This is a genomic window from Sulfitobacter sp. R86518, from assembly GCF_042466275.1.
Taxonomy (GTDB): Bacteria; Pseudomonadota; Alphaproteobacteria; order Rhodobacterales; family Rhodobacteraceae; genus Sulfitobacter; species Sulfitobacter pontiacus.
In genome coordinates, this window is the sequence record NZ_JAXHCA010000005.1 from 453,299 (window position 1) to 566,004 (window position 112,706).

Here is a 112,706-nt window from a genome sequence, read left to right on the forward strand (position 1 = left end):
TCTGTTATGGACGGCCCAAGCTCGGTCATTTTTGACGAGGCTGAAAACCGGCTGCACGCGCAAAAGTCGGTCATGCGCTGGTGCTTGGGGAAATGAGCGACCGGCGGCCCATCGTTGTCGCGGGTGCGGGGGCGATCGGCTGCTTTGTGGGTGGCATGCTTGCCGCCCACGGTCGCGATGTCACGCTGTTGGTACGTCCCCGCGTGGCAGAGCAGATCCGCAAGCATGGTCTGCGGCTGACGGGTTTTGACGGGCTCGACCAACAGGTGCCCGCCGCAAGCCTGACCCTCTCTCAGGACCCTGCCTGTCTTGCCGAGGCGGGGATCGTGCTGGTCACGGTCAAGACCGACGACACCGCCGAAATCGCACGGCTGGTGGCGCAGCACACGCCTGCGCTGTCGACCATTGTCAGCCTGCAAAACGGCCTCGACGCGGCCGAGATCCTGCGCGAGGCCTTGCCGCTGCATGATGTACGCGGGGGCATGGTGCCTTTCAATGTCGTCCCCCATGGCGACGGGCGGTATCACCGCGCGACCAGCGGGGATATTTTCGTCGAAACGGGCCGGATGCCACTGGCGGGCTATCTGTCGGTGCCGGGATTGCAGGTTACGGGGACGGGGGCGATCATCGGCGTTCAATGGGGCAAGCTGTTGCTGAACCTGAACAACGCGCTGAACGCCCTGTCAGGGCTGACCTTGCAGCAACAACTGCTCGATCGGCGCTGGCGACGCGTGATGGCCGCCCAGATGGCCGAGGCGCTTGCCGTGCTGAAGGCTCATGGCATCCACCCTGCATCCTCTACGCCACTGCCCGCACAGCTGATCCCTTGGGTGCTGCGCCTGCCGACGCCGCTGTTCACGCGTGTCGCGGCCAAGATGCTGACGATTGACCCGATGGCGCGGACCTCGATGTCCTATGACCTGGAAGCGGGTAAACCGACCGAGATCGACGCGCTTCAGGGGCGGATCATCGCGATGGGGGCGCAGGAAGGCGTCGCCACGCCGCTGTGTCAGCGGGTCTCTGATCTGGTGAAAGAGGCGCAGGCGCGCGGTCCGGGGTTGCCCGATATGGATCCCTCGGACCTGCGCTAGGCGGCAAGGCCATGCGCCACAGCGCTTAGTTGACCAGCGCGTTCAGCCCCAGAAAGATCATCGCTGACATGGTTGCTGCCGCAGGGACGGTGATGACCCAGGCCGCGACGATGGTCATGAAGTGCGACCGGCGCACGAGTTTTCGGCGGCGGCGTTCCTCTACCGCGATGCGTTTGACCTGACCGGCTTTGGCACCGGGGCGACGCAGGCGGCGCTCCATATGCCATTCGCGGTAGAAGCCTACGCCAAAAACGCCCCCCACAGCGATATGGGTAGAGCTGACGGGCAGGCCCAGCCACGAGGCGATGATCACGGTGATCGCCGCAGAGAGGGCGACGCAATAGGCGCGCATCGGGTTCAGCTTGGTGATCTGGCTGCCCACCATGCGGATCAGTTTCGGCCCGAAAAGGAACAGCCCGAAGGAAATGCCGAAGGCCCCGATCACCATCACCCACATAGGGATAGAGACTTTGGCCTCGAACCCGCCGAACTCCGAGGCGTGGACGATCGCGGCAAGGGGCCCAACCGCGTTGGCGACATCATTGGCCCCATGGGCAAAGCTGAGCAGCGCTGCGGAAAAGACCAGCGGCAGGCCGAACAACACTTTGACGGATTTGTTGCGGTTCTCCATCCCGATCGCCGCGCGGCGGATGACGGGGTAGGAAATGGCATAGGCCAAAGCGCCACAGGCCAAACCGATCAGCAGGGCAGAGCCCATGTTGATCTCGACGATCTTTTTAAGCCCCTTGAGCGCCAGATAGGTGGCAAAGACACCGGACATGACGCCAATCAGGATCGGCACCCAGCGACGCGAAGCTGCGATCTTGTCGTCTTGGTAAAGGATTTGCGACTTGATCAGCGCAAGGAACATCGCTGCGACAGCGCCGCCCAAGACGGGCGAGATGATCCAGCTGAGGGCGATCATACTCATCGAAGGCCAATTCACTGCCGCCATCCCCGCAGCCGCGATGCCGGCCCCCATGACGCCGCCCACGACCGAATGTGTGGTTGATACCGGCGCGCCCACCCATGTGGCCAGATTGACCCATAGTGCCGACGAGATCAGCGCGGCCATCATGGCCCAGATGAACACTTGGGAATCTGCGACCGACGCGGGGTCGATGATCCCTTTCGAGATGGTCGATACCACGTCGCCGCCAGCCAGAAGGGCACCGGCACTTTCGCAAATGGCCGCGATGATGATCGCACCGCCCATGCTCAGCGCCTTGGCACCGACGGCGGGGCCCATATTGTTGGCAACGTCATTGGCCCCGATGTTCACCGCCATATAGGCCCCGAAGGCCGCGGCGGCGATCACCACATAGTTGGACGGCTGCGCGCCAAAGAACAGGCCTGCGACCAGCGCGGCCAATACGATGAAGGCAAGGGCAATGCCAAATCCGACCATGGGCCGCGCCACATAGGTCGCGGCCTGTTCCACCCGCGAGATGCGGTTCAGGTCAGAATCCAGTGTTTTCCACTGTTGGCCTTTGGGTCCGTCGGTCATTGCTGCCTCATTTTCTAAAACCATGCGCTCGTGGCACAGTGAAAACGGTTTCGCAAGGCCGCACGGGGGGCTATCGGGGCGTGGCGACTAGAGGTTCAGAAGGATTTCGCGCAAATCAGGCTCCGCCACCAGTTCGGCGGCTTCCTTCGGGGGCATCCAGCGGCGGGTGCGCATGTCAACCTCGGGGTATTCATCCTCGATGTGACGGACGCGGGTCAGGTAGACCTGTGCGATGACCGGCGTGGTCATCCCTTCGGACAGGCCCTTGTCATAGTCATAATACCCGATCGGCTCGCTTTCGATATCGGCCTTGGACACGCCTGCCTCTTCCCATGCTTCGCGCAGGGCGGCACCGGCACCGTCCAGTCCGTCAATCGGCCAGCCTTTCGGCACGATCCACCGGCCGGTGTCGCGGCTGGTGATCATCAGGACTTCTTTACCTTCGGGGGTTTCACGGTAGCACAATGCGGCGACCTGAATACGTTTGGGGCGGCGCCAGATGGGGAGGATCATACCCTCCCACGCGCGTTTGAGTTCATGTATCATAATTAAAACGTTAACCTGTAACTTCGTTGTTCTTGCTTTTATCCGGTCATCGTAGCTGAAAAAGAGACGAGAATCAATTTCACCCCCGCAAACCCTTGTGCAACGGCGGTGTGCATCCCACTGTTTGATGGACCTTATAGGAGATTTAGCGCGATGGCCGCAGATTTAAAGACCGCAGATATTGGCGTTTATGGTCTGGGGACGATGGGCAGTGCGCTGGCGCTTAATCTGGCCGAGCAGGGCTTCCGTGTGGCGGTCAGTAACCGCGAAGCCGATTGGATCGCGCCCTTTCTGGCAGAGGCCGGACCGCTGGCGGGTCAGCTCTCGGGCCATGCGACGCTTGAGGATTTTGTTGACAGTATCGCGCAGCCGCGCAGCATCTTGTTCATGATCCCGTCGGGCGCACCGATGGATGCGATGATCGACGCGGTGATGCCGCTGCTGGATGAGGGCGACACCATCATTGATGGCGGCAACGCCGATTTCCACGACACCCGCCGCCGCGCCGCCGCCTTTGACGGTACGGGGCGGCATTTTGTCGGCATGGGCGTGTCGGGCGGCGAAGAGGGCGCGCGCCACGGCCCGTCGATGATGGTGGGCGGTACCGATCACAGCTGGACCCAGCTGCGCCCCATGCTCAGCGCGATTGCGGCCAAGTTTCAGGGCGCGCCTTGCGTCGATCATCTGGGGCCGGACGGGGCGGGGCATTTCGTCAAGACCGTGCACAACGGGATCGAATATGCCGACATGCAGATGATCGCCGAAGTCTACGGGCTGTTGCGCGACGCCGGTGGGCAAACGGCACCGCAGATCGGGGCGCTGTTTGAAAGCTGGCAGAAAGGGCCGCTCAGCTCTTACCTGATCGAGGTGTCTGCCGCCGCGCTGCAAACCGTGGATGCCGAGAGCGGGACGCCAATGGTGGATCTGATCCTTGATAAGGCGGGCCAGAAAGGCACGGGCCGCTGGACCCTGATCGAGGCGCTGAAGCTTGGCCAGTCGGCCAGCTCGATCGAAGCGGCCGTCGGTGCCCGTGGCTGGTCCAGCGAGAAAGCCTTGCGGGTCGCGGCGGCGCCGCTCTTGCCGGATGCGGTGACCGGCGGGACGCTGCCAACCGAGGATGAGATGAAATCGGCGCTGCTGGCCGCGCGCATTCTGGGTCACGCGCAGGGGTTCCGCGTGTTGTCTGCCGCCTCTGACGAATTTGGCTGGCAGCTGGATATGGCCCGCATTGCAGAGATCTGGCGCGCGGGCTGTATCATCCGGTCAGCCTTGCTGGACGATCTGGCCGATGCGTTCCACGCAGGATTGCCCGAGGGGGCCTTGATCCTCGCCCCTGCCATCCGCGATATGCTGGGCGATCACCTTGCTGGCCTGCGCAAGACCGTCGCCGCCGGGGTGAGCCTGGGCGTGCCCATGCCCGCGCTAAGCGCGTCACTGGCGTGGTATGACAGCATCCGAACCGCACGCGGCTCCGCGAATTTGATCCAGGCGCAGCGTGACTTTTTCGGTGCGCATGGGTTTGAACGCGGCGATATCGCGGGCGCGCACCACGGGACGTGGAACGCGATCCGGCGCGACTAGGGCGCTGGTTTAGCCGCGGCGCAGGGGCGATTGCGCGAAAGGGTCTGTCTCGTAGGTGACATGCGACAGATACAGACCCTGCGGCGGGGCGACGGGGCCGCAGGCTTGACGGTCCCGCGCAGCGAGCATCTGTTTCACATCGTCGGGCGCAAATGATCCGGCCCCGACGCGTTCAAGCGTGCCCACGATGCTGCGCACCTGATTGTGCAGGAAAGACCGCGCGCGCACGTCGAACTGCACCTCGACACCGCCGCCGACGGGATGCTCTGTCATATCCACGCGGTCCAGCGTTTTGACCGGCGTTTGCGCCTGACAGATGGTCGAGCGGAAGGTGGTGAAATCATGCTCGCCGATCAGATGGGTCGCGGCCTCGCGCATGCGGTCGATGTCCAGCGGCTTCTTGACCTGCCAGACCAGCCCCGCCTGATGTGTCGCCGGAGGACGACGTACCAGCACACGAAACAGATACCGGCGTTCAAGCGCGGAAAAGCGGGCGTGAAAGTCATCATCCACCGCGACGCAATCGACAATCGCAATGGGCAGTGGTTTCAGATGATAGTTGATCGCCTCGGACAGGCGGAACGGGGTCCAGTCACGTTCCATATCGCAATGGGCGACCTGCGCCAGCGCGTGGACACCGGCGTCGGTGCGCCCTGCGGCGGCGATGTTATGGGCGCGCGGTTCGATCTTGGCCAAAGCGTCCTCTATCGCGCCTTGGACAGACGCAAGGTCGATCTGGCGTTGCCAGCCGACAAAAGGTGCACCGTGGTATTCGATTTTCAGGGCATAGCGTTGCATGGCGGGCGTTTACCCTGAGGGTGCCCATCTGGCAATCCCTGACCCGCGTGCCTATGTTAGAGCGTAACGACAGGTGAAGGCGGGCACGGGCTTTGGTACTCTCAAGAATTGCCGATGGCATTTGGCGGCAGGTGGAAAATGTGCAGGACGGGGTGTCCGAGACGTTTTTCGAGCCTGTGATCCGTCTGGGCGTGACCGGTTTGGCGCGCTCCGGCAAGACCGTCTTTATCACCTCGCTTGTGGCGAACCTGCTGGATCGCGGGCGGATGCCGGGGCTGCTTGCGGCTTCCGAAGGGCGGATCGAGGCGGCGTTCTTGCAGCCGCAGCCCGATGATACCGTGCCGCGGTTCGAATATGAAAACCACCTTGCTGCGCTGACTGGCCCTACGCCGCATTGGCCCGACAGCACCCGCGCCATATCGGAACTGCGCCTGTCCTTGCGGGTGCGGCCAAACGGCTTGCTTGCGGGGTTTCAGGGGCCGCGCACGGTGCATCTTGATATCGTGGATTACCCCGGCGAATGGCTGCTGGATCTGGCGCTGATGGATGTGGATTATGCCACGTGGTCGGCGCAGGTGCTGGCGCGGATCGCCAACCGCGAAGAGGCCGCGGGCTACCGCGCGCTGGTGGAGGGGACCGACCCCGAGGCGGCGTTGGACGAACCCGTGGCCCAAGCGCTGGCCGCCAGCTTTGCCGAGTATCTGCAAACGGCACGTGCGAATGGCTATTCCGACTGCACACCGGGGCGGTTCCTGCTGCCCGGTGATCTGGCCGGATCGCCGGTGCTGACCTTTGCGCCCCTGCCGGGCGGCGAGGGGCCGCGCGGGTCACTGCTACGCGAGATGGCGCGGCGGTTCGAAGCGTATAAGCGGCAGGTGGTCAAACCGTTCTTTCGCGATCACTTTGCGCGGATCGACCGGCAGGTCGTGCTGGTGGATGCGCTTGGCGCGATCAATCAGGGCCCGCGTGCGGTCGAGGATCTGCGCGCTGCCATGAGCGATATCCTTGGCAGCTTCAAACCCGGACGCAACGGATTTCTGACGCAGCTTTTGCGCGGCAAACGGGTGGAGAAAATCCTCTTTGCCGCGACCAAGGCCGACCATTTGCACCACAGTCAGCACGCCAGCCTCACCGCGATTATGGAGGCGCTGACACGGGATGCCCGCGACCGCGCGCGCTTTGCGGGGGCTCAGACATCGGCCATGTCGCTGGCGTCTTTGCGTGCCACGACCGAAGCCACAATGACGCACAATGGCGAAACCCTAGAGGTCGTGCGCGGCAGCCTGCTGGATACCGGCAAAGAGGCCGCGTTCTATCCCGGTGAACTACCCAAAGACCCGGCACATCTTCTAAGCCCGGCGCGGGCGGGGGCGGAAAAATGGCTGGATCAGGATTATCAGATCATGCGTTTCGCGCCTGCTCGGCTGAACCTGCGCCCCGGTGACGGCCCACCGCATATCCGTCTGGACCGCGCGGCGGAATTCCTGATCGGGGATCGTCTGTGACCAGTGATGATGTGACCATCGCACCCGCGCGGGTGCTGGATGCTGGTCGCCTGTCAGAGGTGATGGCCTGCGCCAATGCAGACCACGATTGGCTGCCTCAGGCCCACAGCCGCGCAGAAGAGATCGGCACACTGGGTGACATGATCGACGTGGGCTGGGTACAGGTGGCGCGGACCGAGGGGCATGTTGTGGGCTTTCTGGCACGGCGTGCGGCCGAGATTCACGGGCTGTATCTGCACCCCAAGGCCCAAGGCAAAGGCATCGCGCAGCGTTTGCTGAACGGGGCTAAGGCGCAAAGCGACCGGCTCGCGCTGTGGAGTTTCGAGGCGAACCTGCGTGCGTCGCGGTTCTACCGTGCCGCGGGCTTTATAGAGGTGGCGCGCAGCGACGGGGCAGGCAATGATTTCGGGCTGCCCGATGTGCGGTTTGAGTGGATGAAAGGGGCGGCGTGATGGCCAAGGGTCCGGTGCTATTTGATCTTGAAGAAGACACAACCGCGCGGCCTTCGGTGTCGGATGCGCCGCCGGTGCCCGACGTAGGTGCGCCCGCGCCGCAAGGGCAGGCGATGCAGATCGCGGCACGGCTGGCCGCGCGCAAGCCGTCTAAGCTGCTACGCCTGTTCTGGTGGCTGCTGACCACGCTGATCGGCGCGCTGGTGTCCATTGCCGCGTGGAACTTTATCATGGGGCTGCTGGCCAGCTATCCGCTGTTGGGAATGGCGATGACCGTGCTTATTGGTGCGGTGCTGTTGGTTCTTGTACTGCTCTGTCTGCGTGAATTGGCGGCGTTTAGCCGTCTGGCGCGGCTCGACGGCTTGCATCACGATGTGGGCGAGGCGCTGGCGCAGAATGATCTGACGGCGGCGCGGGCTGTGACGGACCGGCTGGTCGGCCTGTATCAGGGCCGCGAGGATACCCGTTGGGGCCGCGACCGTCTGGCAGAGCTGCGCGGCGATCAGTTGGATGCGCAGACCCTGCTGGCCCTGACCGAGGCAGAGCTGTTGGGCCCTCTCGACATCGCCGCCAGCCGCGAGGTCGAGGCGGCGGCCCGTCAGGTCGCGACGGTGACGGCGCTGGTGCCCTTGGCGCTGGCCGATGTGGTCGCGGCGATGACCAGCAACCTGCGCATGATCCGCCGCGTGGCCGAGATCTATGGCGGGCGCTCGGGCTTCTTTGGCTCGTGGCGTCTGACGCGGGTGGTGCTGTCGCATCTGGTGGCGACGGGGGCCGTGGCTGTGGGCGACGACATGCTGGAGCCGATCCTTGGTGGAACGATGCTGGCGAAACTGTCGCGCCGCTTTGGCGAAGGGCTAGTGAACGGTGCGTTGACCGCCCGCGTTGGCGTCGCCGCGATGGAGGTTTGTCGCCCCATGCCGTTCTCGGAGGCGCGCCGCCCCAAGGTGCGCAGCATCATCAAACGCGCGCTGTCGGGGCTGTTTTCCAAGGGCAGCTAGATGCCGCGGCGAGGGGGCTTGTCGGTCGATCTGCTGCGGCCTATAAGGCTGCATATGACCCGGAACTCCGCGATCATTATTCGAATTATTTTCCCGGCGCTCTGATTGACGAGACGCCGGGCAGAGGTGCTTGAGTTTTTCGCACCGCATCCGAACATTCACCATTCCGAAATACCGTTGCCAAAGGACGCCCGCCATGTGCGCCGACACCCCCGAAACGCTTGACTATAAATCCACGCTGAACCTGCCAAAAACCGATTTCCCGATGCGCGCGGGCCTGCCCAAACGCGAACCCGAATGGCTGGAGCGGTGGGAAAAGATCGGCGTCTATGACCGCCTGCGCGAAAAGCAGGGGCGCAAGCCCTTCACGCTGCACGACGGCCCGCCCTATGCGAATGGCAACCTGCATATCGGCCACGCGCTGAACAAGACGATCAAGGATATGATCGTGCGGTCGCACCAGATGATGGGCTTTGACGCGCGCTATATCCCCGGTTGGGATTGCCACGGCCTGCCCATCGAATGGAAGATCGAGGAACAGTACCGCCAGAAGGGCCGCGACAAGGACGATGTGCCGATCAACGATTTCCGCGCCGAATGCCGCAAATTCGCCGCCGGCTGGGTTGATGTGCAGCGCGAGGAATTCAAACGTCTGGGCATCACCGGCAACTGGGCAGACCCCTATCTGACGATGGATTTCCACGCGGAACGTGTGATCGCCGAAGAATTCATGAAGTTCCTGATGAACGGCACGCTCTATCAAGGCTCCAAACCCGTGATGTGGTCGCCGGTTGAAAAGACCGCGCTGGCCGAGGCCGAGGTGGAATACCACGACAAGGAAAGCTTTACGATCTGGGTGAAGTTCAAGGTCCAAGAGAAAAAAACGTCATTCCTGCCAGACCAGTTTGCGAAGCCTGAGCTCTCAGATGAACTCTTGGGTGCCTACGTCGTGATCTGGACCACGACGCCCTGGACCATGCCGTCCAACAAGGCCGTCGTCTATGGAGAAGATATCTCTTACGGTCTGTACGAAGTCACCGGCCGCCCCGAGGAATCCTGGGTCACCATCGGTGATCGCTATCTGCTGTCGGACAGCATGGCGATGGATGTGTTCGGGCGTGCGCGTCTGGATGACACCATGGTGCGCCGTTTGCGGGATGTGACGCAGGACGAACTGGCAAAGATCAAGCTGCAGCACCCGCTGGCGGGGGCCGAAGGCAGCAATGGCGAATGGGACGATCTGCGCGACTTCCGCGCCGCTGATTTCGTGACCGACACCGAAGGCACGGGCTTTGTCCATTGTGCGCCGTCGCATGGTCTTGAGGAATATGAACTTTACCGCGGTCTGGGGATGCTGGATCAGGTGATCACCTATAACGTGGTCGAAGACGGGTCTTTCCGCGCCGATCTGCCGTTCTTTGGCGGCAAGAAGATCCTCAAACCCAACGGCAAGGAAGGCGACGCCAACACGGCCGTGATCAACAAGCTGGTCGAGGTCGGCGGGCTGCTGGCGCGGGGCAAGATCAAGCATAGCTACCCGCATTCCTGGCGCTCCAAGGCTCCGGTCATCTACCGCAACACGCCGCAGTGGTTCGCGGCGATCGACCGGCCCGTTGGTGACGGGCAGGACACATTCGGCAAGACCATCCGTGAACGCGCCCTGACCGAGATCGACAACGTCAACTGGGTGCCCAAAAAGGGCCGCAACCGTCTGCACTCGATGATGGAAGCACGCCCCGACTGGGTGCTGTCGCGTCAACGGGCCTGGGGCGTGCCGCTGACCTGCTTTACCAAGAATGGCGCGCTGCCAACGGATGAAGACTTCTTGCTGCGCAACCCAGAGGTCAACCAGCGCATCGTCGAGGCGTTCGAGGCTGACGGTGCGGATGTCTGGTACGAAGATGGCGCAAAAGAGCGGTTCCTTGGCGGCATCGTGAACCCTGACGACTATACCCAAGTATTCGACATTCTGGATGTGTGGTTCGATTCCGGTTCAACCCACGCCTTCGTTCTGCGCGACCGTGAGGATGGCTCGGAAGACGGTATCGCGGATGTCTATATGGAAGGCACGGACCAGCACCGGGGCTGGTTCCATTCGTCGCTGCTGCAATCCGTGGGCACCACAGGCCGCGCGCCTTATCGTAACGTCGTGACGCATGGGTTCACGCTGGATGAGAAGGGCATGAAGATGTCCAAATCCATCGGCAATACCATCGTTCCCGAAAAGGTCGTGCAGCAATACGGCGCGGATATCCTGCGTCTGTGGGTGGCGCAGACCGATTATACCGCGGACCAGCGGATCGGGCCGGAAATCCTGAAAGGCACCGCCGACAGCTACCGCCGTCTGCGCAACACCATGCGCTATATGCTGGGCGCGCTGTCGGACTTTACCGATGCCGACCGGACCGAACCTGCAGATATGCCAGAGCTTGAACGCTGGGTGCTGCACCGTGTGGCAGAGTTGGATCAGATCGTGCGCGAAGGCTATGCGCGCTACGACTTCCAAGGCGTGTTCCAGGCGGTGTTCACCTTTGCCACGGTTGATCTGTCCGCGTTCTATTTCGACGTGCGTAAGGATGCGCTGTATTGCGACGGCAACACGCTGCGCCGCCGTGCTGCGCGCACGGTGCTGGATATCCTGTTCCACCGTCTGACGACATGGCTGGCCCCTGTGCTGGTGTTCACCATGGAGGAAGTCTGGCTTGAACGGTTCCCCGGCGACGAAAGCTCGGTTCATCTGACGGATATCCCTGAAACGCCCAAGGCGTGGCTGGATGCCGATCTGGCGGCGAAATGGGCCAAGGTGCGTGCCGCGCGGCGGGTTGTGACCTCGGCTTTGGAAGTGCAGCGGGTCGAGAAGGTCATCGGGGCCTCGCTTGAGGCCGCACCTATGGTGTTTGTTGCCGATGACGCTCAGCGGGCGGCGCTTGAAAGCGTTGCGTTCGAAGACGTTTGCATCACCTCGCAGATCGCCATCACCGGCGATGACGCCCCGGCAGAGGCGTTCCGTATGCCAGAGACCGACGGCGTGGCCGTGGTGTTCGAGAAAGCGTCGGGCGAGAAATGCGCACGCTGCTGGAAGGTACTGCCGGATGTCGGCACCCATGATCACGCGGGCGTCTGCGCCCGGTGTGACGAGGCTGTGTCCTAAGATGGTGCCGCGCCGCTTGATCCGGAAACTCGGGTGAAGCGGCGCAGCATCCCCACGCGCTTTGGCACCTTGGTCGTGACCGAGGATGCGGGCGCGATTACCCACCTGCATTGGGGGCAGGATACCCTACACCAAGACAAAAGCGCGCTGCTGGATGAGGCCGAGGTGCAGCTGCGTGCCTATGATGCGGGGCGGCTGACACAGTTCACTTTGCCACTGCGCATTGGCGGAAGTGCAACGTTGCAAGCGGTCTGCGCCGAGATGTCGGCGATCCCCTTTGGCGATACAGTGACCTACGGTGACATCGCGACCAAACTGGCGATCCCGGCGCAAGTGGTGGGGCAGGCCTGCGGGCAGAATCCTGTACCTGTCATTGTGCCGTGCCACCGTGTGATGGGGGCCAAGGGGCTGACCGGATACTCGGGTGCTGGCGGGGTAGAGACCAAGGTCGCCCTGCTACGCCACGAAGGGGCGGCAGGGTTGCTGATCTAGGTTAGAGGTTTCGTGCCGCTGGTTTGGACCTGCGCGCCTCTATCAGGCGTTGCGGTCGTAAAGATACTGCTGCGCGACACCGGCAAACATCAGATAGACGCTGGTGATAATCAGGCCCCAATGGGCCCAGCTTTGCGGGTGAAAATCGACCCACGCGGCCCAACCGGCAAAGAACGTCCAGCCCAATGCCATGGGCAGGGTGACCATGCGCCAACGCTCTGTCCGGACGGGATGCACGAATTTCAGCGGGGCGAACATGGTAATGGCCAAGACCGTGACAAGCACCAGCGACACCCACCATGGCGGCGAAAGGGCAAAGAGCACCAGCACCAGCATGTTCCAGCATCCGGGGAAGCCCCAGAAGGAGTTATCCTTGGTTTTCATGCGTGTGTCGCAGAAATACATGGCGCTGGCGAAGGTGACGATGATGATCATGACCCAACCGCTCCACCCGTCCATGAGGCCGGAATGGAATAGCGCAAAGGCCGGAATGAACACATAGGTGAGATAATCGATGATCAGATCAAGCAGCACGCCATCGAATTCGGGCGCATTGGTCCTTACGTCGTATTTACGCGCCAGCGGCCCGTCGATCCCGTCGACAAAGAAGGCGACAACCAGCCAAAGGAACATCATATCCCAGCGTTCGTCGGCGGCAGCAAGCATGGCCAGCATGGCGAAAATCGCACCCGTCGCAGTGAACAGATGGACAAGAAGGGCACGGGAATGAATATTCATATGCGACAGATGACAAATCTTTTCGACGGATGCAAAAGGAAAAGCGTGTGTTGCCGCGCAGGCTTGGGTTGACCCCGCTCGCGATTCCGCCTAAAGCCAGCAAACCAATTTCAGGGTTTGCCGTAGCGCGGCCCATATGGGTATTGCACCGGATCGCCGGAAATGCCCCGCAGCAAAAGGATAGACCCATGTCGCGCGTTTGCGAATTGACCGGAAAAGGCCCGATGACGGGCAACAACGTAAGCCACGCCAAGAACCGTACACGTCGTCGGTTCTTGCCAAACCTGAACGATGTCACCCTGCAGTCCGAAGCACTGGGCCGCGGTTTCAAGTTCCGCATCTCGGCAGCTGCTTTGCGCACTGTTGACCACCGCGGTGGCTTGGACAAGTTCATGGCGAAGGCAAAGGACACTGAACTGTCCGTCAACGCGTTGAAAGTTAAGAAAGCAATTGCAAAGTCCAGCGCCACAGCCGAAGCGCTGTCGTAAGACTTTCCAATCGTTACGATGTTGTAGCCCTGGCCTTTGGCCGGGGCTGCGTCGTTTTGGGCTGGTGCTTTTTCAAGCGCTTCGTCTAGGGTGCGGCCCATGACCCTGCGTTCCCTTTCAGCTTTGGTTCTGGCGTTGATGCTGGCCCTCACGGGGCAAAGCATGGCCGTCGCGCGCGGGGCCTCTGCGGCGACGGGGCAGATGGTGCTGTGCACCGGTGCCGGCCCTGTGGCGATTTATGTGGATGCGCAGGGCAAGCCGACCTCGGCCCCGCATATCTGCCCCGATTCGGCGCTTAACGTTGCAATGGCAGGCACGGTGGTTCTGGCGGCCGCACCGATGCAGATCGTGACCTTTGTCGCGCCGGCGGTGCATGTCCTGACTGCCGATGTGCCGCGACGTAAAACGCGCCACGACCCAAGGGCCCCGCCTGTCGCTGTCTGAGCCACACCCTTCACAGACATTTTGAATATGACGACAGGATATATCAATGACACCTGCTTTGCTGACCCGCGCTGTCTGCGCATTGTTTCTCTTTTCCGCCCCTCTCGCTGCCGAAGGCATCATGGTGGATGACGCCTACATCCGCAGCTCGACCGCGAAATCCACCTCCGGTGCGGCGTTTATGGTGGTGATGAACCACTCTGGCGCGGATGACCGTTTGATCGGGGCGTCCTCCGACGTGGCCGACAAGGTCGAACTGCATTCCCACACCTCTGACGACAATGGCGTCATGCGGATGGGCGAGATCGAAGGCGGCGTGTCCATTGCGGCGGATAACATGCACGCCTTCAAACGCGGCGGCGATCACCTGATGTTCATGGGCCTGAAAGGCCCGCTGGAGCAGGGCGCGATGGTGCCCGTCACACTTGAGTTCGAAAAGGCCGGTGCGGTCGAGATCGAGGTGATGGTCGATCAGGACCGCAAGCCGAACCATGGCAAGATGAAGCATGACCACGGTGATATGGATCACACCGGTCACGAGATGCCAAAAGACTGAGCCTTTTCGCCCCCATGAATGGTAGCGGCCCGATCTGTGTTAAAACGCGGGCCGCTGCTGGGGTGGGCTGCTCAAGAGTTCCTCCACCCAATCTGTGACCACACGTGTCGCCGGACCGGTGCGGTGTTCGGCGAACTGGTTCCCCACGGCAGAACGTTCGAGGTTCAGCTCTACCGTATGGGCCCCGTTGCGCCGCGCCTCTGCCACGAAACCGGCGGCGGGGTAGACGTTGCCAGAGGTGCCGATGGCTGCAAAGATATCGGCCTCGGCCAGATGGTCAAAAATCTCGTCCATGTCATAGGGCATTTCGCCGAACCAAACGATGTCGGGCCGCGCGGCTGGGGCATTGCAGGCGGGGCAGGGATCACCGACGGCCATGACCATAGGTGCGTGCCAACGGTGGTCGCAGGCAGCGCAGAGCGCTGAATTCAGCGCGCCGTGCATATGGATCACCCGCGCGCCGCCCTGTTCGTGCAGATCATCGACATTCTGCGTCACAATCACCACCTGTCCGGCATAATTCGCCTGCAGTCTGGCCAGCGCTTGATGCGCCGCGTTCGGTGATACCTCTGCCGCCTGTTTGCGGCGACCGTTATAGAAATCCACAACCAGTTGCGGGTCGCGGGCAAAACCTTCGGGGGTGGCGACGTCCTCGACCCGGTGCTGCGCCCAAAGCCCGTCTTCGGCGCGGAAGGTATCAATGCCGCTTTCCGCAGAAATGCCCGCGCCGGTCAGAATGACGATCTTGCTCATGTCAGCCCCTTTGTTTTACGCGCCAAGTGAACCAGCCGCGCAGCTTTTGCGCAAGCGGTCAGCCCTCTAACGCCTCGAAGCTGGAAGAAAGCCACGGCAACTGCGCCACCGTCGGCGCGATCATGTGGGACCGAAGCAGTTGCCGCATCGTGTCGGCAATATTCTGGGGCACCGGCCCCGTCCAGTCTGACCCCGCAAACAGCGAGATCTGTCGCGTTAATCCGGGCGTGGGGAGCGGGTGCACCGCAAGCTGCTGGTGAAACCGCTCTGCGCGGCAATAGCCGAAGGGCGTCGTGATGGCCCAGCCGATGCCCCGTGCCACCATCGCCATCAGGGCGAGATGGCTGCCGATCTCGAATTGCGAAGGCAGGGTGATATTGCTGCGCGTCAGATGGTTGTTGATCTGGTCGGCGATCAACTGGTCCGCCGCGTATTTAACGAAGGGCAGGGCGGATCGCCCCGTCATCAGTGCAGCGCTGTCGCCGTCAAAGCTGGCCGGGGTGACGATAACAAAGGGATCGCGGGCCAGCGGAATCTCGATCAGCCCGCTTTTTGCATCCCCGCTGGTGGCCGCAATGGCGACATGAAGCGATTTGTCCTGCACCGACTGGATCAGCCCCTTGCTGCCGTCGGTCACCATGCGAAAGCGACAGCCTGCCATACTGTCGGCCAGAAGGGTCGCCAGACGCGGGGTGACATCGTTGTCAAAGTCGTCAATCACGCCAAGGCTCAGGTCGCTGAGATTGGCAAGATCCATGACCGTCAGCTCGGATTGCGCGAGCCGGATATGGGTCAGCGCCGCGCCACTGTGCCGCAGAAAGCTTTCGCCCGCCGCGGTCAGACGCATGGGGCGTGTGCTATGGTCGATCAGGGCGGTGCCCATGGCGGCTTCGAGGTTGCTGATCTGCTGGCTCACGGCGGGTTGGCTTAACCCTGTCAGCGCGGCGGCCTGTGCGACCGAACCACGGCTGGCCAAAGCCTCGAACACCTCTATACCGCGCAGGGTGATGCCCTTTTTGATCATGGTGCTCGCCCCCTTCGTTCTTTCCAATTTTGTGAAGCATGCCCGATAAATTGGCAAGGTTGTCGCGGATCATGTGCCCATAGTTTCACAAAAGTGAAATGAGCCCTGGGGTGGGGTGGTGGTACTTGAAGCTTGGCTGCGCGCGGCGCACCATAAGGGAAATCACGCACCGGAGGCCTCATGAAAATCGCAACCGCCGCATACCCGCTGGATGTCCTGACCAGCTGGGCGCAATATGAAGACAAGCTTGCAGGCTGGGTCGCAACGGCGGCCGCCAGCGGGGCAGAGCTGTTGGTTTTTCCCGAATATGGCGCGATGGAGCTTGCGACGCTCGCCGGCCTTGACGTGGCGGGCAATCTTGAGGCGTCGCTGTTTGCTGTCTCTGGCCGGTTGGCGGATGCGGATGCAGCGCATCAAAAACTGGCGGCGGAATATGGCGTGCATATCGTTGCGGCATCGGGGCCCGCGGTGACGCCTGCCGCCGCGCGTCCGGTGAACCGCGCACGTCTGATCACCCCTTCAGGTCAAGTCGGGGTGCAGGACAAGCAGATCATGACCCGATTCGAACGCGAGGTCTGGGGCGTCGTCGGCGGGGAGCCTCTGCGCATCTTCGAGACCACATTGGGCAAGATCAGCATCCTCATCTGCTATGACAGCGAGTTTCCTCTGCTGGGCCGTGCTCTTGCCGATTGTGACATCATCGCCGTGCCGAGCGTGACCGAGGCGCTGGCAGGCTACTGGCGTGTCCGCATCGGATCCATGGCGCGGGCACTGGAAAATCAATGCGTTACGGCCATGTCATCCTGCATCGGCCCTGCGGATTGGTCAGAGGCGCTTGGCACATCCTACGGGGCGGGCGGCATCTTTTGCCCGCCGGATGTGGGCTTTCCATCCACCGGAGTCCTTGCCGCCGCAGAGATCAACGTGCCCGGCTGGACCTTCGCCGAGGTCGACATCGCCCAGATCAGCCGCGTGCGTGCAGACGGGGTGGTTTTGAACCGAAACCACTGGGAGGATCAGTTCGGGCGTGACGCAACGGCCATAAACGTGCCTTTGATGTGAATACCCCTTGAAAAAAGGGAAAATTGCGCCCATTTAAGCCTGCGTCCTGAAATTGCAGGGCAAAGTGTTCAAGGAGAGACCATGGCCAAGGAAGACACGCTCGAATTCCCCGGTATCGTGAAAGAACTTCTGCCGAACGCGACGTTCCGGGTCGAGCTTGAAAACGGCCATGAGATCATCGCACATACGGCAGGAAAGATGCGCAAGAACCGCATCCGTGTTCTGGCTGGCGATAAGGTACAGGTGGAAATGACCCCCTATGATCTGAGCAAAGGCCGGATCAATTACCGCTTTAAATAATACGCTTTTCCGAGAATCACCTAGTGGTTTTCGGGCAGCGATCTAGGATCGCATATGAGTTTTATCCTCGGATCAGGAAGTCCGCGCCGCAAGGAATTGCTGGCGCAAATCGGCGTTGTGCCTGACGATATTCGCGCGCCCGATATCGACGAAACCCCCCATACCGCCGAACTGCCGCGCCCCTATTGTGCGCGTATGGCCCGTGAAAAAGCCGCCGCCGTGCAGGCGGGGGCCGATGATATCGTGCTGTGTGCCGATACCACCGTCGCAGTGGGGCGGCGAATCCTGGGCAAACCCGCGGATGAAGCAGAGACGATCCGTTTCCTGCGCCTCATGTCGGGGCGTCGCCACAAGGTTATCACGGCCGTCGCGGTCAAGCGCGGCGACAAGCTGTGGCAGCGCGATGTGGTCAGCACCGTCCGCATGAAACGACTGTCAGACACCGAGATCACAGCCTATCTGGCAACCGGTGACTGGCACGGCAAAGCCGGCGGCTACGGTATTCAGGGGCCGGCTGGCGCCCTTATCCCGTGGATCAGCGGATCATTCACGGGCATTGTCGGCCTGCCACTGGCCGAAACCGCAAACCTGCTGCGTGCTGCAGGATATGTTTTCGCAGGAGAGACCTCATGAAGGGCCGTACGATCGTTCTGGACCATTTTGGCGACATCGAAGCCGCCGCGCTGATCGTGGACGGCAAGCTGGATGACCTGCTGATAGACAGCGACGGCCCGCGTCCCGGCACGATCTACCGCGCCATCGCGGATCGTCCGGTCAAGGGGCAGGGGGGGATGTTTTTGAAAACGCCCGACGGCTCTGCGTTTCTGCGCCAGATCAAGGGGCTCGCACCCGGGCAACCCATTCTTGTGCAGGTATCCGGCTATTCTGAACCCGGCAAGGCCGTTCCCGTCACCCAGAAGCTGCTGTTCAAAAGCCGCTATGCCATCGTGACGCCGGGCGCACCCGGCACCAATATCTCGCGCAGTATCCGCGACGAGGAAGAACGCGACCGGCTGCTCGAAATTGCGCATGAAGCGTCCGACGGGGCCGCACATGGCCTGATTCTCCGGTCCTCTTGCGCTGGCGCGGATGCCGATGACATCGCCGATGATATCGACGCGATGCTGGCGCTGGCGGACAAGGTATTGGACGACCCATCCACCGACATGGAGGTTCTGTCCGAAGGTGATGGTCCGCATATTCTGGCTTGGCGCGACTGGGTCGAGCCCGCCGACGTCGTAACCGACCCCGGTGGTTTTGAAACCCATGGCGTGTTGGACACTGTCGACAGCCTCTCGCAGCCGCGTGTCGCGCTTGACGGCGGTGCCTTTCTGTTTGTGGAGCCCACCCGTGCGTTGGTGGCCGTTGATGTGAACACCGGTGCGGACGTGTCCCTTGCTGCCGGGATCAAAGCGAATATGGCCTGTGCCCGCGCCTTGCCCCGTGCTCTGCGTCTGCGCGGGTTGGGCGGGCAGATCACGCTTGACCTTGCGCCCATGCCCAAAAAAGATCGCCGCCCCTTCGAGACCGCGTTGCGCCAGGCCTTCCGCGCCGACGACGTGGAAACGACGCTGGTGGGCTGGACCCCGCTGGGCCACTATGAACTGCAACGCAAACGCGCCCGTATGCCTTTGGCCGAGGTGCTGAAGTGACCTGCCCGATCTGCGACCGTGAAACCTCTCCCAAGTATCGCCCCTTCTGTTCCGGGCGCTGCGCTGACGTGGATCTGGCCAAGTGGCTGAACGGCAGCTACGCGACCCCCAGCCGCGACCCCGAGGATATCGAGGCCGCAATCGAAGCCACCGAGGCCGCTTTGAACGCCCCCGACAAGCCGCATTAGAACTTTCCGAAAAAACCTTTGCCAAACATGGCAAAACCCTCTGGACACCCCCGCCGCAAACTCCTAGAACCCGCACACCCGACCACTACGGTGGTCTCCGGTGCCCGGGTAGCTCAGGGGTAGAGCAGTGGATTGAAAATCCTCGTGTCGGTGGTTCGATTCCGCCCCTGGGCACCATTTAAATCTCTGAATATAGCTGATTGGCCCGAGTAAATAAGGGTATCTTGCGGCTTTCTTCCCTTGAAGAGGCCTGATTTGCTACAGGACGCTACGGTTTCCGAGCCTGCTATTGCGGCAAATAAGGGGCTTTATGGTCGCCTTTCGAAATGATGCTGCTAAGTAGGTTCGATAGTGCCAGCCCTTCCGAGAACGATGCGCGAAGGATGCCATGTTTTGTGGGTGATGCGAGCGGCGCGGATCATTTCCGGCAGCTCTTGGATCCCGTCATCGGTCAGTGCGGCACCGATTGCAGTGACGAATGTCTCTTATGGGGCGCTTACGTCTTTCGATAGGTAGGGCGGATTGCGGAAGTTCGCTGCAATTGCGCTTCTATGGCAGAGCATCTTGGAAGCCGCTATTGAAATACAGCCAGTGGCAGGCACTCAGTGGCACCGCAATTATGGCCAGCCGGTAGACCGAACTCTGAACCGCACAGGAAGCAGTGTCGCACGCACGATTGTGGAGCCGGTATTGAGAGACCGCCGCACCCCTATGGCTGCGGCGGTCTAAAGGGTCGTCAGGCGAAATCTACACCGTTTTCGATCATCGGCAGGTGGGTCACCAGATCACGCCCGGAGGCTGCGATTGCGTTGGCGAGCGCTGGACCCGCCGGCGGTGTGCCCGGTTCACCAATGCCTGAGGGTGCTTCGTTTGTCTTGACGATATGCACCTCAATGGCCTTGATGTCGCGCATCCGCAGCGGTTCGTAGTCGGGGAAGTTTTGCTGCACTACGACGCCGCCATCCAGCGTGATCTGATCGCGCATGATGTGACCGACGCCAAAGCCGATCGCCCCTTCGACCTGGGCTTTGATCACATCGGGGTTCACCGCCACGCCACAGTCGACGGCTGCGGTGTATTTCTCGATCTGAACATAGTCATCTTCGTCGATCGAGATTTCGCAGATCTGCGCGCAGTAGGTACCAAAGGATTTGTGCACAGCCACACCGTGGAAATGCCCGTCTGGCAACGGCTTGCCAAACCCGGCGTTCTCGGCAGCCAGTTTAAGGACGTCAGCTTTGCGTTTTTGATCGGCTGTGTCGCCGGGCAAATACGCAAGACGGAAGCTGACGGGATCCTGACCGGCTGCGGCGGCGGCCACATCCATCATGGTTTCCATGACATAGGCGTTATGGCTGTGACCGACGGAGCGCCAATAGTTAACGGTTGTTGCCGGGGCCGCGTCCGTCAAGCCGATGTGCATTCCGGGGATCGCATAGGGATTTTCTGCCGTCCCTTCCACCGAAGAGATGTCCACACCGTCTTTGACATAGAAAGCGTCAAATGGCCCATCTTTTGCAATGGATTGACCCGCCACGCGGTGATCCCAGCCAACAATCTTGCCCGCATCGTCCAGACCCACACGTACCTTGTGCGCATAGGCCGGGCGGTACCAGCCGCCAGACAGGTCATCTTCGCGGGACCAGACCAGCTTTACCGGGCGGGTCTGGTCGGTCATCGAAAAGGCCAGTGTCGTTTCTACGATATAGTCCGCACCCGCGTTGAAGCGACGGCCAAAGAACCCGCCTGCATAAAGGGTTTTGACCTAAATCTTGTCCATCGGGATGCCAAGGATCTGGTGCATTGTGGCGTGGTTCATGGTTGGACCCTGCGCGCCGTCATACATGATCACGCCGCCGTCTTCGGTGGCTGCGATGGTGGCCGACAGGGGCTCCATCGTTGCATGGGCCAACATCGGCAGGAAGAATTCGCGCTCTACGACTTGGGCGGCACCTTGCAGCGCTTCCGTCGCTGCATCCAACGTCGTCTCGGATGCCTGCCACTGCGGATCAGTGTTCACAGCTGCCAGTAGCTGTTGCTTGATCTCGTCGCTGCTGCGGGTTTCGGCCTTGCTCAAATCCCACTCAACCTCGATCGCGTCACGCGCTTGAAACGCGGCCCAGGTGTTTTCGGCGTAGGCCACCACGCCCGCACCGTTGGGCAGGGCCTTGGCCATGATAAATCCCGTGACGTCCTTGGCGAGACTATCGTCGAACGAGGCAACAGTCGCGCCGTATTGCGGAATGCGTTTGATTGCGGCAACCATCTGGTTATCCAGTTGGATATCCATGCCATAGATGCCTTCGCCGTTAACCTTGTCATGGCTGTCGCGGCGCGCTTTTTGGGTGTTGCCGATCTGGGTCCAGTTTTCGGGGGCCTTCAGGACGGGCTCGGCCGGCACCGCGATCTGCGCAGCGGTGGAGATAAACTCACCGATCTGGCCCTCTTTGCCCGCGCCTGAAATGACGCCATTGGCAAGTGTCAGCTCAGAGGTGTCCACGTCCCAATCCTTGGCCGCGGCTTGCAACAATACGTCACGCGCGGCCGCGCCTGCGGTGCGATATTGCATGAACGAATTGGCCATCGCGGTCGATCCGCCCGTGCCTTGCAGCGCGCCAAAGAACAGGTTGTTGTAAACGGCGGTATCCGACGGGGCCATTTCGAAGGTGATATCGCTAAGCTCCATGTTCAGCTCTTCCGCGATCAGCGTGGACAGGCCCGTAGAGGTGCCTTGCCCGCCTTCAAAGTGCTTGATGACGGCTGCAACCGTACCATCGGCATAGATTTTTACGAAGGGCGTAATGGCTGTGCCAGCCTCCGACGTCGACGCGGCAAGCGCGCCCTTGGGGTCAATGCCAACGGCCAGAACGGCAACGGCAGCACCTGCACCTTTGAGGAAACCGCGGCGGGATGTGTTGATGGTCATGGCTTAACCCTCCACGATTTCTGAGGCGCGCTGGATACCGGCGCGGATACGTTGATAGGTGGCACAGCGGCAGGCATTGCCGTCCATGTAGGCGTCAATCTCTTCCAGCGTTGGCTTTGGCGTTTCTTTCAACAGGCCCACCGCAGACATGATCTGACCAGACTGGCAGTACCCGCATTGCACCACGTCGAGCTCTTTCCAGGCTTGCTGTACCGCGGCACCGATCTTATCATCGCCAATCGCTTCGATGGTGGAAACCTCGGCGCCCTCGACGTCTTCGATATAGGTCTGGCAGGACCGGGTCGGTTCGCCGTCGACATGCACGGTGCAAGCGCCGCACGACGCGACGCCGCAGCCGAATTTGGTGCCGGTCAGCTTCAGTTCGTCCCGGATCACCCACAGCAATGGTGTGCCCGGTTCTGCTTCGACAGAGCGTTCGGCCCCGTTAATCTTTAGCTTGATAGTCATGGTCAATCTCCATCTGGCAATACGATTGGAATGTGGGTAAACTGGTGGGTATACTTATATGGCGTCAAGGGTCACAGGTAAACCCGCAAGTTTACCGAGCCGAAAAAATTGGCAATTCCTGGATGTGGTGTGTAGACCGACAGAATGAGTGAAGTGGCTGAAAATTCGGTAGATAAACGTGACTCGATCCTGCAAGGCGCGTTTGATGAATTCTGCGAGAATGGGTTCCTTGCGGCCAGCATGGACCGAATCTCCAAGCGGGCCGGTGCGTCCAAGCGCACCGTGTATCGGTATTTTGAAAGCAAGGAAGTGCTCTTCCAAACCCTGATGCTGCGCCAATGGAGGGTCATCGCGGACAACTTGAAGGTCAGCTACCAGCCCGGCATGGATATCCGAGAGCAACTGATTGAGATGGGCCGCGCGCAGGCGCGACTTTACACGTCGCCCGAAGTCATGAACGCCAACAAGATGTTGATGACTGAGATCCTGCGGGATCCGGAACTTGTCAGGGAAATCCAGAATGAAGTCGACTATACGGCATCATTTGAACAGTTGTTCAAAGAGGCCGCCGCCGACGGGGTGCTGACGATCCCAAACCCCCGACAAGCGGCAGAAGAGTTCATATCATTGTTGAAGGGCAAGGCGTTTTGGCCGTTCATGTTGGGGGCACCCTTGGTCAGTCCTGACGAAATGGACGCCATGATTGACCAGTCGGTTGATATGATGATAAATCAATATGGCGCCTGAGCAATCAGGTCTCATGCGATCCGCCACAGCAGGAAATCCAGCACCGAACGACCTGTGACGCGAAGAGACCCAACGATATAGATCAAACTGACCAAGCCGTCGAACAATACAAAGGCGTATTGCGACGGATCAGCCAACCCGTTTGGCACAGCGTAGAGCACAGCCGTGATTGCAGCCAAACGCGATATAGCGCTCCAGAACACAACGGGTGCGCGCGCGACAAGATCGCGGGTTGCCCAGATCAACAATGATGCGGCCATGATGAAGAAACCCGCAAGCGTGAAGGAAAACACGAAATTCGCGGGGTTGGGCATTTGCACAGCCTGCCCGATGATCATTGGCGCAAAGAGCAAGTTCAGCAACGCAGTGCCGATGATGAATTTCTTGAACATGCCGGTGGCCCTTTGTGTCTTTCAGTTATTTGGGAAAACCTGCCGATGATTTTGGCAAATCAGCTGCGAGAGTTGCAGCGGCAAGCTCGGCTGCCGCTGCAGGCTCATCCGAGCCATTGTTTAGAAAGCCGACTGTTGCGGCGGTCGAATGCGATCCGCGCCCGGCGCAACTGGTGGGGTTACAGGCTGGCGTGCCAATCCCGCACGGCTACACCGATCTCGTCCGGGGCGTCTTCCTGAATGAAGTGCAATCCGGGCACTGTGACTTCGGTGATGTTCGGCCAACTGCGCACGCGGTCCCGTACCGCCCCCGTGATCAACACGCCGGGGTCCGCATTGACGAAGAACTTGTGAATTGATGTCTTGCCGAGCCAGTCGACATAGGCATCGACGATTTCGGTCACATCCGCTGGTTGCCCTTCAATCGGGATCTGACGCGGCCATGTCAATGTGGGGCGACGGTCTTCGCCCGCGTTGGCGAAGGGGCGGCGGTATTCGTTCATTTCTTCTTCGGTCAAATCCCGCAGGATGGAACCGGGAACCAGCGCTTCGACAAAGAGGTTCTTTTCAAGAACCATCTCCTCGCCAGCAGGCGAGCGTAGGGCTTGGAACATTTCGCGGGCGCGGTCGGGAAACTGGTCCCAGCGATCACGGGTTTCGACGATAGCTTCCATGAAGGCAATGCCTTTGACGGCCTCGGGATGCGTATGCGCCCAATGGAAACCCAAACCGGAACCCCAGTCATGGATGACCAGTGTGACGTTGTCGGTGACGCCCAATTGTTCAAGCAAAGCAAACAGATATTTGCGTTGTTCGACGAAGGTATAGCTGTCCGGGCCAGAATTATCGAGCTTGTCACTATCGCCCATGCCAATCAGGTCTGGCGCGATCAAGCGTCCCTTGCCTGCAAGGTGGGGCATCACATTGCGCCACAGATAGGACGACATCGGGTTGCCATGCAGGAAGACAATCGGATCGCCGGTCCCTTCTTCGATATAGGCCATCTGCTTACCATGGACGGTGGCAAATTTCTTTTTGTCGCGGAAAGACGTAGTCATGCGAGCACCTCGGGCTTGTGTTTGAGTCGGGGAAGATGTAGAAGAACGATCATTCTAAAACAAGGTCAAAAATGCCAAGAACGAAATCTCAATCCCGCGAAAACCTGTTGGACAGTGCGCTCAATACGTTCTGGAAGACTGGTTTCCACGTTGTTTCCATGGGCGATCTGGTGCGCGAAACCGGCGTGAGCCGAGCTGGAATCTACAGCGATTTTGGTGGCAAGGAAGATCTGTTCCATGCCTGTCTCGACAGGTACCAAGACACCGTCGTCACCCCCGCCTTTGCACCGGTCGAGGCCGAAGGCGCGGGAATCGAGGGCATTCAAAAGTATTTCGATAACCTTCTGGCGCGTTTCGAGGACTCGGGCGGCTTTGGTAAGGGATGCCTTGTGGGCAATACGCTGTCCCAGATCCCCGAAGATGCGCAGGAAACCCGCCAAAAGCTGCGCGCGCATAGCGATCGCCTGACGGCAGGCTTTCGCAAGGTGCTGACCGTTGAGAATGGGGATCATGGTCCATTGAGCGATGCCGAAATCGAGGCGCTTGCGCGCTATACCATGATCTCGGTGCAGGGCATTTGGTCTTACTCCCGTCTGACAGGGGATGTCGCGGAATTGCGCGCGGCGTCTGACATGCTCATCGCTGTGTTGAAAGCCCGGCTTCGGGGAACACCGGATTGATGCTGCCTCTGCCCGTAGGTGATTTCCAGTTCATTGCGCTGGATGTCGAAACCGCCTGTGGTGACAGCGCCAGTATTTGCCAGATCGGGATCGCCTGCGTTGGCTTTGATGACAGCATTCTTACATGGTCTACCTATGTCGACCCGCTTATGCCGTTCGCGCCCTTCAATGTTGACCTGCACGGGATTGGGCCGGAGACTGTGCGCGGCGCCGGAAGCTTTGCTCAGATCTGGCCCCAAATCTGGCCGTTGCTGTCACGCCACCCGATGGTGCAGCACAGCAGGTTCGATGAATATGCGATCAACGCCGCGTGCAAAGCGCAGGGCCTTCCGCGACCACGTCTGACATGGCACGACAGCGTGACCATCGCGCGCAGGGCTTGGCCCGAATTGAAGGGCAACGGCGGCCACGGTCTGGCCAACCTGAAACAGGTGCTGAACCTTGACTTTCACCACCATGACGCAGGCGAAGACGCCCGCGCCGCTGCGATGGTGGTTCTGCGGGCGCAGGCCACGACCAAAGACCACCGGCTGTTCAAACCCGTGCAACTGTCACTCCCATTGTAAGGGCGGCTCATCCGCCGTTTGCCTCAGCCCCAGCCATAGCTTCCGATCTTTCGGGTCCGCCAAGGCGACGCTCAGCGGAACCGAAACCATTTGAACTACCATCCAAGGTTACACCCATCACGAGCATCCGGATGCCGGAGAGGAGATCTAGTTTAAGTGGCTACGTGGCAGCTTTGCCCCGCGTTGGGTCAGTTCGGCCCGCATCACGTTTTGCTCTTGCAGCAAAGGTCGGCAATGTGTGCTGCAACCGCCGCATCGAAGGACTTGGGCGAATGTCGGCTTTGGGCCGTTCGTATCGACCGACATCTTCGGCGGGAAGCGGTCATTTGCTGCAAGTGCAAAGTTGCTCACAAGGTGAATAGCCCCTAGTTCCCTAGACACCTTCTTGGTTCACATTGAACTGTCTGTTTTCGAAGTCGACAGGCGACAGCATACCGTTTCTGACATGTTTGCGTTTCGGGTTATAGAACATTTCGATGTAGTCGAAGATGTCCTGTCTGGCCTGCTCGCGGGTCTTATATGTTCGACGCCGGACACGTTCCCGTTTGAGCAGGTTGAAGAAGCTCTCAGCGACCGCATTGAAGCTCCTATATTCGTCAAGCCTTGATCCGTGTGGATCAGGACGCGTCGCTTAGGTTTGCGTCGCCAGACAGCCATCAGAAGGGCCTGCAGCACGAGGTCTAATGGTTGCCGCGATTGTGTCGCCCAGGTCAGTATCAGCCAATGGGCCAATGATGATCTGCCCGACACAGAGGCCGAGGAAGAAAATCGAAAGCGAAAGTTCAGCCGCCGTATGGGGGGCGTTCATCGAGGCCGCGAGCTCACCGAGTGCGGCGAGGTACATATCGGTGGCCAATGGGGGAAGAGGGACAAAAGGCCCAAGGTGGCGGTAACGGCAAAGGCCCGTTTTGGGGTAAGGGAAATCTGTGACAGCTCGGCTCCGGCGATATTATTAGACGGCGGTCTATTTTCAATTAGTGGACGGCCGTCGAATAATCAATCACGGACTATTCTGCATCTATGAACAGGCTGTGCATGTCAGGAAAAAAGCCAAGCGGGCGGCCCGCAAATCAAGACGCCAGCACGGCATTGAAGGCTGTGGCTCTACGTCTGGTTCGGGAACTTGGCTATGAGAAAGTCTCGGTTTCGGAAATCATCGAGCAGGCTGGCGTGGCGCGCCAAACGCTATACAACCGCTGGAATACGAAGGCTTACCTTGTTCTCGAAGCCGTTTTTGAGCGGACCAACACCTATGCCGCCGAACGTTCTTGGGACGGGGCAGAGGATTGTCGGACCTTGCTCGAAGGTTTCCTGATCCGTATTTTCGAACACTTGCGCATCGACGGGGACACCCTACGAGCTCTGATCACCGCTGTGCTCCGCCGGGCGCAGGACCGCGGAGAGCTTTCGTCGGGGCGGAACGTGGAGACACTGTCGGCCTTGATACATGGCGCGTTCTGGTATCGCTTGCTGAACCGCGGGGTGTTGGACGCTGGGTTCGCGAAAGAAATAGTGGCGGAAACCTTCGCCTGATCGTTCGGCACCCGGACTGCCTTCGGCAAAGGGTTGTCGCCGAAATCAAACTCCTTCGCCCGAAGTGCCCGAACGTAACGCTTGGAAAAATCAGGACGGCGGCGTCAACAGGGCCGCCGCGGCGATTGTTCCTTCCCAAACCGTGTCTAAGGCAGCACTCAGTGATATTCCTTCCCCGTGCTCCCAGAGGAAGATCGCCCTGCCCACGGCGTCGGTAGTGTGGCTTGCTAGCGCGGCGGCGGCTTGGGAGTGCTCGATGCGGTGGCTCAGGCATTCTGTAAGCTCTCTGCGCTCCATCATGAGGAACCCTTGCAGAATACCTCTCGCTCTTTCGTTTGAACGCAGAACCGTGCCGATCATCTTGAGAATGGGTTCATCATTGGTCAGCGCGGCGAAGTGTTGATCCAAGAACATCTTGAGATCGTCCGCGAGCGGTCCGTTTCCGCTGCGTAACGCTTCTTTCGCAGCCTCCGAAAAGGGGGGCGGAGCCCCAACCGCAGCCGTTTCCTTGTTGGTATAGTAGTTAAAGAAAGTCCGCGTACTGATGCCAGTTGTCGCAGCGATCTCCTCGGTCGTCACATTCTCTAACCCTTTTTTAACGGCCAGATCCAGCGTCGCCAGCTGAATGTCACGCGCCGTCTGCTGTCGTCTTCGCTCTCGTAACGAAACTGTCATGTCTGAATTCCTTGCGCACTGTGCAACTTCTGCCTACAAGGCATCAAACCTGCTGGATAGTCAAGGATCGAGAAGCACATGAAAATCGGCGTTTGGAAGATGTTTGGCGCAGCGCTTGCGTTTGCGGGGGCTGCCACAATGGCGAGCGCGCAGGGCGGCCCTCCCGATGGCATGCCTCCCGCGGGGCCGCTTGAAGTAGGTGTGATCGACATGCAGATGCAGGAAATCCCACGCATTGTGACCACGCCGGGCCGGGCCGTTGCGTTTCAAGACGTTGAAGTGCGCCCGCGTGTCGGCGGTGTGGTCAAAGAGATCCTCTACACGCCCGGACAATTGCTTGAGGTCGGGGATCCGCTTTTCCGGATCGACGATGCCTCCTATCTCGCGGCTGTCGCGACAGCCCGTGCCAATCTGGCCACTGCCGAAGCCAACCTGCCTGTGAAGCAGGCGGCCTATGACCGCGCCGAACAACTCTCCGGCCGCGGCTACACCGAGGCGGAGGTCGAAGCGGCGCGTGCCAGTCTGGCCGAAGCAAAGGCCACGCTTGATGCAAACAAAGCGGCGGTTGAATATGCCGAGACCGAACTGTCGTGGACGACGATGACCAGCCCGATCGCCGGGCGTGCGGATGTTTCAACCGTTTCGGTTGGGGATTTGGTCACGGCTGGGCAGGCCGACGCTTTGACGAGCATCGTCACCTCCGATCCGATCTATGTGGATATGATGGAGGCAAGCGCGCGTATCCTGTCGGTACGCAGCGCCATTGCCGAAGGTGATCTGCAACAAAACGACACCCTTCAAGCGACATTGACGTTAGAGAACGGCGACATCTATCGTGGAACCGGGCAGTTGGTCACGCCGGGTAACAATGTCTCGACCTCCACCGGAACCGTGACCATCCGTTTCACCTTTGACAACCCTGACCACATTATCCTTCCGGGCATGTTCGTGCGGGGGGAAATCGTGCTTGGCACGATGCAAGCCTACCTTGTTCCGCAGCTTGCAGCGACGCGTGGCAACTCAGGTAAACTGACTGCGTATGTTATCGGTGAAGACGGCCAGGCCGAACAGGTGACGCTCGAAGATGACGGCACCTATCAGAACGCATGGATCGTGCGTGAGGGGCTGAACGATGGCGATCGGCTCGTCGTGGACGGTCTTTCATCCGTCCGCGCAGGGCAAGAGGTAAGCCCCGTGGCCGTGACGATCGACGAGGATGGCGTTTCTCGGGATATCGCTGCCCCCGCGGCGGAGGATTGATCTATGGCGCGTTTCTTCATCCATCGCCCCGTTTTTGCTTGGGTTCTGGCGATTGCCACCATGTTGCTGGGCGCTTTCAGTATGACGGGTCTGCCGATCTCGCAGTATCCTGATATCGCGCCCACCACTGTTCGAATTTCCGCCACTTATACCGGGGCCTCGGCCGCAACTGTGGAGAATTCGGTCACCACTGTCATCGAGGACGGGCTGACGGGGTTGGACGGGCTCACCTATATGACCTCATCCTCCAGCGAAGGGGCGGCGAGTGTATCGCTGACCTTTGACGATAGTATCGATCCTGACATGGCGCAGGTGCAGGTCCAGAACAAGCTGCAACTGGTCGAATCGCAGCTGCCTGACACCGTGACAAGCCAGGGCGTTTCCGTGTCCCGCTCGACCGACTCGGTCTTGATGGTCGGGGCGCTTGTCAGCGAAGACGGCAGCTATACCTCGCTTGAACTTGGTGACATGCTGAGCAGCACGATTGAAGACCCGGTACAGCGCACGGCGGGGGTGGGGTCGATCAATGTTTTCGGCACCGAATACGCAATGCGCATTTGGTTGAACCCCGAAAAGCTGTTCCAGTATCAACTGACATCTTCGGACGTGACCACCGCCGTATCCGAGCAGAACACGAACGTGACGGTCGGCAGTCTGGGTGAGCAGCCGGTAGTGAAAGGTCAGCAGTTCACGGTCTCCCTGTCGGCGCAGTCCCAGCTTGAAACGGTTGAGGACTTTCGGAACATCCTACTGAAGACCAACTCGGACGGGTCGGCCATTTACCTTGCCGATGTTGCCACAATCGAACTCGCCGAAGAGGACTACGGCAGTGTAAGCCGCTTTAATGGTCATCCGGCGGCGGGCTTTGCGGTGAACCTTTCCACCGGTGCCAATGCGGTGGATACCGCCGAAGCGGTGCGGGACGTGGTGGGCAATCTTTCTTCCGCGTTGCCCGAGGGCGTAGTGGTCGAATATCCCTATGACACCTCGCCCTTCGTCGAGGAATCCATCGACCAAGTCTATGATACGTTGCTCGAGGCGATTGTCCTCGTCTTTCTTGTCATCTTCCTTTTTTTGCAAAGCTGGCGGGCCACGATCATCCCGACCATCGCCGTGCCGGTGGTGTTGTTGGGCACCTTTGGCGTTTTGTCCGCCTTCGGCATGTCAATCAACACCCTTTCCATGTTCGCATTGGTCTTGGCCATTGGTCTGTTGGTCGATGACGCGATTGTTGTTGTCGAGAACGTCGAACGGGTGATGGAAGAAGAGGGGTTGGACGCCGTCGCCGCCACGGAAAAGAGCATGGGAGAGATTTCCTCGGCGCTCATCGGGATCGTGATGGTGCTTTCTGCTGTGTTCCTGCCGATGGCCTTCATGGATGGGTCGACGGGGGTCATCTACAAACAGTTCTCGGTCACGATCATTTCGGCGATGGTGCTGTCGCTTTTCGTCGCCCTGATCCTTACGCCTGCAATGTGTGCGCAGCTTCTCAAACCGAACCATGACAAGAAGCCTCTGCTTCCGCTGCGCTGGTTCAATGGCGGGCTTGACCGTCTGACGGGTGGCTATGCTTCGCTTGTCGGGCGGTTGTCCATGCGGCCTTTCCGTATGGTGGTCGTCTTGGTTCTTGTCGGATTTGGCGCCTATTGGGTCTACGACCGTCTGCCGTCGTCGTTCCTGCCTACCGAAGATCAGGGCGTGCTTATGACCATGATCGAACTGCCTCAGGGATCGACAGTTCAGCAGACAGCCAACACGATTGAACAGATCGAGCAATACCTGCTGACCGAAGAGACCGAAATGGTCGATGGTGTCTTTGCCAATGTCGGCTACAGTTTCGGGGGGTCTGGTCAGAACTACGGGATGATGTTCATCAGGCTTAAGGACTACGAAGAGCGTCCCGGGCTTGATGCGGCCGATCTGATGATGCGGGCCAACGGCAAGTTTTTCCAGTCCCGACTAGGCAGTATTTTTGTCCTTCAACCCCCTGCCATTCCGGGGCTGGGTACCTCTTCAGGTTTTGCAATGTACCTCGTCGACCAGTCAGGCGCGGGTCAGGAAGCATTGAGTGATGCCGCAGATAAACTGGTCGAGGCCGGGCTTGCTGACGGTCGCGTGACCAACCTGCGCGGCAATGATGCCGCGACGGAGCCTTCGTTGAAATTGCGTATCGACCAGCAAAAGGCCGAGGCTTTGGGCGTGTCATTGTCGAGCGTGAACACCATGCTCGCGACCGTGTTCTCCGGCACCTATGTCAACGACTTCCCTCTGGGCAACAACCTGCGTGAGGTCATTGTACAGGGCGGTGCAGACTGGCGCATGCAGCCTGATGACATTGACCATTGGTATGTGCGTAACGACAGTTCGGAGATGGTACCACTGTCGGCCTTTGTCAGCCGCGAATGGGAAACCATCACGCCCAAGCTGTCGCGCTATGGCGGCACCCGCGCACTGGAGCTTTCCGGCGAAGCGGCAGCGGGCATCAGTTCGGGCGATGCGATGGAGGTGATGGAACAGCTTACCGCTGATCTGGACGGGTCCTACGCCTCGGCCTGGACAGGGCTGAGCTATCAGGAACGGTTGTCCGGCGATCAGGAAGCCATTCTCTATACGATCTCGGCGCTGGTCGTCTTTCTCTGTCTCGCCGCCCTCTACGAAAGCTGGGCCGTGCCCTTTGCGGTGATGCTTTCGGTGCCCGTGGGCATTCTGGGGGCGCTGGTGACAACGTGGTATTTCGGACAGTCGAACGACGTCTATTTCAAGGTAGGCTTGCTGACCACGATCGGCCTTGCGGCGCGAAATGCCATTCTGATCGTTGAATTCGCGGAATCCCTTCGGGCGGAAGGCAAAGTATTGCTGGAAGCCACCGTCATGGCAGCGCGCCAGCGTCTGCGCCCCATCCTGATGACCTCCCTTGCCTTTGGTTTTGGCATCATGCCGCTGGTGCTCGCCTCCGGGGCAGGCGCCAATGCGCAAAAATCAATCGGGACGGGGATGCTCGGCGGGATCATCTTTTCGGCGGTCATCGGGATCGTGATGGTGCCGGTCTTCTACGTCGCCGTAATCCGAACAACAGAAATTTTCCGTAAGCGAGTGGAGAAAGCTCAGTGAAACCTTACTATCTCGTACTGGGTCTGCTTGTCGCGGGCTGTGCTGTCGGCACTGATTACCAGCGCCCCGAAGTGGCCATGGAAACCCGGTTTGTCGGTGGCAATGCAGAGCAGATCGGCGCGGTAGCCACTCAGCAGTGGTGGCTGAACTACAAAGATTCGAACCTCACAAGTCTTGTTACGCGCGGCCTTGCCCAGAACCTTGATGTGATTGCCGCGGGTGAGCGCATACGCCAAGCGCAAGCGGAGTTGCGCACAACCGGGGTAAACGCTGCAGTGGACGGATCGCTGACCGGATCCGTGACCACATCCGGCGGCGACGGCACCAACGGTACAAGCACCGTCGAAAGCGGGACATTAGGCGCCTCGCTGGTGATTGATCTCTTCGGTGGTATCCGGCGCGAGCGAGAGGCCGCTGTTGCCTCGCTTACTGCCGCCCGGGCGGAGGAAGAGACCGTTCGTCTTGCATGGCTGGCCGAACTTATCGCTGCCTATTCCGACGCGCGCTATTACCAAGAGGCGATGGCCTTGACGCGCACCGCCATCGCTACGCGCGAAGAGACGGTGAGCATCACCCGAAGCCAGTTTAATGCCGGCGCGGCCACCGAATATGAAGTGGCCGAAGCACAGGCCTTGCTTTCGACGGCGCGCGCCGATTTGCCGCAATTCGCCGCCTTGTTTGACGCAAATGTCTACGCCATCGCGACACTGCTGAACGAACCCGCGGGACCGATCAAGGCACAAATGCAAAAAGGCGCGCCTCAACTCTCCAGCCCCGGGGGGGCGCGCACCGGCGTACCGGCAGACCTGCTTCGCAATCGCCCCGATGTGCGCAGCGCCGAAGCCGATTTGGCCGCTGCTGTTGCCAACGTGGGCGTCGCTGAGGCCGCGCTTTACCCGGCCTTGTCCCTGTCAGGAACGGTGGGCCGTACGGACGCCTCAGATGCGTGGAGTTTCGGGCCGCAATTGTCCCTTCCAGTATTTAATCAGGGTCTCTTGAAAGCCAGCCGTGACGCGCAACTCTCTGTCGCACGGCAGGCCGAGATCGCATGGCGGGCCTCGATCAACGAAGCGGTCGAGGATGTTCAGGTCGCACAGTCCAACCTCACCCGCGCGCGCCAGAGGGCGCAACTGCTGCGAACCGCCGCCAGCGACTACGGCCGCGCACTGTCATTGGCACAGGAGAATTATCGAAACGGTGCCATCACGCTGTTGAACCTGCTGGAAACCGACCGGAATACCAATGCCGCAAGGATCTCGGCAGCCTCGGCCACGAACGAAGCGGCGCAGGCTTGGGCCACGCTGAAGATCGCGACAGGAGCAGGGGCGGCGGTGACTGGTCAGCCGAGTAACTGAGCACATATTAACGCTGGTCGTGAAAGGCCGAACACATGAAACATACTGGAAAAATTGCCGCCCTAATCGCCGTTGCTGGGTTAATTTGCGTTACACTGACCTTGTTCGGAGCGCGCATGGGGCTTTGGGAGCCGATCGTAGGGTTCGGGCTGTACCGGAGCTACTTCAACGCAATCGGCGCGGGTATCTTCAGCTGGGGGCTGATCGCTTTGGCCATCCATCTTGGCCGGGGCGAAAAGGGATAGGCAGCGGTCGGCGGCGTGGTCACGCTGCTTGGGCTGGGGATCCTTTTTCCCCTCGTCTCAAGCACTGTGAACCCCCAACCGCGCGCCGCGCCAATCCATGACATCACGACTGATACCGCCAATCCCCCGGCCTTCGAGGTGCTGGATGACACCCGCGCGGGTGCGCGCAACACGCTCGAATACGGCGGTGTAGAAGTGGCAGACCAACAAGCGACGGCCTATCCCGATATTGCGCCACTTGAGACCGGCCTGAGCACGGATGCAGCCTTTGAGCGGGCATTGCAGGTGGCAGGCGAAATGGGGTGGGAGATCGTTGCGACCGATCCAACCCGCCATCGGTTCGAGGCCACCGCGCGCACATCAGTCTTCTATTTCGCCGACGATATTGTCGTTTCAGTTACCCCTGCCGAGAACGGAAGCCGCGTGGACATGCGCGGCGTTTCAAGGGTGGGGCGCAGTGACCAAGGCGTCAATGCAGCGCGCATTCGTACCTTTCAACAACAGTTCCATAAGGAATGAGCAATGAGATTTCCAAGCTCAAACTTGGCCTTTGCCGCGCTGATCGTATTGGGCCAAAGTATCCCATTCTCGGCTCATGCGGAGGCACCAACCCTCCAGACCGACGGGCCCGTCATTCATCTTGCCGATAACCTTGACGAGGAGGCGTCGCTCGGCTGGTGCATCGATACTGAAGGGCGCGGTCTGAGCGATCAGCTTCACGCCCATTCATGCAAACCGGAAGGGGACGACGTGTTGTTCACCTATGCAGCAGAGACGGGCACGATCGCGTCGGCGACCTATGATGGTCTGTGCATGGCGTATAATGATCCTGAGAATGCCGATAACCCATTTGGTCTGATCTCCTGCGACAAGTCTGATCCCACACAGCACTTTGTTTATGACGACGCGAGCATGGAGATGTGTTTGGCCTCGGACCCCGCGCAATGCGTCACCGTTGCGGAGGAAATTGACGATGCGGGCCCATACCAGTCCCGCGACCTGATCCTCGCGCCATGTGGCGCATTGGAGGCCAGCTTCAAACAATGGGTCATTCAAAGGTAAGAAGCATTAACGGTAACGCATATCGGGAAGCACCTAGTTTAGTCGGTGAAGACTGTAGCGGGAAAGCTTGTGTTTTATAGCCAGAAGTCTCTGAAGGAGACTTTCCTTGCCCGCCGGCCCAAGGTCCGGTTTGGGCCGTTCGCTGCGTCCGACACGATGGGTGGCTTATGTATTTTGACGGTAGGTGCGAAGATTCCCTATAAAGGTAGGGAGATCGGCTATTAAGCTTTAGATCGCCGAACGAACGGAGAATTTGCCCCGCAACCCTTCGCTTACGTCATCGCGCGCTGGCGGCGGCGTTGTTGGGTTGACCACAGACGGTACACCTCAAGAGCGGTTAAAGGCGCAAAATGCACCAGAGACGCGCCGACGCCGCCCCAATCGTGCAGGGCAGCCCAGTGGATGAGGGTTAGTATAGCCGCAGCATAGACAAACTGCTGTAGCTTTTTCCACGACCGCCCAAGGCGGTGCACCCATGCGTCTGTCGACGTAACAGCCAATGGCACAAAGATAAGAAAGGCGATCCAGCCGGTCCAGATGTACAGCTTTGATACCTCGCCGCCAGTGAAGGCTATGGCACCTTCATCAATGAGGTAAAGCACTGTGTGGGCCAGCGCGTAGAAGAATGCGGCCACGCCAAGATAGCGCCGACGCTTCATCAGCCAGCGCGGCCAGCTCGCATCGCGAAAAAGCATCATCAGCGGGGTGATCATCATCGCGATGATCATGAACCGCGCGGCGAATTCACCGGTGGGATGCAAAAGACTGCTGACCGCGTCCGGCGCGCCGGAGGTCAGGCCAAGGGTCATTGGAATGGCGGGGAGGCTCAACAGCGCCCAGAAGGTGAGGGGGTGATTCCATGTGGATTTCAGCACGCAGATATCTCCGAAAGGTTGGTCGTTCTACGCGGGTCGCCCCGCGTATCTGTGGCGATCAGCGTAACAGCGAGGTGAAATAATCTTCCCAGCTTTGATGCGGGCGTCCGGTCGCGGTTTCATAATCGCCGGGGGCGTCAAAGGCACCGCGGCGGATACCGTCGTAGATGCCGCCGATAATCGGGCCGATAAAATCGCCAAGCTCGGCGGTGCGGTCAGCGACATAGTCTTCGGCCGACATGCTGCGATAGGTAAGCTCTGTGCCATATACGGCGTTCATGTACTGCGTTAATTCCGCCTGAGTGATCGGCGTGCCGTTCAAATCAAAGGTTTGACCGTTCAGCTCGTCCCGCGTCAGCAAAGCGGCATAGGCATGGGCCAATTCGGAACGGGTCGTGTAGCCGCATTTGCCGTCCCCCGCGCTGTTGGCGATCTCGCCCTTGGCGCGGTAGCTGTCGATATATTCAACGTCAGGCTCGATGTAGATGCCGTTGCGACCGATGGCCCAGTCCAGACCGCTGGCGCGGATGTCGGCCTCGGTCTGGCGGTTGCTCTGCACGACGGGTGAGAAGGCGGTCCCGACTTCTGGTCCTTGAATGCTGGTGTAAACGATCTTGCCCACGCCGGCGACCTTGGCCGCCTCGATCACGTTGCGGTGCTGGCCGATGCGGTCTTCGGGCGGGGCCATGCCTGAGACGAGCACAAGGGCTTCAACGCCTGCAAGGGATGTTCGAAGCGCGTCCGGTTGGTCATAGTCGCCGGGGCGCACCTCGATCCCTAACTCGGTGACATTGCCCGGCGTCCGGGCGAGGCCGATGACCGAGGCGTGATCTGTTCGTTCTATGAGTTTGCGGGCAATTTCTTGACCGAGTTGTCCTGAAACGGCGGTGACAGCATAGCGCATCGGGCTCTCCTTTGACTGGGGTCCCGCTGGCAGGGCCTGACGGGCCCTGCCATGTTGCGGATATTAGCCGTGGTAGGCTTTGCTGACGGCAAAGCTGTCTTCGAACCAGTGCCACAGCACCACCTGACCATCGCGGACCTTGGCACGCAGGGCAAAGGTGAAGGGGCCAGTCTCTTTGCCGGATTTCGTGGTGATGCCGCTCATCTTTCCAAAGACGGCAACGGTGTCGCCTGCGGCAAAGGCATCTGTGTTGTCCCAAGCGGTTGTCTGAAAATTCTGGCCAAAGACGCCAAGAAAGTCGAAGATTGCCTCCTTGCCGCGTGCCTCACCGATCCACGGCAAGCTTTCGTCGCCCTCGTTGTGCCAGACCATATCGTCGGCCATCAGGGCCCGCATTTTCTCCATATCGCCCGCCCCCATCGCGCCCATGAAGGCCATTACGGTGTCAAAGCTCTCTTGTGTAACTGTGTCCATGTCTTTTGCTCCTGCGTGTTGTCCGAGAAGGATGGCCAGAGATGCGCCAAGTGACGTTTTCAGAAGGGTTCTGCGTTTCATGTGTCGCTCCATATCGGGTGCCCCGAAGGAATGGGGCCTTGGTTAAGTTCAAGATTTCGGGTGCCACTCCGCGCGGCACCCGAAAAGTTCGGGCCAGCTCAGCTCTCATGCGGCGTAGGTCCAGGTGAGCTTGGGGTCTTCGCGGAAGGCAAAACGCTCGAGGTGGCTGGTAATGACCTGCACGACCTTATCGAGAGCGGCCCGGTCATCGGCTGTCGCGCTCAGTGACAACTGGCCCTTTGTTGCGGCCAGTTCACATGCCCCGAAAGGCAGTTCGATATGGCCGTTTTGGCGCGTGTGGGTGACGGGCACCTTATGGCCGAAATGTTTGCAGAGCGTGCCTAGATAACGCTCTGCGCTTTCGGTGTTGAGATGAGTGGTCGCTTTCATGGCGGTGTTCCTCGTGTTGCAAGGAACATCTATTCCCGGCGCATTGATCGGGGTATTCATGGAATCCAGAAGTGATAGTTCCGGCAGGCCGAACAATGATCGATCATCTAAAGCATATGGCCATCTTCGCCCGGGTGGTGGACGAAGGCTCGTTCCGGGCCGCGGCGAAAGCCCTTGGCGTCGCACCGTCGCGGGTGAGTGAAACCGTCTCCGAACTCGAAGATTTCCTTGGCGTGACGCTGCTTTACCGCACAACCCGCAAGATCGCGCTCAGCAACGAAGGGCGGATGTTCTACGCCCGGGTGACCGACATGCTGCGGAGCGCCGAACGCGGATTGAATGACCTCAACGCCCTGTCGTTGGAGCCTGTGGGCGCGCTTAGGGTGTCGATCCCTGCCTTTATGTCGTCATCGACCCTGTCGACGGCGATCGCTGAATTTTCCCGTCTTCATCCGCAAGTCGCTCTGTCGTTGGCTTTTTCGGATCAGAGGATGGACCTTATCAACGATGGTTTTGACGTGAATATCCGCGCGGGCTGGCTCGACGACAGTGCGATGATGTCGCGCAAGCTGGGTGAAAGCGCGCGCGCCTTGGTGGTTGGCAGCGACTATGCCGCAACGCGCCCGGCTCCCGCACATCCTTGCGATCTGGAAGACTGGGACTGGGTGCGCTACCGACATCGCTCAGACTATACCCGCCTTAGCGGCCCCGGCGGGGAAGAGGCGAAAGTTCTGGGCCAAGCCCGGCTGGAAGTGGACAGCGTGGATGCCCTCTACCATTTCGCCTGCAACAACCTTGGCGCCACGGTTCTGCCCGAGCATCTCGCCGCCCGGGGGGAGGCGGAGGGCAAACTGAGCCGCCTGTTCCCCGATTGGCGGCTGAAACCGTTGGGAATTTTTGCCGTCTGGCCAGACACCTCGCGCCGCGAGAACCTCACGCTTCTGTTCGTTCGGTTTTTGGCAAAAGAGCTCCATCAATAGGACGGTGCCTATTGGGCCATTTGGCCCCGTATGAAGGGGGCATTTGCCACGTCGCCTTAGGTTCCCTCATGGTGCGGCCAAATGAGCCTTTCGCTGAACGAAGCCCCGGTGCAGGTGGCTGAACGCAAGGCCAAAAGATACGATCTTTGCCGGGTCCTCGCTCCTTCGGACAAAGATGCTCAGATGACGGCCCAAGTTCCGAAGGTCAGCGCACTTGGCGGGTCGCTCACGATCAACGGGCCTTCCTTTCAAATTCTGAGGCGATGATTTTGTATGTCATCGCAACCCTTTCGCAAGGTGATCAAGCAACAGCCGGACCTTTGGCGAAAGATGCCGGTTCTGCGGATAGATCGCCCAGATGCCATCGTCCGGCGCGCGATACGTATCCAAAACAGAGACCAACCGACCGGCCCTCAGCTCCGCCTCGACATAATAATCCGGCAGCTGGATGATCCCGAGGTTCTTCAGCGCCGCATCGACCAGCGATGCGCCGCTGTTGCAGCGGAGATTGCCTTTCACCCGGATGTGGCGGGTGGTTCCTTTTTCCTGAAACCGCCAATAGCCCAAAGTGCCTTGCAAACAGTTGTAGCCGTCAAGTTCGGACAGGGTGTGCGGGGTTCCGTAAGCGGAAAGGTATTCGGGTGCCGCGCAGGTGTAATGCCTGCGAGAGGCCAGCCGCTTTGCCATCATGGAGCTGTCTTCCAACTCTCCCAGCCGGATCGCGAGATCGTAGCTTTCCGCTACAAGATCGAGCAGCTGATTGGTCAGCCTGAGGTTGACCTCAAGATCAGGATAGCGCCGCACGAAGTCGTTGACCAAAGGCGCGATGCGGTTCTCGCCATATGTCACCGGGGCTGTAAGGTTCAGCCGTCCCTTGGGGCTTTGATGCAGATCGGTGATCGCGCGCTCGGCTTCGGCCAGCCCATCAAGCACCTGCCGGCAATGGTTGTAATACACCTGACCCGTCTCGGTGATCGTGACCTTGCGCGTGGTGCGGTAGAACAGCTTGGTGTCCAATCGCGCCTCAAGTGCGCCGACTTGGCGGCTTACCTGAGCCGTAGAAATACCCAAGCTGTTGGCAGCAGCTGTAAAGCTTTGGGCTTCAGCGACGGCCACAAATTCTGATACCCCCTCCCAACTCAGCATGATGTTCCTTTCAATCTTAATGGCGGAATAACTATTGCTAATAGGTAACGGTGTTTTGCGGTTATCCGGGATTATCGCCAGTGGGAAACAGTGTAAATGACAGTCCCTACAACGTCACCCGCCAAAATAATCCTAACCGCGAAGCGAGACCCATGACCGATATCATCAAATGCAAAGCGGCCGTCGCCTGGGCCGTTAACGAACCTCTCTCGATCGAGGAAATCGACGTAATGCCGCCTAAGGCTGGCGAAGTGCGCATCAAAATTATCGCCTCGGGCGTTTGCCATACCGATGCTTTCACTTTGTCGGGCGAAGACCCCGAAGGCCTGTTCCCGGTCATTCTGGGCCATGAAGGGGGCGGGATTGTCGAATCCAACGGCGAGGGCGTCACCAGCGTGGCGGTGGGTGACCATGTGATCCCGCTCTACACGCCAGAATGTGGCGAGTGCAAATACTGCAAATCCGGCAAGACCAACCTCTGCCAGAAGATCCGGGAAACCCAGGGGCGCGGTCTGATGCCCGACGGCACCAGCCGGTTCTACAAGGATGGCCAGCCCATCCTGCACTCCATGGGCTGCTCGACCTTCTCGGAATACACAGTGCTGCCCGAGATATCGCTTGCCAAGGTGAACCCCGATGCGCCGCTTGAAGAGGTTTGCCTTCTGGGCTGCGGCGTGACCACCGGCATGGGGGCTGTGATGAACACCGCGAAGGTCGAAGAGGGGTCGACCGTTGCGATCTTCGGTATGGGCGGCATTGGCCTGTCCGCCGTGATCGGCGCGACCATGGCCAAGGCCAGCCGGATCATCGTGATCGATATCAACGAAAGCAAGTTCGATCTTGCCCGCAAGCTGGGTGCCACCGATTTCATCAACCCCAAAGATCACGACAAACCCATTCAGGACGTGATTGTCGAGATGACCGACGGCGGCGTGGATTATTCGTTCGAGTGTATCGGCAACGTCAATATAATGCGCTCGGCGCTGGAATGCTGCCACAAAGGCTGGGGCAAATCCGTAGTCATCGGTGTCGCAGGGGCAGGGCAAGAAATCTCGACCCGTCCGTTCCAGTTGGTCACGGGCCGCGTCTGGCGGGGGTCGGCCTTTGGCGGGGTCAAGGGACGCTCCGAGCTACCTGACTATGTCGAACGCTATATGAACGGCGAGTTCAAGCTGAATGATTTCATCACCCACACCATGGGGCTGGAAGAGATCAACGAAGCCTTCAAGCTCATGCATGAAGGAAAAAGCATCCGCTCGGTCATCCACTTCGGCGAATGATCGTCTCCCGGTCGCGCCGTCTGTAGGCGCGGCCGGGGTGATCTGGAAGCGGTGCTGGAAAGCCTAAAGTCAGCCCACCTCGCGCCGCTGTGCATCCCTGACCAGCGCTGCCATTCGGTAGAACCCATGCGCCATCTTGGTGAAAGGCGTGAGCAGGAAAAACGCCAGCACCGCGCCGAGATGTATGACCAAAAGACCCGGCATCCAGCCGGTACCGCCCGCCGCATAGAGCAACAGCCCGCTCAGCCCGACAAACCCCAGCAACCCGGTAAAGGCTATTTCGCCGCTAAAAGCGTTGGTCGCACCGAGCGATTTGTCCGACCGCAGCTTGAGCCAGACCATCTTGCCACAGCCCAACACCAGCAGAACACCGCCGGAAAGGCCGAGGATCTTGGGGGCGGAAAACAGCCCGTAGGGGGCAGGCATATCGAGCAGGTAATGCATCAGCGTCGCCACGCTGGTCGAAGCGAAACACAGCAGAAAGCCATACATGATTGCCTGATGCGCATAGCGGCGGGCATGGGTGAAGCGGTCTTCGTCTTCAAAGTTGCAGCCGTCGCCGTGGCCGCCTTTGAGATTGCGCATGTTCGCGACAGAGGCGATGGCCCCGCGCAGATGCGACAGGCGCACCGGGGCGCCGCCCACGGTTTGCCAGTAGCGGCGCAGGCCGATGGCGATACTGAACAGCGGGAATAGAAAAGCGGGCAGGAAGATCGCGACCATCGCATTGTGAGACAGCACAGCATAGAATCCTTCGCCTCCTGCGGCGGCCAGCGCACGGGCGGCCCAGAAGAGCAGGGCAAAGCCCAAGACAGTGGCGAGCACGATGGCGAGGCCGTTTTTCTGGAAGGCTTTCCCGGCGGCACGTGGAAAGGCAAACTCTTCCCAACTGTCTTGGCGCACATCGGCCAAGGCTTGCGGCAGGTTCAGGTCAAACTCATGCGGGGCGGTGTATTGGCAGGCATAGTAGCAGCCCCGGCAATTGTGACAGAGGTTCGCCAGTTGAGTCAGATCCCCGTCCGAAAAAGCGCGTTCGGCTTGCAGGGCCGGGAACACTGAGCAGTACCCCTCGCAATAGCGGCAAGCGTTGCAGATTTCGGCCTGACGGCGGGCCTCTTGGAGTAGATCAATTTGCATGGGCTGCGGCCTCCTTGCCTGCGATACGTCCGAATACGGTGCCGATGGTCATGCCGAACCCGGCGAGGTAGCCTTGGCCCAGAATCGACCCGGCCATGGTTTCGCCCGCAGCCCAAAGGTTGCTGACAAGGCGGTCGTCGATGGAGCATTGCGCGTTTTCATCCACCTTCAGCCCGAGATAGGTAAAGGTGACGCCAGTGCGCAGCGAATAACCGTAGAACGGCGGCTCGGTGATGGGGCGGGCCCAATTGGTCTTGGGTGTCAATCGCAGAGTAAAAGTGGGCCAGGTCGCGGCATAAAAAGGGGCCACTGCGTTTGATGTTGTTTTGCGCTTTGGCGCGCGTGCTCTTCACAAAGCTGAAGCGGGCCAAAGCGCATGCTGGCCCTTGGGCCAGCATTTTCCTGTCTTTGATTGTGGGTGGATTATTGTCGGTTTTTGCGACTGTGTTTGAGCCGGTAGCTTTCGCCATTCATCTCGAGGATGTGGACGTGATGGGTCAAACGATCCAGCAACGCGCCAGTCAGGCGTTCTGATCCAAAGACCTCGGTCCATTCATCAAAAGGCAGATTTGAGGTTATGATGACGGATCCGCGTTCGTAGCATTGCGATATGACCTCAAAGAGCAATTCTGCGCCGGATTTGCTGAGGGGCACAAAGCCCAACTCATCAATGATCAAGAGGTTCTGGCTGGTCAGTTGTTTTTGAAGACGCTGCAATCGCCGCTCATCTTGGGCTTCGATCAGATCATGAACCAAGGCTGCCGCCGTTGTGAAGCGTACTTTCAACCCGCGTTGACATGCAGCCAATCCAAGTCCCAAAGCGATGTGCGTCTTGCCCGTGCCTGACGGTCCAAGGGCGATGATGTTTTCCTTGCGATCAACGTAATCACAGCGTGCCAGCTCCATCGTCAGCGGCTTGTTCAAGCTGGGTATGATCTTGAAGTCAAAGCTATCCAAGCTCTTGGTACTGGGGAACTTTGCCGCTTTGATGCGCCGCTCAATCATCCGGCGCTCGCGATCAATCAGTTCCATCTCACACAGCCGTGCCAGGTAGTGCACATGGTCTTTGTTCTCGGCCGCACAAAGCTGCGCTTGTTTGGCATACTCGCCTTGGAACGTTGGCAGTCGCAGCTTTTTGAGATGGTGGTGCAGAAGGATTTGAGGCGCGTCAGTCATGCTGCTGTCCCTCCGATCAGACTCATGTAGCTGGATGGCCGCGTCATGGCGACATTGGCCTTGGGCAGATACGGATAGAACTCTAAATCCAACCTCGGCGGTCGTTTCTCAACCCGGCACAGCACGAGATGCTTTACAGCGTCATAGCCAATTGCACCCAGATCAATGGCATGACTGATTGCGCCCTGTACAACATCCATGTCGAATGTTTCCAACAGACGCAGGACCTGAACGTATTCCCGCTTGCCCGGTTTGCCCATGCGGGCTTCGAGCAGGCGGTGCAGGGTCGCGAAGACGTCCGGCAGTTCCCAACCCTGCAAAGGCGCTGCCTGATCCAAGGCCCCAACCTTCTGCTCAATCAGCGGCAAGAAGTGCAGCGGATCAAAGATCATATCCGCGGATGCGTAAGACCGCTGGTGCCGTGCGATCACCTCATTGCCGCAACCGATCAGTACCTCGTGTACAAAGCCACGCACATGAACGTCATGGTGTGCATAGGCCACCGGTACCGAGTAATCATTGCCTTTGTAGCGCACCATCGAGATCGATGTGGCCCGTGTGCTGACGTGATCGCAGGCTTCATACTCCGCAACGGGCAATCCCATCAGCGCATCCAAATCAGATATCAAGCGCTCGCCGATGGTTTTGTCGTGGCCACGAAGTGTCTCGCCCTGTCGGGCCAGGCACTTCGCTTCAAGGTGCGCATTGAGATCATCAAAGCTGTCAAAGCGTGGCGCGGGCACCATGAAGTTGCGGCGGGTGTAGCCAACCATCCCCTCAACATTGCCTTTATCGTTGCCTCGCGCAGGCCGCCCAAACTTGTCATCAAACAGGTAATGCGATTGCAACTCTGTGAACCGCTGGGTCCGGACGCGGGTTTTGTCCCCCAGAATGCGGGCGACTGCGATCTTCGTGTTGTCGTAAAGAATGGACTGCGGGATGCCGCCAAAAAACGCAAAGGCTGACACGTGGCCGTCACAGAACGCCTCGGTTGTCTCGGCGGGATATCCCTTCACAAACACCGCATCCGAATGGGGCAAGCTCATCACAAAGAAGTGGATCTTGCATTCCACGCCGCCAATCACACCCAGCGTCTCGCCAAAATCTACCTGCGCATGGCCCGGAAGATGCGACAACGGCACAAACACCTCTTTGGTCCGCCGCTTTTGCTCACGAACGTAATAGGTCACCGTCGTTAAGCTGCCCGCATATCCATGTTCGTCGCGCAAACGCTCGAATATGCGCTTTGCTGTGTGTCGCTGCTTTTTGATCAAGGCTTTGTCAGTGCGAAGGATCTCATCGATCACACCAACAAACCCATCAAGCGTCGGGCGGCGTGGCGGTTCTGAACGCTGATAGCCGGGCGGCAGCTCATGGCGCAGCATCTTGGCAATCGTCTTACGATCTTTATTGAAGTAACGCGCGGCCTCCCGCGCTGACATGCCGTCCTTCAAACACGCGCGGCGCACGCGGCTATAAATATCCACAGAATACATCTCCCGCCCTCCGCATAAACGAAGGGCACAAACTGGCGGACTTTTACTCCGCTACAACTGCAAAACGCAGCCGCTTCCGTGGCCCAATATTGCTCCGCGTTTTACACTAAAAAGCTGACCTGCCGAAAGTCGACAGATCCACGTGCCGGTTTGTTCGATTTCAGAAAAGCAGGCGGATGCACGATACAGGAGCTTGCTATTTTCTTTGCCAGTGGACCGCGATCGCTTGAACTTGGGATTAGAACCATCTTTCAAACGACCGCGGCACTGCGATTACTTCCCGGTGAAAGTATATTTGCCTTCTGCACGCACATACAGCATGCAATCATCTTCGATCTGGCAAGACAGATCATATGATCCGCCTGTTTCGGAGCCAAAATAGCTGCCGGGAACCAGATCGCTTTCTGTGGAACCTTCCGGGACGGTTAGGTCCGTTTTGCCAGAGATTGTGACAGCGCGGAGCAATCCAGCATTGCTTTCGAGCGTGCCGGAAGTTCCTGCCGGAATTTTCAGGAATGTTGCATTGGTTGCGCTGGTCTCTCCCCAAAGGTAGGCGAGCTGCGGGGCGGCGGTGTTTTCCTTGGCGGCTGGCTGATCGATCCATGTCACATCACCCGTGCTTAGCCAGACAACGTTGCTTGAATCCAAATTCACTGGAAGTTCGTGGTTGTCAAAAGCCTCTTTGGTCGGCCGGACCAGATATGGCCCTTCGAGGATCTCCAAAAAGATCGTTGCGCCGCCCTCTGCCGCCGCAGATGTGATGTGAGGCTCACCCGCCGGCTGTGACCAAAAAGAGCCCGGCCCCATCCACATGTTTGCGGCATCGGGATCATCATTGTGGCCAGCACCTTCGATAACGATGCCCCGATAGGTAATGTTGTGAATATGGGGCGGCGAAGAAAAGTTCTCTCCGAATTTGATAATGGCACCGGTGGGCACGTCTTTGGCGATTTCCCCCCAGAGCACGCCGGCCTGAGGTGCTGCGTCTCCGCGTGCTGGGTTGAGCGGCTGATAAGTAACATCCGAAAATTTCACGATCTCGGTGGCTTCTTGTGCAAAGGATTGCTGCGAACTTAGCGACAGGGCTATTGCGGCTATGGGCAGAACGGAGTGTTTCATCATGTCATATACTTTCGTGGTTAAAGCGTCTTGGCTCGTTGCCGGGAGTGAGATACTATGAAGTCAATGAATGATAATGGCTTCAAAAAGTAATATACTATTTGGCTATGACAAATAATGATTAACGATCTGAAATTGCTGGAATTGTTCGTTCGGGCAGCGCGGTTGGGAGCTATAGGTAAGGCCGGTGCAGAGTTTGGTTTGTCGCCGGCGAGCGCGACGCAACGCATTCAGGCACTCGAATCCGAAGTGGGCGCGCAGCTTTTGCACCGGACAACTCGAAGCGTCAGTGTGACGCTTGAAGGGGAGCGCTTGCTGAAACATGCAGAGCGGATTTTCGAGGCGGTGCAGGACGCCATGCTTGACGTAAGTGGCGAAAATCAAGTCCTGCGCGGCACTCTAAGATTGGCTGGCCCTGCCTCATTCGGGCGGAAGTACATTGCGCCATTTGTGACGGAATTCTTGTCGATGCATCCGGGTTTGACCGTGCAACTCCACCTTAGTGATACGGTTTTTGACATCGTGGATAACGGGTTCGATTGTGCTATCCGGTTGGGTGCTCTGGAAAGTTCGAGCCTCAAGGCGCAAAAGCTTAGTTCATGTCCACGTATTCTGGTTGCTGCGCCAGACTACCTAAAGGCGATGGGTACACCACAAACGCCACAGGATCTGGTTCATTTTGACTGCGTAATTCGCGATGCATTGCAGAATTGGAGGTTCAAAGGGCCTCATGGGGAGGAAGATGCCGTCAAAGTCGCGGGCCGTTTTGTGACCAATCTTGCAGAGGGTGTTACCGAAGCTGCCATTTCCGGCTTTGGCATCGCGCGCAAATGTACATGGGAAGTTGCCGAGCATCTTGAAAGTGGTGAACTGGTAACCGTCTTGGACAGATATATCGTAGCGCCGGAGTGGAACATTCACTTCATGCGCCCGCCCGGCGGGATCGAGCCGCTTAGGGTCCGGCAATTCAGATCGTTTATCAAACAAAAGATGGCGCAGGTGCCGACTTTGGGGCAGTGAAGCGGTTTTTACAATGACCGGTAACTTGCGACCCACGACCGAACAGCGCCGTTTTGGATTATGGTGCCCGATATACACAGCAGTGCATATATGGCCGGATTGGATTGGACTGGGCGTGAGATTGACCTCAAGGCGTTCGCCAACAACCGTCTCATTGTTTCACAAAATGAGACACTTACATTTGTGAAAATGTTCGTGTTTCGCTATGCTTTATAAGCCTAGTTCAGCACGTCAGCCCATTCGGGGTGTTTCCGAAACTCTGAGGCGGCGAAAGGGCACAGCGGCACGATTTCTTTGCTTTGCTCTCGCATGTCAGCGACAATTCGTTCGATAAGCATCTGCCCGTACCCGCGACCCCGCAAGGCGTCGTCGACTTCGGTGTGGTCGATGATGACGATCTTATCTCCAGCTTTGGAGAAGGTCGACACGGCCTCACCATCCTCGGTTCGGAGGACATAGCGTCCCCCTGTTTCTCCGTCTTCAAAATCTACGTGCATGAGGGGCTCCGTCAAGTTTTCAACTGGGGTTCAGCTATTCAAATGGTTCCAGACTTCGCTCATGACGACCGAGCCTTCGCCCACCGATGACGCCACTCGCTTGACCGAGCCGGACCGCACGTCACCAACTGCAAAAATGCCGTGGGTCGATGTTTCAAACGGCGATCGGCCACCGTTTTCGGTGCCTGTCAGAACGAAGCCCTTATCGTCCAACGCGGCGTGCCCAGCCAACCACTCTGTATTGGGTGCCGCCCCCGCCATGATAAAAACTGTGCGGCTGTCATAGCGATGATGCGTGCTGTCGGCTTTGTTTTTCACCGTCACTGCGGTTAGCTTGTCATCGCCATGCAGATCGGAAATTTCTGCTTGGTAATGGATTGTTATCCGTGGATCGGCCTCAAGACGCGACGACATATAGTCCGACATAGACGCGGCAAGGTTGCCGGAGCGCACCAGAAGATGCACATGCGCAGCTGTGCGGCTGAGGAACATGGCCGCTTGCCCCGCGGAATTGCCACCGCCTACAACGATGGCTTCCGAGTTGCGGCAAAACCGAGCTTCCATTTCTGTGGCGGCATAATAAACGCCGACGCCCTCGAATTCTTCCAGTCGCGGGATCGGCAGCTTGCGATACTGAACACCCGTAGCCACCACAATCGACCGTGCGCAGAGTTCGCGTCCGTTTGAACAGGTCGCGTAAAAGCGGTCGTCGCGATAGGCTAATGCCTCGATCCGCAATGGCATGGCAAATCGGGTGCCGAATTTCATCGCTTGGACTTCGCCGCGCCACACAAGGTCTCCGCCTGAAATTCCCGTTGGAAATCCCATGTAGTTCTCGATCCGGCTGGAGGTGCCTGCCTGCCCACCAATGGCGATATCTTCTGCGACGACGGCAGATAGTCCCTCGGCACCAGCATAAACCCCTGCGGCTACGCCCGCAGGCCCGCCCCCGACAATCAGGACATCGACCACTTCGCCGTTCGGGATCACCAGCTCAAGCCCCAATGTCCGAGCGAGCTTTTCCGGCGTCGGATCGTAAATCACCTCACCGCCAAAAATCACCGCAGGGCCACAACCTTGTAGATCACAGCTTGTGCGTTCCGCGTCGGCCTCGGCGCTTTCAAGATCAATCAGTTGCGCCGCGATCCGGTTGCGCTGTGCAAAGACGGCGATCTTCTGAATATCTTTATCAACATCCGCGCCGATCAACTTGAGCTCGGTTTGTCCATGCTCGATGTTTCCGCGGCGTCTGGCGGCAAAAACAGTCAAAATTATATCGCTCATCTCGGGGATGCGGGACATCAGTTTAATCAGGTCTGCGTTTTGGACCGCGATCACTGTCGAGGTTTCACACGCCCTCATTTGGATCATCGACACCGCACCGGACAGCGTCCCGATTTCACCGGTAAATTGGGATGGCCCCATCGTGGCAGCGATTGTCCGCTCCTGCGTAATCGGATGCACAACCTCTATCTCGCCGCTTTCAATATAAAGCAATTCCTCCAGCGGATCACCGGGTCGAATGATCGTGTCGCTTGCGCCATACGTCCGTATCGTTCCAACCTCTCGTAGCGCTTCGACATGGTCCGCATGCAAGGGCGTCCGCTGCATCTGACTAAGATCGTTGGCAAAGCTTTCCATGCTTGGCATCCCTTTTCGCTATTTGTTGGTTGCTCTCGGCGCGTCGCACCCCCGTTGATGAGAATAAACGCATGATGCACAGGCGCTAATGAACCTTATGTTACAGGCATGCAGCACGTTATTTCCGTCGCATATCTGGGCGGCCTGAACCGCCCGAATATATCGCTATGTCAAGGGACAACCCGGCCTTAGAACGGCGCGAAATTGTCAAATTCTTCCGTTGGTACGGACCACCTGTCCTTGGCCGAGATTTGCGGCGTCGGGGTGCTGCCATGCGGAATTTGTCCGTGTTGACCATACAGCCACAGAACAAAGTTATAGCGTTCGCCTTCAGTGATCGGCTCGGACGCGTGGGGGACGCTGCCGTGGTGGATCAGGGCGGTGCCGGGTTCAAACGTCAGTTTTTCAACGCGGCGTGAAACCGGATCGATGAAGCTGACGGCCGAACCGGAGTACCCTTCGCCGGGCAGGTTCAGGTTGATATTTAGTGTCACCGCAGAGGCATCCGAATGAGGGCGCAGGGACGTATCTTTGCTGGCCTGCCACCGGATAGAGAACCCGAATGTTTGTGTGTCGTAGCCTACAACGTCAGGAAATAGCAGACGAGACACGGGCCGCATGTAGGCGTCCATCATCTCGCGGTAGAAGCCCTGAAACCCGGGCGCGGCCAGATACCCTTCGGAGCGCGGGTCAAGCATGGCGCCACCACGGTTCAGCACGATCCCGTAAGGGGGGCGCAATGGGATGTCCGCATCGGCAACGCCGTCAAGGTATTCACGCAGGGCCGCAAGGCGTTCGACATCAAAGAATTGCGCGCGATAAACTCCGGGGAAGACTTCTTCCCACAGGTCCTTGACCGCATCTTCGGCTGTCGGATCTACCCAAGCTTGCTCCACAGCCGCGCGCAGTTTCGGATCGAAAATAGAGCTGTCGAGCTGAGGCAGCTTCGCCTCGTTCTCCGTCTGCCATTCTGACCAAGCGCGTTCAAACAGATCGCGGTTCTGGTTCCAGAATTGTTGGACAGAGAACTCGCGGTTGAGCATTTGTTCCCGGCTTGGGCGCGCAATGGCACGGGCTTGTTGAAGAGATGAAAGGGTCATTTAGAAGCATCCTTCTTATGTTGGAGCAGGTTTGATAAGCAACACTTATTGATCCCCCTTCGATTGATAAACGGGCATATTATGTAATCAAAATTCGGTTAATGGATATAATCATCCGTTCGGGTTGGGACGCAGTTTTTCTTCAAAATCCTATTTCGGAAAAACGAATGGCGCGGCGAGCCGAAGCCCGCCGCGCCATGCCGAACGCGCCTTGTGGTGCGTTATACGTCCACGACTACCTTGCCGATTGCCTTTCCGCTGGCAAGCCGGTCATAGGCTGCACCGACTTCTTCAAGGGTAAACTGGGGCTCATCCACCACCGGTTTCAATGCGCCGCTATCAACCAGCTTTGCCAGTTCGGCCAAGATTGCACCGTGGTCTGCGCGGTCTTTGTCGTGCAGCATCGGGATCAGCATGAATACGACATGCAGTGAGGCACCCTTCAGGTGGGCGGGGGACAGGTCAAGCTCTGCCAACGCGAGCGTCGTCGCCACTTTGCCGTTCAAGGCGACCGCGTTGAACGAGTTCGTCAGGTTGCCAGCGCCGACTGTATCCAGCACCGCGTCGAAACCTTTGCCACCTGTGTGTTTGGCGACATAATCCTCGACGGTTTCCGCCTTGAAATCGATCGCTCCGGCACCAAGGTCGCGCACAACAGATAGGCGTTCGTCTCCGCTGTCGGTGGCATAAACCTCTGCCCCCAGTGACCGGGCCAATTGCACGCCGATGTGCCCGACACCGCCAGAACCGCCATGCACGAGTACCTTCTGACCCTCGCTTACGCCGGCCCGCTTGAGCCCCTCATAAGCGGTGATCCCGACCAGCGGGATCGCGGCTGCTTCACGCATGGATAGGGATTTCGGCTTTTTCGCGATCAGCCGTGCATCAGCCGGCATGTATTCCGCCAGAGCGCCCTGAAGGTTGGCCAGACCACCGGCGCAGCCATATACTTCGTCGCCCACGGCGAAACCGCTCACACCCTCGCCGACTTCTTCAATCGTACCAGCAAAATCCATGCCCAAAACAGCAGGTGTAGCGGGGGCAAAGCCAAGGTCCGTGCCCATATTGCGGATCATCATGTCGATTGTGTTGATACTCGTTGCTTGAACGCGAACAATCACATGACCGGTGTCTGCGGTTGGTTTGGGCAGCTCGGTCAATGCAAAGGGGGAGTTGGGTCCGTATTCGGAGAGGGCCATGGTTTTCATCGGATCTTCCTTTCGATGTGTTTGTTGACACAGAACTAACACGTCTGAATATTTGGGTAATCGGTGCAATTCGGAGTTCAGTTTTCGGATTCCGGAGGTAATGCTGTCATCTGCACGTGGACGGCGACCAAATAGAAAGAACCGCACCGTGAATACGGGCGCGGTTCTTGAGTAGTGCCCTTAATAAGGGGAGTTTAGTTGATGTCTTGAACCTTCATGACCAGATCGCCCCAATTGCGCTGGTTCTCGATGTCGTGCTCAAGCCCTTGTTCGTCAGCCACTGTGAAACGCTTGATGGCCGGGGTTTTGCTGGTTGCTTGATAAAGCCAATAGGCCTCTGCCTTCAGGGCTTCTTCAATTGGTTTGTCGATGGATTCGTAAACCATCTGCTTACAGGCGTTAATCGAAGCCGCGGGAAATTTGGAAATGCGCTGCGCCAGTGCATCAACGTAGGGGCCGATCTCATCGGGCTCGAGCGCCTTGTTGATTGTGCCGAACCGTTCCGCATCATCTGCGTCGTAATCATTTGCGCTAAGGATAATTTCCAACGCTTTGCCCAAACCGGTTTGACGGGCCATGCGCGACGCGCCGCCTCCACAGGGCAGAATGCCCATGCCGACTTCCATTTGCATGAATTTGAATTTTCCGCGTGCGGCGAACCGCATGTCGAGCGCCAGTGCCAGTTCATGGCCTCCGCCACGTGCAAACCCTTCCAGCTTCGCAATGGTCGCTTGCGGCACCCTGCTAATCCGTTCGCATACCATTTGTAGGTCAAGCAATACCGCGTTTTCGCGCGAAACGGCTTCGATCGCCATATCTTTAAGAAGTTCCGTATCGTAATGCGCCACCCAGATTTCGGGGTGCGCCGACTGGAAGATTACAACCTTTGTATCGCGGTCCCGCTCAAGCCGCATGGCAAGGCTGTTCAGGTCGGCGAGCATCTCTTGTCCCTGAACGTTGACCGTTCCATAATCGAACGTCACGGTAGCGATGGCATCTTTGACATCGACGCTAAACGTTGTGAAATTCTCGTACTTCATAGCATCTCTCCGTTGTGGTGCCCTGTTTTGCGCAGGGCTTGAGTTGTGAGCCGAAGCTCTTTGTCGTGCCCCTATGATGAGATGATCCAAATTTTGGATAAACGGGGGTGAAGTTAGCTACAGAATTCGGATTTTGAATATAAACTGCATAACGGCTTTAATGCTGAGTCGATGTCCGTTTTTCTTCGACGCGCAGACCAATTCCTGCTCAAGGTGCGCCACACTCTGGCTCAATGTGTCTCAAACTGTCTCACGGTGAGACAGTTTGCGCGATCAAGCCCCGCGTGGGCTTCAGCGTCATTGTTCCGCAGCCCAACAGGTTCAATCCTACTTCCAGCGTTCATGCGGCAGGGAGAGGCCGCGCACATGGGAGGAGGAATTCATGTCACCAACACGCGAAGAACAGCATTGGATGTATCGCAATATGGTCACGAGCCGGAGGTTCGAAGAGGCCATTGCGAAGATCTATTTCGAGGGTAAATCACCGGCGTTCAACATGGCCAATGGGCCGATCCCGGGTGAAATGCACCTGTCCGACGGGCAGGAGCCAGTGGCGGTGGGGGTTTGTGCGCACCTGACTCCCGAGGATGTGGTCACAGCCACCCACCGTCCACACCATCAGGCCATCGCCAAGGGCGTTGATCTGGATAAAATGGCCGCCGAGATCTTCGGTAAGAAAACCGGCTTATCCGGTGGTCGCGGCGGGCATATGCATCTCTTTGATGATAATGTGAACTTTGCCTGTTCTGGCATTATCGCGCAGGGCATGGGCCCCGCCGTGGGGGCGGCGCTCAGCCGCAAGATGCAAGGCAAGCCGGGCGTCGCCGTTGCCTTCGTCGGTGAAGGCGCGGTGAACCAAGGCGGCTGGCACGAGGCGATGAACCTCGCTGCCGTTTGGAACCTGCCCTTTATCTGCGTGGTCGAGGACAACGGCTGGGGCATTTCTGTCGCCAAAGAAACCGCCAGCAGCATCGGCAGCCATGCAGACCGCGCGGCGGCTTATGGCATCCCCGGAAAACGGATTGAGGGCAACGACCCCTATGCCATCTTTGAAGCAGCAGGCGAGGCGATTGCCCGAGCACGAGCGGGTGAAGGCCCATCGCTGCTGGAATGTGAAACCTACCGTTTAGCGGGCCACTTTATGGGTGACGCCGAGGCCTATTGCCCCGAAGGGGAAAAGGACGCGCTGTTTGAAAAAGATCCGATCCCCAAAATGAGGGAAAGATTGCTTGCCGAAGGTGCTGCCAGCGAGGCGGAACTGAACACGATCGAGGAAGAATTTGCTGCGCGCGTTGATGCCGCGATCAAGTTCGCCCGCGAAAGCGATGATGCAGCCCCCGAAGATGCGCTGACGCGCGTGTTCGCAGCATAAACGGGAGGGAGAGACATGACCAAATCGAACGAGAGAAAACTGACCATCGCCCGCCCTATGGCCGAAGCCACCGCACAGGAAATGCGCATCGATCCCTCCGTCTTTGTGATGGGCGAGGACATCGGTCCTCTGGGTGGCGTCTATGGCAATACCCGTGGGTTAATCGAAGAGTTCGGGGCGGAACGCATCCGCGACACACCGATTTCGGAAACTGCCTTTATCGGTGCCGCTGTTGGTGCGGCGCAGGATGGTATGCGTCCGGTGGTCGAACTGATGTTCGTCGACTTCTTTGGCGTCTGCTTTGATGCGATCTACAATCTGATGGCCAAGAACATCTATTTCTCCGGCGGCAACGTGAAAGTGCCAATGGTTCTGATGACCTCAACCGGTGGTGGCTATTCCGACGGCGGCCAGCATTCGCAGTGTCTGTACGGCACCTTTGCTCACCTGCCCGGAATGAAGGTTGTGGCCCCATCCAATGCCTATGACGCCAAAGGGTTGATGACGGCCGCCATGCGCGACGACAGTCCGGTGGTTTACATGTACCACAAGGGGCTACAGGGCATGGGGTGGCTTGGTACCGAGGCGGGCGCGACTGTGCATGTGCCGGAAGAGCCCTACACGCTGGAAATCGGCAAGGCCAAGGTCGTGCGCGAAGGCAAGGACGTGTCGATCATCAGTGTCGGAATGGGCGTTCACAACGCGCTGAAGGCGGCAAAAAAGCTTGAAGAACAAGGTGTCAGCGCCGAAGTCGTCGATCTTGTCAGCCTTGTGCCGCTGGACCGTGACACCATCCGCGCCAGCGTCGCCAAGACCGGCAGGCTGATCGTCGTGGACGAGGACTATATGAGCTACGGCCTCTCGGGCGAAATCATCGCCTCCGTGACCGAGCATGATATCTCGGTTCTCAAGGCCGCGCCGAAACGCGTTGCCTTCCCCGATGTGCCGATCCCATTCGCGCGGGTGATGGAGCAGTTTTGCCTGCCCAACCCTGACAAGATCGTCGCCGCTTGGGACGAGATGCAAGCGGTCTGAGCCGAACCAAAACCAACAAATCACTAATCAACGGGGTCGCATGCAGCGCGACCCCGAACAGGAAAGGACACTTCAAATGGCAACAGATATCGTCATCCCATCCGACCTCTGGGAAGAGGACGAAGAAACAGTGATCACCGGCTGGCTTGCTGATGATGGCGCGACCGTCGAAGAAGGCGCGTTGGTGGTCGAGATTATGACCGCCAAGGTGCAATACGAGATCAACGCACCAGCCTCTGGCACCCTGCGGATCAAGGAAGAGGCCGATGCCGTTGTGCCCAAGGGTGCCGTCATCGGGTCGGTCGAATGACCAAGGTCGTCCCTCTCAAAGGCGTGCGCGGCAGGATCTGGCCACGCGGGCCAAGATCAACAAGCTGACCGTGACAGAAATGACCGGCGGCACATTCACCGTCTCCAACCTCGGCCTGACGCGGGTGGAACATTTCACCCCGATCATCAACGCAGGGCAAATCTGCATCCTTGGTATCGGGCGTTTTACGGATCGCGCGGTGCGGGGCGAGGATGGCGGGATCGAATTGCGCCCCCATGTGGGCCTGTCGCTGACCTTTGATCATCGCGCGCTTGATGGCGCACCAGCGGGTGATCTGCTGACTTCCATCTGCGAAGAGATTGAAGGGATGGCGGTGTGAACGCACCTCTCACATATGTGGAGCGCGTGGCCGAGGGGCTTGCCCTTGAGGCAGCGGCCTTCGCGGCGCAAGGCGCTGTAACCTGTCTCTGGAGCCCACGCCGCCGCGCGCTTGTCTGTCCGGCAAGCCTGAGGCTCAAGCCCGGATTTGAAACGGCGAAGCGTAGTTCAGCCACGCGCGGCTGGCCGTTGTATCTGCGCCCCACGGGCGGCGGCGCGGTCCCCCAAGGTCCGGGGGTGTTAAACCTCGCGCTGGCGTTTACCGCTGATCGGACGTTCTCCATTGAGGATGGTTACCGCCTGATCACACGGATCATTCAGAATGCAATCCCCGCCGGTTGGGCGACGGGTGCGACCCCGAACAGCTTTTGTGACGGCGCATGGAACCTGTCCTTGAAGGGCCGCAAAGCCGTTGGCACCGCGCAGCGCATACGTCCTGTTGGCAACGGGCAGCGCCGCATTCTGGCGCATGCGCTGATTTTGGTGGAGGGCGATCTGGCCGCCGGGGCAGCAGCCGTCGATGCGTTTCACCGTGACCTTTCCCTTGGCCCAATTGACGCGGGGGTTCACACGACGTTGGACAGGGCCATCCCGTCGCAGCGTGATCCGATGAACGCATTGGCGGCATCACTCAATGAAATAGCACAGCGCGACATCGGACGCGCAACACAGCATTTAGGTCGCCGAGCGGCCTGAACCCGAACCCGCGCTCACAACAAGGGTAATCGATACCAAAGAGGAGGAACCAATCCATGACAGCCTATTCAGTTTTGGCCGTGACACCCACCGACGACAGCTGGATACCCGGCTATATCGAGCCGGTCGGCAAGATCATCGCCAAACATGGCGGCAAGTATATTGCGCGCACAACCAGCCACGAACAGGTCGAGGGGGAAGACCAGCCCGCAGCCCTGCGCGTGATCCTTGAATGGCCGGATGCGCAAGCCGCCCGCGATTTCGTGAATGATCCGGACTACGCGCCTTATCTTGAGGCCCGCCATAAAGGATCGACCAGCGTTCATTCCATCATCGACGGCAAGGACGAGCTTGCCTGAGAACCTTAAGATACCCAGCGGTGTCCTTGCGAATTCCGCTACTGCCGACGGCCTGTGAGGACGCCAAGAAAAGCCTAATAGACCCACAATGTGAGTGTGATCTGTACTCTATCACACCTCGCACGTGAGGCTCGGCAAAATGATGCACACATGCCTTCTGACCGCCTTTGACAGGCGGTCCTTTTTTACGCGACGGTGGGCCGGCCTGCTTCAGGTCGGCCGCCGGATCTCGTACATTTTCAGTTTCCGGTTAATCGTTGCGCGCCCCATTCCAAGTATGCGAGCAGCTTCGCTGACATTCCACCGACTGTTGCTGAGCGCATCAAGGATCATGCTGCGTTCGTCATAGGCGGTTACCGGACTGGCGGGTACAATGGCGCAAACCGGTTTCGGTATCGCAGAGGCCAGAGGAGCGCCAACAGAGGCTTGTTGCAAATCAAGCAGGTTGATCCGGTTGTCCTGTGCCGTTGCCAATGCGTTCTGAAGCGCGCCGCGCATTTCGCGGACATTGCCATGGAACGGTAGGCGACAAAGCGCATCTTTGGCCTCGGCGCTGAAGGTGACGTTACAACCGGTCAGCTGCGCGCACAGGGCCTGTGCCAAAACCTCTGGATGTTCACGTCTTCGAAGCGGGGGCAGGAAGACCTTTGAGCCTGTTAGAAGATAAAATAGGTCGTCTCTGAAATGCCCCGCGTTGACGGCGTCTATCAAAGGTTTGCGGCTGGTGGAAACCACACGCAGGCGGCTGTCATGCCCATGATCATCCGTTTGGTGGCGGTGTTCTTCCTGTTCATTCAGGAAACGTCGCAGCTCTGCCTGCGAAGTGCGCGGCAACTCGTCCACATTGTCAAACACCAAGGTCGCGCGGACGCCCTTGCCATAGGACATTCTTGACACGACGCGGGCTTGCTCAATGACCCTGCGCAAATGGTCTGTGTCGGCGTCACTCTCGCCAAGCGTCGCACAATCCAGATCGAAAACCGGTGCGTCAGGGGCATCGGTTTGCAGCAATGCGGCCACAAGCGCGGATTTCCCGGTTCCGGTTTCGCCTTCCAGATGCAGCATGGCTGTGTCTTCCAACATGGTTCGCGCACGGCGACAGGCGGCAGCCATGCTATGACTTCCGGTCGCCAACTGCTGTAGCGATGGTGGCAAGCGCGGTTTGCGCGCAGGGCCGGGCGGCAGCGGCTTGGACACCCGTTGGGGTGCGGCGGTCTTTGGCAAAGCAACCGTCAGGTTCACGGCGGCCCCATGATTGGCTGGAATTGAAACTACCCTCTCGGGCACATTCACCAGCCGATTGCTGTCGACGTGAAAGATCGCCTCGAACGCCTGCCCCCTCAGCGATGCAGCGTTTGCACCGTCAAGGCAGGCGGAAACGGTCGAAGTGGCACCGATAATCATCCCTGCCTCGTTCACGGCGACCAGTGCATCTTCGGAGAGGACGTGATCACGCCCCACACGCGAGACCGTCACAAGCATCGCGTCGTTGAATTGCTTTTCAAACAGGTTGCGCTGAATGCGATGCGCGGTCTTTGCCAACAGCTGCTGTCCAAACAGATAATCGGCGCGATTGCCCCGATCGACAGAGACAAGATTGATTGCACCAATCATCCCCCCGTTGGCATCCAGCACCGGAACGCCGGTACAGGCGAACTGTCTGAGCGTCGAAAAGTAATGATCCGCACCGCGCACAGTGATTGCGTGCCCCGTTCGCAAGGCCATGGATACGCCGTTTGTACCGGCCACGCGTTCGTCCCAACATGACCCAAGGGCGATGCCGTTCCATCCGTCAGAGCCACTCGTCGCCCCGCTATGCTCGATCCGCACAGAGACGCCATCGGCGTCGGTGACAACCAGACGATGACCGATTTCGCCCGCGACCGAAGCGAGATGTTGAAAGAAGCCCTGCCTGCCGCCGGTGCTCTCGACAATCTGTTCAAGTCGGGGGGGGGCAACTTCGGAGGATTGGAGGCGCATGATAGGCCGCCCGGTATCGTGCCGCAGGTTATACTGCCGCGCACACCGGTCCCAGGACGCGGCAATCGCATCCGTTTGATTTGAGGTAATGAAACCTCTCATCACGTCTCCTCCCGACTCTTAGCTTAATGCGCAATCCCCTTGATCGGCAAACGTTTTGGGACGCCTCAGGCGCCAGCCAGCTCACGAATAGCCGCCATCAGTTGCGCGACATGTGCGCGGTCGGCGGCTGCGGGATGGGGCCGTACGATGCGTCCGGCATCGTTGTCGTAATACTGCCCCGAGGCGTTGGCGAATTCTTCGGACACTGCCGCACGGCGCAGGATGTCCGCCCCGATCCGCAGGTCATTGCCCGCCATTCCATAGGATTCCTTGACCATTTTTGTGGCAAGAAGAGACCCCGGGTTGACCGAGACAAACACCGGCCCGTCGGGGTGTTCGCGCGCCAATTCCTGCGACCAGATTGTCAACGCCAACTTGCTTTGCGCGTAGGCTTCATTGTGGCCAAGCTGTTGCTCACCGCGCATGGCCTTGATGTTGACGGGCGCTTGTGCTGCTGAGGAAAGGCTCACCACGCGACCGTCTTTTGGGATGATCGGCAGCAGACCAACGGTCAAAGCCCAAGGCGCGATTGCGTTGACCATGAAACGCACATCCAGCCCGCTGTCTGTCTGTGTGTTGGGAACCTTCAGAACCCCGGCATTGTTGATCAACACATCCAGGGTGTCATGTTTGGCACGGACATCTGCCACCAAGGCGTTAACATCCTCCAGCAGCGAAAGGTCAGCGCGGTAGGTTTCCGGAGTGCCCCCGACCTCGTGTGCCGCGGCTTCCAACTTGTCCGTACTGCGGCCGTGCAACAGGACGTTGTGGCCCTCGGCAGTCAGCGTCTTGGCTGTCAAAAGGCCGATCCCGTCCGTCGCGCCGGTGATAAGAATTGTCTTGGTCATGTGAATGTCTCCTCAGGTGTGCAAGGCGCGGGTGGGCGCTCTTTAATAGCGAAGCAACGTACGGCTCTCGATGCTTTGGCGGGGCGTCGTGACTGTCGGGTCCTCGATCAGATCAATCGCACTGTGGCCAACGCAGGGGCGGCCGGAATTGTCGTAGATGTTGAAAAACGCGACCTCGTCCGGCGTCATCCGTGAGCGGTAAACCCATTCGTGCGCGTCGTCTTTTGCCAACCCCATCACCTGGCCCTTGCGATCGGGGTAGATCAAGTCAATCACGATCCAATCTGCGTCTTTAACAGTTGAGGGACGAACGAAGCCAAGCGGAGCCGAATTGATCGGGTTCGCGATCGGGCGCCAGACGTTGATAAAGGCATAATGACCCTGCGCCCATTCATCGGCCTGTCCAGGGCCCAGAATATCCACAAGACGCCTTTCCGCACCCTCGCGGCTATAATCGCTGTGGACGTGGCGGGCCGGGCGGCGCTTGGCCTGCGGATCATCGATGCGGACTGTATGATCAAAGGTGATCACCTCTTTTGCGCCAACTTCCTGTTTCAATAGATCGGCCAGTTCGGCATCATATAGGCTTTGCCAATTGCCACCTTCGAAATCCAATATAGCCGTTGGGGAGTTGGCAAAAGCAAAGCCATCCTCTGCAAAATCCGTGACGGCCTCGCAGTTCCGTTGATCCTTCACTGCGATCTTGGCAGCGAAAAACTCCGGCTCGATGAGGTTGCCAGCAACGCCATCCACATCAATTTCGAACGCCTGCCGAAACGGCTTGTGGACGTGATAATTTACGGTTCCGGTCTGTGTCATCAGAGCCTCCTTTCCATCATGATCGGGCCAGTCTGCGCGGCGGATTACCCCAAAAGCCTTGAGTTGATGTCATCCTTAGGATGCGAATTTATACCTTGTGCTTCACGCAATAAGCTGCCGAGAGTGGAGTTCACTTTCTTGATTTTGGGTATAATTGATGGACGCCGATCACCTGCGATTATTTGTAATGGCAGCAGAGCGGCTCAATATCAGCGCTGTGGGTCGTGAACTTGGCCTTGCACCTGCAGTGGCAAGCGCCCGCCTCGCCAAGTTGGAAGCCGAGCTTGGGGTGGAGCTGCTACGCCGCACCACCCGCAAGGTTTCATTGTCACTGGAAGGGGCGGATTTTCTACCCTATGCTCGCGAAATTCTCGCGCAGTCAGAGGCCGCACAGGCGGCGTTGGGCGGCAAGGGTGTCGGTGCCCATGGCACCTTGCGCTCTGCCGCGCCCAGCAGTTTCGCACAACTGCACATCATGCCACTCTTACCCCAATTCCAAACCCTTTTCCCCGATTTGACGCTGGACCTTTGAATAGCCCCTAGATTTGTAGACGCTTTCTTCCCTAACTTTGAGGCAAGGCGGCCGTTATGAGAAGCCAAATTTCAGTGAAGATTTCAAGCGCGATGCAGTCCATCAGATAACAGTGCGGGGGTATGCCGTTCGCGAGGCTTCGGAACGGTTCGGCGTTAGTACATATTCGCTCTACAAATGGATGAAGCTCTGCGCAAAAGCTGGGTCACAGACATCATCTAGTGACCGTGAAGCTGAGAACCGCAGGCTCAAGCGTGAGTTGGCCCGTTTGGCCGGGATCCGCGCAGAGATCGGGTACAAACGTAAGCCGGGCAAGTATGGTGGAAGGCCGTCAGTCGTCGTCGACAACACGTTAGACCGGCAGTTTGATGTGACAGCGCCAGACACCGCCTGGGTGTCCGATATCACTTACATCAAAACCTATGAGGGGTTTCTCTATCTGGCGGGTATCATCGATCTCTACTCACGACGTGTGATCGGCTGGGCGACACAATCGCGGCAACCAACAGACCTCGTGCTGCAAGCCCTTCTGATGGCTGTCTGGCGACGCAAACCTAAGCGACGCGTCCTGATCCACACGGATCAAGGCTTGACGAATATAGGAGCTTCAATGCGGTCGCTGAGAGCTTCTTCAACCTGCTCAAACGGGAACGCGTCCGGGAAACCCAAGCTGTCCCTGGGCACCATTTAAACTCTCCCTTGAAAAATTCCCCGCCGTAGACGCCCGCATTGACACCTTCCGCTTCCGATGACCCTCCGGCTTGCAGTTTCCGCTTCTTGGCGCGAGGCTGCGATCGTGGGCGTTCGCTTTGGGAGAGGCGGCGTGGACAGCATATTGGGGGGAGGACAGACCGATGGCGGTTGATGCGGGGCGGTTGACGGATTTTGCGACGGCTATTTTGGCGTATGCAGGGAAGGATGCAGGGCGGGCGGCGAAGGTTGCGGCGCGGTTGGTGGGGGCTAATCTGGCGGGGCATGACAGCCACGGGGTGGGGATGATACCCGCCTATGTGGACGGTATTCTCGCAGGGCAGTTGGACGCTGCGGCCGATATCGAGCTGGTGCAGGACAAGGGGCCGTTCCTCTTGGTCGATGGCAACCGTGGCTTTGGCCATATCGTGGCAGAGCAGGCAATGACGCTGGCGATTGATCGTGCGAAGACCCACCATTTCGCGACGCTGTCCTTGCGCAACAGCTTTCACCTTGGGCGGTTGGGCGACTGGGGCATCATGGCGGCGGAGGCGGGGTTTATCTGCATCCTTTACGCGAATGTTCAGTCCGCGCGCCCCCTGGTGGCACCGTTCGGCGGCAGTGATGCGCGGTTTGTCACCAATCCTTATTGCACGGCGATACCGGCGACCGAAAAGCATCCGATGTTTGTGCTGGATATGGCGACCAGTACCATCGCCATGGGCAAGGCGCGTGTCGCTCAGCTTAGCGGCAAGCCTGCGCCCGAAGGGGCGTTGATTGATGCGCAGGGCAATGCAACGCGCGATCCGTCGGTGGTATTTGACGGTGCGGGCGGGGCGTTGACGGCCTTCGGGCAGCATAAAGGGTTCGGGCTCGCCTTGCTGGGGGATATCTTAGGTGGATCGTTCAGCGGGGGCGGGGCCTATGCACCCGAGCGCGAGGTGCCCGACCGGATCGTGAACAACATGATGGCGATCTTGATCGATCCGAATGTCTTTGGTCTTGCGCAAAGCTTTGGTGTGGATGTGGACCGCTATACAGATTGGGTCAAGGCATCCCCGGCGGCGCCCGGAACGGCGGGGGTGCAATTCCCCGGCGACCCCGAAAGGCGCTGCACGGCAGAGCGATCGGCCAAGGGTATTCCGCTGGATGCAGGCACATTGGCGCAATTGATGGCGGCGGCGCGCAAAGCGGGCGTTCCCGCGTCAGAACATCTCTGGTCTACCTCTGATTGATGTCACCCTGCGCAACCGCGCCTCTCGCGGTCTTTTGTTGACTTAAGGAAAGGCGCGCTCTTATCCTTTTCCACAGGGCGGAACCACGTTTCACAAGAAAACGGGCCGCTAACCTTGCAGCAAACGCGAATGTTTTGCGCCGCAGGAATTTCTGGGAGGAAAGATATGAACGTATTGAAGACGACGGTCGTGGCATTTGGGTTCACGGCTTCCATGGCGTTCGCGCAGGATCTGGACCTGCCGCGTCAATTGAGCTGGACAGCCTATGACACCGGGTCGGCGGGCTATAATCAGGCCGTGGCAATCGGTGCTGCGTTGCAAGATGCCGCGGGGGTGAACCTGCGCGTGCTGCCGGGCAAGAACGACGTGTCGCGCACAGAGCCGCTGCGTCAGGGGCGGGTTGAATTCTCGGCCACGGGTGTGGGCGGTAGTTTTATGGCGCAGGAAGGTGTGTTTGATTTCGGGGCCGAAAACTGGGGCCCGCAGCCGATCCGCGTGCTGCTGGCGAACAACGGTGGCGCGATCAACCTTGCGGTCGGTGTCGCGGGCGATCTGGGGATCGAGACCTATGCCGACCTCAAGGGGAAGCGTGTGTCCTATATCGTGGGTGCCCCTGCGTTGAACGTGAACACCGAAGCCTATCTGGCCTATGGCGGCTTGACCTGGGACGATGTGGAGCGGGTTGATTTCGGCGGGTTCGGGGCCAGCTGGACCGGCCTGATCGAAGGGCAGGTCGATGCGGCTTTTGCGTCGACCAACTCGGGCAAGGCATATGAGGCCGAAGCGGGGCCGCGCGGGCTGTTCTGGCCGCCGATTGATCCCGACGACACCGAGGGTTTCGCCCGCATGCAGGAAATTGCCCCCTTCTTCACGCTGAACAAAGCCAAGGTCGGGGCCACCATCGACGGGACCGACGGCTATCAGGGCGCGGGCTATGCCTATCCGGTGCTGACCTCGATTGCGGCCACGGACGAAGCGCTGGTCTATAATATGACCAAGGCGATGGTAGAGCTGTTCCCGAAATATGACGGCAATTCCCCCGGCATCGGTGGCTGGGCGCTGGACAAGCATAACATGGAGTGGGTGGTGCCCTACCACGAAGGGGCGATCCGCTATTTCGAAGAAGTGGGCGCTTGGTCCGACACCGCGCAGGCGCATAACGACAAACTTGTGAAACGCCAAGAAGCGCTGGCCGCGGCATGGGAAGCGACGAAAGCGTCCAACCCCTCTGACTGGGAAGCCGCTTGGTCCGAGGCGCGCCGCAAGGCCTTGGCAGACGGCGGGTTCTCTGTCGTTTTCTGAACCTTTCGAAAGTTCGGGGCGGGCTGGTCATGGTGCCGGCCCGTTCCTGCTGTGCCGCTTACCGGCCCGTACCCCCTAATATGAAAGCGTTTTTATGACCGATCCCGATACATCGCGCACCCCGCAGCCGAAGTTCGAGGAGGTGGCGATTGACGGTGCCACCCCGGCAGAGCGGATCTCGGGGGTGGCACGTTGGGTCGTGGTGATCACCACGCTGCTGTCGCTGGTGCTGGTGGTGAACCAGCTTTTCAACCTTCAGCTTTTCGGGATTGTGCTGATCGACGGGCGGTATCTGTATATCCTCGGGGGGATGTTCCTGGCGTTGACGTTCCTGATCTTTCAGGCCCGCGGCGGCAAGGGGGGGAGCCGACGCTGCTGGACTGGGTGCTGTTTGCCGCTTCGGTCGGGACCACGGGCTATCTGGCGCAGACCGCGCAGCAGAACCTGTCGCAGGGATGGGAATATGCGGCCCCTGAAACGGCGCAATATGTCTCGGTCATATTCTTCTTCCTGATCCTGGAGGCAACGCGGCGGGCAGGGGGGCTGGTGTTGTTCCTGATCGTCACCCTCTTTGCGTTCTATCCAACCTTCGCGGGCCACGTGCCGGACCCGTTTTCGGGCTTTCAAAGCACGTTTCTGCAAACAGTACCTTACCATATCTATTCCGCCGAAAGCTCTTTCGGCATTCCGATGAAGGCCTTCGGCGGCGTTGTCATCGGCTTCATCCTGTTCGGCGCGGTGCTGCAACGGACAGGCGGCGGGCAGTTTTTCAATGATCTGGCGCTTGGCCTTGTGGGCGGCTACCGCGGGGGCGCGGCGAAGGTCTCTATCTTTGCCAGCGGCTTTATGGGGTCGATGTCCGGCTCTGTCATTTCGAATGTTTTGACCACGGGGGCGGTGTCGATCCCCGCGATGCGCAAGACCGGATTCTCGGCCAAGACCGCCGCCGCGACCGAGGCCTGCGCCTCGACTGGCGGGGTATTGATGCCGCCGATCATGGGGGCGACGGCGTTTGTCATGGCGTCCTTCCTGTCACGCCCCTATGTCGAAATCGCGCTGGCCGCCGCCATTCCGAGCATTCTGTTCTACTGGGGGCTTTTCGCGCAGATCGACGCCTACTCCGCGAAACGCGGGCTGCGTGGTTTGCCCAAGCCTGACCTTCCGCGCCTGCGTCAGGTGATGATCGAAGGCTGGCCCTATATCTTCGTCTTCGCGCTGCTGCTGTATATGATGATCGGGCTGCGACAGGAATCCTCTGCGCCATTCTATGCGACGGCGCTGCTGTTGGTTGTGAACCAGTTCCGCGCGAGCCATCGTCTGAACCTGAGCCGCCTTGGCAATATGATCGTCGGTGTCGGCATGGGGCTGTCAGAACTGACGGCGATCCTGCTGGGCGTCGGGCTGATCGTGGGGTCGTTCTCTGCTACAGGGCTGGCGGGCACATTGGTGAACGAGCTGGTGTTTCTTGCTGGCGACAGCACGTTGATCCTGTTGCTGATGGGGGCGATCACCGCCTTTATCTTCGGCATGGGGATGACGGTGACCGCCTGCTATATCTTCCTTGCGGTGGTGCTGGCCCCCGCGCTTGAGGCCGGCGGGCTGAACCAACTGGCAGTGCATCTGTTCATTCTCTACTGGGGCATGGTCAGCTATATCACACCTCCGGTAGCGCTTGGCGCTTTTGCGGCCTCGACCATGGCGGGGTCCAACCCGATTGCCACGGGGTTCGAGGCGATGCGCCTTGGCGGTGTCATCTATATCGCGCCCTTCTTCTTTGTGCTGAACCCTGCGTTGATTGGTCAGGCTCCCGCGTGGGAGGTCGTCGTCGCGCTTAGCTGTGCGATGGTCGGAGTGACCCTGATTTCGGCGGCGCTGCAGGGTTACATCAGCCTTGTCGGCCCGATTGAAGGCCGTGGGGCGCTACCGATGCGGGTGGCGCTGTTCTTTGGCGGCGTTCTGATCGCCATGCCGCAGAACGATCTGGCCGGTTTGGGCTACAGCCTGTCCTTTCTCATCGGGGTCGCCCTTTGTGCGCTGCCGATGTTGCGGGCGTGGCAGGCGACCTCCGCCGCGCGCGTCACCCCCTAAGGCGAAGGTGCTGGCGCGCGCTTGTCGCGCGCCTTTCCCCGCAGCCGTGTGCCTGCCGGTTACATTTTAAGCGATCCCGATCTTTGGTGCCAAAAAATGAGGCGCGGCTAGGGGCGTGTCCTGTGACATGCCATTTTTTCTAGCGACTCCGCCACTGCCCTAGGCATCTTGGCCTTGTGCCGACACAGGCAACACCGTCGCACGGCAAGCGATCCTGGCAGATGTAACAAGCCATGCGACGATCACAACAATATGCTGCGCCTCCTGTCTAACGTGCTTGGGGGCCCCGGAAAAGTGCGTTCTGACGCGCGGGGTAGCAGCGCCAACAGGGGATAGAAGATGACAACATTCACCAAACTCGCCGCCTGCGCGACCGCTGCATTGATGGGCTCCACCTCGCTGGTGATGGCGCAGGACTGTGCCGATCCGGTCAAGGTCGGCGTGCTGCACTCGCTGTCGGGGACCATGGCGATTTCCGAGACGACGTTGAAAGACACCATGCTGATGTTGATCGACGCGCAGAACGAAAAGGGTGGCGTATTGGGCTGCGAGATCGAGGCGGTCGTGGTTGACCCTGCCTCCGACTGGCCCTTGTTCGCAGAGAAGGCGCGCGAGCTGCTGACCGTGAACGAGGTCGACGTGATCTTTGGCAACTGGACCTCTGTGTCGCGCAAATCCGTGCTGCCCGTGATTGAAGAGCTGAACGGCCTGCTGTTCTACCCCGTGCAATACGAGGGCGAGGAATTATCCAAGAACGTGTTCTACACGGGTGCCGCGCCCAACCAGCAGGCGATCCCTGCGGTTGATTACTTCCTCGAAGAGCTGGGGGTCGAGAAATTCGCCCTGCTCGGGACCGACTATGTCTACCCGCGTACCACCAATAACATTCTGAAATCCTATCTGATGTCCAAGGGCATTGCCGAAGAAGACATCTTTGTGAACTACACCCCGTTTGGCCATTCCGATTGGGCCACGATCGTGGGCGATGTCGTGGCACTGGGCCAGGACGGCAAGCAGGTGGGCGTTGTGTCGACCATCAATGGGGACGCGAACATCGGTTTCTACAAAGAGCTCGCCGCGGCGGATGTATCGGCGGATGATATCCCCGTCGTTGCCTTCTCGGTGGGCGAGGAAGAGCTGTCGGGGCTCGATACATCGAACCTTGTCGGGCATCTGGCGGCGTGGAACTACTTTATGTCCGCAGACACCCCTGCAAACGCTGAATTCATCGAACAGTGGAAAACATCCATCGGCGACGACAAACGCGTGACCAACGACCCGATGGAGGCGCATTACATCGGCTTCAACATGTGGGTGAATGCGGTTGAACAGGCTGGCACCACCGATGTCGATGCCGTGCGCAGCGCGATGTACGGGCAGACCTTCCCGAACCTGACCGGCGGCACCGCCGAGATGCTGGTGAACCACCACCTGTCCAAACCCGTGCTGATCGGCGAGATCACGGCAGACGGTCAGTTCGACATCATCAGCCAGACCGATCCGGTGCCCGGCGATGCCTGGACAGACTTCCTGCCCGAAAGCGCTGTGCTGACCTCCGATTGGAAAGATCTGGAATGCGGCATGTACAACACCGAAACGGAAACCTGCGTTCAGCTGACCTCTAACTACTGATCCTGAACGCCGGGGCGGGCAGGCTGACTGGCCGCCCCATCACCTTATTTCCCAGACTTACCACAAGGGTTCCCTATGTTCCGCCACCTGTTAATGCTCCTCTGTTGGGTGGGCATCGTGGGAACGGCACAGGCGCAAGATTTGCAGCCCGTGCTTCAAGCTCATGCCGATGAAATTGCCAAACCCTCGCGCAGCTCTGTCTCTGTCGCGCTGGATGATCTGGTTGCCTCCGGTGCGCCGCAGGTCAGCGCGTTTCTTGAACGTTGGCAGGACAAAGGGGTCTGGCAACGCGACGCGGATGGTGTGTTCTTTTTCGGCACCGAGACAGGCGACACGCTGGCCTTGCGCGATATCGACAGCGATGCGGAAAGCACGGCACCGGCAAGCGGGTTTTCGCAGCTGAAACCCAATGGCGGAGTGCGCCGCCTGATCGGCACCGCGCTTGTGCAGTTCCAACTGACCGACCCTGATCTTGCACGCCGTCAAAGTGCCGTCGATTCCATCGCCCGCCGCCCAGAGGCGGACCAACTGGCCCCCCTGCGCGCCTCGATCGAGGCAGAGACAGACGCGGCGCTGAAGGCCCGCAAGATCCAGTTGACCAACTTCCTCTCTGCCAGTTTTGGCGACACAGCCGCCGACCGCATCGCCGCGATCACATCAATGGCGAGCGATACCTCGATCGAGGCGCGGGCGGTGATGAACCAAATTCTATCGACCAAAACAGCGACGCCGTCTGAAACACCCAGCGGCAACGTCGCGCGGGTGCTGACACCGGGAGAGGATATTTCACCCGATGCGGCCTATGCGCAGCTTGTGGCGGCTGATCTGGCCCCGGCGCCTGTGCCCCCCGCCGCGATCCGCGACGCTTTGGCGGCGAACGTTGTCAGTGGGCGTGTGGGTGGCATCCCGACAGCGCGGCTGAATACCGATGCGGCGCGTGCGACCGCCTATGCCGCACTCGCCGCTGCGGGCACCGTGCCGCCGCTGGTGACTGCGCGGAACCAGCAAGATGCCATCGCGGGCATGACGTTCTACGAGGTGTATGACGAGCCCGACAGCGCCGTCACAGACGCCGCGCGGGCCACGCTCGACAGCATCGAGACCCGTGTCGCCGCCGCGCAAACCGTTGACCTGACGCTGGATGCGCTGTCGCTCGCGTCGATCTATTTCCTTGCGGCTATCGGCCTTGCCATCACCTTTGGCGTCATGGGGGTCATCAACATGGCCCATGGCGAGTTTATCATGATGGGGGCCTATACCGGCTATGTCGTGCAGCTGTTCGTGCCCGATTACACGCTGTCGATCATCATCGCCTTGCCGCTGGCCTTTGCGGTCACATTCGCCGCCGGTGTGATGATGGAGCGGTTGGTGATCCGGCACCTCTACCACCGTCCGCTGGAGACGCTGCTGGCGACTTTCGGGATTTCTATCGCTTTGCAGCAACTGGCCAAGAACATCTTTGGCACGCAGGCCCGACCGCTGACCTCTCCGGCTTGGCTGGACGGGGCGTGGGTGATCTCGGATGTGATCCAGATCAGCTATATCCGCATCGCGATCTTCGTGCTGGCGCTGCTGTTCCTAGGGCTGATCCTGTTTGTGCTGAAACGCACGCGACTGGGGCTAGAGGTGCGCGCGGTGACGCAGAACCCCGGTATGGCGGCCAGTATGGGCATCAACCCCGACCGCATCAACATGATGACCTTCGGCCTTGGCTCAGGCATCGCGGGGATCGCGGGGGTAGCCATCGGCCTTTATGCCAAGGTCACGTCCGAGATGGGGGCCGATTACATCGTGCAATCGTTCATGACCGTGGTCGTGGGCGGCGTCGGGAACGTCTGGGGCACGCTGGCTGGGGCCTCGCTCATCGGGTTCCTGCAAAAGGGGATCGAATGGTTCAACCCGTCCAATACCCTCGCGGCACAGACCTATATGGTGCTGTTCATCATCCTGTTCATTCAATTCCGTCCCAAGGGCATCGTTGCCCAAAAGGGTCGGGCAGCGGCGGATTGATCCATGCGTAAAACATTCATTTCTGAAAACCCTTCCGTCCTGTGGTTCATTGCGCTGTTGGGGCTGTTTACCCTCGCGGTCGCCATCGGGTCAGAGGCGACAGGCACGGGCCTCATCTCTACCTCTATGGTCAAGACCTTGGGCAAGACGCTGTGCCTGTGTCTCATCGCCATCGCGATGGATGTGGTCTGGGGCTACTGCGGTATCCTGAGCCTCGGTCATTTCGCTTTCTTCGGCATCGGCGGTTATGCCATCGGCATGTGGCTGATGTATGCACGGACCGAAGGCATCGTATTGTCCAGCCTTGAAGGTCAGGTGATCCCGCCCACACCGCAAGAGGTGCAGGACGCCATCGGCAACCAGATCTTCGGCGTCGTTGGCAGCTCTGACTTTCCGTGGCTCTGGGCCTTCTCCGACAGTCTGTTCCTGCAACTGTTGATGGTGGTGATTGTGCCGGGTCTGCTTGCGCTGGTCTTTGGCTGGCTGGCGTTCCGCAGCCGTGTCACGGGCGTTTACCTGTCGATCCTGACGCAGGCGATGACGCTGGCGCTGTCGCTGTGGCTGTTCCAGAACGACAGTGGCCTGCGCGGCAACAACGGGCTTTCCGGTTTGCAGAATATTCCGGGGTACGAAGACACCTCGCAGGCGACCATCAGCCTTGTGTTCTTTATGGGATCGGCGCTGGCGCTGGCGCTTGGGTATATCCTCTTTGCATGGGTGGTATCGGGCAAGATGGGCAGCGTGGTGCAAGGCATCCGCGATAACGAGGCCCGCGTCCGCTTCCTTGGCTACCGTGTGGAACGCTACAAGCTGTTCATCTTTACCCTGACCGCCGTGATCGCGGGTATCGCCGGGGCGCTTTATTACCCGCAGGCCGGCATCATCAACCCGGCTGAGATCGCGCCGATTGCATCGATCTATCTGGCAGTCTGGGTCGCGATTGGCGGGCGCGGGCGGCTTTACGGCGCGGTGATCGGGGCGGCATTCGTATCCTTGCTGTCCAGCTGGTTCACGGGCGGCGGTGCCCCTGCCATCAACCTCGGGTTCTATACAATCCTATGGACCGACTGGTGGCTGGTGCTGCTTGGCGTATCCTTTGTTTGCGTCACCTTGTTCTTCCCCAAGGGGATCGGCGGCCTGTTTGATTATCTGGTGAGGAAACCGTCATGAACGATACCCTGTTAGAAGTCTCCGGCGTGTCGAAATCCTTTGACGGGTTCAAGGCGATCAACAACCTGTCGATCCAGATCGCAGAGCCTGAGCTGCGCGCTGTGATCGGGCCGAACGGGGCGGGCAAGACCACCTTTATGGACATCATCACCGGCAAGACGCGCCCCGATAGCGGCCATGTCGTCTGGGGAGAGCGGAATATATCGCTGCTAGGTATGTCAGAGGCGGATATCGCGAACGAAGGGGTGGGGCGCAAGTTTCAGAAACCCACCGTCTTCGAGGCGCAGACCGTGCGGCAGAACCTTGCCATGGCGCTGAAGAATCCGCGGGGGCCGCTGGCCGTCCTGCTGCACCGCAAGACCCCGTCCAACGCTGCGCGGATCGAAGGCATCGCGGCAGAGATCGGCCTGACCGACAGCCTGACCCGCATCGCCGGAGAGTTGAGCCACGGCCAGAAGCAATGGCTTGAGATCGGGATGCTGCTGGCGCAGGAGCCGCGTCTGCTGCTGGTCGACGAACCCGCCGCCGGCATGACGGTTGAGGAACGCGAAAAGACCACCGATATTCTGAAACGTGCCGCCAAGACCCGCGCCGTGGTAGTGGTCGAACATGACATGGAATTCGTGCGCAGGCTCGACTGCAAGGTCACGGTGCTGCACGAAGGATCGGTGCTGGCCGAAGGCAGTCTTGACCACGTGACATCCAACCCGAAAGTGATCGAAGTTTATCTGGGGCGCGGCCATGCTTGAAGTTGAAAATCTGGACCTGCACTATGGTCAAAGCCGCATTCTTTACGAGGTGTCCTTTCAGGCCCCCAAGGGGCAGATCACGACCCTGATCGGCAACAACGGGGTCGGCAAGACCTCCACCCTCAAGGCGATTGCCGGGCGGCATCCGGCGTCGGCGGGCACGATCACGGTTGACGGGACTCTCGTGCGTTTAACCACGGCCTTTCAGGCGGCGAATGCGGGCATTGCCTATGTGCCGCAGGGGCGCGAGGTTTTCCCGATGATGACGGTGGAGGAGAACCTAGAGACGGGGTTTGCCTGCCTGCCCAAGGCCGACCACCATATTCCCGATCACATTTACGATCTGTTCCCTGTCTTGCGGGATATGAAAGCGCGGCGCGGGGGGGATCTGTCGGGCGGGCAGCAGCAGCAGCTTGCCATCGCACGGGCGCTGATCACGCGACCGCGGGTCTTGTTGCTGGACGAACCGACTGAAGGTATCCAGCCCAATGTGATCCAGCAGATCGGGGATGCGCTGCGGTTGCTGCGCACCCAAGGCGAGATGGCGATTGTGTTGGTCGAACAGAATGCCGATTTCGCCTATGCGCTGGGCGACAGCTTTATCGTGGTCGAAGGCGGGCGCAACGGGCCGCGCAAGCTGAAGGCCGATTACACCAAGGACATGTTGATCGCCGATCTGGCGCTTTAGGCCACCATCGCCACGTCGGGGTCTTCGGTCGAGGGGCAGGTGAACCAGAACACGGTTTCCTCCCCCGGCACACTGTCGAACCCGATTTCCCCGCCCATGGCCTCTACCAGATGGCGCGAGATATTGAGCCCAAGCCCGGTGCCACCGCGCTGTCGCGTGTTCGATGCCTCGGCCTGCGAGAACGGCTGGAAGATGCGTTCGCGGAACTCCTCTGAGATGCCGTTACCCAGATTGGTGACAGAGATTTTGGTCATGTCGCCCACTGGCGCTGTGGTCACTGTCACGGCGGTTTCGGGGTAGGCGAACTTGCAGGCATTGGACAAGAGGTTGGTCAGCACCTGCATAATGCGATTTTTGTCGGTCAGCACGTGGTGATCGGGATCGGGCGTGTCTACGTCGATCTCGACCTTCCATTCGCTGGCATAAGGCTCTACCTGCTCGGCGGCGAGGGTGACGATATCGCCCAGCTTCTCCGGTTTCGGCACAACGGTCATACTGCCTGCGTTGATCTTTTCCATGTCCAGAATGTCATTCACCAACGCGACAAGCCGGTCGCAGTTGGCCGTGGCGATCTGCACCAGACGCACCGCGCCGGCATCCGGATCGTCCTGTGTCTGGGCCTCAAGCAGCCCCAACGCCCCCTTGATCGAGGTCAGCGGCGTGCGCAGTTCGTGGCTGACGGTGGCGACAAAGTCGTGCTTCATCTGTTCAAGTTTGTTGCTTTCGGTGATGTCGATCTGGATACCCAGCATCCGCAGGGCGCGCCCGTTCTTCGCCCGCTCTACCACGACCGCATCCGATTTGATCCAGCGCCAGTTGTCCTGACCGACGCGGATGCGAAAGCGGGCCTCGGCGCGGTCGGTCATCCCGTTCAGACAGGCGAGTTCGATCTTCTTGACCACCGCCGCATCGTCGGGATGCACATGCTGCATCTTGTTATAATAGGGGTTCTGACAGGCGGGGTCAGCGGGGTGGTGCATGATGTCGCGCCATGTGTCCGACACCACAGATGTGCCATTTTCCAGATCAATGTCAAAGACCCCGATATGTGCACTGCTGAGCGCGAGGCTCCACCGTTGTTCGGTTTCCGCAATCTTGAGCGTGCGGCGTTCGCTGTCGGTGATATCGCGCAGCATCAAGGTGATACGCGTCTCTGCGTCGGCGGTAAGCCAGGTGTTCTTTTCGACCTCAAGTGTGCGAGGTTCTGTCGTACCATTGTGGGGCGGAACGACGACCTTCGCCCCGCCGTCGGCACGGTGGATGTCGACCTCGGGCAGCAGGTCTTGCACGAAGTCGCCCGTCGCGTCCTTGCGGTGCCCGGCCGCGATCAGATGCTGTCGCGCGGCATCGTTCAGATGCAGTATTTCACCCGATTGCCGGACCGAGATAATCGGCAGCATCGCGTTTTCGAGGATCGATCGTTTCTCTTGGTGCTGGGTCTCAAGCTCGCGGGTTTTGTCGGCCACCGTCTGGTTGATTGTCAGATTACGTTTCAGGATCACCGACTGGATGATCAGGATCAGCGCCGTGATGGTCAGCGACAGCGCCAGCACGATCCATTTGGCGTTGTTCGGTTGCGCGGCCTCGAACGCGGGGGTGCTGGCCCAGAGCAGGGTCATGTGTTGGCCATAGCCCGTATGGTCACGCGAAAATTCAAAGGCCGGGGCGGGGGCATCGCTGGTGACGGTCGGGTGGTGCTGGAACGGGGTGCCATTCTCATCATAGAAGGACACATCCAGCGTGATGAGGTCATTTTGCGCGGCGAAGAGATCGCTAAAGATTTCGTCCACATCGACCATCGCAAAGGCGACGCCCAGAAACGCCGCATCAGGATCGCGGGTGCCGTCAGAAGCGGCGGCAGGGCGGAAAATCGGTTTGATCAGCAGGGCATGGCAGTTTTCACCGTGGAGCGCAGGGGTTGTCGAAAGCGTCTCGCCGCTTGCATAGGTGGCGAGGGCCGTGGCCAGAAGATCTGCGTTGCTTGAAAACTCGGTCCCGACCATGCCGACGAAATCTTGTGACGGCGTGGCGCGCTGGATCACGAAATCCTTCAGCGTGCCGTCGGTTTCGTCATACACAGGGACGGCGAAGCCGATGGCGTCCAGCACGTAGGAACCGTCTGCAATATGGACCGACGTGGCGTAGGTCTCCATATCCTGCGCCGTCACCTCGTCAGAGGCAGCGACAAAGCCCGCGACACCGTCGAGCGTCCTGCCGTATTCGTCGGCGCGCCGCCCCATTGACGACAACCCTTGGCTGACCAACGCGTGAAACCTGTCCTGCGCTTGGACCTGCACAGTATTGCCCGCCACAAAGAAGAACAAAAAGGAAAGCCCGATGCAGACGCAAAGGGTAAACAGTTGAAAGTAGGCTAGCTTGCGCGGAATTGTCATCGTTGCCCTGTCACTCAGTCCTGCACAGAGGGTCGTACGCTCTGCATCTCTCGAATTTCTCTGCCATCGTTAATGGTTTCTGAAACTGGCGGAATTATGGCGCTGTTGCTCATTTCACACAAAGCGCTTGCGGCCTTGGACGTGTTTGCAGCGCATATACCAAGGGTGTTTCGGGAACCCGCCGCTGTTTCGGGTCGTTTGTCTTGGGGATGTGATCAAATAGCCACGTGAGAACGGGCCTTTTGTGCTCCCGCTGATTTAGTAACGAGTAAGGAAGAACCCATGGAAGAAGTCGACGCCAACCCCGGCCTGATTTTCGATAAACTTGACGGCTGGTTGGACGGCTTTTTCAGATTGCTCCCGAATATCGGCGTCGCGCTGGTTGTGGCCGTGGTGTTCTGGTTTCTGGGAATGGGCATCGGCGCGCTGATCCGCAAATCCGCCGGGCGCCGCGGACGCGAGAATTTGGGCGACGTGGGCGGGGCGCTGATGCGGTGGGCCGTGACGATCATCGGCTTCATGCTGGCGGTGACCATCGTCGCCCCGACGGTCACACCGGGGGATCTAATTGCCGGTTTGGGCGTCAGCTCTGTCGCGATCGGCTTCGCGTTCAAGGATATTTTGCAGAACATGCTGGCAGGTATCCTGATCCTGCTGCGCCAGCCCTTTGAAGTCGGCGACCAGATCGTGTCGGGCGGGCATGAAGGCACGGTCGAAAAGATCGAGACCCGCGCCACGATGATCAAAACCTATGACGGTCGCCGCGTGGTGATCCCGAATTCGGACATTTATACAGACAGCGTGGTGGTCAATACCGCCTTTGACACGCGCCGGTCGGAATATGACATCGGCATCGGCTGCAGCGACGACTGGGATACCGCGCGCAAGGTCATGCAGGATGCCTGTGCCAGCGTTGAAGGTGTAGAGACCGACCCAGCCCCCGAGACGATACCGGTCGAACTGGGCGATTCCGCCAACATCGTCCGCTTGCGGTGGTGGACGAAGTCGGACCGTGCGTCGCAGATCCATACCTTCGGGGCGGTGCTGCAGGCCGTCTATAAAGCGCTGGATGAAAAAGGGATCGATATGCCCTACCCAACACAGGTGCATCTGTTCCACGACCAGACCGAAGCGACCGACGGCGACCGCCGCGCGCAGCGCGAAGGGTGGCCCGCAGGCGAAGGCGACGTGCCGAAATCGCGTGCTCAACAACGCGACGAGAAAGAAGAGAAAGCGCGTCGATCCGACGCCTGATCAATCCAGAGAAGAAGGGATTATATGTTTTTCGACAATACGGTACTCGATGTTCTGGCCCGCGGCTTCGTGCTCAGCGGTGTGGCGCTGATCTGGATCATCCTCATGGTGCGGATCGTCGGGCTCAATTCCTTCTCCAAAATGACGAACTTCGACTTTGTGACCACCATCGCCTTCGGCTCTTTGCTGGCGGGGGCGGCGCAAGCGTCGGATTGGAAGGCGTTCTTCCAGACCTTGGTCGCGACGGCCTGCCTGTTCCTTTTCCAGTTCGGCCTATCCTATCTGCGCCGTCGGTCTGAAACCGCTTTGCATACCATCCAGAACGCGCCGGTCTATCTGATGGAGAATGGCAAGATTTGTGAAGAGGCGATGCGGGTCAATCGTGTGTCGCGCAGTGACCTGATGGAGAAGCTGCGCGAATCCAACGTCATGCGGCTGAGCGATGTGCGTGCCGCCGTGTTCGAGACGACGGGCGAAGTCTCTGTTCTATGTGGGGACGAGGTTGATGACGCGATGCTGGAATACGTCCAACGCGTCTAACCGATATACCTGAGTATTTAAGTCGCTTGTGGCGGCGGGCGTTTTGCGCGATCTGTGGGTTATGCCTGTGACCTTGTCAGATTTCGAAGCCTCCGCCCACGCAACCCTTGCCGCTGATGTGTTTGCCTACCTTGAAGGCGGCGCAGAAGGGGAGCTGTCGCTGCGCCAGAACCGCGCCAGCTTTGGCCGGATAGGAGTTTTGCCGCGCCTGTTGGCGGACTGCGCAGGCGGCCACACGCGCACAACGATATCAGGGCAGCCATCGGCGCATCCGATCATAGTCGCGCCGATGGCGTTTCAACGGCTGTTTCACACGGAAGGGGAAACTGCGACGGCACTGGCCGCTGCCGCTCAAGACGCGGTGATGGTGGTCAGCTGCCAGACCAGCACGGCGCCCGAAGACATCGCCACCATTCCGGGGCGACGCTGGTTCCAACTTTATATGCAGGCGGATCACGATAGCACGATGACTTTGGTCAACCGCGCGGTGGACTGCGGGGCAGAGGCGCTGGTGGTGACGCTTGACGCGCCGATCAACGGCCTGCGCGACCGCGAGGTTGCCGCGGGCTTTGCGCTGCCGGATGGCGTGCGCCCCGTGATGCTGGACCCGCTGCCACAACCACCGCGACCGCAGTTGCAAGACGGGCAGAGCGTGGTGTTCGACGGGATGATGGTCTTTGCCCCCACATGGGCAGACCTGACGCGGCTGATCGCGGACAGCCCCGTTCCGGTGATCATCAAAGGCTGTCTGCGTGCCACGGATGCGCGGCGGTTTGTCGATGCCGGTGTTGCGGGGATCATCGTGTCAAACCACGGGGGCAGGGTGCTCGATACTGTTCCGACCCCCGTCACGCAGTTGGCCGCCGTGGTGCAGGCGGTGGGGCAGGATGTGCCGGTCTATCTGGATGGCGGCATCCGGCGCGGGAGCGATGTGTTCAAGGCGCTGGCGTTGGGGGCCGAGGCTGTGCTGGTCGGTCGCCCCGTGATGCACGGGTTGATCGTCGACGGGGCACGCGGGGCCAGTCAGGTGTTGCGTCGCTTGCGGGACGAGCTGGAAGTGACGATGGCCCTATGCGGCTGCGCAACGGTTGAAGACATCACCCCCGATATGATCACAGCCTTCGGCGGCGACCCGATCAGCGAAAGCGATAGCTGATCGGGATTGCCAGATTGAACGGGCCGGCACCCATGGCAGAGGGCGGGCGCGGCAGTGTTTGCAGCCGGTCAAAGATATCCAGCGCCGCCTGATCCAGCACCGGCCAGCCTGACGACTTGGACACCTCGCGCGCTTTGATCTGACCGTATTGATCCAGCGTGAAGGCCACGGTTGTGGTCCCCTCGGCGCGGGCTTCGCGGGCGCGGCGGGGGTAATCCTTGGCGGCATTCAACGCCAGAACCAGCGATTTTTGCCAATCCGTGATCTCTGCCCGTTCGGCATCTGTCAGCCCCTGTTCCTTGGCCGCGCTTTGGTCCTGTTCGTCCTGACCCGCGCTTGCCTTGGGGGCGGCAGCCGTGCTTTGCGCGGCGTTCTCGTTTTCGGTCTCTTCCTGCAACTCGGTCGGCGTTTCGGTCGCTTCCTTGTCGGTGTCGACTTCCTGATCGGGGTTGGCGATCTTGAACTGCAGTTCGGGGTCGTCCGGCGTGTGCGGTATCTGTGCCAGCAGCGGATCGTTTGACGCTTTGGCTTCCTCGCGTTCGGCGGGGCTTTCGAGCGTGGCTTGGCTATCCTCGGCGGGTGGCCCGTCGGGGAGGTCGGTTTCAGGTGCGGCCATGATCATCTCGACCTCGGCCAGATCGATCAGCTCGCGGCCCTGAATGCCTGCTTCTTCCGGTGGCTCATAGGCCGCGGCCTGTGTCAGCCAAAGTGCCACCAGCGCGCCATGCACGCCGATGCTCAGCCCGGCCCCCAGCATCAACCCGGCACCATATCGCGGGGCGTAGGCAAAGCTCATTCTGCGGTGACCTGTGCAGCGGGGGCAGGGGGAGCGGTCGCCACGTCACCTGCCGCCGCAGGGGCGGCCCCGCCCTCGTCCTCAAGCCCGACGAGGCCGATCTTCAGATAGCCTTCGCTGCGCATGCGGTTCATCACGGCCATCACCTCGCCATAGGGAACCGAACGATCGGCGTTGATATAGATGCGCGTGCCCAGATCCAGACGAGTCAGGATGCCAAGCCGCATGTTCAGATCCCCCAAGGATACCTCTTCTTCGCCCACGCTCAGGCTGAGGTCCTGATGGATGGTGACAAAGACCGGATCATCGGGGCGCGGCGCGGGTTTGCCGGTGGCGACCGGCAGCTCTACGTTGACGTCCACAGTGGACAGCGGGGCCGCCACCATAAAGATGATCAGCAGGACCAGCATCACGTCGATAAACGGTGTGATGTTGATATCCGCATTGGGGGCAAGATCGTCGCCGCCGTCAGAAAGTCGCACGCCCATCGGGGTTACTCCGCTGCCAGTTTGGTGGCGATATCAGGGGTGGTATGAGGCACGTCTGCGGTACGCTCTGCACGGTCCAGATCACGCGACAGGCAGCGCTCCACCAGCGCCGCGGCATCCCCCACACGCGCGCGGTAGCCGGTGACGACGCGGGTGATGTGGTTATAAAGCAGCACGGCGGGGATCGCGGCGACCAGACCGATGGCGGTGGCCAGCAGCGCTTCGGCGATACCGGGGGCGACGACTGTCAAGCTGGTACTGCCGCTTTCAGCGATGCCGATAAAGCTGTTCATGATGCCCCAGACCGTGCCGAAAAGCCCGATGAACGGTGCCGTCGACCCGATGGAGCCCAAGATCATCGCACCAGACTGCATCGCGCGCGCGGCCCCCGCCTCAATCCGCGAAAGCTCGGATGCGACGCGTTCCTTGATGCCCGCCTTGTTCAACCCGTCAGAGATGTCGATCTCGGCCAAGGCGGCGCGGATCATGGCGCGCATGGGGCCGGAAAAGGATTTCGCCTGCGCGCCTTTAACGGCCCCTGCCTTGGCAAGCTTGCGGTAGGACCGGCGCAGCCGCGCGTTGGCCCAGCTAACCTGCAGGATCTTGCCCGCCCACACGGCCCAGCCCAGAACCGAGGCGATGGCCAGCCCGAACATCACCGCCTTCACGACGATATCGGCCCCCATGAACATCGCCAGCGGCGAATGGCCGCCCTGTTGCGCGGCGACGCGCATCGGCTCGGACAGGGCAGGGCCGATCCATTCGTCAGCCCATGTGATCAGCGCGATATTGACCGACGCAGTGTCGGCTGCGGCCAGTTGCGGCGTCGCGACAAGGACGGCCGCCAGAAGGATGCTTGGAAATTTCATATCAGGTCTCTGCCCATTGTCGGATGAGGTTGTGGTAGATGCCGGTCAGGCGCACAGCGGTCGGGTCGTTCAGACCCGCGCTGGCCGACAGCTCTTGGATGGATTGATCCAGATCGAAGAGAATCTCGCGCTGGCCGCCGTCGCGGATCATCGACTGTACCCAGAAGAAGGACGCAACACGCGCGCCACGGGTGACAGGCGTGACCTGATGCAGCGAGGTTGACGGATAAAGCACGCAGTGCCCCGCCGGCAGTTTGACCGACTGGGTGCCGTAGTTGTCTTCGATGACCAGCTCGCCGCCGTCATAGTCTTCGGGATCATTAAGGAACAGCGTGCACGACAGGTCGGTCCGCAGGCGCTGGCCGGTTTGCGGGTTCACGCGGATGGCGTTGTCGACATGCACGCCGAAGGTCTCTGCCTCTTCGTAGCGGTTGAACATCGGGGGCAGGACATGCAGCGGGAGCGCAGCGGAAACCCACGTGGGGTTGCCCATCAACCGCTGGAGCACCAGCGTCTGCAGATCAGGCAGAACGGGGCTGTCGAGGGGAATTTGCTGATTGCGCTTGGTTTGCGCCGATTGCGCGCCGGCGGTGTTGCGGCCGTCGTCCCATCGGGCCGTGTCGATCACAGATCGGATATGGGCAACTTCCTGCGGTGACAGGATATTTTCGACGCAAAGCAACATGGTGTATCCTTTCGAGGGGATCGGCTGGCGGCGCGGGTCTGCGCCGCCAGCCTTGGTGTGTGGTTTAGAACTTCATGCTGACCGAGATGGATGCAGAGCGACCCGGTGCCACATAGACGAACGGCGTGCCGGAGCGGTACAGCGCGTCATAGTAGGTTTCGTCCAGCACGTTATCGATGCGGAAGTTGACCGAGGCATCATCCGTGATGTGGTAATCCGCCATCAGGTCAAAGCGCCAGTAGCTGGGCAGCTCGTTGCCGTTGGTGGCCGCGAATGTGCCGCCCTGAACGCTGCCGCGCCATGTGGCTTGGCCGCCAAAGCTCCACTGGTCGTTATAGTCGTAACGGGCCAGTACGTTGAACTGTTCGTGCGCGATATTCGCGAACTCTTCGCCAACGTTGTCGGGGTTGCTGCTTTTCAGCACTTCGCTGTCCATCAGGGTCGCACCGCCGAACAGGCTCAGCTTTTCGGTGATGTTGCCGCCAAAGCCCAGCTCGATCCCGCGGACGCGGTATTCACCAGTCGCGGTGGTCACAACAGGTGCGCCGCGGCCGCCTGTGCTTTCACGGGCATTGTCCTTGGTGGTTTGGAACAGCGCAGCGGTGGCGGTCAGATTGCCGAACTGCCATTTGGTGCCCAGTTCAATCGCGGTGTTTTCTTCAGGCTCCAGCAGCAGGTTCGAGGAATCGATCCCGTTGTAGCTGCCGCCGCCTGCGTCCAGTTCATCCCCGACAGGATTGGTGGAGGTGGCATAGGACAGGTAGATCGACCCGTTGTCGCGGGGTTTCCAGACAACACCGGCATTCCAGTTGAACATAGTGTCATCGCGCGACAACGTATCGGCACCGGCTTCCGTGGTGGTCCGGCTGACGCTGTAGTCATCCAGACGGGCACCAAGGTTCAACTGCCACTGCGGATTAAAGGTCATCGTGTCGTTCAGATACAGCGACCGTGTGGTGACATCGGTCAGCGTCGCATCGGCGCTGCGGACAGGTGTCGCTGTGGAACAGCCGCTGACATCGGGGTTGTAGATCGCGACAGAGCACCCCTCGAGACGGTCCTCGGCAGTGCCGCCCCCCACTTCGGAGGATAGGCCGACATAGCCGCGCTGGCTGATCTCTTCACGCGAAAGCGCGAAGCCCGCAATCATGTCATGGCGCGCCGACCCGGTGTTGAAACCAAAGGAAAGCTCGCTGGTGTTCGACGCCACTTCGTTGACCTGATACCGGCTTTTGGGGGAGGCCGTCAGCGTCCAGTTCTGCGGATCGGCATCCGAGGTGTCAGGGCGCTCAGGTGCCGACACGATATAGTCGTTCTCGGTCCGGCTGAGACGGGAGCGGTTGGTGAAGGTCATGCCCGGGGTGATTTCAAAGGTCGCGCCGAAGGTGGCAACGCTTTGTGTCGCATCGTGGAAATCGCGGTCTGGGTTGCCGTAGAAGGTGTCACGGTCCAGCGTCGGACGGCCTGCAGCGGATTCGGTGAAGGGTACGCCGTTGGTGCCATCCCATGGCACGCCCCAGTCTGGCATCTGTTTCATTTGCAGCTGGTAGGCTTCGAAATCCAGTGTCAGACGGTCGGTCGCCTCGTATTCGGCAGCGATGGACAGACCCAGACGGTCGTCTTTGCTCCCGTCGCGGCCGGCAACGTCGCTGACTTGGGCGACGGCACCGATGCGGGTCTTGAAGCGGTCGTTCCAGACCTTGTTCCAGTCGACTTCCTGACGCGCCAGATCGGCGGTGCCAAAGGTCGTGGTGGTTTTGACAAAGTCCGTATCCTGCGCCTTTTTGGTCACCAGATTGACCGCGCCGCCGGTGGTCGAGCGGCCACCGATGGAGCCCGACGGGCCTTTGGTGATCTCGACCTGTTCGGCCATGAATGTTTCGCGCACGGCGACACCGGAATCACGCACGCCGTCGATGAAGACGTCGTTGGAGGACCGGAAGCCGCGGATGAACAGAACGTCGCCGAATGCGTTGCCGCCTTCGCCGGTGCCCAATGTGATGCCGGGGGTGGTGCGGGCGAGCTCACGCACCGATGTCGCGTTCTTGTCGCGCAGCACTTCCTGGGTGACTGCGGTAACGGTGCGTGGTGTATCGACCAGCGGTTGCGTCAGCAGCGAGTTGCCCGATTGAACGGCCTGATATCCGGCTTCGGGGTTGGCGTAGGGCGACAGACCGTTCTCGCCAGCGACGGGCGCGGCGGGGGCAGCAGCAACGGGGGCCTCGGCCACGACGGGTGCAGGGGCGGGTGCCGGTGTCGCGCGGGGGGCAGGGGCCGCCGCGGCGCGTTTCTTGGCGGGTTGTGGCTTAGGCTTCGCGGCCTGCGGCTCGGAGGTTTCAACCTCGATGCCGGGAAGCAGCAGCGGCTCGTCGCTGGATTGCGCATAAAGTGCTGCAGGAGACGTCGCGCCGATGGCGGCGGCCGTCATCATGCCGATGCTGCGGCTGGCCGTGTGGCCACGCAAGCTGTGTGGTGTTTTCGTCTGAGTCATATCGCCCTCGTCATTGCCCATTCGGGCTGTTTTTAGGGGGCTGGTCTGGACGATTGGCTACCTATTCACGGGCGGGTTACTAAGGCTGATAAAAACAATCAAGTATTAAACTTCGGCAACCTTACAAAAATTTCAATGGGTTGTAGCGTTGCACATAAGGCGTCAATCGGGCGCGGGAAACGCCCGTTAATGGAGTGTCGGTGCTGCTTCCATTTGCGCGACCTCGCTTGGTGCGCTCAGGCGCATCCGTTTGAGCGCCAGCCCGAAATCCGCAGCAAGCGATGCCACCAGCGGGGCCATATCGGCGCGGACCAGCAGGGTCGCGATCAGCATCGCGTCTTCGCGCTGTCCGTCCGTGGCTGTCGCGATGAAGTTCGCAAAGCAGGATTCGTCCGATCCCAGACATTTGCACGTGACCGAATGGCGCATCAAAGGCCGCCGCCCGAACCGTGCACAAAGCGAGCATAGCTGTTCAAACGTAGCGAGCGCCTTGCTCCCGTTGGTATGGCCGAGGACGCTTGCAAAATCGCTGCTGACTTTTTCCTGTGCGTCAGGCCCGTCACACCACATCCGCAAATAGATGACCGACGCGGCCTGAAGGCTGTCCAACTCTGTGATGAACCCTACCGGGGCACCGCCGGGGTGCTGATGTGCGTCATTCATTTGGTCAGGATCAATTTGCCAGCGCGTGTGATTCGCAAGGTGTAGGTCTGGGTATCCAGCACGATTTGGGCCAGATCTCCGCCTTCGGTCAGGTCGCGGGCAGAGTAGGTCGCCAGCGCGTTCATCGGGGCTTGGGTCTTTGGGGGGGCATGAAATGTCATAGGGCTGCTCTATCAATGGTCATGGAAAAGGAACGTTGCACGCGGCACCGATCATCAGGCAGCCCTGCGGCTTGGTCCTGACGGTGAACGGCAGTTTGCGTTCTGGGGAATGGTCTCATCGTGGGACTCCTCACATCATATGTGTCGGGCGTCCCCGTGATCGCACGCGGGGTGGCTAGACGTTTCCATAAACCTGATTGAAATTATAGGGTATGTCAATCCGACAGTTTTAGTCGGAATACTTTGGTCGTGGTTTTGTTTGTCTGTGTCGTGCAAAAGAATACCCCCCGCAGCACCGGGCGGCGGGGGGTATGAGGCGCTTTGACCGGCAAAGCACAAAGGTCGGTTAGGGGTGCGTTATTGCGTCTTCATCTCGGCGCGCAGGCCGCGGAAGATTGCGTAGCACAGGAACAGCAGCACCACAGTAAAGGGCAATCCGGTTGAGATAACCATCGACTGAAGCGACTTGAGCCCGCCTGCAGACAGCAGCAATACGATCGCTACGGCACCTTCGAAGATGCACCAGAACACGCGCTGTGGCGCAGGTGCGTCGACCTTGCCGCCTGCCGTGATCGTATCGATCACCAGCGAGCCGGAGTCAGACGAGGTCACGAAGAACACGATGACCAAGACGATACCGATCAGCGATGTGATCCCGGCAAGTGGCAGCGCATCCAGCATGGCGAACAGCTGGCGTGGCAGCTCGGCTTCTTGCGCGGCGGTGTAGCCGTCGCTGATCACCTGATCGATTGCCATGCCACCAAAGACGCTCATCCACAGGACGCAAACGAGGCTCGGGATCAGCAGAACGCAGGTCAGGAATTCGCGGACCGAACGGCCACGGCTGACGCGGGCGATGAACATGCCGACGAAAGGGGACCAGCTGATCCACCATGCCCAGTAGAACGATGTCCAGCCCTGCATAAAGTTCACGTCTTCACGGCCAACGGGGTTGGACAGACCGGGCAGATATTCCACATAGGCCAGCAGCGATGACCCGAAGGTCGACAGGATCGCCAGCGTCGGTCCGACCAGCAGCACGAAGGCCAGCAGCAAAAACGCCAGACCCATGTTGATCTCTGACAGGACTTTGACCCCGCCATCAAGGCCGCGCAGCACGGACACGGTCGCAATCGCGGTGATGCCGGTGATCAGCAGAACCTGTGTTGTTGGACCAACCGCCACACCAAAGAGCTCGTTCAAGCCCGCGTTGGCTTGGGTGGCACCCAGACCAAGCGATGTCGCCAGACCAAAGAGCGTTGCAAATACGGCGAGAATGTCGATCACGTGACCGGGCCAGCCCCAGACGCGTTCCCCCAGGATCGGGTAAAAGGCAGAGCGGATGGTCAGGGGAAGACCCTTGTTATAGCTGAACAGCGCCAGCGCCAGACCAACAACGGCATAGATCGCCCAGGGGTGCAGGCCCCAGTGGTAGATCGTGGCCGCCATACCCAGACGAACGGCTTCGGCCTGATCGCCCGCGGCCGCGCCCAAAGGAGCCCAATCGGTGCGCAGGCCGTCTTCGCCAACAGCAGTGCCACCCATGGAGCTCGAGAAATGCGATAGCGGTTCAGAGACGCCATAGAACATCAGACCGATGCCCATGCCCGCCGCGAACAGCATTGAGAACCATCCAAGGTAGGTGTAGTCGGGGCTTGCTTCGGCCCCGCCAAGACGCACACGGCCCAAAGGCGTGATGATCAGGAACAGGCAGAACAGCACAAAGATGTTGCCGGCAGAGATAAAGAACCAGTCAAAGCCCTTTGTCACCGACGAGAACAGCCATGTGAACAGCGCGCCAGACTGTTCGGGCAGCGCGAGTGTATAGAATACAAAGGCAACAATACACACACCCGAGATCGCGAAGACCGGGTTGTGAATGTCGAAGCCGAAGGGCCCCACGCTGCCTTCTTTGTTGTCTTGGCCGATCTCGTAATCCGTGTCGATTACGGCAGCGGCCCCGTCGGGTGTCGGGATACCCGGCGACGTTTCATCTGTCATTAGATGCTCTCCATTTTATGTATTTGCGACTAATCATAGCGCAACTCCGACAAAACGACCACCGCTGCGCGGGAATTAAGTAAATGAATATCATGGCTTAGCCCCCGGATGCGGGCTTGACGCCCCGTTTGCGGGTCGCGGGCTATGCGTTTTTTCCGTGTTTTACCGCGAATCCCCTCTTTGGATTCGGGTGAAACACCGGGGCGGATCCGCGTGCCGCAATGCCCAAGCCCGTCTGAACGGAGGGGGCAACCGCACCGCGGGATAGCGCCCTATCCCAAAAGATATGCCGTCCTATCCGTCCATGGCCCCGACCCACCTGCTTGCGCAAATGAAAGCGCGGGCGTCTGCGGTCACCATGGTCCCATGACAAATTTTTTCATCATGGGGGATGATATGAAAGTTACTTGCACACTACCGATTATCGCAACCGCGGCACTTCTGGCCGCTACCACTGTCAGCGCCGAAGGGTTCAGCCTGTCCGGTGCGCGCTCTGCCATGCAAAGCGACATCTCGTTCAACGTCATGCAGTCCGCAGGGCAGGGCCAGATCAAGCTGCGCCATAAGATCCAGCCCAAAGCGCAGGTCCGGTCCAAAACCGTGAGCAGCCGCAGCCGGTCTTTCCAAGAGCTCAGCGGGGTCAGCACTGCCGCGGACCTCAAAAGCCTCATCGCTTGGGCCGAGGCGGGTCCAAAGGGCTATGACGCCGTGCAATACGGGGCCAAACGGCTGCCGCCACAGCGTCCGACGCAAATGACCATCGGCGAGATCTACCGCTGGATAGACCGCACGCCGGGCCAACCGCATGCCATCGGTCGATACCAGTTCATTCCATCCACGCTGCGCAGTCTGGTGCGACAGGCGGGGCTAAGCAAGAATGACCGCTTTACCTCGGCGGTCCAGGACGGGCTGGCGGATATCCTTTTGGTCGATGCGGGGTTTAACGCGTTCAAGAAGGGCAAGATCAGCCGCCACCGCTTTATGGAAAACCTCGCACGTATCTGGGCCGGTTTCCCGACCTCTAACGGGCGATCCTATTATCACGGCTATGCAGGCAACAAGGCCGTCATCTCGTGGAACGAGTTCGACGCCGTAATGAAGAAGATTTTCGCAACCAAACGCGGCTGATCCCCGCGTTAGGGCTTGTTCCGGGCGGACAGCCGTGGCCCAATGGCCGGGTCTGGTGTCCGCCTCGCGGAAGAATCGGGAAGCTGGTGAAACTCCGGCACGTGCCCAACGCTGTAATGGGGATGGTTTGCGCATAGGCCACTGGACTATTCCGGGAAGGCGCGCGGACCAGACGACCCTAAGTCAGAAGACCGGCCAGACAGTACAGCTTGCCCCGCATGGACAGCGGGATTGGCGCATAAACGTATTGTTGGGGACTGAACAATGCCGATACCCTCTGCGCTGGCACCCGCCGCGCCTTTTTCAGATGCTGAACGCGACGCCGTCTACAAGGCAATCTTTACCCGCCGCGATGTACGCGATCAGTTTTTACCCGATCCAGTGGCCGAGGAAGTGTTGCACCGCATACTGACCGCCGCGCATCACGCACCGTCCGTCGGGTTGTCACAGCCGTGGAATTTCATCGTCATCCGGGATCAGGCCGCACGCGATCAGGTCTGGCAAGCCTTCAACCGCGCCAACGAGGAAGCCGCCCAGATGTTCGAGGGCGACCGCCAGACAAGCTACAGGTCGCTGAAGCTCGAAGGCATCCGCAAGGCACCGGTCAATATCTGCGTGACCTGTGACCGCAGCCGTGGCGGCAAGGTCGTGCTGGGGCGCACCCATAATCAAAACATGGATCTTTATAGCACCGTCTGCGCGATCCAGAACCTTCTGGCTTGCCGCCCGCGCCGAGGGCATCGGGATGGGCTGGGTCAGCGTGTTCCGCGATGCCGATCTGCGTGACCTGCTGAAGATACCCGACCGGATAGAGATCGTCGGCTACCTCTGTCTGGGCCACGTGGACGAGCTTTACCAGACGCCCGAACTTGAGGTGAAAGGCTGGAGCAAACGGCTCCCCGTGGACGAGATGATCTTTGACGGTACGTGGCAGGGCGACCCGTAGTCACTGCCCGTCCCGCTCACGTTGTCATCTCCCGCAATGCGGGTAATTTGCGCGGTCAGCGGAACTATGCCGGTTCCCTGACGTTGCCTTTGTGAAGCCAGTGCATCCCGCGTCTGGCACGCAAAGAGGAAATATTCAAAATGGGCGGTATCATTTATCTCGTTGGTCTTGTGGTCGTGGTTATGGCGGTGCTGTCGCTGGTCGGCTTGGCGTAATCAAACGCCGGGGAGGCATTTACATGAACACGACACTTACTGAAAAAACTGCCGATGGATCCTATGTCGACTGGCCCGCAATTTTCGCGGGCACTGTTGTCGCTGTGGCGATCGGCCTCTTGCTGACCACCTTCGGCGCGGCACTTGGCCTGTCGTCGATTACGCTGGACGGTACCGACAATTCATCGACGCTTGAACTGGTGTTGACCGCGCTGTGGATGGTGATCACGCTGGTCGCCTCCTATTTGGCCGGTGGTTATATCGCGGGCCGCATGCGCCGCCGCGTCGAAAGCGCTACGGATGATGAAGTCACTGCACGTGACGGGATCAACGGTCTGGTTGTTTGGGGCCTCGGCTCTGTGATCACCGCCGTGATGCTATCCAGCGCGCTGAGCTTTGCAGCCAATACCGCGGGCAATGTTGCTACGGGTGCAGGCAAAGCGGCTGGTACGGTCGTCGAAGCTGCGGGCTCTGCCGTGGGAGGTGCTGCCTTCGGACTGGCTGATGCGGCGGGTGCTGCAATCCCGGATGAGGCCAAGAATGATCCGACAGATTACCTGTCGAACCAGCTTTTGCGCCCCAATCAGGTCGACCCCCTGACAGCCGACCCCGAGCAATTGGCAGAGCAGACCGCCAGCATTGTCGCCAATATCTACCGCACGGGTGAGGTGAGCGAGGAAGACCGGACCTATCTTGCCGGCGCTGTTGCTGCACGCACCGATCTGACCCAGGCCCAGGCGAAAGAGCGTGTGGATCAGATCGTGACCCAGGCGCAGGAAGCACGTCAGGAAGTCGAAGACGCTGTAGCCGCTGCCAAGGCCGAGGCTGAACAAGCTGCAGCAGAGGCGAAAGAAGCAGCGGTTGAAGCTGCGCAAACCGCGCGTAACGCCGGTATCCTGACCGCCTTTGTGCTGGCCGCCGCGTCGCTGATTGCCGGTGTGGCATCTGTCGCAGGGTCGGTCCACGGGGGTCGCCACCGCGATCAGGGCCGTCTGTTTGCCGGTCTGACATATCGCGGCTAAATTGCTTCACGTGAAAATCAAAACCCCGGCGGCGCAAGCGGTCGGGGTTTTCTTATGCCATCGTGATTCGGGATGTTTCGGGGCAGGGGGCGCTGCGACGACTTCAGGCGCATCCATGGCACATGCCAAAACCGCAACGCCAGATAAATAAGGCATCAGGGCAAAGCGATATGTTTAAAGGGGGGATCTGGTGCTGAAGGGGAGGATTGAACTCCCGACCTCGTCATTACCAATGACGCGCTCTACCACTGAGCTACTCCAGCACTGTGGGCGGGTGATTAGACCCATTCGCAATATGGTGCAAGCGTAATCTGGACCATATCGGTCCGCTGCGCTAGACAATCGACATGTCAAAGGATACCGCCCCACAAAAGCCGCCAAAACCCAATGTATTGCGGGAAGACAGGCTGAAAGCCGCGCTGAAAGCCAATATGGGCCGACGCAAGGCGCAAGCGCGTGCGCGCAGCGACAAAAGCCAAAGCGACGACACGCAAAATAATAACGCGCAGACAGATAACGGGCCGACCGGCCAAACCAAGGAAGGCTGAAGGATGGATTCGATTGTGGTCAAAGGCGGCGGTGCGCTGTCGGGACAAATTCCGATTGCGGGGGCCAAGAACGCCTGTCTGACGCTTATGCCCGCGACCCTGCTGTCCGAAGAGCCGCTGACACTGACCAACGCACCGCGCCTGTCCGACATCCGCACCATGACCGAATTGCTGCGGTCCCTGGGGGCAAAGGTGACATCGATGCAGGACGGTCAGGTTCTGGCGATGTCGTGTCATGGCGAGATCAACACGCGCGCCGAATATGACATCGTTCGCAAGATGCGTGCGTCGAACCTCGTGCTGGGGCCGCTGCTGGCCCGCGAAGGGCACGCGCAGGTATCGCTACCGGGCGGCTGCGCGATTGGTGCGCGTCCGATGGATATTCACACCGACGGTCTGGCGCTGATGGGCGCAGAGATCGACTTGCGTGATGGTTATCTGCACGCCAAGGCGCAAGGCGGGGCATTGAAAGGTGCGGTCATCGACTTCCCCTTTGCCTCTGTCGGCGCGACCGAGAACATTATGATGGCTGCGACCTTGGCCAAGGGCACGACGGTGATCAACAACGCCGCGCGCGAGCCCGAGATCGTGGATCTCGCGGATTGTTTGCGTGCTATGGGCGCGCAGATTGATGGCGACGGCACCAGCCGGATCGAGATTCAGGGCGTTGACCGCCTGCATGGGGCGACCCACCGTGTTGTGACCGACCGGATCGAACTGGGCACCTATATGCTCGCCCCGGCGATGTGTGGTGGCGAGGTTGAATTGCTGGGCGGGCGCATCGACCTGCTGTCGGCTTTCTGCGAGAAACTTGACGCGGCAGGGATCGACGTGACCGAGACGGACAAAGGTCTGAAAGTCGCGCGGCGCAATGGCGTGATCAACGCGGTGAATGTCACGACCGAACCTTTCCCCGGTTTCCCCACCGACCTGCAAGCCCAGATGATGGCGCTGCTGTGTACGGCGGACGGTACCTCGGTGCTGGAAGAAAAAATCTTCGAGAACCGCTTTATGCACGCGCCCGAGCTGATCCGCATGGGGGCCGATATCGAGGTCCACGGCGGCACCGCGACGGTGCACGGCGTCAAAAAGCTGAAAGGTGCGCCGGTGATGGCGACCGATCTGCGCGCATCGATTTCTCTGATCCTTGCCGGTATGGCCGCCGAAGGCGAAACGCGCGTCAGCCGTGTCTACCATCTGGATCGCGGGTACGAACATGTGGTGGCGAAACTGCGCGGCGTGGGCGCAAATATTGAACGGATCAAAGACCAATGACCGAAGATGCACGTTTCGAAGACGGGCGCGAAGCCCCGCTGAACCTCGGCGCGCTGGATGCCGATGACCTCAAGGTGATCTCCTCGCTGGCGCAGGATGCTGTGTTTCCGGGATCGGAAATGCGCTGGCTGCAAAAAGAGGGGCGCTTTGCCCTGCTGCTGAACCGCGTGCGGTGGGAAGACGCGGGCAAATCGCGCCACGCCCCGGAACGCGTGCAAACAATCTTGATGTTCAGCAACGTGCAGCGCGTGTCCAGCCAAGGCGTGAACAAGGGGGATGCGGATACCATCCTGTCGCTGTTGCAGATCGAGTTCACCGAAACCGATGCGCCCTCGGGCGACGTGCTGCTGACCCTCGCGGGGGACGGTGTGATCCGGCTGACGGTCGAAGCGCTGGATGTGACCTTGAAGGATGTGACGCGCCCCTATGTGGCCCCGTCGCGCAAGCTGCCGGAACATCCGGCCTAAGCGTTCTTCCACATTCTTTGCCGTGCGGGTCGCCCGCGTGGCATCCCTTCAAAGCCCATTGCACGTTGCAAAGGACATCCGATGCCTCAATTCCTAGACTTCGATCAGCCCGATTTCGAACAGGCGTTCACCGCGCTGCTTTCTGCCAAGCGTGAAGACAGCCCCGACGTGGACGACACGGTGGCCGAGATCATCGCACAGGTGCGGTCCAAGGGCGATGCCGCGGTGATCGAGCTGACCCAGAAGTTCGACCGCATCGCGCTGACCCCCGACACCCTGCGCATCAATGCTGCTGAAGTTGACGCCGCGGTTGCCGAAGTCTCGGACGCGGATCGCACAGCGCTTGAACTCGCTGCGGCGCGTATCCGTGCCTATCACGAACGGCAGCTGCCCGAGGATGCGCAGTGGCAGGACGACGCCGGTGCCACGCTCGGCTGGCGGTGGAGCGCGGTATCCGCCGCAGGGCTTTATGTGCCCGGTGGTCTGGCAAGCTATCCTTCCTCTGTCTTGATGAACGCGATCCCGGCCAAGGTCGCAGGGGTAGAACGGCTTGCGATGGTCGTGCCAACGCCGGACGGGGTGCTGAACCCGCTGGTGTTGCTGGCTGCGCGGCTGGCAGGCGTCGATGAGATTTACCGCATCGGTGGGGCGCAGGCGGTGGCGGCGCTGGCCTATGGCACCGACACGATTCCCCCCGTCGACAAGATCACCGGCCCCGGCAATGCCTATGTCGCTGCCGCGAAACGGCGGGTGTTTGGCAAGGTGGGCATCGACATGATCGCGGGCCCGTCCGAAATTCTCGTGATCGCGGATGGGGACAACGATGCTGACTGGATCGCGCTTGATCTGCTCAGCCAGGCCGAACACGACGAAAGCGCTCAATCGATCCTGATCACCACGGACAAGGCGTTTGGCCGCGCGGTGTCGGATGCTGTGGATGCGCGGTTGGAAACGCTGGAACGGCGCGCGATTGCGGGCACCAGCTGGCGCGAGAACGGGGCAATCATTACCGTGCCGGATCTGGCGACAGCCGCCAAGCTGAGCAACCGTATCGCGCCTGAACACCTTGAACTTTGCGTCGCGGATGTGGATGCGCTGAGCGCGCAGATCACCCACGCGGGGGCGATCTTCCTTGGGCAATGGACGCCCGAGGCGATTGGCGATTACGTCGGCGGGCCGAACCACGTGCTGCCCACGGCACGCTCTGCACGGTTTTCCAGCGGGCTGTCGGTGCTGGACTTTATGAAGCGCACGACACTGGCACGGATGACGCCGGACGCGCTGCGCGCGATCGGCCCGTCGGCGGAACGACTGGCGCGATCCGAAAGCCTTGAGGCGCACGGTCTGTCGGTCACCGCAAGGCTGCGCAAACTGAACGACTGACGCAACGGCCCTTTGCCCGGCCCGCCGATGTCAATTGTAGAACCCCGCCGCCCGGTCTAAGGTCGGCGGGATAGACACTAAATGAGACGTCCCCATGTCCCGGATCACGCATATCGCGCTTGACGACGCGAACCTGCCCCCGCCCACGCCCGAGATAGAGCAAGAGCGCAAGGTCGCCATGTTTGATCTGCTGGAGGACAACGTCTTTACCCTGCCGTCGCGCGATGATCGCCCGGTGCCACAAGGGCCGTACCATCTGGGCCTGTCGATCCGTGACAAACGGCTGGTCTTCGATGTGAACACCGAAAGCGCTGAAAAGGCGGCGGAATTCCATCTGTCGCTGGGGCCGTTCCGGCAGGTTGTCAAAGACTATTTCCAGATTTGCGAATCCTATTTCGAGGCGGTCAAGAAATCCGCCCCCTCGCAGATCGAGACCATCGATATGGCACGGCGCGGGATCCACAACGAAGGCTCTCGGGTGTTGCAAGAGCGGCTTGAAGGCAAGGCCGAGATCGATACAGACACGGCCCGCCGCCTGTTCACCCTCATCTGCGTTCTGCACTACGGCGGCTAGATGACCCAGAAACTGCCCCAATCGGTGCTGTTTTGCTGCGATCACAACGCGGTGCGGTCGCCTATGGCCGAAGGGTTGATGAAAAAGTTCTACGGCACGGGCACCTATGTGCAATCCGTCGGCGTGATGAACGATCTGGAAATCGATGGTTTCTCTATCGCGGTGTGCCAAGAGCTGGACGTGGAACTCTCCCGCCACCGGTCCCGCAGTTTCGACGAGATGGAGAATTGGGGCGATGATCTGAGCTCTTTCGATCTGATCATCGCGCTGAGCCCCGCCAGCCAACGCCGCGCGCTGGAACTGACGCGGTTCTATCATCTGACTGTGGAATATTGGCCGATCCTCGACCCGACAGGGCTGGGGGAGACGCGCGATGCCAAGATCGCGCAATACCGCGCCGCCCGTGATCAGATCAAAGACCGGCTGATTGACCGTTTCGGCCCGCCTTCGCGGCCACAGATTTAGGGCAGGGGCGTGCCCCTGCCGCCGGTGTCACGGTCTTAGGTGGCGCTGCACAGGGTCGATGCTGTCTGGCCATAGGCTTTCCATACAGCCCAGAAATCATTGTCGCTTTTGCGGTCGGACTGGCGCGCCTCTTGCAGGCTGTGAGGGTCCGAGAAAACGCGTACGCCACGGCGCTGTTCTGACGAAGAAAGCTCTTTGTCGGCAACGGCCTGGATACAGCCGCAGCGCGCCGCGCTCGCCTGTTTGCGCCCCGATTTCATGCAGGCGTTGTGGATCGGCCCGGTGGCGAACAAGACAGCGCCCCGGCCAAAGCCGCCGCTGGGGTTATAGCCGCGCGGTCCGCCGCAAGCGGCCAGCGTGCCAACAACACAGATCATCGTGAAAAGTCGTACCATCGTTTTGCCTCATCTCTCGGACGCCGGGTTGATCCCGAGGCTGCCCTAACTGCTGCTGGCATTTATGCCGGAAAACTGCAGATTGAGCAATTCACGATTGAGGGCGCAAAACGGAAATGCCTTTGCCCGAACAGGTCGGGCAAAGGCGTGTGTTGCTTAGAACTTCCAGCGCGCACCAACGAAGGTCACGTCCAGATCCTGATAGGAGGCCGACGGATCGTCGAAGTCATAGGTGCGGTGTGTTGCGTAAAGCTCGGTATTGTATGCGTCGAGGCGCTGAACAACGGCGACACCCACGGAAGAGGTGCTGGACCCTGCGACAACAAAGTCGTTCCCGTCGTAGTAATCAACGGAGAAGGATGTCGAACCCGCTGCGATGTAATCACGGGTGATGCCCGCTTTGATGTAGGCGTAGTCTGCGTCACCCGCAACGCGGCGACCTGCGGAAACCGCGAGGTTCAGACCGGTAGGTTGGTGCAGAACAGCGGCGGAGCCCATGACCAGATCGTTGCTGGTGTCGCGGAACGAATAGCCCAAGCGCGCGTCGACCGAATAGTCGCCGTAGTCTTGAACGTAGCGTGTGCCGACATCGGTGTAGTCGTTGTCATCGCCCGAGCTCAGGACTTCCTGACCGTAGGAAACCGATGCGGAGAAGCCGTTGAACACAGGTGTGTCATAGCGCACGCGGAAACGGCGGCTGCCGTCGAAAGAGCCGTTGGTGTTCCCGATTGTGACGGTGGACAGGGTGCCATCCGCGAAACGCAGTTGCTGGCTGCCCGCGATGTCGCTGATGCCCACATAGGCGGCAACACCGGTGCCCGAGAAGTCAGCTTCGGCCGAGCCATCTGTCGACGTGCTGCCTTGACCAAACGAGAAGATACCCGCGTTTGGCGTGCGGTATGTCAGGTCCAGTTTGCGCAGTTCGGTGCGGTGGTAGTCGAAATCCAGGCTGTCGTCGTCGCCATTGATGGCGGAGGACCCGGTCAGGCCAAGGCCTGCTTCGAAGGTCAGACGCAGTTCGGACCCGTTTTGCAGCGCTTGGGTCATGGTCAGACCAACGCGGCTGTTGGAGTTGTCGTTGTCGATAAACGTGGTGTTTGTGTCTTCACCATCGTCAACGCTCAGAATGCCAAAGTTCAGTTGGCCGTAAACGTCCCAGACGGGGCCTTCTTGGGCCTGTGCCAGTGCGGGAAGCGACGCCAGACCAAGGGCTGCAACGGTCACTGTGCCAAGCGAGTGTTTCATCTTCATCTCAAAATTCCTTATTCGCCCGATCTGCAAGGGTGCAGACCATTTGAGAAGGCCGATCTAACGCCGCCGCCCGCGGGATAAAACCATAAGGCAGCCATACGAAATGCCGGTGTTGCAACATTGCTAAAGGGGGCGGTACCGCGCAGTACCGCCAAGCGCCTTGATATATTGGTGCTGGCGGCGGTATGCGGTTTCTGCATGGCAGGTAACCGCGAAAAAATCGCATCCCCCCTTTGACGTTTGCGATCAGAATGCAGGTAAATCCGCCGACGTGCGTCAAATGCCCTAAGGATCAAGGGGAACAGGCGATCCAGCCCATTGACCAGCGCTTGAATCCGCACCATATCCTTGCCTCATGACACCACTTTCACATATCCGCAATTTCTCCATCGTCGCGCACATCGATCATGGTAAATCCACGCTCGCCGATCGCCTGATCCAAGAGACGAACACCGTTTCCCTGCGCGATATGAAAGCGCAGATGCTCGACTCGATGGATATCGAGCGCGAGCGCGGGATCACGATCAAGGCCCAGACGGTGCGGATCAACTACACCGCCCAGAACGGCGAGGAATATATCCTCAATCTGATCGACACCCCCGGTCACGTCGACTTTGCCTACGAGGTCTCTCGCTCCATGCGCGCGGTCGAAGGATCGCTGCTGGTCGTGGACAGCACCCAAGGCGTAGAGGCGCAGACGCTCGCCAACGTGTATCACGCGATTGATGCGGATCACGAGATCGTGCCGGTTCTCAACAAGATCGACCTGCCTGCGTCCGACTGCGACCGCGTGGCGGAACAGATCGAGGATGTGATCGGGATCGATGCTTCCGAAGCGATCCGTGTTTCAGCCAAGACAGGTCAGGGCATTGTCGAAACGCTTGAAGCCATCGTGCATAAGCTGCCCGCACCAAAGGGCACGCAGGACGCGCCGTTGAAGGCGATGCTGGTCGATTCATGGTACGACAGCTATCTGGGCGTCATCGTTCTGGTGCGGATCATGGATGGTCAGCTGAAAAAAGGCGACCGTATCCGCATGATGCAGAACGGGTCGGTGCACCACGTCGACCGTATCGGCGTTTTCCGCCCCGCCATGACCGAGATCGACAGCCTCAACCCCGGCGAGATCGGGTTTCTGACCGCATCGATCAAACAGGTCCGCGACACGCGGGTCGGGGATACAATCACGCACGAGAAAAAGGGCACCGAAACCCCGCTGCCGGGCTTTAAGCCAGCGCAGCCCGTGGTGTTCTGTGGTCTGTTCCCAGTGGACGCCGCCGAGTTCGAAGACCTGCGCGACAGTATCGAAAAGCTGGCGCTGAACGACGCGTCTTTCAGCTTCGAGATGGAAACATCCGCCGCCCTGGGTTTCGGTTTCCGCTGCGGCTTCCTTGGCCTGCTGCACCTTGAAGTCATTCGTGACCGGATCGAGCGCGAGTATGACATCGACCTGATCACCACCGCGCCGTCGGTTATCTATGACATCCACATGAAAGACGGCACGGTCGAGCAGTTGCACAATCCCGCCGACATGCCCGACCTGACCTTCGTGGACCACATCGAAGAACCACGCATCAAGGCGACCATCCTTGTGCCGGATGACTATCTTGGTGACGTGCTTAAGCTGTGTCAGGACCGCCGCGGCATCCAGATGGACCTGACCTATGCGGGCAGTCGCGCGATGGTTGTCTATGATCTGCCGCTGAACGAAGTGGTTTTCGACTTCTATGACCGGTTGAAGTCGGTGACCAAGGGCTATGCCTCGTTCGACTATCAGATGATCGGCTACCGTCAGGATGCGCTGGTCAAGATGTCTATTCTGGTTAACGACGAACCTGTCGATGCGCTGAGCACTATGGTGCACCGCGACCGCGCCGAAATGCGCGGCCGTGCCATGGTTGAAAAGCTTAAAGATCTGATCCCGCGTCACATGTTCAAGATCCCTATTCAGGCGGCCATCGGCGGCAAGGTGATCGCGCGCGAAACCCTATCGGCAATGCGCAAGGATGTGACCGCGAAATGCTACGGCGGCGACGCCTCGCGGAAACGCAAGCTGTTGGATAAACAGAAGGCGGGTAAGAAGAAAATGCGCCAGTTCGGCAAGGTCGACATCCCGCAAGAGGCATTTATCTCTGCTTTGAAGATGGACAGCTAAGACGATTATTCCAAAAGGGGCGCTTCATGCGCCCCTTTTCGTTGGAACGACACCAAAGGTCAGGGCAGCCTTGTCATCTGTGCAGGCACCGCCCCACCGTCCAGCAGCCGCGCCAGACAAGCGTGGGTGAACCCCCAGATATCTTCGTCATGCACCAGGTGGTGGGTCAGAAATCCCAAGGGTTCCTGCGGGTCAGTCAGCCCTTTGCGGCGGTCCTGCAGCAGTTTGGTGATATCCGCAATCAGCGTGTCCGGCGGGACAAGGCTGCGGGTGCCGCGCCAGAAAATCGGATCGATATGGGTGTTGATCTGCACCAACCCGGGGGCGGCAATCCGGTTGTTCCGCGGCAGATAGGTCGACACCCCGACATAGCCTGCGTCTGCCAACACCGGCAGCAACCCATCGTCCAACCGGTTCCACGGCGGCACAAAGATCGACAACAGCTCGTCGCCAAACAGCTGTTGCATCCGGTTCAGCGCTTGGGCGAGCTCGTGGGCCGCATCGGGGCGCGGGTGTCCGAACTCTGCCTTTTTGGCCCCGTCGGGCGCGTGGCTGATATGCTGCCAGCCATGCACCAGCGGACGGATCAGCGGACGGTCCTTGCTATAGGCGGCAAGCGCGGGTTCTGCATGTTTAGGGATCACGGCGATATGCACGGGCAGGGTCAGATCCTCGGCCAGTGCGGCAAGGCGATCCAGCGCGGGGGTTGGGGCGATGGCATCATCATCGCGCCACCAGATCGGCAGGTGCAATCCTTCTGTGCGCCATATTGCAAGCTCGGCGTCAAGAGCGGTCCAATACACGGTCATCGCGTGCCCTTTCGCATCGCCTCGGTCAGGGTGACCGTCCTCGTGGCCCCGTCAAACCCGTCTGTCTGCGCAGGCCGAGTCGGGGCGGCGTGCAGAGTTGCCAATGCGGATAGCAACCTGTCCGGTGTCAGATCAGCGCTGCGCAGCACCTCGATCCCCGGTAGCGCGGACAGCGCATCGGCGCGCAGCCCTTGTTCCACCTCGTTACCGGCGTCAAAGGGCACAAACAGCGCGCGCACCCCGCTTTGCAGCACATCCAGCGCGGTATTGTAGCCGCACAAAGAGACAGAGGCGGCGGCGTGATACAGCATCTGGCGGAATTCGGGGCGCGCCGGTTCGATCACCACATTCGCGGGGGCATCCTGCATCAGCGCGGCACTGCGTGCGGCCGCATCCTGCCCCCCTAGCAGCAAGCGCCAGACCCGCCCCGCATCACGCGCGGCCGCGGCGCGGCAGGTGTCGAACACATGCGCGCCCACATCGCCGCCCCCTGCGCTGACGATAATCTCGCCCGCGCCAAGCCGGTCGGGATGGGGGCTCGCGGGGGGCGGTGCAACGAAACCGGTATAGCGCAGCTTGCCCTGCATCGCGTCCGACACCGGCCAGCTGAGCGAGAGCGGCGTCACGGCCTCGTCCGCATGGACCAGCACCGCATCGTAATACTGCGCAACCAGATCATCGGCCAGCTGCGCCTTGGCGGGTTTGGATGGCGGCGCGAGGATATCGCGTACCGATGCGCAGATCAGTGGGCGCGTGGGCAGGGCATCTGCGGCGTCAAGCAGGGCCAGGAACTCTGCCTTGAGGGTGCGGCGCCCAAAGGGGAACAGTTCGGTGATCAGCAGATCGGGCGCGCGGGTCTGGATGTGGGCGATCAGCATCTCGCGCCGCGCGGCCTTCAACGCTTCAGACGCGACCGCACCATGTTCATCCAGCAGCCGTGCGAAATCCACACCGTCAGAGCGCAGCGGCGGCAGTTGCACCACGTCAACGCCGTCGCTGTTCAACTGCGGTGCGGGCATCCCGCCCGAGACGACCTGCACATCATGCCCCGCCGCCCCATAGGCGCGACCAAGGGTCAGGGCGCGGGCCAGATGGCCGGTGCCCAGCAGATGCGTGACGACGATGCTGACCTTCATAAGCGCGGCTCCAGTCGGATGGGATCAGGGTGGGCGGTCCAACCCTTGGGTGAAATATCCAGTAGATATAAGCGGTTGCGCTTGATCTGAAAGGGGGCGGGGCCAGCGAAACCCCAGCCGGTCGCATGGGCCAGCAAAACACGCATCACGCCGATATGGCAGACGGCGACAGTATCGCGCGTCAAGCTGTTGGCCCAAGGGATCAGCCGTTCGCGCAGGCTGTCGGGGCTTTCGCCGCCGGGTGGGGTGTAGCCCCAGCCCCAATCCTCGATATCGCGGAACCCGCTGGTGGGGTCTGCCTTAAGGTCCACGCCGTGCAGCCCTTCCCATTGGCCCCAGTCCATCTCCATCAGCGCGGGCGCGGTTTTCGGCGCGCGGTCTGCGACCAGTCGGGCGGTTTCAGCGGCGCGAGACAGGGGGCTCGACACAAGATCGGCACGGTCCCAAGGCGCGGGCAATGCCAGCGCCGCCAGACCGGCGCGGGCGTCATCATCCAGCGGGATATCCGTGCGCCCCTGAATGCGGCCCGCACGGTTCCAGCTTGTATGCCCGTGGCGGAGCAGGGCAAGCCGGATCACGGGCGCACCCCGCAGCTTTCTAACCCCGCCAGCAAGGTCGCGGTGGCAGTGGGAAGCAGATGATGTTGCGCAACAAAATCGCGGGCGGCTTGGGCGCGTGTGTGGCGTAGGGTGGTATCCGACAGCAGCGCTGTGATCTGTGCGGCAAGCGGGGCAGTGCCGCTTTCCGGCGCGGGATAGGAGGCAGGGGCCAGCACATCGCGCACGCCGGGGCGGTCTTGGGCCACGACGGGCAGGCCCGCGGCCTGCGCCTCCAGATAGGCGAGGCCAAAGGCTTCGTTCACCCCGGGCCAGAACAGCAGCGATGCATGGCGATAGGCGGCGGCCATGGCGGTCGCATCAAGCTCCCCAAGAAACCGAACCGCATCGCCAAAGGGGGCCATCATCGTCTCTATCTCGGTGCGGGCGGGGCCGTCACCCGCGATATCCAACCGCCAGCTGTCTGTTGGCAGCAGCGCCAGCGTCTCCGCGATGATCTGATACGAGGCGCGTTTGTCCCCGTCGCGCAGCATACCCACAGCCAGCATCGGGCCATCCAGCGCGGACGGCAGAGGCAAAGCGCCCTGTGCGAGAAACGGCGGCAGATGCACCAGCCGCTGCCCCGCGGTCTGATCGCGGCGCAGCGTTTCGGCATCGCGGTGCGTGAGGTAAAAGATCACATCCGCCGCGTCGCTTGCGGCCTCGGCGGCTAGGGCGAAACCGGCCCACGGGCCTGTCAGCCGTTTGCGCGCACGGCTGGATTCGACCAGCAGATAGGGGATGCCAAGGGCGCGGGCAACGGCGGGGCCGATCAGGTCGGGGGCCTTGTAATAGTTATGATAGGTGATCCATGCCTGCCAGTCTTCGGTACGTCCGCGGGCGGTGGCTTGGGTCACTTCGGCCTCGGCAGCATTGAACAGCATGGCCTGCGCCGCGCTGTCGCCCGCCCCGTCGCGGCTGCGCAGGGTGCTGGCGACTGTAACCGTCGCGCCCCCCCGTTGCAGCGCGGCCATCAATCCACGCGCCATCGCCCGATCCCCCGAGGGTACCGGATGATCAGGCGACTTTAACGGAGCGTAGAACGCAAGCCGCATCAGCCGCCCTGTGCCAGCATGGCCGTCAGCCGTTTGTGTAGCTGGCGAATGCCGGGGGCCATGGTGAACTCTGCATGCAGCCGGTCGTGGGCGGCTTCGGCCAGCCGAGGGCCAAGCGATGGATCCTCCGCAAAACGCTGCATCGCCTCGGCAAGGGCGGCGGGGGCATCGTCGCTTAGCACGCCGGTGGTGCCGCTGGTGATGAATTCGGGGATGGCGGATACGGGCGTGCTGAGCAGCGGAAGCTTCTGGCTTGCCGCTTCCATCAGCACATTGGGCAGCCCGTCACGGTCGCCGTCCTTGGCAATGCGCGAGGGCAGCACGAACAGATCGGCGGCGCGCATCGCCGCGATCACCTCTGGCTGGTCGCAGGCCCCGCGCCAAGTGATCCGGTCGTTGATCCCGTGCGTTTCTGCGCGTGCTTTCATCGGTTCCGACAGGTCCCCGCCGCCGATATGGGTCCAGTGCCAGTCAAACTCATTCGGCAGCAGCGCCAGCGCGTCGATCAGGTTGTCAAAGCCCTTCTTCTCGACCATGCGCCCGACAGACATCATCTGGAACGGATCGCTTTTGGCGCGTTGGACCCGGGTTGGCGGTTCGGGGAAACGCGCCAGATCCAGCCCGTGATAGACCAGATCAATCCGGTCCGGGGCGGTGCTAAGACTGCGCAGATGTTGCGCGTTAAAGTCTGTGCAGGTGGCACCAAAGGCGGCACCGTGGCTGGCGGGGTCCAGCTTTTCGCGCAACTCCCATTCGGGCGAGGTCCAGATGTCCTTGGCGTGGGCAGAAAAGCTCCACGGTAGTCCGCGCAGGATCGCGGCATAGCGCGCGACCGAGGACGGGGTGTGCAGGAAATGCGCATAGATGCCGCGGGTCTCGGCGGGGAGCTCATGTGCCATGACGCAGGCCTGCCCAAAGCGGCGACGGCGGTTCGGGGTGTCATCGCGGGCAAGGTCTTGTTGGAAAACCTCCCATGCCGCGTCGTAGCCGGGCATGGCTTTCGTGGCCTCTTGTGCTGCGGCCACACGTTCGGGATCGTCGCGCAGGTATTCCGGCAAATAACGCACGCGCGCTTGTAGCCGGTCGTGCAACGGGTGGGTTTTCGTATCGGTCGGGTGGCGCAGCGACCAGATGTCGAACCGCAGACCAGCTTCTTCAAGGGCGACAAGTTCTTGTGCGATGAAGGTCTCGGACAGGCGGGGCCAGCCTTTGACCACAATGGCGAGGGGGGCGGGGGCGAGGGGGGCAGGGGTGTCGGTCATGCGCCACCGCCCATCAGGGCGCGGCCCCGTTCAACCACCACGTCAAGCCCGTCCAGCAGCCCGTCTGCACCGGCTTGCGAGGGTTTGTTCTGATGCGGCAAGTTGCGGATTGCGGCGATCATCGCCTGCGGCGTCATGCCATCACGGGTTTCTTCCAGCATTCGGACAAGCCCAAGCTCTTCGGCGCGGCTGGCACGGATCCATTGTTCCAATCGGGGCACGGTGCGCGGCACGATGACGGCGCGTTTGTCAAAAGACAGCACCTCGCAGAAGGTGTTGTAACCGCCCATGCAAACCACGCCCTCAGCCCCGACATAAAGCTGTTCGATCCGGCTATCAAAGCCAAGCGCGGTCACCCGTCCGCCCAGCTTGGCCACCCGCGCGTCAAAGGCGTCGCGGACGTCGCCGGACAGGAAGGGGCCGTAGATCAGCTTGGCATTTGGCGTCAGGTCGGGGTCTTGCTCGTAGGCGTCCAGCACCAGCGACACCATCGCGGCACCGTCCCCGCCGCCGCCGGGGGTAATCAGCACATAGGGCTCTTCGGCGGGGGGTGTTTCGTCCGGGGCCTCGCGGCGCAGGTAGCCGGTCCAATGCATCCGGTCGTGGGCCGCCTGCGACAGGGGCAGCCCCTTGGTCGGGTCATAGACATCTCGCATGCCGTAGACCCAAATCTCGTCATAGTATTTCTCGGTCGCCTCAACCGCGCCCTTGCGTTCCCATTCGGCGGCCAGCACCTCGGGTTCGTCCAGCACGTCGCGCAGGCCCAGCACGACTTTGGTGGTGCCATTCTCGCGCAGCCAGTCAAGGCTGGGCAGCAGTTCCCCGCGAAAGCCCGTCGGCTCTTTATCCACGATCAGCAGATCGGGGGTGTATTCCTCGATCGCGGTGCGGATCAGACCGGCCCGCAGGGAGGTAACCTCGTCGATATCAAGGCCAAGCGTTTGCGCCACATAGCTGCCGTCGGCAAGCTTCGTCACGCCCGGAAGGCGGATGTGGTCGACGCCTTTGGGAAAGGTGAAACGCCCCGCGACGGGCGATCCGGTCAGGATGATGGCCGAGGCATCTTCGTCGCCGTCCATCAAGGCGGCAGCCAGTGCGCGCGACCGCCGTAAGTGGCCCAATCCAAAGGTGTCGTGGCTATAGAAAAGCACCCGCCGCGCTGGTTTGCCATTGCGGGCGTTGTTCGAGACCGTTTGGCGCATGGGCCGATCCTAACTTAGTCAAATATCCTTGGCCGCACCTATCAGTCTGGCGGCTAGAAAGCGTTTATTGTCGAAGGCAGGTGAACCCGTCCCGCCCGATGCACCCAGAAACCGAATACACTCACATCACCTTGGTCTGCCGGTCGAACAGCCCAATAGGAATACCTTAGGCATCTATGGTGAACATGTCATGCATTTCAGCTCCTTCCGCCGTCGGCGCCCTTGAATAGGCTGCGAAAACCGGCGTTTGAGCGGGCCAAGCCCGTGGGAAGATGCGGCGCGTGTCATATTCGGCGTCCTTCGCGGTTCATCGTCAGGGGGAGTAGGTGGGGCCGGGGGGTTAAGATTGCAATGGCACGGGGGGTGGCTTAGCGTTCTGGGACTGCGCCCCAAGGCCATGAGCGAGGACATATGCGGCATTTCATCTTCACCCTTCTTTTGTCGCTGTGGGTCTTGCCCTTTGCCAACGCCGCGACGGCGCAAGGGGTTCTGTCCCTTTTGCCAACAGCGCAGGAAACTGCCGTCAGCGGTGCGGAAGGCGACGCCGCACGTCTGCAAGAGGTCATCAGACAAGCCGCTGAAAGCGGGGTGAGCGTGGTGGTCGTCGATAGCGCGGGCCAGTTGTTGAACCAGCCCGCATCTGCCCAAGCGACCGAGGGCGACCGGCAAGAGGCGGCGCTGGCCAAGGAAACCTCTGCGCTGATGCACCTGCAAGAACGGGGCAACCAGTTCCGCACTGCCTTGATCGAACGCATCGTTCAGTTGCCCGACGCGATCAACGAGGTGATCTATATCCTGCGGGCCGCCAGCCCGGATGGCACGCTTTGGGCCTTTGGTGAGACGCTGCTGGTGGCGCTCGCGCTGTTTGGCGTCGGGGCCGTGGTCGAGGTAGAGCTGTTCGGCAAGCGAATGGCACGCGGCTTCGTCACCGCCAAAGTGCAGGCGAACCCCGTCGGCTATACCGAAAAGATGCCGTTTCTGGTGTTTCGGTTTTTCATGGGGGTCATCGGCGTTCTGGTGTCGATGGTGGTGGCCTATATTCTGGGCACGCTGCTGTTTGGACCGCTTGAAGACACGGCGATCCAGTTCACTGTCACGCTGATCAACATCGGCTATTTCGTCTGTCGCGTGGCCGCGGGCCTGTGGCGGATGATCCTGTCACCCTTCCTGTCGCAATACCGCATCCCCGTGTTCAGCGACCGCGACGCCAAACGGCTGCACCGCTGGCTGTGGATGATGGCAAGCCTTGATACCGTCGCGATCCTGTTCGGTATCTGGATCGCTGAACTGGGGCTGAATTATGATGTCTATGCTTTCATCGCCTCCCTGATGTCGGCGGCGATCGTCGTGGCGAATATTCTGATGATCTGGGTCAACCGCCGCCCCATTTCAAACGCGCTGCGCCAGGGCAAGCCCGCGTCGGAATGCAGCGCCGTGGGGCGCTTTATGTCGCGGGCCTGGGCACCGCTGGTGGTGGCCTACGCGATTTTTGCCTGGTTCGAACTGACCTATGATCTGGTGCTCGAGAACCCAAGCTCCGTGCCTCTGATCGCGGGGGCCTATGGTATTCTGGTGTCGATTATCGTGGTCTACGGCGTGATCAACTATGCTATTGAACGCGGCTTTGCCCGCGCGCGCATGATACGCCGCCTGAACGAGCTGCGCCGCGAAAAGCGCGCTGATGCCGCCCTGGACGAGGATGCGCCCGAGGCCGCCGGCACAGCGCAAGCGGATGATACCATGTCGCTGGACGAGGCTGACAGACAGGCCGCAATGGTGCCACGCCAAAGTCTCACCAGCTTTGAAGGTCTGGCGCGGCGCGTGGCCGGTATCCTCGCCTTTGTTACGGGGGCCTATGCGTTCTTCTATATCTGGGACACAGAAGCAACGTTGATGGTCGAAAGCCACGCGGACAAGCTGCTGGACGTGATGGTGATCCTGTTTATCGGCTACGTCGTCTATCACGCCTTCCGCATCTGGATCGACAGCAAGATCGAGGCCGAAACCGCCGACCAGCCCGAGGCGGAACTGGGCGACGAAGGCAGCGGCGCGTCCTCTGCCAGCCGGTTGGCAACGCTGCTGCCGCTGTTTCGCAACTTTGTCCTGATCGTTCTGATCGTGACCATCGCCCTCATCGTGTTGATGGAATTCGGGATCAATGTCGGCCCGCTGTTCGCCGGTGCGGGGATCGTCGGTGTTGCCGTCGGCTTTGGCAGTCAGGCACTGGTGCGCGATATCTTTGCCGGCGCGTTCTTTCTGTTCGACGATGCTTTCCGCAAGGGGGAATACCTTGATGTGGGCGGCGTGAAGGGCACGGTCGAGAAAATCTCGGTCCGGTCGTTCCAGCTGCGCCACCATCTGGGCGCGCTGCACACTATTCCCTTTGGCGAGCTGCAGGTGATGACCAACTACAGCCGCGACTGGGTGATCATGAAGTTGCCGTTGCGGGTGACCTATGACACCGATGTCGAACGCGTTCGCAAGCTGATCAAAAAGCTTGGAATCGCGCTGCTGGATGATCCGGTGATCGGCGACAACTTTATCCAGCCGCTGAAATCGCAGGGCGTGATTGAAATGCAGGATTCCGCTATGATCATCCGGGTCAAGTTCATGACCAAGCCGGGGGATCAATGGCTGGTGCGCAAGAAGGTCTATGAGGAAATCCGAGCCTTGTTCGAGCGCGAAGGAATCCGTTTTGCCCATCGGGAGGTCACTGTGCGTCTGGCCGACGGCAAGGTCAAAGACCTGAGCGACGAGGAACGCGACGCGGTGACCGCAGCGGCGCAGGCATCGCTGGAAGAAGAGGCACAAACCGGCCCGGAACCGGGCGGCGACGACCGATAGCCGCGTCTCGCGCAGTTGTGACATTGAAACGGCGGCGGCGGGCGCTAGCATCGTTGTTACCTGCAACAGGAGAATTCCCATGAAACAGTCCAGACGCCAATTCCTGACGACCACCGTCGCCACCGCCGGGGTTGTGACGCTACTGCCTTATGCCGCGCAAGCCGCGGCGCACGGTGGTAATATGTTCCCCATGACCGGCGGCGAGGTCAAAGTGCACCCCATCGACCACGCGTCCTTTGTGATGGAGACGCCAGCCGGCGTGATCTACTGCGATCCCGTGGGCGAGGTTGCCAATTACAACGATTTTGCCACCCCCGATCTGATCCTGATCACCCACGAGCACGGCGATCACTATAACGCCGAAACACTGGCCGGTGTGGTGGGCGAAAACACGCAGATCCTTACCAATCCTGCGGTCTACGACATGCTACCCGAGGCACTGAAGGCCAAGGCGAATGCGCTGGCCAACGGCGAGCAGGCGATGTTCAACGAGGTCTCGATCGAGGCGATCCCCGCCTATAACACCACCGAAGAACGCAAGCAGTTCCACCCGCAGGGGCGTGACAACGGCTATATCGTGAACCTCAGCGATTTCCGCGTGTATATCTCGGGCGATACCGAAGCGACGCCGGAGATGCTGGCGCTAGAGAATATCGATCTGGCGTTTGTCTGTATGAACCTGCCGTTTACCATGGACGCGACCTCGGCCGCGGCTGCGGTGTCGACGTTCAAACCCTCTTTTGTCTACCCCTACCATTACCGTGGGCGCGACGACGGCACGCAAGACCCCGCCGCCTTTGCCGCCATGGTCGGCGAGGGGATCGAAGTCAAAATGGGCGACTGGTACTGATCCGGCGCAGCGGGGGGCCAGCCCCCCGCACCCCCCGGGATTTAGACCATTTGGAACTGAAGGCCCCAGCGGGTCAGGATTTATACGGATCAAGACTTGCGCGCAGACCATCGCCCAGGAAGTTGAACGCTAGCACCACGACGATGATCGGCAGCATGGGAATGGCGGTCCACCAGTAGATTTCGATGCTCGCCAGATTTTGCGCGTCATTCAGCATGACGCCCCAGCTGACCGCGGGCGCGCGTAGACCCAACCCGAGGAAGCTAAGCGCGGTTTCCCCAAGGATCATCGCCGGGATCGATAGGGTCGCGCTGGCGATCAGATGCGACATGAAATTCGGCAACAGGTGTTTGCGGATCACCCGTGCGGGCGACGCGCCCATCATCTCGGCCGCTTTGACGTATTCCTCTTCACGCAGGCTCAGGAATTTTGACCGCACCGCCCGCGCCAGGCCGGGCCAGTCCAGAATGCCGAGGATGATCGAGATGATAAAGAACACCGACACCGGCCCCCAGTTCGACGGCACCGCCGCCGAAAGCGCGAGCCAGAGCGGGAGCTCTGGCAAGGACCGCAAAATCTCGATCGCGCGGTTGACCAGCCAGTCCGTCTTGCCGCCGAAGTAACCGGCCAGCGATCCAAAGAAGATCCCCAGTACAAAGCTGACCGTGATGCCGATCAATCCCACCGTCAAGGACAGCTGCGCGCCATAGAGGATGCGGCTGAACACATCGCGCCCCAACCGATCCGATCCCCAGAGAAATACCGTCGCCCCGTCGGGCGCACAAAACAAGTGGGTGTCGCTGGGGATGACAGCGAAGAGGTGGTAGGTTTCACCCTTACAAAAATACTCAATCTTGCGCGGGTTGCTGGTTTCGGTGTCGTAGACCCAGCGGAAATTCACCAGATCCGCAGTGCCCTTCGTCTCGTAGACAAAGGGGCCGATGAAACTGTCCTCGTGCCAAAGGTTGATGCTTTGGGGTGGCGCGTAGATGTGTTCGGCATTGCGCTCGTTTGGTGTGTAGGGCGCGATGAACCCGGCCACTGGCAGGATCAGATAGCAGAAGGCCAGAAACAGCCCGGATACCAGCGCCAGCTTGTGCCGCCGGAACTTGCGCCACATGAGCCGCGCGACAGAGGCGTCCATCTCGGCGCGCTCAAGCGCGGAAAGATCGGCGTCGTCGGTCCAGGGGGTGGTGTCGACAAAGCGGTTGTCCGGCTGGATGCTCATGAGCTGCGTGCCCCGTAACGGATGCGCGGATCAAGCAGGACCAGCAGCATGTCAGAGATCATCGTGCCGATCAGCGTCAGCAGGGCCACGAACATCAGGATGAACGCCGCGAGGAACTGGTCTTGGGACTTCAGTGCCACCAGCAGATAGGGCCCGATGGTTTGCAGGCCCAGCACCACCGATACCAGCACAGAGCCCGAGACCATCGCAGGCAGCAGGTTCCCGATATCCGCGACAAAGGGGTTGAAGGCCACGCGCAACGGGTATTTCGACAGCAGACGCGCGGGGCCCATACCCTTGGCCTTGGCGGTTTCCACATAGGGTTTATCAAGTTCGTCGAGCATATTCGCTCGTAACCGCTGCATCATCGCGGCGGCTCCGGCGGTGCCGATCACAAAGGTCGGTACGATCAGGTGCAGCAGGACGGAGCGTACTTTCTCCCAGGACATGGGCTGGCCCTCAAGCTCGGGGGCCATAAGCCCGCCAATCGGCAGGTCAAAGTATTTATGGCCATAGTAAAACAGGATCAGGGCCAGCAGGAAGTTCGGTGTCGCCAGCCCGAGGTAGCCCAGAAAGCCAGCGGTATAATCGACCCAAGTCTCGGATTTGGCTGCGGCGAGCACGCCAAGCGGCAGGGCGATAAGATAAACGAATAATACGGCGGCGAGATTGACCAGCACCGTCATCCATAGCGCATCGCCGACGATTTCGCCCACGGGGCGGTCAAACTCGAACGACCAGCCGAAATTGCCTTGGATCAAGCCGGCAAACCCCTGCGGCCCCGGCACCATGCCGACCCAGATCAGGTATTGTTTCCAGATCGGTTCATCCAGCGCGTATTCGTGACGCAGAAACTCGGCCTTGGCGACGCCTTCGGCCTGACCCGTCGCGCGCAACTCGGCGATCTGGTTCGACAGATAGTCGCCGGGGGGCAGGTTGATGATGACGAAGACCAGAAGCGAGACCACCCAGAGGGTCAGTAGCATGGTGATGAAACGCCACACGGCGTATCGGAGGAAGATCATCGGCTTACCTGCACATGGGGGTCTTGGAAGTAGAATTCGTCGATGCGGTGAATGCCGAAATGCGCGCCGGGATCAAAGGCCCAGATTCCATGCTCCGGTACATTCATCAGGTCGTTTGAGGCGACGACGGGTTGCGGGGCCTCGGCCAGCACGCCGATGGCGAATTGCTGTTCGGCGTGGATGGCGAGCATCCGCTTCCAGATGTCTTCGCGCACCTGTGGGTCGTCGGTGTGGTTCCAGTCATTCGCCAGCAGCATCAGCCGTTTCGCGGGCTGCATATCGGGGGGCGACCCGGCCTGTCCGACTGTTTGGTAGTATTGTCCCCACATCGGCCAGGCAAAGAATTCCTGATTGGTGGGCGCCAGATAAGAAGGAGAGGTCGACGGCCCCGGAAGCCCGTTGTCCCAGCCGAACCATACCGAGGCCATGGTCCGCCCCGCATAGATCCGGTTGCGCAGGATATCGCGGTCCAGCGGGCGCATGATCAGGCGGATGCCCAGCTCACGCCATGTGTCCGCGATGATCGCCAGCGCGTTTTCTTCCTCGCTGCGTTCGCCGGCGGTTTCGATCACGAATTCCATCGGGCGGCCATCGGGAAGCTTGCGAAGCCCTGCTGGGGTGCGGTCGGTCAGACCCATATCATCCAACAGCGCGTTGGCGTGGGCGAGGTTCATCATGGACCACGCATGTGTGTTGTCGTCGTTGTAAAGCGCGCTTTGCGACAGGGCGGACATGCCGCCTTCGCTGGCGAGGCCAAAATAGAGCGCGCGGTTGATCATGCGTCGATCGATGCCGAGGCTCAGGGCGCGGCGAAAACGCACGTCGCGCATGACCTCGCGCCACACGGGGTCGGCGAAGTTCAGGTTGGGATAGATGGCGATCTGGCTGGCGGCACCGTTGGCCCAAAGCAGGGTACGGTATTTGCCGCCGTCCGCCTCGCCTTTCTTGAGGATCGCGACATCGGGGAAATCGAGCCCGCGCGCCTGCAGGTCGACCTCGCCCGCGTTGGCCTTGGCCGCGATCAGCCCTCCGCCGACCACGGTCATCTGCACCACATCGATATAGGGCAGCTGCACGCCCCGGCTGTCGATACGGTGGAAATAGGGGTTACGCACAAAGACCTTGCGCGAGCTGTCCTTGTCCGAGGAGTTGATCCACGGCTGCAGGGTCGGCAGCGCGGGGTTGTCGAACTTGTACATATTGTCGCGCTTGTTGTGCAGCGCGGCCCAGCTTTTGACCCGCGCGGCTTTGACCTTTTCGACCAGGGCATCGGGATCGGCGAACTTCTTATGGAACTGCGACAGGTAGTGGGCGGGGCGATAGATGAACGGTGGGCTTGCTTGCGCCAGCAGCGGCAGGAAATTCGGATTGGGGATCTGCCATTCGAACACGACCGTATGTTCATCGGGGAAGGTGACCTTTCCCAGGCGGTTGTCCACGATCATGAAATCCGGCGGCCCGCTGGGGGTGATGTCCGGGTCGTTGGCAACATTTTCCCACCAGTAACGGAAATCATCCGAGGTAAAGGGCATGCCGTCCGACCAGCGGTGACCGGGGCGCAGGTGAAGCGTGAATTTGCGCCCTTCTTCCACGTCCACCGCGGCGAGGATATCGGGGGCAAGCGTGTAGTCAGGCTGATACCCCACCAGCCGCGCGTAGCCGTAAACGACCATCTGCCGCACGTCCTTGGTGCGCGAGATCAACGTGCGTAGCGTCCCGCCCTGACGCCCAAAGCTGCGGCCCTTGGCTTCGAGGTCGACGACCAGAGGCTCTGACGGGATGCGGTCCTGAACGTGGGGCAGGTTGCCGGCATTGACCTCTTGCGCCCAAAAGCTGCTTTCTTGCAGCACGGGGCCGTCGCTATGCGCGGCAAGGGGCGCGAAGGCAAGGGTCGCGGCGAGGGCAAGGAGGAACTTACGCATGACAACGTACCTTATGGCCGGGCTCAAGCTCGCGCAGGGCGGGGGCGTGATGGCCTTCAAAGCGGAACTGTTCGGGCCAGAGCATGGGAGAGCCCGCGCCCTTGGCGACCAGATCAAGATCGATGGGCCGGCTGATGTCGGGTTCGGGCTGTGCCGCGATCAAGGCGCGGGTGTAGGGGTGTTGCGGATTGTAGAACAACGTGTCGGGCGGGGCCTGCTCGACGATCACGCCAGCGCGCATGACCGCGACCTCGTCCGCGATGCGGGCAACGACCGCCAGATCGTGGCTGATGAACAGATAGCTCAGGTTGGCGCGGTCGCGGATGTCTTCGAGCAGGGTCAGAATTTGCTCTTGGACCGAGACATCCAGCGCCGAGGTGGGTTCGTCGCAGATCAGCAGCTTCGGATCGAGCGTCAGCGCGCGGGCAATGGACAGCCGTTGGCGCTGGCCGCCTGAAAACGCATGCGGGAAACGGCCAAGCATATCAGGGTTCAATCCGACCCACCGCAGCATTTCGGCCGCCTTTTC

General features: G+C 60.1%; 109 protein-coding genes, 2 tRNA genes, 5 pseudogenes and 1 riboswitch (2 of these 117 running past the window's edge). Of the genes and pseudogenes, 63 read left to right on the plus strand and 53 right to left on the minus strand.

Features of this window, described 5'->3' with window-relative positions:
* Positions 1-96, plus strand: the end of a protein-coding gene (gene argF, locus SJY36_RS03010; RefSeq protein ID WP_009826142.1) for an ornithine carbamoyltransferase. It extends 810 nt beyond the left edge of the window; only the last 96 of its 906 coding nucleotides appear in the window; its start codon lies off the left edge, out of view; it ends in the stop codon at positions 94-96.
* Positions 93-1,091 carry a 2-dehydropantoate 2-reductase gene (locus tag SJY36_RS03015; protein ID WP_386172877.1) on the plus strand — a complete coding sequence of 333 codons (999 nt, stop codon included), beginning with the start codon at positions 93-95 and terminating at the stop codon, positions 1,089-1,091. Before argF ends, SJY36_RS03015 begins: the two co-directional genes overlap by 4 nt.
* 25 nt (positions 1,092-1,116) lie before the next feature.
* Here SJY36_RS03015 and SJY36_RS03020 read toward each other — a convergent pair whose 3' ends face one another.
* A complete protein-coding gene (locus SJY36_RS03020; RefSeq protein ID WP_386172879.1) occupies positions 1,117-2,598 on the minus strand; it encodes an inorganic phosphate transporter in 1,482 nt (493 codons plus the stop codon).
* Positions 2,599-2,685: 87 nt separating this feature from the next.
* Positions 2,686-3,144 (minus strand): NUDIX hydrolase, encoded by a 459-nt coding sequence (locus SJY36_RS03025; RefSeq protein ID WP_005851707.1) that lies wholly within the window; start codon positions 3,142-3,144, stop codon positions 2,686-2,688.
* 153 nt (positions 3,145-3,297) lie between these two features.
* Between SJY36_RS03025 and gndA the strand changes: the two genes are divergently transcribed.
* Entirely contained in the window at positions 3,298-4,725 is a 1,428-nt protein-coding gene (gene gndA / locus SJY36_RS03030) for an NADP-dependent phosphogluconate dehydrogenase (RefSeq protein ID WP_386172882.1), read from the plus strand.
* Between the two features lie 9 nt (positions 4,726-4,734).
* Here the strand turns inward: gndA and truA are convergent, their stop codons facing one another.
* A complete protein-coding gene (truA, locus tag SJY36_RS03035; protein ID WP_074635813.1) occupies positions 4,735-5,523 on the minus strand; it encodes a tRNA pseudouridine(38-40) synthase TruA in 789 nt (262 codons plus the stop codon).
* A gap of 92 nt (positions 5,524-5,615) precedes the next feature.
* Between truA and SJY36_RS03040 the strand changes: the two genes are divergently transcribed.
* From SJY36_RS03040 to SJY36_RS03060, 5 genes are all read left to right on the plus strand, one after another.
* Positions 5,616-7,028, plus strand: a complete 1,413-nt coding sequence (locus tag SJY36_RS03040; protein ID WP_340237383.1) for a YcjX family protein — start codon at positions 5,616-5,618, stop codon at positions 7,026-7,028.
* The gene (locus SJY36_RS03045; protein WP_037965093.1) at positions 7,025-7,480 is read left to right on the plus strand and encodes a GNAT family N-acetyltransferase; all 456 of its coding nucleotides are present in this window, start codon (positions 7,025-7,027) and stop codon (positions 7,478-7,480) included. The genes SJY36_RS03040 and SJY36_RS03045 overlap by 4 nt, the downstream gene beginning before the upstream one ends.
* Positions 7,480-8,481, plus strand: a complete 1,002-nt coding sequence (locus SJY36_RS03050; protein ID WP_386172885.1) for a YcjF family protein — start codon at positions 7,480-7,482, stop codon at positions 8,479-8,481. The genes SJY36_RS03045 and SJY36_RS03050 overlap by 1 nt, the downstream gene beginning before the upstream one ends.
* Before the next feature lie 196 nt (positions 8,482-8,677).
* A complete protein-coding gene (ileS, locus tag SJY36_RS03055; protein ID WP_386172887.1) occupies positions 8,678-11,632 on the plus strand; it encodes an isoleucine--tRNA ligase in 2,955 nt (984 codons plus the stop codon).
* A gap of 33 nt (positions 11,633-11,665) precedes the next feature.
* Positions 11,666-12,124: a methylated-DNA--[protein]-cysteine S-methyltransferase gene (locus SJY36_RS03060; protein ID WP_341205239.1), complete on the plus strand. Its 459-nt coding sequence runs from the start codon at positions 11,666-11,668 to the stop codon at positions 12,122-12,124.
* A 42-nt stretch (positions 12,125-12,166) separates the two neighbouring features.
* Here SJY36_RS03060 and SJY36_RS03065 read toward each other — a convergent pair whose 3' ends face one another.
* Positions 12,167-12,862, minus strand: coding sequence for a CDP-alcohol phosphatidyltransferase family protein (locus SJY36_RS03065; protein WP_386172889.1), 696 nt, complete (start codon positions 12,860-12,862; stop codon positions 12,167-12,169).
* A 188-nt stretch (positions 12,863-13,050) separates the two neighbouring features.
* Between SJY36_RS03065 and rpmB the strand changes: the two genes are divergently transcribed.
* From rpmB to SJY36_RS03080, 3 genes are all read left to right on the plus strand, one after another.
* Positions 13,051-13,350 carry a 50S ribosomal protein L28 gene (gene rpmB / locus SJY36_RS03070; RefSeq protein ID WP_005851725.1) on the plus strand — a complete coding sequence of 100 codons (300 nt, stop codon included), beginning with the start codon at positions 13,051-13,053 and terminating at the stop codon, positions 13,348-13,350.
* A gap of 99 nt (positions 13,351-13,449) precedes the next feature.
* The gene (locus tag SJY36_RS03075) at positions 13,450-13,794 is read left to right on the plus strand and encodes a hypothetical protein (RefSeq protein WP_386172891.1); all 345 of its coding nucleotides are present in this window, start codon (positions 13,450-13,452) and stop codon (positions 13,792-13,794) included.
* 46 nt (positions 13,795-13,840) lie between these two features.
* On the plus strand, positions 13,841-14,350 hold the full coding sequence (locus tag SJY36_RS03080) for a copper chaperone PCu(A)C (RefSeq protein WP_386172893.1): 510 nt from the start codon (positions 13,841-13,843) through the stop codon (positions 14,348-14,350).
* A gap of 39 nt (positions 14,351-14,389) precedes the next feature.
* On the opposite strand, the gene SJY36_RS03085 is transcribed toward SJY36_RS03080, so the two are convergent.
* Together SJY36_RS03085 and SJY36_RS03090 are read right to left on the minus strand one after the other, a co-directional pair.
* Positions 14,390-15,103, minus strand: a complete 714-nt coding sequence (locus tag SJY36_RS03085; RefSeq protein WP_386172895.1) for an NAD-dependent deacylase — start codon at positions 15,101-15,103, stop codon at positions 14,390-14,392.
* A 58-nt stretch (positions 15,104-15,161) separates the two neighbouring features.
* Positions 15,162-16,127, minus strand: coding sequence for a LysR family transcriptional regulator (locus tag SJY36_RS03090; RefSeq protein WP_386172897.1), 966 nt, complete (start codon positions 16,125-16,127; stop codon positions 15,162-15,164).
* A 180-nt stretch (positions 16,128-16,307) separates the two neighbouring features.
* Here SJY36_RS03090 and SJY36_RS03095 point away from each other — a divergent pair, with 180 nt between their 5' ends.
* The 6 genes from SJY36_RS03095 to SJY36_RS03120 all read left to right on the plus strand — a co-directional run bounded on the left by SJY36_RS03095 (position 16,308) and on the right by SJY36_RS03120 (position 19,506).
* The gene (locus SJY36_RS03095; RefSeq protein WP_386172899.1) at positions 16,308-17,189 is read left to right on the plus strand and encodes a carbon-nitrogen hydrolase family protein; all 882 of its coding nucleotides are present in this window, start codon (positions 16,308-16,310) and stop codon (positions 17,187-17,189) included.
* A gap of 81 nt (positions 17,190-17,270) precedes the next feature.
* Positions 17,271-17,489, plus strand: coding sequence for a translation initiation factor IF-1 (gene infA, locus SJY36_RS03100; protein WP_005851736.1), 219 nt, complete (start codon positions 17,271-17,273; stop codon positions 17,487-17,489).
* A gap of 54 nt (positions 17,490-17,543) precedes the next feature.
* Positions 17,544-18,122, plus strand: coding sequence for a Maf family protein (locus tag SJY36_RS03105; protein WP_386172901.1), 579 nt, complete (start codon positions 17,544-17,546; stop codon positions 18,120-18,122).
* Entirely contained in the window at positions 18,119-19,141 is a 1,023-nt protein-coding gene (locus SJY36_RS03110) for a ribonuclease E/G (protein WP_386172903.1), read from the plus strand. Before SJY36_RS03105 ends, SJY36_RS03110 begins: the two co-directional genes overlap by 4 nt.
* Positions 19,138-19,329, plus strand: coding sequence for a DNA gyrase inhibitor YacG (locus tag SJY36_RS03115; RefSeq protein WP_037943388.1), 192 nt, complete (start codon positions 19,138-19,140; stop codon positions 19,327-19,329). The genes SJY36_RS03110 and SJY36_RS03115 overlap by 4 nt, the downstream gene beginning before the upstream one ends.
* 102 nt (positions 19,330-19,431) lie before the next feature.
* Positions 19,432-19,506, plus strand: a tRNA-Phe gene (locus SJY36_RS03120).
* A 559-nt stretch (positions 19,507-20,065) separates the two neighbouring features.
* Here the strand turns inward: SJY36_RS03120 and SJY36_RS03125 are convergent.
* From SJY36_RS03125 to SJY36_RS03135, 3 genes and pseudogenes are all read right to left on the minus strand, one after another.
* Positions 20,066-20,494: a molybdopterin cofactor-binding domain-containing protein gene (locus SJY36_RS03125; RefSeq protein WP_386176427.1), complete on the minus strand. Its 429-nt coding sequence runs from the start codon at positions 20,492-20,494 to the stop codon at positions 20,066-20,068.
* Between the two features lie 123 nt (positions 20,495-20,617).
* A pseudogene (locus tag SJY36_RS03130) lies at positions 20,618-22,255 on the minus strand (molybdopterin cofactor-binding domain-containing protein); the annotation flags it as partial.
* Between the two features lie 3 nt (positions 22,256-22,258).
* Positions 22,259-22,723: a (2Fe-2S)-binding protein gene (locus SJY36_RS03135; RefSeq protein WP_064216786.1), complete on the minus strand. Its 465-nt coding sequence runs from the start codon at positions 22,721-22,723 to the stop codon at positions 22,259-22,261.
* Between the two features lie 144 nt (positions 22,724-22,867).
* Between SJY36_RS03135 and SJY36_RS03140 the strand changes: the two genes are divergently transcribed.
* On the plus strand, positions 22,868-23,470 hold the full coding sequence (locus SJY36_RS03140) for a TetR/AcrR family transcriptional regulator (protein WP_386172905.1): 603 nt from the start codon (positions 22,868-22,870) through the stop codon (positions 23,468-23,470).
* An 11-nt stretch (positions 23,471-23,481) separates the two neighbouring features.
* On the opposite strand, the gene SJY36_RS03145 is transcribed toward SJY36_RS03140, so the two are convergent.
* Both SJY36_RS03145 and SJY36_RS03150 read right to left on the minus strand, forming a co-directional pair.
* A complete protein-coding gene (locus tag SJY36_RS03145) occupies positions 23,482-23,862 on the minus strand; it encodes a hypothetical protein (protein ID WP_386172907.1) in 381 nt (126 codons plus the stop codon).
* Positions 23,863-24,041: 179 nt separating this feature from the next.
* Positions 24,042-24,920: a haloalkane dehalogenase gene (locus SJY36_RS03150; protein WP_386172909.1), complete on the minus strand. Its 879-nt coding sequence runs from the start codon at positions 24,918-24,920 to the stop codon at positions 24,042-24,044.
* Between the two features lie 71 nt (positions 24,921-24,991).
* On the opposite strand from SJY36_RS03150, the gene SJY36_RS03155 reads away from it, so the two are divergent.
* Together SJY36_RS03155 and SJY36_RS03160 are read left to right on the plus strand one after the other, a co-directional pair.
* On the plus strand, positions 24,992-25,600 hold the full coding sequence (locus SJY36_RS03155; protein WP_340244792.1) for a TetR family transcriptional regulator: 609 nt from the start codon (positions 24,992-24,994) through the stop codon (positions 25,598-25,600).
* Complete coding sequence (locus SJY36_RS03160; protein WP_005851754.1) at positions 25,600-26,166, plus strand: 3'-5' exonuclease; 567 nt, start codon at positions 25,600-25,602, stop codon at positions 26,164-26,166. Before SJY36_RS03155 ends, SJY36_RS03160 begins: the two co-directional genes overlap by 1 nt.
* Before the next feature lie 373 nt (positions 26,167-26,539).
* Here the strand turns inward: SJY36_RS03160 and SJY36_RS03165 are convergent.
* A pseudogene (locus tag SJY36_RS03165) lies at positions 26,540-26,883 on the minus strand (IS3 family transposase); the annotation flags it as partial.
* Between the two features lie 381 nt (positions 26,884-27,264).
* Between SJY36_RS03165 and SJY36_RS03170 the strand changes: the two are divergent.
* On the plus strand, positions 27,265-27,699 hold the full coding sequence (locus SJY36_RS03170) for a TetR/AcrR family transcriptional regulator (RefSeq protein ID WP_386172912.1): 435 nt from the start codon (positions 27,265-27,267) through the stop codon (positions 27,697-27,699).
* A gap of 90 nt (positions 27,700-27,789) precedes the next feature.
* On the opposite strand, the gene SJY36_RS03175 is transcribed toward SJY36_RS03170, so the two are convergent.
* On the minus strand, positions 27,790-28,374 hold the full coding sequence (locus SJY36_RS03175) for a TetR/AcrR family transcriptional regulator (protein WP_260004917.1): 585 nt from the start codon (positions 28,372-28,374) through the stop codon (positions 27,790-27,792).
* Between the two features lie 78 nt (positions 28,375-28,452).
* Here SJY36_RS03175 and SJY36_RS03180 point away from each other — a divergent pair, with 78 nt between their 5' ends.
* The 6 genes from SJY36_RS03180 (at position 28,453) to SJY36_RS03205 (ending at position 35,407) form a co-directional block, all read left to right on the plus strand.
* Complete coding sequence (locus SJY36_RS03180; RefSeq protein ID WP_386172914.1) at positions 28,453-29,634, plus strand: efflux RND transporter periplasmic adaptor subunit; 1,182 nt, start codon at positions 28,453-28,455, stop codon at positions 29,632-29,634.
* Between the two features lie 3 nt (positions 29,635-29,637).
* On the plus strand, positions 29,638-32,745 hold the full coding sequence (locus SJY36_RS03185; RefSeq protein ID WP_386172916.1) for an efflux RND transporter permease subunit: 3,108 nt from the start codon (positions 29,638-29,640) through the stop codon (positions 32,743-32,745).
* Positions 32,742-34,100, plus strand: coding sequence for an efflux transporter outer membrane subunit (locus SJY36_RS03190; RefSeq protein ID WP_386172918.1), 1,359 nt, complete (start codon positions 32,742-32,744; stop codon positions 34,098-34,100). Before SJY36_RS03185 ends, SJY36_RS03190 begins: the two co-directional genes overlap by 4 nt.
* Positions 34,101-34,135: 35 nt before the next feature.
* Positions 34,136-34,345, plus strand: a complete 210-nt coding sequence (locus tag SJY36_RS03195) for a hypothetical protein (RefSeq protein ID WP_386172920.1) — start codon at positions 34,136-34,138, stop codon at positions 34,343-34,345.
* A gap of 66 nt (positions 34,346-34,411) precedes the next feature.
* Positions 34,412-34,864: a DUF1499 domain-containing protein gene (locus SJY36_RS03200; protein ID WP_386172922.1), complete on the plus strand. Its 453-nt coding sequence runs from the start codon at positions 34,412-34,414 to the stop codon at positions 34,862-34,864.
* 3 nt (positions 34,865-34,867) lie between these two features.
* Entirely contained in the window at positions 34,868-35,407 is a 540-nt protein-coding gene (locus tag SJY36_RS03205) for a ricin-type beta-trefoil lectin domain protein (protein WP_386172924.1), read from the plus strand.
* A gap of 272 nt (positions 35,408-35,679) precedes the next feature.
* Here the strand turns inward: SJY36_RS03205 and SJY36_RS03210 are convergent, their stop codons facing one another.
* The 4 genes from SJY36_RS03210 to SJY36_RS03225 all read right to left on the minus strand — a co-directional run bounded on the left by SJY36_RS03210 (position 35,680) and on the right by SJY36_RS03225 (position 38,131).
* The gene (locus SJY36_RS03210) at positions 35,680-36,282 is read right to left on the minus strand and encodes a sulfite oxidase heme-binding subunit YedZ (RefSeq protein WP_386172926.1); all 603 of its coding nucleotides are present in this window, start codon (positions 36,280-36,282) and stop codon (positions 35,680-35,682) included.
* A 58-nt stretch (positions 36,283-36,340) separates the two neighbouring features.
* On the minus strand, positions 36,341-37,186 hold the full coding sequence (locus tag SJY36_RS03215; RefSeq protein ID WP_386172928.1) for an NAD(P)H-binding protein: 846 nt from the start codon (positions 37,184-37,186) through the stop codon (positions 36,341-36,343).
* Between the two features lie 63 nt (positions 37,187-37,249).
* Entirely contained in the window at positions 37,250-37,660 is a 411-nt protein-coding gene (locus SJY36_RS03220; protein WP_386172930.1) for a nuclear transport factor 2 family protein, read from the minus strand.
* 186 nt (positions 37,661-37,846) lie between these two features.
* Positions 37,847-38,131 (minus strand): DUF2218 domain-containing protein, encoded by a 285-nt coding sequence (locus tag SJY36_RS03225; RefSeq protein WP_037967306.1) that lies wholly within the window; start codon positions 38,129-38,131, stop codon positions 37,847-37,849.
* Between the two features lie 116 nt (positions 38,132-38,247).
* Between SJY36_RS03225 and SJY36_RS03230 the strand changes: the two genes are divergently transcribed.
* Together SJY36_RS03230 and SJY36_RS03235 are read left to right on the plus strand one after the other, a co-directional pair.
* Positions 38,248-39,111: a LysR family transcriptional regulator gene (locus SJY36_RS03230; RefSeq protein ID WP_386172932.1), complete on the plus strand. Its 864-nt coding sequence runs from the start codon at positions 38,248-38,250 to the stop codon at positions 39,109-39,111.
* Between the two features lie 81 nt (positions 39,112-39,192).
* Entirely contained in the window at positions 39,193-39,378 is a 186-nt protein-coding gene (locus tag SJY36_RS03235; protein WP_005851781.1) for a hypothetical protein, read from the plus strand.
* Positions 39,379-39,387: 9 nt separating this feature from the next.
* Here SJY36_RS03235 and SJY36_RS03240 read toward each other — a convergent pair whose 3' ends face one another.
* A complete protein-coding gene (locus SJY36_RS03240) occupies positions 39,388-40,257 on the minus strand; it encodes a LysR substrate-binding domain-containing protein (RefSeq protein WP_386172935.1) in 870 nt (289 codons plus the stop codon).
* 161 nt (positions 40,258-40,418) lie between these two features.
* On the opposite strand from SJY36_RS03240, the gene SJY36_RS03245 reads away from it, so the two are divergent.
* Entirely contained in the window at positions 40,419-41,537 is a 1,119-nt protein-coding gene (locus SJY36_RS03245; RefSeq protein WP_386176429.1) for an S-(hydroxymethyl)glutathione dehydrogenase/class III alcohol dehydrogenase, read from the plus strand.
* Positions 41,538-41,606: 69 nt separating this feature from the next.
* Here the strand turns inward: SJY36_RS03245 and tcuB are convergent, their stop codons facing one another.
* The 5 genes from tcuB to SJY36_RS03270 all read right to left on the minus strand — a co-directional run bounded on the left by tcuB (position 41,607) and on the right by SJY36_RS03270 (position 46,468).
* Positions 41,607-42,674: a tricarballylate utilization 4Fe-4S protein TcuB gene (gene tcuB, locus SJY36_RS03250; RefSeq protein WP_386172937.1), complete on the minus strand. Its 1,068-nt coding sequence runs from the start codon at positions 42,672-42,674 to the stop codon at positions 41,607-41,609.
* Entirely contained in the window at positions 42,664-42,939 is a 276-nt protein-coding gene (locus SJY36_RS03255; RefSeq protein WP_386172939.1) for an FAD-binding protein, read from the minus strand. The genes tcuB and SJY36_RS03255 overlap by 11 nt, the downstream gene beginning before the upstream one ends.
* A 158-nt stretch (positions 42,940-43,097) precedes the next feature.
* Complete coding sequence (gene istB, locus SJY36_RS03260; RefSeq protein ID WP_286699791.1) at positions 43,098-43,850, minus strand: IS21-like element helper ATPase IstB; 753 nt, start codon at positions 43,848-43,850, stop codon at positions 43,098-43,100.
* Positions 43,847-45,346: an IS21 family transposase gene (gene istA / locus SJY36_RS03265; RefSeq protein WP_286699790.1), complete on the minus strand. Its 1,500-nt coding sequence runs from the start codon at positions 45,344-45,346 to the stop codon at positions 43,847-43,849. Before istA ends, istB begins: the two co-directional genes overlap by 4 nt.
* Positions 45,347-45,619: 273 nt before the next feature.
* Positions 45,620-46,468, minus strand: a complete 849-nt coding sequence (locus tag SJY36_RS03270) for a DUF4437 domain-containing protein (RefSeq protein WP_386172942.1) — start codon at positions 46,466-46,468, stop codon at positions 45,620-45,622.
* 114 nt (positions 46,469-46,582) lie between these two features.
* Between SJY36_RS03270 and SJY36_RS03275 the strand changes: the two genes are divergently transcribed.
* Entirely contained in the window at positions 46,583-47,485 is a 903-nt protein-coding gene (locus SJY36_RS03275; protein ID WP_386172944.1) for a LysR family transcriptional regulator, read from the plus strand.
* 218 nt (positions 47,486-47,703) lie between these two features.
* On the opposite strand, the gene SJY36_RS03280 is transcribed toward SJY36_RS03275, so the two are convergent.
* The 5 genes from SJY36_RS03280 to SJY36_RS03300 all read right to left on the minus strand — a co-directional run bounded on the left by SJY36_RS03280 (position 47,704) and on the right by SJY36_RS03300 (position 52,971).
* Positions 47,704-47,982 carry a GNAT family N-acetyltransferase gene (locus SJY36_RS03280; protein ID WP_386172946.1) on the minus strand — a complete coding sequence of 93 codons (279 nt, stop codon included), beginning with the start codon at positions 47,980-47,982 and terminating at the stop codon, positions 47,704-47,706.
* Positions 47,983-48,012: 30 nt separating this feature from the next.
* A complete protein-coding gene (locus SJY36_RS03285) occupies positions 48,013-49,623 on the minus strand; it encodes an FAD-dependent oxidoreductase (protein WP_386172948.1) in 1,611 nt (536 codons plus the stop codon).
* Between the two features lie 188 nt (positions 49,624-49,811).
* Positions 49,812-50,723, minus strand: a complete 912-nt coding sequence (locus SJY36_RS03290) for a 2OG-Fe(II) oxygenase (RefSeq protein ID WP_278426380.1) — start codon at positions 50,721-50,723, stop codon at positions 49,812-49,814.
* 221 nt (positions 50,724-50,944) lie between these two features.
* Complete coding sequence (locus SJY36_RS03295) at positions 50,945-51,931, minus strand: zinc-dependent alcohol dehydrogenase family protein (protein WP_386172951.1); 987 nt, start codon at positions 51,929-51,931, stop codon at positions 50,945-50,947.
* 194 nt (positions 51,932-52,125) lie between these two features.
* Positions 52,126-52,971, minus strand: coding sequence for an enoyl-CoA hydratase/isomerase family protein (locus SJY36_RS03300; protein ID WP_386172953.1), 846 nt, complete (start codon positions 52,969-52,971; stop codon positions 52,126-52,128).
* Between the two features lie 382 nt (positions 52,972-53,353).
* Here SJY36_RS03300 and SJY36_RS03305 point away from each other — a divergent pair, with 382 nt between their 5' ends.
* The 6 genes from SJY36_RS03305 to SJY36_RS03330 all read left to right on the plus strand — a co-directional run bounded on the left by SJY36_RS03305 (position 53,354) and on the right by SJY36_RS03330 (position 57,082).
* On the plus strand, positions 53,354-54,343 hold the full coding sequence (locus SJY36_RS03305) for a thiamine pyrophosphate-dependent dehydrogenase E1 component subunit alpha (RefSeq protein ID WP_386172955.1): 990 nt from the start codon (positions 53,354-53,356) through the stop codon (positions 54,341-54,343).
* A 15-nt stretch (positions 54,344-54,358) separates the two neighbouring features.
* Positions 54,359-55,378 carry an alpha-ketoacid dehydrogenase subunit beta gene (locus SJY36_RS03310; protein ID WP_386172957.1) on the plus strand — a complete coding sequence of 340 codons (1,020 nt, stop codon included), beginning with the start codon at positions 54,359-54,361 and terminating at the stop codon, positions 55,376-55,378.
* A 76-nt stretch (positions 55,379-55,454) separates the two neighbouring features.
* Entirely contained in the window at positions 55,455-55,688 is a 234-nt protein-coding gene (locus SJY36_RS03315) for a biotin/lipoyl-containing protein (RefSeq protein WP_005851830.1), read from the plus strand.
* Positions 55,645-56,028, plus strand: coding sequence for a 2-oxo acid dehydrogenase subunit E2 (locus tag SJY36_RS03320; protein WP_386172959.1), 384 nt, complete (start codon positions 55,645-55,647; stop codon positions 56,026-56,028). Before SJY36_RS03315 ends, SJY36_RS03320 begins: the two co-directional genes overlap by 44 nt.
* On the plus strand, positions 56,025-56,723 hold the full coding sequence (locus SJY36_RS03325) for a hypothetical protein (RefSeq protein ID WP_386172961.1): 699 nt from the start codon (positions 56,025-56,027) through the stop codon (positions 56,721-56,723). Before SJY36_RS03320 ends, SJY36_RS03325 begins: the two co-directional genes overlap by 4 nt.
* Positions 56,724-56,779: 56 nt before the next feature.
* Positions 56,780-57,082: a DUF1330 domain-containing protein gene (locus SJY36_RS03330; RefSeq protein ID WP_386172963.1), complete on the plus strand. Its 303-nt coding sequence runs from the start codon at positions 56,780-56,782 to the stop codon at positions 57,080-57,082.
* Between the two features lie 210 nt (positions 57,083-57,292).
* Here SJY36_RS03330 and SJY36_RS03335 read toward each other — a convergent pair whose 3' ends face one another.
* The 3 genes from SJY36_RS03335 to SJY36_RS03345 form a co-directional block, all read right to left on the minus strand.
* Positions 57,293-59,164, minus strand: coding sequence for a sigma-54-dependent Fis family transcriptional regulator (locus tag SJY36_RS03335; protein ID WP_386172965.1), 1,872 nt, complete (start codon positions 59,162-59,164; stop codon positions 57,293-57,295).
* A 65-nt stretch (positions 59,165-59,229) separates the two neighbouring features.
* Positions 59,230-60,012, minus strand: coding sequence for an SDR family NAD(P)-dependent oxidoreductase (locus SJY36_RS03340; RefSeq protein ID WP_386172967.1), 783 nt, complete (start codon positions 60,010-60,012; stop codon positions 59,230-59,232).
* A 42-nt stretch (positions 60,013-60,054) separates the two neighbouring features.
* Positions 60,055-60,831 carry a CmcJ/NvfI family oxidoreductase gene (locus SJY36_RS03345; RefSeq protein WP_386172969.1) on the minus strand — a complete coding sequence of 259 codons (777 nt, stop codon included), beginning with the start codon at positions 60,829-60,831 and terminating at the stop codon, positions 60,055-60,057.
* A gap of 157 nt (positions 60,832-60,988) precedes the next feature.
* On the opposite strand from SJY36_RS03345, the pseudogene SJY36_RS03350 reads away from it, so the two are divergent.
* From SJY36_RS03350 to urtE, 11 genes and pseudogenes are all read left to right on the plus strand, one after another.
* Positions 60,989-61,360: pseudogene (locus SJY36_RS03350) on the plus strand (LysR family transcriptional regulator); the annotation flags it as partial.
* A gap of 40 nt (positions 61,361-61,400) precedes the next feature.
* Positions 61,401-62,023: pseudogene (locus SJY36_RS03355) on the plus strand (DDE-type integrase/transposase/recombinase); the annotation flags it as partial.
* Between the two features lie 194 nt (positions 62,024-62,217).
* Positions 62,218-63,288, plus strand: a complete 1,071-nt coding sequence (locus tag SJY36_RS03360) for a malate/lactate/ureidoglycolate dehydrogenase (RefSeq protein ID WP_386172971.1) — start codon at positions 62,218-62,220, stop codon at positions 63,286-63,288.
* A 165-nt stretch (positions 63,289-63,453) separates the two neighbouring features.
* Positions 63,454-64,590 (plus strand): TAXI family TRAP transporter solute-binding subunit, encoded by a 1,137-nt coding sequence (locus tag SJY36_RS03365; protein WP_386172973.1) that lies wholly within the window; start codon positions 63,454-63,456, stop codon positions 64,588-64,590.
* A 94-nt stretch (positions 64,591-64,684) separates the two neighbouring features.
* Complete coding sequence (locus tag SJY36_RS03370) at positions 64,685-65,104, plus strand: hypothetical protein (RefSeq protein WP_386172975.1); 420 nt, start codon at positions 64,685-64,687, stop codon at positions 65,102-65,104.
* Positions 65,011-66,678 (plus strand): TRAP transporter permease, encoded by a 1,668-nt coding sequence (locus SJY36_RS03375; RefSeq protein ID WP_386176431.1) that lies wholly within the window; start codon positions 65,011-65,013, stop codon positions 66,676-66,678. Before SJY36_RS03370 ends, SJY36_RS03375 begins: the two co-directional genes overlap by 94 nt.
* A 339-nt stretch (positions 66,679-67,017) precedes the next feature.
* Complete coding sequence (gene urtA, locus SJY36_RS03380; RefSeq protein WP_386172977.1) at positions 67,018-68,310, plus strand: urea ABC transporter substrate-binding protein; 1,293 nt, start codon at positions 67,018-67,020, stop codon at positions 68,308-68,310.
* Between the two features lie 75 nt (positions 68,311-68,385).
* Complete coding sequence (urtB, locus tag SJY36_RS03385; protein WP_386172979.1) at positions 68,386-70,320, plus strand: urea ABC transporter permease subunit UrtB; 1,935 nt, start codon at positions 68,386-68,388, stop codon at positions 70,318-70,320.
* A gap of 3 nt (positions 70,321-70,323) precedes the next feature.
* On the plus strand, positions 70,324-71,490 hold the full coding sequence (urtC, locus tag SJY36_RS03390; protein WP_037963576.1) for an urea ABC transporter permease subunit UrtC: 1,167 nt from the start codon (positions 70,324-70,326) through the stop codon (positions 71,488-71,490).
* A complete protein-coding gene (gene urtD / locus SJY36_RS03395; protein WP_037943507.1) occupies positions 71,487-72,239 on the plus strand; it encodes an urea ABC transporter ATP-binding protein UrtD in 753 nt (250 codons plus the stop codon). Before urtC ends, urtD begins: the two co-directional genes overlap by 4 nt.
* Positions 72,232-72,927 carry an urea ABC transporter ATP-binding subunit UrtE gene (gene urtE, locus SJY36_RS03400; protein WP_260004951.1) on the plus strand — a complete coding sequence of 232 codons (696 nt, stop codon included), beginning with the start codon at positions 72,232-72,234 and terminating at the stop codon, positions 72,925-72,927. The genes urtD and urtE overlap by 8 nt, the downstream gene beginning before the upstream one ends.
* Here urtE and SJY36_RS03405 read toward each other — a convergent pair.
* The gene (locus SJY36_RS03405) at positions 72,924-75,320 is read right to left on the minus strand and encodes an ATP-binding protein (protein ID WP_386172982.1); all 2,397 of its coding nucleotides are present in this window, start codon (positions 75,318-75,320) and stop codon (positions 72,924-72,926) included. The two genes, urtE and SJY36_RS03405, sit on opposite strands and share 4 nt — an antisense overlap.
* Positions 75,321-75,602: 282 nt before the next feature.
* On the opposite strand from SJY36_RS03405, the gene SJY36_RS03410 reads away from it, so the two are divergent.
* The 3 genes from SJY36_RS03410 to SJY36_RS03420 all read left to right on the plus strand — a co-directional run bounded on the left by SJY36_RS03410 (position 75,603) and on the right by SJY36_RS03420 (position 78,270).
* Entirely contained in the window at positions 75,603-76,574 is a 972-nt protein-coding gene (locus SJY36_RS03410) for a mechanosensitive ion channel family protein (protein WP_243251346.1), read from the plus strand.
* Between the two features lie 24 nt (positions 76,575-76,598).
* Positions 76,599-77,114, plus strand: a complete 516-nt coding sequence (locus SJY36_RS03415; RefSeq protein ID WP_037963563.1) for a DUF421 domain-containing protein — start codon at positions 76,599-76,601, stop codon at positions 77,112-77,114.
* Between the two features lie 61 nt (positions 77,115-77,175).
* Positions 77,176-78,270 carry an alpha-hydroxy acid oxidase gene (locus SJY36_RS03420; RefSeq protein ID WP_386176433.1) on the plus strand — a complete coding sequence of 365 codons (1,095 nt, stop codon included), beginning with the start codon at positions 77,176-77,178 and terminating at the stop codon, positions 78,268-78,270.
* Here SJY36_RS03420 and SJY36_RS03425 read toward each other — a convergent pair.
* The 8 genes from SJY36_RS03425 to SJY36_RS03460 form a co-directional block, all read right to left on the minus strand.
* Positions 78,251-79,066: an energy transducer TonB gene (locus SJY36_RS03425; RefSeq protein ID WP_009826209.1), complete on the minus strand. Its 816-nt coding sequence runs from the start codon at positions 79,064-79,066 to the stop codon at positions 78,251-78,253. The genes SJY36_RS03420 and SJY36_RS03425 overlap by 20 nt on opposite strands.
* Positions 79,063-79,554 carry a TonB system transport protein ExbD gene (exbD, locus tag SJY36_RS03430; protein WP_386172985.1) on the minus strand — a complete coding sequence of 164 codons (492 nt, stop codon included), beginning with the start codon at positions 79,552-79,554 and terminating at the stop codon, positions 79,063-79,065. The genes SJY36_RS03425 and exbD overlap by 4 nt, the downstream gene beginning before the upstream one ends.
* 5 nt (positions 79,555-79,559) lie before the next feature.
* On the minus strand, positions 79,560-80,423 hold the full coding sequence (exbB, locus tag SJY36_RS03435; protein ID WP_051577565.1) for a tonB-system energizer ExbB: 864 nt from the start codon (positions 80,421-80,423) through the stop codon (positions 79,560-79,562).
* A 1-nt stretch (position 80,424) separates the two neighbouring features.
* Positions 80,425-81,108, minus strand: coding sequence for a Fe2+-dependent dioxygenase (locus tag SJY36_RS03440; protein WP_386172987.1), 684 nt, complete (start codon positions 81,106-81,108; stop codon positions 80,425-80,427).
* A 64-nt stretch (positions 81,109-81,172) separates the two neighbouring features.
* Positions 81,173-83,599 carry a TonB-dependent receptor gene (locus SJY36_RS03445; RefSeq protein ID WP_386172989.1) on the minus strand — a complete coding sequence of 809 codons (2,427 nt, stop codon included), beginning with the start codon at positions 83,597-83,599 and terminating at the stop codon, positions 81,173-81,175.
* Between the two features lie 186 nt (positions 83,600-83,785).
* Positions 83,786-84,262 carry a hypothetical protein gene (locus SJY36_RS03450; RefSeq protein ID WP_005851872.1) on the minus strand — a complete coding sequence of 159 codons (477 nt, stop codon included), beginning with the start codon at positions 84,260-84,262 and terminating at the stop codon, positions 83,786-83,788.
* The gene (locus SJY36_RS03455; RefSeq protein ID WP_386172991.1) at positions 84,259-84,423 is read right to left on the minus strand and encodes a hemin uptake protein HemP; all 165 of its coding nucleotides are present in this window, start codon (positions 84,421-84,423) and stop codon (positions 84,259-84,261) included. The genes SJY36_RS03450 and SJY36_RS03455 overlap by 4 nt, the downstream gene beginning before the upstream one ends.
* A gap of 357 nt (positions 84,424-84,780) precedes the next feature.
* Entirely contained in the window at positions 84,781-86,424 is a 1,644-nt protein-coding gene (locus tag SJY36_RS03460) for a BCCT family transporter (RefSeq protein WP_386172993.1), read from the minus strand.
* Positions 86,425-86,790: 366 nt separating this feature from the next.
* Here SJY36_RS03460 and SJY36_RS03465 point away from each other — a divergent pair, with 366 nt between their 5' ends.
* The 3 genes and pseudogenes from SJY36_RS03465 to SJY36_RS03475 all read left to right on the plus strand — a co-directional run bounded on the left by SJY36_RS03465 (position 86,791) and on the right by SJY36_RS03475 (position 89,735).
* On the plus strand, positions 86,791-87,552 hold the full coding sequence (locus SJY36_RS03465; protein WP_180828813.1) for a hypothetical protein: 762 nt from the start codon (positions 86,791-86,793) through the stop codon (positions 87,550-87,552).
* Positions 87,553-87,588: 36 nt separating this feature from the next.
* Positions 87,589-87,767, plus strand: a riboswitch (cobalamin riboswitch).
* 49 nt (positions 87,768-87,816) lie between these two features.
* A pseudogene (gene bluB / locus SJY36_RS03470) lies at positions 87,817-88,498 on the plus strand (5,6-dimethylbenzimidazole synthase).
* Positions 88,499-88,736: 238 nt separating this feature from the next.
* Positions 88,737-89,735: a hypothetical protein gene (locus tag SJY36_RS03475; RefSeq protein WP_386172995.1), complete on the plus strand. Its 999-nt coding sequence runs from the start codon at positions 88,737-88,739 to the stop codon at positions 89,733-89,735.
* Positions 89,736-89,923: 188 nt separating this feature from the next.
* Here the strand turns inward: SJY36_RS03475 and SJY36_RS03480 are convergent.
* Positions 89,924-89,998: transfer RNA gene (locus tag SJY36_RS03480), tRNA-Thr, on the minus strand.
* Between the two features lie 84 nt (positions 89,999-90,082).
* Here SJY36_RS03480 and SJY36_RS03485 point away from each other — a divergent pair.
* From SJY36_RS03485 to SJY36_RS03510, 6 genes are all read left to right on the plus strand, one after another.
* Positions 90,083-90,283, plus strand: coding sequence for a hypothetical protein (locus SJY36_RS03485; protein WP_009826219.1), 201 nt, complete (start codon positions 90,083-90,085; stop codon positions 90,281-90,283).
* Between the two features lie 3 nt (positions 90,284-90,286).
* Positions 90,287-91,558 (plus strand): UDP-N-acetylglucosamine 1-carboxyvinyltransferase, encoded by a 1,272-nt coding sequence (gene murA / locus SJY36_RS03490; RefSeq protein WP_386172997.1) that lies wholly within the window; start codon positions 90,287-90,289, stop codon positions 91,556-91,558.
* Complete coding sequence (locus tag SJY36_RS03495; protein ID WP_005851890.1) at positions 91,555-92,025, plus strand: DUF2948 family protein; 471 nt, start codon at positions 91,555-91,557, stop codon at positions 92,023-92,025. The genes murA and SJY36_RS03495 overlap by 4 nt, the downstream gene beginning before the upstream one ends.
* A gap of 81 nt (positions 92,026-92,106) precedes the next feature.
* Complete coding sequence (hisD, locus tag SJY36_RS03500; protein ID WP_386172999.1) at positions 92,107-93,408, plus strand: histidinol dehydrogenase; 1,302 nt, start codon at positions 92,107-92,109, stop codon at positions 93,406-93,408.
* A 94-nt stretch (positions 93,409-93,502) separates the two neighbouring features.
* The gene (locus SJY36_RS03505; RefSeq protein WP_009826222.1) at positions 93,503-93,982 is read left to right on the plus strand and encodes a UPF0262 family protein; all 480 of its coding nucleotides are present in this window, start codon (positions 93,503-93,505) and stop codon (positions 93,980-93,982) included.
* Entirely contained in the window at positions 93,983-94,447 is a 465-nt protein-coding gene (locus SJY36_RS03510; RefSeq protein WP_005851897.1) for a low molecular weight phosphatase family protein, read from the plus strand.
* A gap of 35 nt (positions 94,448-94,482) precedes the next feature.
* Here the strand turns inward: SJY36_RS03510 and SJY36_RS03515 are convergent, their stop codons facing one another.
* A complete protein-coding gene (locus SJY36_RS03515) occupies positions 94,483-94,842 on the minus strand; it encodes a hypothetical protein (protein ID WP_107277672.1) in 360 nt (119 codons plus the stop codon).
* A 156-nt stretch (positions 94,843-94,998) separates the two neighbouring features.
* Positions 94,999-96,093, minus strand: coding sequence for a porin (locus tag SJY36_RS03520; protein WP_386173002.1), 1,095 nt, complete (start codon positions 96,091-96,093; stop codon positions 94,999-95,001).
* 355 nt (positions 96,094-96,448) lie between these two features.
* On the opposite strand from SJY36_RS03520, the gene lepA reads away from it, so the two are divergent.
* Positions 96,449-98,248 (plus strand): translation elongation factor 4, encoded by a 1,800-nt coding sequence (lepA, locus tag SJY36_RS03525; RefSeq protein ID WP_037963537.1) that lies wholly within the window; start codon positions 96,449-96,451, stop codon positions 98,246-98,248.
* Positions 98,249-98,307: 59 nt separating this feature from the next.
* Here the strand turns inward: lepA and SJY36_RS03530 are convergent, their stop codons facing one another.
* The 6 genes from SJY36_RS03530 to SJY36_RS03555 all read right to left on the minus strand — a co-directional run bounded on the left by SJY36_RS03530 (position 98,308) and on the right by SJY36_RS03555 (position 104,308).
* Positions 98,308-99,057: a polysaccharide deacetylase family protein gene (locus tag SJY36_RS03530; protein ID WP_386173004.1), complete on the minus strand. Its 750-nt coding sequence runs from the start codon at positions 99,055-99,057 to the stop codon at positions 98,308-98,310.
* Entirely contained in the window at positions 99,054-100,193 is a 1,140-nt protein-coding gene (locus tag SJY36_RS03535) for a glycosyltransferase family protein (protein WP_386173006.1), read from the minus strand. The genes SJY36_RS03530 and SJY36_RS03535 overlap by 4 nt, the downstream gene beginning before the upstream one ends.
* On the minus strand, positions 100,190-100,771 hold the full coding sequence (locus SJY36_RS03540) for a histidine phosphatase family protein (RefSeq protein WP_386173008.1): 582 nt from the start codon (positions 100,769-100,771) through the stop codon (positions 100,190-100,192). The genes SJY36_RS03535 and SJY36_RS03540 overlap by 4 nt, the downstream gene beginning before the upstream one ends.
* Entirely contained in the window at positions 100,768-101,778 is a 1,011-nt protein-coding gene (locus SJY36_RS03545; protein WP_386173010.1) for a glycosyltransferase family 4 protein, read from the minus strand. Before SJY36_RS03545 ends, SJY36_RS03540 begins: the two co-directional genes overlap by 4 nt.
* Positions 101,779-101,843: 65 nt before the next feature.
* On the minus strand, positions 101,844-103,106 hold the full coding sequence (locus SJY36_RS03550; RefSeq protein WP_386173012.1) for a glycosyltransferase family 4 protein: 1,263 nt from the start codon (positions 103,104-103,106) through the stop codon (positions 101,844-101,846).
* The gene (locus tag SJY36_RS03555; protein ID WP_288960862.1) at positions 103,103-104,308 is read right to left on the minus strand and encodes a glycosyltransferase family protein; all 1,206 of its coding nucleotides are present in this window, start codon (positions 104,306-104,308) and stop codon (positions 103,103-103,105) included. Before SJY36_RS03555 ends, SJY36_RS03550 begins: the two co-directional genes overlap by 4 nt.
* A 411-nt stretch (positions 104,309-104,719) precedes the next feature.
* On the opposite strand from SJY36_RS03555, the gene SJY36_RS03560 reads away from it, so the two are divergent.
* Positions 104,720-107,152: a mechanosensitive ion channel family protein gene (locus tag SJY36_RS03560; protein WP_386173015.1), complete on the plus strand. Its 2,433-nt coding sequence runs from the start codon at positions 104,720-104,722 to the stop codon at positions 107,150-107,152.
* Positions 107,153-107,231: 79 nt separating this feature from the next.
* Complete coding sequence (locus tag SJY36_RS03565; RefSeq protein WP_386173017.1) at positions 107,232-108,002, plus strand: MBL fold metallo-hydrolase; 771 nt, start codon at positions 107,232-107,234, stop codon at positions 108,000-108,002.
* Positions 108,003-108,075: 73 nt separating this feature from the next.
* Here SJY36_RS03565 and SJY36_RS03570 read toward each other — a convergent pair whose 3' ends face one another.
* The 4 genes in view from SJY36_RS03570 to SJY36_RS03585 are tightly spaced (each overlapping or abutting the next) and all read right to left on the minus strand, a layout consistent with a single transcriptional unit that may run on beyond the window.
* Complete coding sequence (locus SJY36_RS03570; protein ID WP_386173019.1) at positions 108,076-109,230, minus strand: ABC transporter permease; 1,155 nt, start codon at positions 109,228-109,230, stop codon at positions 108,076-108,078.
* A complete protein-coding gene (locus tag SJY36_RS03575) occupies positions 109,227-110,255 on the minus strand; it encodes an ABC transporter permease (protein ID WP_005851921.1) in 1,029 nt (342 codons plus the stop codon). Before SJY36_RS03575 ends, SJY36_RS03570 begins: the two co-directional genes overlap by 4 nt.
* Complete coding sequence (locus SJY36_RS03580; protein ID WP_386173021.1) at positions 110,252-112,177, minus strand: ABC transporter substrate-binding protein; 1,926 nt, start codon at positions 112,175-112,177, stop codon at positions 110,252-110,254. Before SJY36_RS03580 ends, SJY36_RS03575 begins: the two co-directional genes overlap by 4 nt.
* Positions 112,170-112,706, minus strand: partial view of a dipeptide ABC transporter ATP-binding protein gene (locus SJY36_RS03585; protein ID WP_386173023.1) — the end only. The gene runs 1,239 nt beyond the window's last position; 537 of the gene's 1,776 nt are visible here — the last part of the coding sequence; the start codon falls outside the window, past its right edge — the gene reads right to left on this strand; it ends in the stop codon at positions 112,170-112,172. The genes SJY36_RS03580 and SJY36_RS03585 overlap by 8 nt, the downstream gene beginning before the upstream one ends.

Excerpts from the sequence above, each read along its gene's own strand:
- SJY36_RS03015 (WP_386172877.1), top strand. The coding sequence starts at position 93 with ATGAGCGACCGGCGGCCCATCGTTGTCGCGGGTGCGGGGGCGATCGGC.
- SJY36_RS03020 (WP_386172879.1), bottom strand. The coding sequence starts at position 2,598 with ATGACCGACGGACCCAAAGGCCAACAGTGGAAAACACTGGATTCTGAC.
- SJY36_RS03025 (WP_005851707.1), bottom strand. The coding sequence starts at position 3,144 with ATGATACATGAACTCAAACGCGCGTGGGAGGGTATGATCCTCCCCATC.
- gndA (WP_386172882.1), top strand. The coding sequence starts at position 3,298 with ATGGCCGCAGATTTAAAGACCGCAGATATTGGCGTTTATGGTCTGGGG.
- truA (WP_074635813.1), bottom strand. The coding sequence starts at position 5,523 with ATGCAACGCTATGCCCTGAAAATCGAATACCACGGTGCACCTTTTGTC.
- SJY36_RS03050 (WP_386172885.1), top strand. The coding sequence starts at position 7,480 with ATGGCCAAGGGTCCGGTGCTATTTGATCTTGAAGAAGACACAACCGCG.
- ileS (WP_386172887.1), top strand. The coding sequence starts at position 8,678 with ATGTGCGCCGACACCCCCGAAACGCTTGACTATAAATCCACGCTGAAC.
- SJY36_RS03065 (WP_386172889.1), bottom strand. The coding sequence starts at position 12,862 with ATGAATATTCATTCCCGTGCCCTTCTTGTCCATCTGTTCACTGCGACG.
- rpmB (WP_005851725.1), top strand. The coding sequence starts at position 13,051 with ATGTCGCGCGTTTGCGAATTGACCGGAAAAGGCCCGATGACGGGCAAC.
- SJY36_RS03075 (WP_386172891.1), top strand. The coding sequence starts at position 13,450 with ATGACCCTGCGTTCCCTTTCAGCTTTGGTTCTGGCGTTGATGCTGGCC.
- SJY36_RS03080 (WP_386172893.1), top strand. The coding sequence starts at position 13,841 with ATGACACCTGCTTTGCTGACCCGCGCTGTCTGCGCATTGTTTCTCTTT.
- SJY36_RS03085 (WP_386172895.1), bottom strand. The coding sequence starts at position 15,103 with ATGAGCAAGATCGTCATTCTGACCGGCGCGGGCATTTCTGCGGAAAGC.
- SJY36_RS03090 (WP_386172897.1), bottom strand. The coding sequence starts at position 16,127 with ATGATCAAAAAGGGCATCACCCTGCGCGGTATAGAGGTGTTCGAGGCT.
- SJY36_RS03095 (WP_386172899.1), top strand. The coding sequence starts at position 16,308 with ATGAAAATCGCAACCGCCGCATACCCGCTGGATGTCCTGACCAGCTGG.
- infA (WP_005851736.1), top strand. The coding sequence starts at position 17,271 with ATGGCCAAGGAAGACACGCTCGAATTCCCCGGTATCGTGAAAGAACTT.
- SJY36_RS03105 (WP_386172901.1), top strand. The coding sequence starts at position 17,544 with ATGAGTTTTATCCTCGGATCAGGAAGTCCGCGCCGCAAGGAATTGCTG.
- SJY36_RS03110 (WP_386172903.1), top strand. The coding sequence starts at position 18,119 with ATGAAGGGCCGTACGATCGTTCTGGACCATTTTGGCGACATCGAAGCC.
- SJY36_RS03135 (WP_064216786.1), bottom strand. The coding sequence starts at position 22,723 with ATGACTATCAAGCTAAAGATTAACGGGGCCGAACGCTCTGTCGAAGCA.
- SJY36_RS03140 (WP_386172905.1), top strand. The coding sequence starts at position 22,868 with ATGAGTGAAGTGGCTGAAAATTCGGTAGATAAACGTGACTCGATCCTG.
- SJY36_RS03145 (WP_386172907.1), bottom strand. The coding sequence starts at position 23,862 with ATGTTCAAGAAATTCATCATCGGCACTGCGTTGCTGAACTTGCTCTTT.
- SJY36_RS03150 (WP_386172909.1), bottom strand. The coding sequence starts at position 24,920 with ATGACTACGTCTTTCCGCGACAAAAAGAAATTTGCCACCGTCCATGGT.
- SJY36_RS03155 (WP_340244792.1), top strand. The coding sequence starts at position 24,992 with ATGCCAAGAACGAAATCTCAATCCCGCGAAAACCTGTTGGACAGTGCG.
- SJY36_RS03160 (WP_005851754.1), top strand. The coding sequence starts at position 25,600 with ATGCTGCCTCTGCCCGTAGGTGATTTCCAGTTCATTGCGCTGGATGTC.
- SJY36_RS03175 (WP_260004917.1), bottom strand. The coding sequence starts at position 28,374 with ATGACAGTTTCGTTACGAGAGCGAAGACGACAGCAGACGGCGCGTGAC.
- SJY36_RS03180 (WP_386172914.1), top strand. The coding sequence starts at position 28,453 with ATGAAAATCGGCGTTTGGAAGATGTTTGGCGCAGCGCTTGCGTTTGCG.
- SJY36_RS03185 (WP_386172916.1), top strand. The coding sequence starts at position 29,638 with ATGGCGCGTTTCTTCATCCATCGCCCCGTTTTTGCTTGGGTTCTGGCG.
- SJY36_RS03195 (WP_386172920.1), top strand. The coding sequence starts at position 34,136 with ATGAAACATACTGGAAAAATTGCCGCCCTAATCGCCGTTGCTGGGTTA.
- SJY36_RS03205 (WP_386172924.1), top strand. The coding sequence starts at position 34,868 with ATGAGATTTCCAAGCTCAAACTTGGCCTTTGCCGCGCTGATCGTATTG.
- SJY36_RS03215 (WP_386172928.1), bottom strand. The coding sequence starts at position 37,186 with ATGCGCTATGCTGTCACCGCCGTTTCAGGACAACTCGGTCAAGAAATT.
- SJY36_RS03220 (WP_386172930.1), bottom strand. The coding sequence starts at position 37,660 with ATGGACACAGTTACACAAGAGAGCTTTGACACCGTAATGGCCTTCATG.
- SJY36_RS03225 (WP_037967306.1), bottom strand. The coding sequence starts at position 38,131 with ATGAAAGCGACCACTCATCTCAACACCGAAAGCGCAGAGCGTTATCTA.
- SJY36_RS03230 (WP_386172932.1), top strand. The coding sequence starts at position 38,248 with ATGGCCATCTTCGCCCGGGTGGTGGACGAAGGCTCGTTCCGGGCCGCG.
- SJY36_RS03235 (WP_005851781.1), top strand. The coding sequence starts at position 39,193 with ATGAGCCTTTCGCTGAACGAAGCCCCGGTGCAGGTGGCTGAACGCAAG.
- SJY36_RS03240 (WP_386172935.1), bottom strand. The coding sequence starts at position 40,257 with ATGCTGAGTTGGGAGGGGGTATCAGAATTTGTGGCCGTCGCTGAAGCC.
- tcuB (WP_386172937.1), bottom strand. The coding sequence starts at position 42,674 with ATGCAAATTGATCTACTCCAAGAGGCCCGCCGTCAGGCCGAAATCTGC.
- istB (WP_286699791.1), bottom strand. The coding sequence starts at position 43,850 with ATGACTGACGCGCCTCAAATCCTTCTGCACCACCATCTCAAAAAGCTG.
- istA (WP_286699790.1), bottom strand. The coding sequence starts at position 45,346 with ATGTATTCTGTGGATATTTATAGCCGCGTGCGCCGCGCGTGTTTGAAG.
- SJY36_RS03270 (WP_386172942.1), bottom strand. The coding sequence starts at position 46,468 with ATGATGAAACACTCCGTTCTGCCCATAGCCGCAATAGCCCTGTCGCTA.
- SJY36_RS03275 (WP_386172944.1), top strand. The coding sequence starts at position 46,583 with ATGATTAACGATCTGAAATTGCTGGAATTGTTCGTTCGGGCAGCGCGG.
- SJY36_RS03280 (WP_386172946.1), bottom strand. The coding sequence starts at position 47,982 with ATGCACGTAGATTTTGAAGACGGAGAAACAGGGGGACGCTATGTCCTC.
- SJY36_RS03285 (WP_386172948.1), bottom strand. The coding sequence starts at position 49,623 with ATGGAAAGCTTTGCCAACGATCTTAGTCAGATGCAGCGGACGCCCTTG.
- SJY36_RS03290 (WP_278426380.1), bottom strand. The coding sequence starts at position 50,723 with ATGACCCTTTCATCTCTTCAACAAGCCCGTGCCATTGCGCGCCCAAGC.
- SJY36_RS03295 (WP_386172951.1), bottom strand. The coding sequence starts at position 51,931 with ATGAAAACCATGGCCCTCTCCGAATACGGACCCAACTCCCCCTTTGCA.
- SJY36_RS03300 (WP_386172953.1), bottom strand. The coding sequence starts at position 52,971 with ATGAAGTACGAGAATTTCACAACGTTTAGCGTCGATGTCAAAGATGCC.
- SJY36_RS03305 (WP_386172955.1), top strand. The coding sequence starts at position 53,354 with ATGTCACCAACACGCGAAGAACAGCATTGGATGTATCGCAATATGGTC.
- SJY36_RS03310 (WP_386172957.1), top strand. The coding sequence starts at position 54,359 with ATGACCAAATCGAACGAGAGAAAACTGACCATCGCCCGCCCTATGGCC.
- SJY36_RS03315 (WP_005851830.1), top strand. The coding sequence starts at position 55,455 with ATGGCAACAGATATCGTCATCCCATCCGACCTCTGGGAAGAGGACGAA.
- SJY36_RS03320 (WP_386172959.1), top strand. The coding sequence starts at position 55,645 with ATGCCGTTGTGCCCAAGGGTGCCGTCATCGGGTCGGTCGAATGACCAA.
- SJY36_RS03330 (WP_386172963.1), top strand. The coding sequence starts at position 56,780 with ATGACAGCCTATTCAGTTTTGGCCGTGACACCCACCGACGACAGCTGG.
- SJY36_RS03335 (WP_386172965.1), bottom strand. The coding sequence starts at position 59,164 with ATGAGAGGTTTCATTACCTCAAATCAAACGGATGCGATTGCCGCGTCC.
- SJY36_RS03340 (WP_386172967.1), bottom strand. The coding sequence starts at position 60,012 with ATGACCAAGACAATTCTTATCACCGGCGCGACGGACGGGATCGGCCTT.
- SJY36_RS03345 (WP_386172969.1), bottom strand. The coding sequence starts at position 60,831 with ATGACACAGACCGGAACCGTAAATTATCACGTCCACAAGCCGTTTCGG.
- SJY36_RS03360 (WP_386172971.1), top strand. The coding sequence starts at position 62,218 with ATGGCGGTTGATGCGGGGCGGTTGACGGATTTTGCGACGGCTATTTTG.
- SJY36_RS03365 (WP_386172973.1), top strand. The coding sequence starts at position 63,454 with ATGAACGTATTGAAGACGACGGTCGTGGCATTTGGGTTCACGGCTTCC.
- SJY36_RS03370 (WP_386172975.1), top strand. The coding sequence starts at position 64,685 with ATGACCGATCCCGATACATCGCGCACCCCGCAGCCGAAGTTCGAGGAG.
- urtA (WP_386172977.1), top strand. The coding sequence starts at position 67,018 with ATGACAACATTCACCAAACTCGCCGCCTGCGCGACCGCTGCATTGATG.
- urtB (WP_386172979.1), top strand. The coding sequence starts at position 68,386 with ATGTTCCGCCACCTGTTAATGCTCCTCTGTTGGGTGGGCATCGTGGGA.
- urtC (WP_037963576.1), top strand. The coding sequence starts at position 70,324 with ATGCGTAAAACATTCATTTCTGAAAACCCTTCCGTCCTGTGGTTCATT.
- urtD (WP_037943507.1), top strand. The coding sequence starts at position 71,487 with ATGAACGATACCCTGTTAGAAGTCTCCGGCGTGTCGAAATCCTTTGAC.
- urtE (WP_260004951.1), top strand. The coding sequence starts at position 72,232 with ATGCTTGAAGTTGAAAATCTGGACCTGCACTATGGTCAAAGCCGCATT.
- SJY36_RS03405 (WP_386172982.1), bottom strand. The coding sequence starts at position 75,320 with ATGACAATTCCGCGCAAGCTAGCCTACTTTCAACTGTTTACCCTTTGC.
- SJY36_RS03410 (WP_243251346.1), top strand. The coding sequence starts at position 75,603 with ATGGAAGAAGTCGACGCCAACCCCGGCCTGATTTTCGATAAACTTGAC.
- SJY36_RS03415 (WP_037963563.1), top strand. The coding sequence starts at position 76,599 with ATGTTTTTCGACAATACGGTACTCGATGTTCTGGCCCGCGGCTTCGTG.
- SJY36_RS03420 (WP_386176433.1), top strand. The coding sequence starts at position 77,176 with ATGCCTGTGACCTTGTCAGATTTCGAAGCCTCCGCCCACGCAACCCTT.
- SJY36_RS03425 (WP_009826209.1), bottom strand. The coding sequence starts at position 79,066 with ATGAGCTTTGCCTACGCCCCGCGATATGGTGCCGGGTTGATGCTGGGG.
- exbD (WP_386172985.1), bottom strand. The coding sequence starts at position 79,554 with ATGGGCGTGCGACTTTCTGACGGCGGCGACGATCTTGCCCCCAATGCG.
- exbB (WP_051577565.1), bottom strand. The coding sequence starts at position 80,423 with ATGAAATTTCCAAGCATCCTTCTGGCGGCCGTCCTTGTCGCGACGCCG.
- SJY36_RS03440 (WP_386172987.1), bottom strand. The coding sequence starts at position 81,108 with ATGTTGCTTTGCGTCGAAAATATCCTGTCACCGCAGGAAGTTGCCCAT.
- SJY36_RS03445 (WP_386172989.1), bottom strand. The coding sequence starts at position 83,599 with ATGACTCAGACGAAAACACCACACAGCTTGCGTGGCCACACGGCCAGC.
- SJY36_RS03450 (WP_005851872.1), bottom strand. The coding sequence starts at position 84,262 with ATGAATGACGCACATCAGCACCCCGGCGGTGCCCCGGTAGGGTTCATC.
- SJY36_RS03455 (WP_386172991.1), bottom strand. The coding sequence starts at position 84,423 with ATGACATTTCATGCCCCCCCAAAGACCCAAGCCCCGATGAACGCGCTG.
- SJY36_RS03460 (WP_386172993.1), bottom strand. The coding sequence starts at position 86,424 with ATGACAGATGAAACGTCGCCGGGTATCCCGACACCCGACGGGGCCGCT.
- SJY36_RS03465 (WP_180828813.1), top strand. The coding sequence starts at position 86,791 with ATGACAAATTTTTTCATCATGGGGGATGATATGAAAGTTACTTGCACA.
- SJY36_RS03475 (WP_386172995.1), top strand. The coding sequence starts at position 88,737 with ATGAACACGACACTTACTGAAAAAACTGCCGATGGATCCTATGTCGAC.
- SJY36_RS03485 (WP_009826219.1), top strand. The coding sequence starts at position 90,083 with ATGTCAAAGGATACCGCCCCACAAAAGCCGCCAAAACCCAATGTATTG.
- murA (WP_386172997.1), top strand. The coding sequence starts at position 90,287 with ATGGATTCGATTGTGGTCAAAGGCGGCGGTGCGCTGTCGGGACAAATT.
- SJY36_RS03495 (WP_005851890.1), top strand. The coding sequence starts at position 91,555 with ATGACCGAAGATGCACGTTTCGAAGACGGGCGCGAAGCCCCGCTGAAC.
- hisD (WP_386172999.1), top strand. The coding sequence starts at position 92,107 with ATGCCTCAATTCCTAGACTTCGATCAGCCCGATTTCGAACAGGCGTTC.
- SJY36_RS03505 (WP_009826222.1), top strand. The coding sequence starts at position 93,503 with ATGTCCCGGATCACGCATATCGCGCTTGACGACGCGAACCTGCCCCCG.
- SJY36_RS03510 (WP_005851897.1), top strand. The coding sequence starts at position 93,983 with ATGACCCAGAAACTGCCCCAATCGGTGCTGTTTTGCTGCGATCACAAC.
- SJY36_RS03515 (WP_107277672.1), bottom strand. The coding sequence starts at position 94,842 with ATGGTACGACTTTTCACGATGATCTGTGTTGTTGGCACGCTGGCCGCT.
- SJY36_RS03520 (WP_386173002.1), bottom strand. The coding sequence starts at position 96,093 with ATGAAGATGAAACACTCGCTTGGCACAGTGACCGTTGCAGCCCTTGGT.
- lepA (WP_037963537.1), top strand. The coding sequence starts at position 96,449 with ATGACACCACTTTCACATATCCGCAATTTCTCCATCGTCGCGCACATC.
- SJY36_RS03530 (WP_386173004.1), bottom strand. The coding sequence starts at position 99,057 with ATGACCGTGTATTGGACCGCTCTTGACGCCGAGCTTGCAATATGGCGC.
- SJY36_RS03535 (WP_386173006.1), bottom strand. The coding sequence starts at position 100,193 with ATGAAGGTCAGCATCGTCGTCACGCATCTGCTGGGCACCGGCCATCTG.
- SJY36_RS03545 (WP_386173010.1), bottom strand. The coding sequence starts at position 101,778 with ATGGCGCGTGGATTGATGGCCGCGCTGCAACGGGGGGGCGCGACGGTT.
- SJY36_RS03550 (WP_386173012.1), bottom strand. The coding sequence starts at position 103,106 with ATGACCGACACCCCTGCCCCCCTCGCCCCCGCCCCCCTCGCCATTGTG.
- SJY36_RS03555 (WP_288960862.1), bottom strand. The coding sequence starts at position 104,308 with ATGCGCCAAACGGTCTCGAACAACGCCCGCAATGGCAAACCAGCGCGG.
- SJY36_RS03560 (WP_386173015.1), top strand. The coding sequence starts at position 104,720 with ATGCGGCATTTCATCTTCACCCTTCTTTTGTCGCTGTGGGTCTTGCCC.
- SJY36_RS03565 (WP_386173017.1), top strand. The coding sequence starts at position 107,232 with ATGAAACAGTCCAGACGCCAATTCCTGACGACCACCGTCGCCACCGCC.
- SJY36_RS03570 (WP_386173019.1), bottom strand. The coding sequence starts at position 109,230 with ATGAGCATCCAGCCGGACAACCGCTTTGTCGACACCACCCCCTGGACC.
- SJY36_RS03575 (WP_005851921.1), bottom strand. The coding sequence starts at position 110,255 with ATGATCTTCCTCCGATACGCCGTGTGGCGTTTCATCACCATGCTACTG.
- SJY36_RS03580 (WP_386173021.1), bottom strand. The coding sequence starts at position 112,177 with ATGCGTAAGTTCCTCCTTGCCCTCGCCGCGACCCTTGCCTTCGCGCCC.